This window comes from Mumia sp. zg.B21 (assembly GCF_019550855.1).
Taxonomy (GTDB): Bacteria; Actinomycetota; Actinomycetes; order Propionibacteriales; family Nocardioidaceae; genus Mumia.
The window spans coordinates 111,142-197,078 of the sequence record NZ_JAHWCJ010000003.1 but is presented as its reverse complement, the minus strand read 5'-3'; the positions used below and the strand labels follow the sequence as shown (position 1 = coordinate 197,078).

Sequence of the window (85,937 nt, the reverse complement as noted above, 5' to 3'; positions counted from 1 at the left end):
GGGGGCCCCCCCCCCCCCGGCCGCGGCTCCCCCGTCAACGGGGGCCCCCCCCCCCGGGGGGGGGCCCCCCCCCCGCTGCCGTGTTCGATCGACGGGCGCTGACTCAGCCGCCGTCAGGGGTGGGCGTCGGAGTCGCCGGTGTGGCACCCACCTGCGCACGCACGCGGCCCAGGATCTCCGCCATCTTCTCGACCTGGGTCTGGTACTCGCCGAGGTTGCCCTTCTCGAGCGCCTGCTGTGCGGCGTCGTAGGCCGCGTCGGCCTGCTGGAGCAGCTGCTCGACACTCTGCGGTGTCGGCGCCGTTCCTCCGTCGCCTCCGTCGGCCTGGTCCGTCGGCGGCGTGGCGCCCTCGATGCCGAGGGCGACGCGCAGAGCCTCGTCGAGGTTCTGGCCGAAGCCGATCCCCTCGCCGAACGACGCGATGACGAACTGCAGGACGGGATACGAGCCCTCGGTCGCGCTGCGTCGGATGTAGACCGGTTGGACGTACAGCAGTCCCTCGCCGACCGGCAGCGTCAACAGGTTGCCGAAGAGCACCTTCGTGCCGGCCGACTTGTACGGCAGCAACGCCGACGACACCCTGCTGTCGGCCTCGAACCGGTTGGCGATCTGGTTGGGGCCGTCCACCGTGGAGGCAGAACCCAGCTGCAAGATCTGGATCTTGCCGTAGTTCTCGGTGTCGCTCGCCTCGGAGTTCACCGACACGAACGAGGCGAGGTTCTGGCGGTTGTTGGGCAGGTAGACGCTGGTCAGCGAGAACCGCGAGTCCTCCTCGCCCGGACGCTGGATCGACAGGTAGTAGGGCGGCTGGAGCGACCCCTTGGCCGTCGGGTCCTCCGGGATCTTCCAGCGCTCGCCACCCTCGTAGAAGGTCTGCGGGTCGGTCACGTGGTACGCGCCGAGGATGTTGCGCTGCACCTTGAACATGTCGACCGGGTAGCGGACGTGCGCGAGCAGGTCGGGCGAGATCTCCGACTTCGGCTTGACCGTGTCGGGGAAGACCTTCATCCAGGTCTTGAGCACCGGGTCCTCGGTGTCCCACTGGTAGAGGTCGACCGACCCGTCGTACGCGTCCACCACGCCCTTGACGGCGTTGCGCATGTAGTTGACCTGGTCCGATGGCAGAACCGCCTGCGCACCGGTGCCGGTCAGCGTGTCCGAGGTCGCCTCGTCGAGCGAGACCTTCTCGGAGTAGGGGTAGTTGTCGCTCGTGGTGTAGCCGTCGACGATCCACACGACGCGGCCGTCCACGACCGCCGGGTACGGGTCGCCGTCGATCGTGAGCCACGGCGCCACCTTGGCGACCCGGTCACGCGGGTGCCGGTCGTACAGGATCTTGGAGTTCTCGTTGACGCGGTTCGAGAGCACGATGTTGGGCTCGCTGAACTTCACCGCGTAGAGCAGCTTGTTGAACGCGCTGCCGATGTCGACGCCACCCTTGCCGTCGTACGTGTTCTGGGTGACGTTCTCGGCCGGCGACTCGCCCGCGGCCTCCTCCTCCTCGGCGGTCGTGCCGTTGCCGCGCGGGATGTCGACCTCGATCGGCTTTGCATTCTTCTTGGGGCGTCCGACGATGGAGTACGAGGGAGAGTTCTCGCCGAAGTAGATCCGCGGCTGCTTGTCGAGCTTGAGCTCGCCGACCGGGGGGATGTCGCGCTCGACCCAGACGGGCTCGCCCTGCGAGCCGCGCTGGTTGCCCTGGGCTGCGATCACGCCGTAGCCGTGGGTGTAGACGGTGTGGTCGTTGGCCCAGTTGCGCTGGTTCGCCGGCAGACCGTCGAGGTTGAGCTCGCGCGCCGCGATCACGATGTCCTGCGGGTTGTCGGTGCCCTCGAGCTGGTAACGGTCGACGTCCAGCGTGGGCGGCACGCTGTAGTAGCCGCGGACCTGCTGGAGCTGCTCGAACGCCGGAGACACCAGCGTCGGATCGAGCAGGCGCGTGCTCACGCGCGACTCCGCCGACTCGGTCAGCTGCTGGGGCGTCAGCTCGGTCTGCGCGTTGTAGTTCTGCTTCTCGACCCCCGCGATCCCGAATGCGTCCCGCGTGGCGGTGATGTTCTTCTCGATGTAGGGGGCTTCCTTGTCAGGCTCGGACGGCTTGACCTGGAAGGACTGCATGATCGCCGGCCAGATGCCGCCGATCAGCACCGAGGTCAGCACGAGGAGCGCCAGGCTGATGCCGGGGAGGAGCCAGTTGTGCCAGATCGCGTTGGCGAAGAAGAGCAGCGCGCACAGCAGCGACACCGCCATCAAGATGTTCTTGCTGGGGATGCGCGCGTTGGCGTCGGTGTAGGTGATGCCGGTCAGCAGGTTGCCACTGTCGACCGAGAACCCGAAGCGGTCCAGCCAGTAGGCGAACGCCTTCAGCAGCATGATCAGGCCGATGAGGATCGACAGGTGGGTCTGCGTGGCCCGGGAGATCTTGCGGTTCTTGCCCGAGAACGCGATGCCGCCGTAGATGTAGTAGACGACCGCCACCGCGATCACCGAGACGATCAGCAGGGCGAATCCGAAGCCCGTGAGGAAGCGCAGCCACGGGTAGTCGAAGACGAAGAACGAGATGTCGCGGCCGAAGGTCTCGTCGTTCTTGCCGAACGGCGTCGCGTTGCGCCACATCAGGAACGTCCGCCACTGCCCCGCGGCCGAGGAGCCGGCGAAGACCAGCAGGAGGATGCCCAGGCCGATCAGCGCCACCTTGCGCAGCGGGTGGATGGCCTCGCGGTAGCGGACCACCGGGTCGTTGGGGCGCACCGGACCTGGAGTCTTGGGACGCGACCGGTAGGCGAGCCAGACGTTGAGGACCACCACGCCGGCGAACAGCGCGCCGAACACGACGAACATCAGCACCCGCGTGCTCAGCATCGTCGCGAAGACCGAGCCGTAGTCGACCGACCGGAACCAGAGGCGATCGGTCCACACACCCGTGAAGATGGCACCGAGGAACAGCAGCGCCACGAGCGTGATGATGGTGGGAATCAGGACACGTCGTCCCTGTCGTCCGACCTCGGGTCGAGGTCGGGCAGCGGCGGATCCTTCGCTCACAGCTCTCCTTCAGTAGTCGTGCTCGAGGCACAACAGTCTTCGGACTGCAAGTGTGACAGGTCAGTCCAGCAGGGTCTGTCGCAGCATCGAGACCAGGCCGGGGACCAGATCGGGCCCCTCGGCGAGCTCGTCGCTGCCGCGCACGTCCACGATGCAGTGCGCCTGGCCGTCCCTCGTCACCGCGACGGTCAGACGGACCTCCTGGCGATCGGGGTGCTCGGCGACGAAGTCGGACACGGTCGACTCGTCGTCGGGCAGAGACTCCTCGGCGTCTGGAGGCAGCATGAGGCGCTCCAGCACCACGGCGGTGCCGTCGACCTGCGGCGGCCACACGATCTCGGTGACGAAGTCCTCGAACGAGCGCTCTGCGGGCAGGTCGTCCTGCTCCACCGCGGTGAACGAGTCGTCCACGTCGTCGGGCCCGATCCCGAGCTCACGGGCCAGCGCGGGCTCGTCCGCGGCCAGCGCGGCCGTGCGCACCAGGGCGTACAGGCGTGGGGGCGCGTCCCACCCGGCCGCCTGCGCCACCTCGGCGATCTCGAGGGCGGTCTCTCTCAGGGCGTTCGTGGGTGTCAGCTGCATGTGGGAACCGTGGCCTTCGGGTCGTCGGAGAGCTTGTCGAGCGCGTCGACGGCATCGGCGAGCTTCTTGACACGCACCAGGCGCATGTCGAAGTCGTCGGACGCCGCCGCTTCGGCGCAGTTGCCGTCGGGGACGAGGAACACCTTCGCCCCCGCAGACGACGCGCCGGCGAGCTTTTGCTGGATCCCGCCGATCGGGCCGACCGCGCCGGCGGCGTCGATGGTGCCCGTGCCGGCGATCGTCGTGCCGTCGGTCAGGTCACCGGGGGTGAGCATGTCGTACAGCGCGAGGGCGAAGACGAGGCCGGCGCTCGGCCCGCCGATCGACTCGCCCAGGTTGTTGGCGATGGGGAACGGCAGCTCGACATCGGTGCCGAGGCTGACCCCGATGCGCGCCTTGCTCGGGTCGTCGGGGGCTGCCTCGGACCTCACCTTGACGGTCTGGTCCGACGCGTCGCGCCGGATGCCGAGAGTGATGACGGCGCCGGGCCGCGCGGACGACACGAGCTTGACCGCCTGGTCGGTGCCGGTCACCTTCTGACCGTCGACGCTGACCAGCACGTCGTCGACCTTGAGGACGCCGGCCGAGGGGCCGTCCTCGGAAACCGCAGCGATCTCGACGACCGACGCGACGTCGTACCCGGCCTGGGTGAGCGCCGCAGCCTCGGAGGTCAGCTTGGAGCTGGCCATCTGCGCGGCGTTCTCCTGCCGCGACTCCTCCGCGGTCTGGTCCTTCGGATAGACGAGGTCGCGCGGAACCACGGCCTCCTCGGGGTTGAAGTAGGCGATGAACGCCTGCGGGAGGCTCACGCGCGAGTCGGCACGCGTCACCGACACCGTCGTCAGGCGGATCTGACCATCGGCCGGGTAGGTCTTGGCGTCCTCGATCTCCAGGACCGGTTTGCCGTCGTAGTCGCCCAGCACGTCGACGGTCGGCCCGGGGCGCATCGTCACGTACGGGACGGGGAGCAGCAGAGCGACCGCGACCAGGGTCAGCACGAGGAGCCCGGCCGAAGCCAGGGTAGAGGTCCGGCGGCTCATCGGGGCGTGCTCACCGGCCTGACTCGGGCTTGGCACGACGGACGACGACGCCGCTGGGCGGCTGGGGCGACTGGCGGGCGTGGACCGCGGCCGGCAGCGGCCGCTGGACGGCGTCGCTGAACCGCGCGTACGCGGGATCACCGGGGCCCCAGGAGCGGGCCGAACGATCGACGCCGTGCGACGCGTCCGCACCCCGACGCCCGTACCACGCCGCCCACAGCATCGCGAGCGCGGTGACGGCGAGAGGCACCGCCAACCACAGCAGGATCTTCACGCCACCAGTCTAGGCGGCTCGGCCGCACCCCGGTCGAGCGAGCGCAGCGAGTCGGGACCTAGGGACTCCCCACCCACTCGTCGCTCCCGTCCTCGAAGAGCTGGTGCTTCCAGATCGGCACCTCGGCCTTCAGCCGCTCGACCAGCGCACGGCTGACCTCGTACGCCGCCGGCCGGTGGGGTGCCGCCACCGCTGTCACGACCGCGAGGTCGCCGATGTCGAGGTCGCCGACGCGGTGCACCACCGCAACTCCCCGTACGCCGGTGCCCCCCGAGACCTCCTCGGCGATCGCGCGCAGCACCGGGAGGACCCGGGAGTGCGCCGAGTACGCAAGGCCCTCGACCCCCTTGTCGCCGTCGTGGTCGCGCACCGCCCCGACGAAGAGCACGACGGCGCCGGCGCCGGCGTCGGCCACCGCCTCGTACACCTCGGAGATGTCCAGGGGCTCGTCACGCACGTCGACCAGACGGACCACATCGCTCATGGCGAACAAGACTAGGGCGGTTCGAGCCTCACGGGTACGTTGGAACCATGCCTGATGAGCCCGAGCGCACCCCTGACGACATGCCCGACGACCCGGAGGGCACCTCCAGCGGTGGCGACCAGGGGCCCGACCACGGCATCGGCTTCGGCAAGGTGCCCGGCCCGTCCCAGGGCGGCACCGGCTCACCGTCTGGCGACAACCCGTTCGCGGGCACCCCGATGGAGGGCCTCTTCGGCCCCTTCGGGCAGATGTTCGGCGGGACCGGCGGTGGGCAGATGCCCGACATGAACCTCCTGATGCAGCAGATGCAACGCATGTTCGCCCCGCACGACGGCGCGGTCAACTGGGAGCTCGCGACCGACGTCGCCCGCCGTACGGTGGCGGCCTCTCCCGACCCGTCGCCGCTGCGCACCGAGTCATCCGCTGTGGACGATGCGATGCGACTCGCGGAGGTCTGGCTGGACACCGCGACCGACATCCCCGCCGCCGCCATGCGCTCGGCTGCATGGAGTCGGTCGGAGTGGGTGGAGTCGACGATGCCCACTTGGCGGGCGATGGTGGAGCCGATCGCCGAGCATGTGGTCGCGGCGATGTCGAACGCCCTGCCCGAGGAGGCCAAGGCGATGGCCGGCCCGCTCGTGGGCATCCTCAACCAGGCCGGCGGCGCCATGTTCGGCTCGCAGGTCGGCCAGGCGATCGGGACGCTCGCGACCGAGGTCCTCGCGACCACCGATGTCGGCCTCCCCCTCGGTCCGTCGGGTGTGTCCGCCCTTCTCCCCTCCAACGTCCGCGCGTTCGGCGAGGGTCTGGACCAGACCGACACCGACGTGTTCCTCTACGCGGCCCTGCGCGAGTGCGCGCACCAGCGGCTCTTCGCCCACGCGCCGTGGCTGCGGGGGCGCCTGCTGTCGACGATCGATGAGTACGGCCGCGGGACGAGCATCGACGTCTCCTCGATCGAGGAGAAGATGCGCGGTCTCGACCCGACCAACCTCGCGTCCGCCCAGGAGGCGCTCGAGGGTGGACTGTTCGAGCCCGAGCGCACCCCGCAGCAGCAGGCGGTGCTCGACCGGCTCGAGGCGCTGCTCGCGTTCATCGAGGGGTGGGTCGACGAGGTCGTCACCCAGGCGACCGACGGTCGGATGCCGAGCGCACCGGCACTGCGCGAGGCCATGCGGCGACGCCGTGCCGCCGGGGGCCCGGCCGAGCAGACGTTCGCCTCGTTGGTCGGTCTCGACCTCCGCCCGCGCCGGTTGCGCGACGCCGCCGCGCTCTGGGCCGCGCTGCGCGACCATCGGGGCGCCGAGGCACGCGACGCCGTGTGGTCGCACCCCGACCTGATGCCCACGGCCGCCGACCTCGACGATCCGCTCGGCTTCGCCTACGACGAGAAGGACCCGGCCCAGGGCAGCGGTGACGCCGACTTCGATGCCGCTCTCGCCGACCTGCTCGAGGGCGGCAGCGACGGCGCTACTCCGGCTCGCGGTGCCGAGGACCCGAGCGAAGGCGACACGAGCGAAGGCGACACGAGCGAAGGCGACACGGGCGAGGGCGAGGGTCCGAGCTCGGGCACCGCCCGTTGAGCCTGCACGCCGACGCGTACCAGCTCCTCGCCGGCTGGGCTGCTCCCGACGACCGGCAGGCCGCGATGCGTGCGAGCTACCTGACGCACCTGCAGTCCCATCCCGACGCCATGGAGCGCAGCTGCCTCCCGCAGCACCTGACGGCGAGCGCGATCGTCATCACCGACGACGGGACACGGGTGCTGCTGACACTGCACCGTCGTCTGCGGCGGTGGTTGCAGACCGGGGGGCACTGCGAGGACGGTGACGCGAGCGTGCGAGCTGCTGCTCTCCGCGAGGCCACCGAGGAGTCCGGCATCGCTTCGCTGCGGGTCGATCCGGTGCCGCTGCGGCTCGACCGCCACACGCTCTCGTGCGGTGGTCGCGCCGATGCCGAGCACCTCGACGTCCAGATGCTCGCCACGGCGCCCGTCGACGCCGTGCCGGCGATCAGTGCGGAGTCGCTCGATCTCGCCTGGTTCGACGTGGACGCGCTCCCTGAGACCGACGACTCCGTACGCGCGCTGGTGATCGCGGCACGCAGACGACTGAGGGCGGCCGACCTGGGTCCCACCCCTCCTAGGGCGTGACCGTGATCGGTGTCCCCGCGTAGACCAGGCGCCAGTCGACCGACGCGAAGACCGCGGGATCGATGGAGCCGACCTCACTCACCCAGTCGATGATCAGCTGCCGGATCTCGACCTGGGCGTTGTAGACGACCGGTGCTGTCGTGACACCCGGGAAGTTGCCGCCCCCCGACTGCCGGTAGTTGTTGATCGCGACGACGAACCGCTGGTCGTCGCTGACGGGAGTGCCGTCGTACGCGAGTCCGACGATGCGCGACCCGACGGGTCGCGAGAGGTCGACGTCGTACGTGAGCGGGGCGTCGAGGCCGCCCATGATGTCGTAGTTGTAGTCGGGCGTGCCGTTGGGTGCCGTGTCGGTGACGGCATTGGTGACCGCGCTCGACGGCACCGGGCCGGGGGCCGTCACGGGCTTGAAGTAGCGTGCCGAGAACTCGAGATAGGCATGAACCTCAGCGCCTGTCAGGACGATGCCGAGCAGCGTGTTGTCGTAGATGTAGAGGCCGGCCACGTCGCGCACCGAGACCTCCCCCGCCGGGATCGCGGCGGCACGGTTGAACGGCGCGGCGATGCTGAGCACCGGCAGAGCTGCCTCGGGCGTGCCTGCGATCGCCTTCTTGACCGCGTCCGCCTGCACGTAGTTGATGAAGTCGATCGCCGCGGTGTCCTCCCACGGCGCCGTCGCCGCCGACATCGACGTCAGCGCCGAACCGATGACGGAGTTGACGTACGTGATGACCTTGTCGTGGTCGGCCTGGAGCAGCCTCACGATCCGAGGGTCCTCGTCGACCGTGTTGGCGTTGAGGACCTGCGACGTGACGCCGACGACCTCGTAGCCGGGGCCGCGGCGCCGACGCCTGACCGTCACGTCGATCGCCGACAGACGCATCCCCCAACGCAGCGGCTCGGTGAGGACGACCTCCCTGCCGGTCTGCGTGTTCGTCACGGTCCGTTGCGCGATCTCCACATGAGCGTGCCCGACGAGGATCGCGTCGATGCCGGGCACCTCCTGCGCGAGGAGGGTCGAGGCGTTCTCCGGCCACGGGAGCGCGTCACCGTACGAGGACGAGGTGTCGGCTCCGGAGTGCGCGGAGACGATCACCACGTCGGCACCCGCTCGGCGCATCCTGGGAACCCAGTGCTTCGCCACCTCGACCAGCCCGGGGAAGACCAACCGTCCCTCCACGTTGGCCTTGTCCCAGATCGCGATGCCGGGGTTGGTCAGACCGAGGATGCCGACCCGGACGGTGTGGCGTCCGACGCGGACCCGCTTGATGACGAACGGCGGGAAGACCGGGAGCCCGGTCGCCGCGTCCTGCGCGTTGGCACCGAGCAGAGGGAAGTCGCACTGTCGTTCGAACGTGCGCAGGAGAGGGAGACCGTAGTTGAACTCGTGGTTGCCGAGCGCGGCGGCGTCGTAGCCGATCGCATTCATCGCGCGCGCCATCGGGTGGACCACACGCCGGCCGATCGGCTCGATCCTGGCGTAGTAGTAGGCCAGGGACGTCCCCTGGATCGTGTCGCCGGCGTCGATGAGCAGCGGGCACGGTGAGCTGTGGTGCTGTCGCATCGCGTCGACCAGCGTCGAGATCTTGGCGAGGCCGATGTCGTTCTGCGCGGAGTCGGTGTATTCGGCGTTCTTGAAGTAGTCCCAGTTGAAGACGTTGCCGTGGAGGTCGGTCGTGCCGAGCACGGTGAAGGTGGCGGTGTCACGCCCGTGTCCGGGCCGCCGGCCGTGGGCGGCAGCAGACGGCGCGGCGTACCCGGCTGCGGCCAGGGCCGCGGCCGCGGCTGACCCGCTGAGCACCGTACGGCGGCGGAGCGCGGCCGGTGTCCGCCCTCCGGTGGTCTGAGCTGGTTGCCGGGCTGGTTGCTCGGGGGACGGCGTCGGGGTCATGGACACTCCTCGGGGCGAGCGCATCGGGACCTGCTCATCGTCGCGCGACCATCCCGCGAGCGCCTCGTCAGAACGTGACGTGATCTGGTCAGATCTCGGGCACGTCCTTCCAACCAGCTCCCGCGACGACACCCTCGAGGAACCCGCGGGCACGCTCCGTGCAGGGATAGCGGTCGACGTGCTCCCAGAACTCGGGCCCGTGGTGCGGCACCAGCAGGTGGGCCAGCTCGTGGACGAGGACGTAGTCGACGACCCACTCCGGGAAGCCGTGCAGTCGGCTCGACAGCCGGATGGTGCCGTCCTCCGGTGTGCAGGAGCCCCATCGCCGCCGCTGGTTGTCGACCCACCGCACGCTCGTCGGGCAGGCGGCGCCGCCCAGGTATCGGGCACTCAGCGCGTCCGCGCGCGCATGCAGCGCGGCGTCGTCGCGGTGGACGCGCCGGTCGCGTCGCTCGACCTTGGCGACCATCGTGTCGACCCACCGCTGCTCCTCGGCGTGCGAGAGGCCGGCCGGCATGAGGATCACGATGCGGGAGCCGTCGCGATAGGCCTGCACGGACTTGCGCCGACGGGCGCTGCGGCGGATCTCGACATGGGGCCGGTCGGGGGCGCCGGGAGTGGAAGCACGGTCGAGGGCGGCGGGCATGGGATCACGGTACGCGCCGCGACGGGGAGGATGAATGCTGCGTCCACAAGGCTGTGACCGGCGTCCGGGCAGGTCAGCAGGCCTCAGCCGCCTCAGAGAGGCCCCCCTGTCCCCGGCTTGTGCACCGGTTCTCCCACGCTTTCCACAGCGACACCCGGCGGTTCCCACAGACTATCCCCAGGTTTTTCCACAGGGGTGGACAACGACACGCGGCATGGAGTTGCCGGGTGCGCGGGTCGCCCGTAGCGTCGATGGGTCGGTGCTGGTCAGGCCGGGCGTCGGCTAGGGGAAGGCAGGCGGACGACTGGCCGGGACCGACTCGTGCGGCGACCTGTGGACTGCCGTCCGCGTGTGGACGACGCCCTCGCTGCGCACCGTTCCTCGGGCAAGGTGGATCGACCCCCTCTTTCCACCTGCCCGAGGAGCCCCCGATGAAGCCCCTCCTGCGACCCGGCACGAGCGTCGTGCGCCGCAGTGCCAGAGCGCTCCAGATCGGCACCGTGGCCGGCGCCGCCCTCGTCGTCGCTGATCGCCAGGGCGTCGCGGCCGTCCTCCGGGGCGCCGACGGCACGCGCGACCTCGACACGATCGCCGCGACCTCCCAGCTGCCCCGGGCCGTCGTCGCGCAGGCAGCCGCCTCGCTGCTCGAGGCCGGGGCCCTGCTCGATGCCCGCACCTGGGACGACGTCGGCGGGGCCGCCCTGATGGGTGAGGCCAGGGCTCTCGCAGCGTGCGGGGAGTCGCGCGAGCAGGTGGCCGACAGGTTGCGCGCACGCTCGGCGGCGCCCGTCGAGATCGTCGGTGACCGCCTGACCGAGGATCTCGCTCGTCGACTGGGTCAGATCCTCGGCGAGGCCGGCGCAGACCTCGTCGGCACGATCGGCGCCCAGGGTGCTCCCGCTCTCGTCGTGGTGACGTCGGCGGGACCGAGCCCGCGTGAGGCCTTCGACGTCCTCACCGGGGAGGGCGTGGCTCATCTGCCCGTGGTCTGCGAGGCCGATCGCGTGCGTGTCGGCCCGCTCGTACGCCCAGGGCTGACGCCCTGCGTCCGGTGCGACGACGTCGACCGTGCCGGCTACGAGCCGACCTGGCCGTTCGTCCTCGAGCAGCTCGCCCGACCGATCGCCCAGGCCCCGGCGACCCACCCGCACGCGCTCGACACGCTCACCGGATATCGGGTCGCCGTGCACCTGGCGGGTCTGGTCCTGGCCTTCTGCGACGGACGACCGTCGGCTGCCGAGGGCGCGGTCCAGGTCCTCGGACCGGGAGTCCAGGTCGGCGCGGTGACCGCCGTCGCGCTGCAGCCCGACTGTCCGTGCCAGATCCTCACCGCGGGCGACGGGTTCGATCCCCGCGTGCGTGTGGCGCGGGGTGTCAGAATGACAGCATGACCGACGGTCCAGACACGCCCGACGACGACGGCCGCGGCTCGGCCGTCCCCCACGGGTCGTTCTCGCGAGCGGTCAAGCTCGCCTCGCTGCCGATCGGCTTCGCCGGCCGCACCACCGTCGGCATGGGACGCCGCCTGGTCGGCGCCCCTGCCAACGCGGTTCTCACCGAGGTGCAGCTCCGCACCGCCGAGCAGATCTTCGCCGTTCTCGGTGAGCTCAAGGGCGGCGCGATGAAGTTCGGCCAGGCGATGAGCGTGTACGAGGCGGCGGTCCCGCCGGAGCTCATGGAGCCGTACCGCGAGGCGTTCGTCCGGCTCCAGGACGACGCCCCGCCGATGCCCGTCAAGACGGTGCACAGGATCTTCGCCGGCGAGCTGGGGCCGAGGTGGCGTGAGCAGCTGGTCGAGCTCGACGACACACCGGCTGCCGCGGCCTCCATCGGTCAGGTCCACCGTGGCCGTTGGTTCGACGGCCGCGAGGTCGCGGTCAAGGTGCAATACCCCGGTGCCGCGGCGGCGATGCGGTCGGACCTGCGCCAGATCGGTCGGCTGAGCCGTCTCTTCGCCGTCGCGTTCCCCTCCATCGACGTCAAACCGCTCGCGGAGGAACTGGCCGAACGGGTCCGCGAAGAGCTCGACTACGGCCTCGAGGCAGAGGCGCAACGTGCGTTCGCCGCAGCCTTCGCCGACGACCCGCAGATCGTCGTCCCCGACGTCGTGGCGCACACCGAGACCATCCTCGTCACGACATGGATGGAGTCCAAGGCGTCGCTCGCCCAGATCATCTCCGACGGCCTGCCGAGCGAGCGCGACCACTACGGCGAGCTCTTCGCACGCTTCCTCTTCGCCGGGCCGAGAAGGGTCGGCATGCTGCACGCCGACCCGCACCCCGGCAACTACCGGATCCTTGACGACGGACGACTCGGGGTCGTGGACTACGGCGCGGTCGCTCGCGTCCCCGGCGGTCTCCCGCCGGTGATCGGACGTCTGCTGCGCGCTGCGGTCGACGACGACTACGCGACCGTGGTGGACGGACTCCGTGAGGAGGGGTTCATCAAGCCCGGGGTGCGCATCGACGAGGAGATCATCCGGTCCTACCTCGAGCCGTTCGTCGAGCCTGCACGCCACGAGGTCTTCACGTTCAGCCGTGAGTGGATGCGCGAGCAGGCCCAGCGGGTGTCGCGGCCCGCGCGAGAAGGGCTCGGGACCGCGATGAAGATCAACCTGCCGCCGTCATACCTGCTGATCCACCGGGTCTGGAGCGGCGGCCTGGCCATTCTCAGCCAGCTCGATGCCACGGCGCCCTTCCGCGGGATCCTCGAGGAGAGCCTCCCCGGCTTCGCCGACTGACCTCGCCCGACACGAGGGACGGGCAGCATCCGGTGGGATGCTGCCCGTCTCCGTGGTCTGGCAGCTACAGCATCCGGGCGATCCGGCTGCGCACGCCGTACGCAACGCGTACGAGGCGTTCGATCATCGGGGCTCTCCTTCGGCATGGTGACTCCGTCAGGCGACGGCGTCCTTGCGAGGGCGTCCCCGCGGCCGCTTGCGGGGGATGACGGTGCCCTTCAAGAAGAGCTCGCCACCCCACACCCCCCACGGCTCCCCGCGCTCGAGCGCCCCTGCCAGGCACTCGCGGCGGATCGGGCACTCGAGGCAGAGTGCTTTTGCGTCCTCGACACCCATCGGTGTCTCGGCGAACCAGAGCTCGGGGTCGCGGGTACGACACGGGATCGACGTGTGCTGCACCTCGTGCTCGAGCACGGCGGTCGTCATGGTTTCTCCTGAGAATGAGAGATGGTTGCTGGTGGTGGGCAACACGGTCTCTGTCGGGAACGACAGGAAGGCCGCGGATCCCTGGTGTGGGTTCCGCGGCCTGTGTGGCGTCTGATCGACGGTTAGGTCGAGTCAGGACTCCGGCGAGCAGATCCCAAGGACTGGTGGATGTCGGCATTCGGCGACGCGGCGACGAAGGACGGCATGAGCCACCCGAGGTATCGCGTGCGCGTCGCAACGGCAGCGACGTCACAGACGTCGGCGCCGCCGAGGTTCTTGATGCTGCCCATGACGATGCACGCTCCTCTCTCAGGTCGATCGGGCTGACGAAGCAAGACTCTATGGCGCCCTTGCGACAAGGCGCAAACCAATTATTGCCAAGTTTTCGATAATTTATCTCGCGTCCGTCACGCCTCGCAGAGTGCCAGGACGTCGGCGCCGTACTTCTCGAGCTTGGCGCGACCGACTCCGGGGACCTTGAGGAGATCGGTCTCCTCCCGGGGCCTCGCCTCGGCGATCGCCGTCAGCGTCGCGTCGGTGAACACCACGTAGGCGGGGACCTTCTGGGCCGACGCCTGCTCGCTGCGCCACCCGCGGAGGCGTTCGAAGAGGTCCTCGTCGTAGGAGGACGGGCAGTCGAGACAGCGCCCGAGCTTGCGCTCGGCGCCGGTGGTGAGGACCGCGTCGCAGCTGCGGCAGCGGGCGATCGAACGCTCCTTGCGTGTGCGGCGGCTTCGTCCGGCCCCCACGACCGGCTCCGCGTCGGCCGGCCGCAGGCCGTCGAGGAACCGGCTCGGGCGTCGGTTTCCGCGTCCCCCGGGGTTGCGTGCCAGAGACCAGGAGATCTCCAGCCGGTCGCGGGCACGCGTCACCCCCACGTAGAAGAGCCGTCGCTCCTCCTCCACGCCGGCGTCGTCGGTGGCATAGGCGATCGGGACGGTGCCCTCCTGCATCCCGACCAGGAACACCGCGTCCCACTCGAGGCCCTTGGCCGCATGGAGCGTCGTCAGCGTGACGCCCTCGGCGATCGGGGCGTGGGCGTGCTTCGCCCGTCGGTCGAGGTCGTCGACGAGAGCGGTGAGGTCGGCGTCGGGTCGCGCCGCCTGCAGGTCGGCCGCCATCGAGACCACGGCATGCAGCGACTCCCACCTGTCGCGCTGGGCGCCGGCTGTCGTCGGTGCGGACTCGGTGTAGCCCATCGTGGCGAGCACGGTGCGCACGTCGGATACGAGGCCCTCCTCCCCCGCATCGCCGCCGCGAGCCTGCCCGCGCAGCAGGGTGACCGCCTGACGCACCTCCGCACGGTCGAAGAACCTCTCGACACCACGCACGACATACGCGAGGTTGCGGGCGGCGAGCGCCTCCTCGTAGGCCTCGGACTGCGCGTTGGTCCGGAAGAGGATCGCCATGTCGCGCAGCGACGTGCCGCCCTCTCGGAGCTGGAGGATCTGCGCCGCGACCGACTCGGCCTCGGCGACCTCGTCGGAGTAGGACGCGTAGGTCACGGCGGGACCGGGCTCGCGCTGCGCTCTGAGGACCACGCCGTCGCGCCGTCCACGGCTGAACACGGCGTTGGCAGCCGCGACGACCTGGGGTGTCGAGCGGTAGTTGCGCACGAGTTCGATGCGCTGGGTGCCGGGATGGTGCTTCGAGAACTCGTTGAGGTGCTTCGGGGAGGCACCCGCGAAGGAGTAGATCGTCTGCAGGGGGTCGCCGACGACGCAGATGTCGTGCCGCCCGCCGAGCCACTGCTCGAGGAGCGCGGCCTGCAACGGGTTGACGTCCTGGTACTCGTCGACGACCAGCCAGCGGTACTGGCGGCGGATCTCGGCGGCCACTCTCTCGTGCTCGGCCAGCATCGAGACCGTGCAGAGAAGCACGTCCTCCATGTCCATGCGGCCGCGGTCGCGCTTGACCTCCTCATAGGCCGCCATCACGTGCGCGACCGTCGCGTCGTCGACGGCGTCGAGGCCGCGGTGCGCCAGCGGGGCGAGCCGGGGGTAGTCGTCGGGGCGGACGTTGGACACCTTGGCCCACTCGATCTCCGCGGCGAGGTCGCGCAGCAGCGCCGAGTCGGTCTGCACACGGCACCGTCTGGCGGCCTCGGCGACGAGCGGGATCTTGGACGCGATCAGCTGGGGAAGCCCGTTGCCGTACAGCCGGGGCCAGAAGTAGCCGATCTGGCGCAGCGCCGCCGCGTGGAACGTCCGTGCCTGGACGCCCTCCGCGCCGAGCTGTCGCAGGCGACCGCGCATCTCCCCCGCGGCACGCGCCGTGAAGGTCACCGCCAGCACCTCGGTCGTCTTGTAGACCCCTGTCGACGCCCCGTAGGCGATGCGGTGCGTGATCGCTCGCGTCTTGCCCGTCCCAGCGCCGGCGATCACGCACACCGGTCCGCGCAGAGCGAGAGCGACCTCGCGCTGCTCGGGGTCAAGGGCGTCGAGCAGGCTGTCGGCGGACGGCACGGATCTCCTCGGGGGTGGTCGTGCGATTGGGGCGGGCGCGTAGGCGCCATAAACTTGGTGGCGAGCGCCGGTCTCAGACCCGGCGAACGCTGCCACCCCCAGCGTAATCGGAGAGAAGGACACACATGTCGGCCACGTTCACGATGTACTCGACGCCCTGGTGCGGCTACTGCAAGCGGCTCAAGGGCCAGCTCGAGCGGGAGGGCATCGCGTTCGAGGAGGTCGACATCGAGCAGGACGAGGACGCTGCCCTGGTGGTCGCCCAGGCCAACGGCGGCAACCAGACCGTCCCGACCCTGGTCTTCGCCGACGGGAGCGCACTGACGAACCCGTCGGTGGCCCAGGTCAAGGCCCAGCTCGCGACCATCGACGCCTGACCGGCGGCGGTCAGCCCCAGGAGCCGGTCAGGGGCACGCCGTACCAGCGCTCGATCAGCCAACGCGAGATGGAGACTCCCCCGGGCAGGACGAGCTCTCCGGAGAGTGTCAGCACCCGGACGTCCTCGCGGCTGAACCACCGCGCGTCCGTGGTCTCCGTGCCGTCGACGGTGACCTCGGTGGTCCGGGCACGGCCGAAGAACCCCAGCATCAGGCTCGACGGGAAGGGCCACGGCTGGCTCGCCGCGTACGAGACCTCTCCCACCTCGATGTCGGTCTCCTCGAGCGTCTCGCGTCGGACCGCGTCCTCGAGCGACTCGCCGGGCTCGACGAAGCCGGCGAGCGTGGAGTAGCGACCCTCTGGCCACTCGGGGCGACGGCCGAGCAGCGCGCGGTCGGCGTCGTCGGTGATGAGCATGATGACCGCGGGGTCCGTGCGCGGGAAGTGCGTTGCACCGCACTGCGGGCACCGGCGGACGTGGCCGCCCTCGCGGACGTCCGTCGCCGCGCCGCAGCGCGAGCAGCGGGGATGGGTCCGGTGCCACTGCGCGACCCCGACCGCGTGCACCGCGAGCCGTGCCTGGGCAGTGCCGAGCTCGGTGGCCAGCGACCGAAGCGCGCGGGCGGGCGGGGGGACGCGTTCGAGCATGACGGCCGCGTGCTCCGTCCCGTCGACGGTCCCCAGATAGAGACGGTCGCCCTCGGGCACCTCGGCGGCGCTGCGCCACACCAGCGTGTTGTCGTCGGCAGAGACGTGCTCACCTCCGACCAGGAGCACCTTGGTCTTGGGGTCGGACCACAGCGTGTCCATGAACCCGTCGTCGACCCGTCTCTCCGAGTGCCGGTTGTAGGCGCCGTCGGCGAACGTCAGGTGGTCGGTCACCCCTCGAGCCTACGTGTCGCCAGGATGGACGAGATGCTCGAGCGCGACCCGGTCAGGGAGGTCTGCGTACGAGACGGTCTCGCCGAGGCGTACGTAGTGGAACGAGGCGGTCACCTGGTCGAGCGCCACACCGTGCTTCTCAGCCCACGCGAGCCGGTAGACCGCCAGCTGGAGCGGGTCGGCCGTCGCCGCCCGGTTGGTCTTCCAGTCGACGACCTCGAAGCCGTCCTCCGTCCGGTAGACCGCGTCGATCCGCCCGCTGACGATCTGCCCGCCGAGCCTCAGGGTGAACGGCTCCTCGATCGCGTAGGGGACGCGGTCCCCCATCGGCCCCGACTCGAAAGAACGGATCAGGTCCCCGAGCTCGATCTCGTCCTCGATGTCGGTCTCGTCCCGACCCGGGAGCTCGTCGTCACCGATCAGGCTCTGCTGACCGAAGTGCGCCTCGACCCACGCGTGGAACCGAGTGCCGAACCGGGCTGCCGGCGCAGGCGGACGGGGCAGCGGTCGCGCCAGGCTCCGCGCGAACGCGTCGGGATCTTTGCGCATCGCCATCAACGACGTGGTGGACATCTGCGATGGAAGCGGCACCTGGACGACGTCGCCACGGGCCTCGCGCGCCTCGGCGAGCAACCGCTCGATCTCGCCGTCGAGCTCGGTCAGGCGGGCGAGCTCAGCCGCCTCGACGGGGTCGACGGGGTCGACGGGGTCAGGAGGGTCGACAGGCGCCGGCGGGGAGGCGACGTAGGTCCGCACCCGCGCGGCCGCCTCTCGCCGGCGTACGAGGTCGTCCTCGTCGGGCTCGACCGGCCAGGCCACCGCCTCCACCCGGCCACGGAGCGGGTTGTCGGCGCCCTGATCCGGCTCCGGGGTCCACAGCTCGGCGTCGTCACCCCGGCCGCGCAGCCAGGTCGCGACGGTCTCGAGGAACGGACTGGGCTCTGACGGCGCCTTGCGGGTCCGGCTCCAGCGACTCGCGCTCGTGATCAGGAGGCGACGCGCGCGGGTGAAGGCGACGTAGCCGAGGCGTACCTCCTCCATCTCCGCCTCGGCTCGCATCGCCGCCCGGAACTCCTTGTCGCCGGCGCGGCTCAGCTCGGCCATGACCGGGAGCTCGGCACCGTCCCCACGAAGGTCGTGCGGCAAGGCGTGCGCCACGGTCGGCCAGGCCGGCCTCGATCGGGTCGAGGGGAAGGTGTCTGCAGTGAGGAAGGGGACGAGGACGACGTCCCACTCGAGCCCTTTGGCCGTGTGAACCGTGAGCAGCTTGACCGCGTCGGAGTCCGTCGGGGAGGCAACCTCGAGGCCGTCGTTGTAGGTCGCCTCGGCGTCGAGGTAGGCGAGCACTGCCGACAGCCCGGCGGAAGGGTCGGTGGCGACCACGTCGGCGATGACGTCGAGCAGGCGGGTGACGTTGTCCTGAGCGACACGGGCGGCCGTCCCGGGCGTGGAGGCGAGCTCGACGTCGATGCCGAGAGCCGCGACCGCCAGCCGCGCAGTGTCGGCGGGCGAGCCGCTCGCACGTCGCCGGAGCCCACGCAGGAGTCGCGCCACCTCGGCGAGACGGGCGCGGGACTCCGAGGAGTACGGGAGGCGCTGGCGTTCGTCGTCGGGACTCTCGACCGCATCGGCCAACGACACGATCTCGGTGGGATCGATGCCGCGCACGGAGCGCTCGAGCTCCTCCTCCAACGACGTGGTGGCGACCTCGCGGACGGGGCCTACGAGCTGCTTGGCGCGGCGCCCCAGCAGCGCGAGGTCGCGTGGCCCGATGCGCCACCGAGGCCCGGTGAGGAGCCGCAGCAGTGCGGCGTTGGCCGTCTGGTCGGCGAGCACCCGCAGCACGGAGAGCACGTCGGTGACCTCGGGCTGAGCCAGCAGCCCCGACAGCCCGACGACCTCGACGGGGACCCCCCGCGCACGCAGGGCGGCGACGATGGTGGGGATCTCGCTACGAGTCCGGACGAGGATCGCGATCTCCGACCACGGGGTCGGCGGCTGTCCAGCCCCCTCGTGCGCCGCGACCACCTCGTCGACCATCCAGGCGATCTCGTCGGCCACGGTCTCGTGGAGCGCGGCGCGCACGGTGCCGCCCTCGGTGCCCTCGGCGGCGACGAGGGGTCGGACGACTTCGGTGACGTGGTAGTACGGGGCGGCGACACGGTTGGCCACGTCGAGGATCTCGGCCCTGCTGCGCCGGTTGACCCGCAGGTGGAAGAGGCCGCCGCGGCCGGCATCGCGCTGCCGGCTCGCCCCGATCCGGTCGGGGTCGGCCGGGAAGTCGTCGAGGAACGCGGTCAGGTTGCTCGCGGCGGCCCCGCGCCACCCGTAGATGCCCTGGCACGGATCGCCCACCGCGGTGACGCAGTGGCCGAGCCCGTCTCCGGGCTCACCGGAGAAGAGCCCTCGAAGCATGTCGCGCTGGGCGACCGAGGTGTCCTGGTATTCGTCGAGCAGCACCACCGAGAACCGCTCGCGCTGCGACTGCGACACCTCCGGGCACTCGACCGCGAGCCGTGCGCCGCGCTCCATCTGATCGGAGAAGTCGACGACGCCGTCCTCCGCCTTGGCTGCTCGGTAGCGCTCGACGAGCGTCACGAGCTCGTCGCGGCGGCGGGTGGTGTCGGCGAGGTCGTCGTGGAGCCTGACCTTGCGCATCTCGACCGTCGCTCGCTCGACGTCGACCCGTATCTCTGCGTCACAGCGGCGGACGTCGTCGGGTGAGACCAGGTGCTCGGCCATCTGCCCGTCGAGCCCCAGGACGTGGCCGATCAGGTCGGGCATCGAGGTCGTCGCGTGGGCGAGCGAACCCGGATAGGAGGCGATGGCCCGGAACGCCCGCTGGAACCGGGACGCGTCGGTGGTGATCCGCAGGTCGGGCTCGTAGCCGAGCAGCAGCCCGTACTCGGTGATCAGCGTGCCGGCGTACGCGTGGTAGGTCGAGACGGTCGGCGTGCCGTAGCGCTCGAGCAGGTCGGGCACCCCGGCCTCGCGCGCCAGCGTCTCCAGCGCCTGCCGGACGCGGTGCGCGAGCTCGGAGGCGGCCTTGTTGGTGAAGGTGAGTCCGAGGACCGATCCCGGGAGGACGCCCTCGTGCCCCACCAGCCACACCACGCGGGCGGCCATGACCGTCGTCTTGCCCGAGCCGGCACCGGCGATGATCGCGCTCGGGCGGTCGGTCGGCGCCTGGATGGCGGCCATCTGCTCGGTGGAGAACGGGATGCCGAGGAGCGCACGGAGGTGGTCGGCGTCGTGGATCAGCTGCGGGACCTCCACGGCGGTTGCCGTCATGAGGCCTCCTCCTCGGCAGCGGGTGCTGGGGCCACGGCATCGAGGACCGACGCACCCTCCGGCTTGGCGGGGCACATCCGCGCGAACTGGCAGAACTGGCAGGCCTTGGGGCTGGGTGTCGCGACCCACTGCTCCGTCCGGATGGTGCGCACCGCATCCTCGAGGAGGGCGTAGGCGAAGAAGGCGTCCTCCTCGCGCGGCGCGTCCTGGGGCTGGACCTTGGGAGCGGTCGCACGTTTGGCCGACTCGGGCAGCCGCAGGTGGACGAGCTCCGCCCCGCCGCTGCGCGCACGGCGCCGGAGCAACGGGTCGGCGGCCCCGTGCTCGACCGCGAGCTGGTAGACGCCGAGCTGCGCGTGCTCGGTGATCTCGCTGCCGGTGGGAGCGCGCTTGCCCGTCTTGAAGTCGACCACGTGCACGAGCCCGTCGACGTCGACCTCGACGCGGTCCATCGATCCGCGGAGAACCACCTCCTCGCCGGCGACCGGCAGCCGCACCTCGAAGGCGTGCTCGGCGGCGAGCGGACGTCGTCGCGCCGCCTGCTCCTGCTCCGCGTGCCACTGCGCGAACCGACCGATCGCCGCCCGGGCCTCGTCGCGCTCACGCCGGGCCACCCAGGGTGCGGCGTAGGCGAGACGATCCCACACCACGTCGAGGGCGGCGTCGAGGGCCGCGGGATCAGCCGCGGAGCCGCCCTGGACGACGTCTGCGGCCAAGGCGTGCACCAGGAGTCCGAAGCCCTGAGCCGTCGAGCTCACGGCCTCGCCCTTGGCCTCGTGCGTGAGGAACCACGACAGCGAGCACGAGGTGATGGCGTCGAGCGAGCTGCCAGACAGGCGCACCGGCTCGTCGAGGGTCCGGACCGGCTGCTCCGACCGGGTGACCTCGCGCAGGCCCCACCAGGTGTCGGGGTCGGCCGGCGCGGCCGCGGGCAACCGCGTCGCGGCGAGGGTAGCGAGCCGCTGTGCCGCTGCGTCGCGGACACTCTCGGTCGCGCCGTGCTGGGCCAGCTCGCGCAGCTCGGCGATCACCCCTCGGAGGGAGAGCCCACGGCGGGGGCGTCGCTCCGGGCCGCTGGAGACGTGGGTGGCGTGCCTCGCCACGTCGGCGACGAAGGGCGACGGCTGGTCTCCCTCGGGATCGGAGCTCTGGACCGTCGTGACGACCAGCCGCCGACGTGCACGCGTCACCGCGACGTAGAACAGGCGCCGCTCCTCCGCGACCAGCTCCGCCGCGGTCGGCGGGAGACGGAGCGAACCACCACCGGCCTCTTCTGCCAGGCGTTCGGCGCCCAGCAGCGTGCCGCGGTGACGGACGTCGGGCCACGTGCCCTCCTGGACGCCGGCGACGACGACCAGGTCCCACTCGAGGCCTTTGGAGCGGTGCGCGGTGAGCAGGCGTACGGCTGACCCGCGCTGGCCGCGCTCGGCCAACGTGTCGACCGGAACCTCGTGGCGCGCGATCTCGTCGAGGAAGGCAGCGACGCGCCGACGACGCTGGCTCTCCTCGGCCCGAGCCGCCAGCGCGAACAGGGCGACCACGGCATCGAGGTCACGGTGTGCGGCCGCGGACGCGTCGGCGTGGTCGGCCACGATCTCCTCGGCGAGGGGACGGCTCCTGCCCTCGATCGACGCGAGCAGGCGACCCTCCCACCCGGTCCCGCGCCACAAGGTCCACAGCACGTGCTCGGGCGACGCGTGGTCCGCGACGAGGCGAGCGGCTTCGGAGACGAGCGCGCAGGCGCGGTAGGCGCGCCGCGCGACGTCACCGGCACGGCTCCCGTGCCCGCCGTCGTCGACCAGTGGGGCAAGGCTCAGCGGCTCCAGGAGCAGCTCCACGAGCAGCGTGCGCGAGCTGCGCGGGAGCTGACGCTCACCGTCCTCGGCGTACGCGTCGCGTCGTCGGAGCTCCTGGCAGAGGATGCGCAGCTCGGCCGCGTCGAGGTCGCCGAGCGGACCAGTGAGAAACCGCTCGACGCTCTCGGGATCGGGCTGACGTTGCTCGGCGAGCGCGACCGCGAGGTGCAACGCCGCGAGCAGCGCGGCCACGGCGGGCTCCGTGCGCAGCGGAACCTCCGCACCGGCCACCTCGACAGGGACCCCCGCGGCCTGGAGTGCCCGCTGGAGGCGAGGCATCGCGGCGCCGGAGCGGACGAGCACCGCCATGGCATCCCAGTCCAGACCCTCCTCGAGGTGCGCGCGTCGCAGCATCAGCGCGAGGTGCTCGGCCTCGGAGGCGGAGTCGGCGAACGTCCGCACCCACACCTCGTCGCCCTCGCCGACCGGGCTCGGCTCCGGGTCTCGAAATGCGCGCGCCTGCACCGCGAGGGGGCCGAGGGGGATGCGCCGGGCGACCTCACGCGAGGCGGCGAGGATGCGCGGGCCGAACCGCCGGGTGCGTCGCAGGGAACACACGGCCGCGGGGGCACCCTCACGGGTCCGGAAGGCGTCGGCGAAGCCGAGGATCGCCGAGACCTCTGCTCCGCGGAACGCGTAGATCGACTGGTCCGGATCGCCGACGACGACCAGGTCGCGCCCGTCCCCCGCCAGAGCCTGCAGGACGGCGACCTGAGCGGGGTCGGTGTCTTGGTACTCGTCGACGATGACGAAGGGGAACCGCTCACGCAGCGCCGGCTGGTGCTCGGGGTCGGCGACGACGAGGCCGGCTCGGTGGACCAGCTCGGCGTAGTCGATGAGGTTCTGGGCGTCGAGGACGTCGAGGTAGTCCTCGAAGAACCGTGCTGCGGCATCCCAGTCGGCGCGTCCGGCCACCGCACCGGCCGCGGCCAGGTCGACCGGATCGAGGCCGAGGGCACGGGTGCGGGTCATCAGCCGCTCGAGCTCCACGGCGAAGCCCCGCGTCCGCAGGGCGGGGCCGAGCCGCGTCGGCCACGGGACCGTCCGGTCGTCCAGCCCGCCGAGGACCAGCTCGCGGATGCGGGTGTCGGACTCCGACGCCGACAGCAGCTGGAGCGGCTCGGAGTAGCTCTTGGGGTCCTGGAACTCCCGCACCAGGCCGTAGCAGAACGAGTGGAACGTGGTCGCGAGCGGCGTCGCGACCGTCCGGTCGAGGCGGGTGGCGATGCGGTGACGGAGCTCCTCGGCGGCCTTGCGGCTGAACGTCAGCACCAGCGCCTGCTCGGGCCGGAGCCCGCGCCGCTCGATGCGGTCGACCACCGTCTCCACGAGCGTGGTCGTCTTGCCTGTCCCCGGGCCGGCCAGCACGAGGAGAGGGCCTCCCTCGTGGTCGACGACCGCCTGCTGGTGGGGGTCGAGCACGGGCGCGGGCGCTCGTCCGGCAGGCGGGGGGACCAGCGCGTACGCCGGTCGCCGGGGGTGGTCCGTCATAGGTCCATTCGATCAGAGCGGTCCGACAGATCCGTGGACCTCGTACGAGGCGGCGCGGATGTCGACGCGCAGGTCCCGGTCCAGCCGGCTCCGCAACGGCGTGCCCTCCTCGAGGTAGTGCTCACGGGCACGTCCACGAAGCGGCTCAGGGAGCGTGCCGTCGGCGCGGACCACACGCCACCAAGCCACGGCTGCCCCGTACGTCGCCATCACGCGGCCGACCTGCCGCGGGCCACCGCGGCCCACGGCCTCGGCCACCTGGCCGTACGACACCACGTGGCCAGAAGGCACCTGCTCGGCGATGCGCAGGACCGCCTCGACGTACGCGTCGGGGTCCGGGGCATCCTCGCTCACGGGCCCACGATCTCACGGCCGGCGCCGGGCGCGTTTGAGGTGCTCGCACCGCAAGTGCCGCGGTCCCACCCCGTATTGCGGGTGCGATCGTCGTCGTTCGGGTGTGAGCACCTCAAACGCGGCGGGAACGCGAGGCGAGGGAGGCGGCCAACGTCACAGGTAACGGCGGCGGCCCCACTCGAGCTCGTCACGGATCCTCGCGATGCTCCCGCGGGTCGGGCTCCAGACCTCGTCCCAGAGGAAGCGCAGCATCCCGTGGCGACGACCGCACATCGCCCTCTCGCGCGTCCGCTCGTCGGTGACGACGTCGTCCGGCGACTTGCCGGGGACGAACCCGCGACCGTACTTGATCTTGCCGTCGAACTCCCCGAGCATCCCGTGCTCGAGCCAGGCGAAGTCGGATCGTCCGAGGAACGTGCCGTCGTCATCGCGGACGACGTACTGGAGATCAGGCATCGGCAAGTGGCACGCATGGAACATCCATCGCGTGACCGACTCTCCGGGAGACTCGGCGCGGCCGTCGGCGAGCTCCAGCGCGAGACGCGGGCCTTGGGCGCCCTTCCACGAGGCGAATGCCTCGCCGGTCGCCTTGAGCTCGTCTCGTGTCACCGTGCCGTGGTGGAGGGCGTCGTCCATGAGCACGAGCGCGCTTCGTGCGGGGGCCTTGACCCCCGCCTCCCAGATGGCGCGCGCCGGTGACGTCACGGTCCGCCCCCTGACCTGGACGAGATCCGGCTCGCTCACCGGGAACACCCGGTGGTCGACGCCCGCCCGAGGGCGCCCCGTGAGGTCGTCGAGGCGAACGACGTCCACCCACGTGCGGTCGATGCCGACGAGTGGGAGCCCGTGGACCGCTGCGGACGACACCCCGCACAGGACCGCGTCCGGCGCGAGCTTGTCGGCGATCGCCAGGCACCGCACGGCGTACTGCTCGTCGGCACCGAGTGCGTCGTCGTGCTCCGCGAAGACGTACGTGCCGTGGCGGATGCGGCGGATCACCCCGGACCTGCAGAGAGACCCGAGCGAGGTCGTGTCGAGCCCGATGTCGCGGACGTCAGATCGCAGGAAGTAGCCACCGCGGGCTGCCGCGAGCATCTCGAGCGCGACCAGAGCGTCAGGGTGCATCACCCGACCGTGGCGGATCAGGTGTCCGGCGTGCGTGCCGCATCCACAGCGTGCACGGCGTCCGCTCGGTGGTCCACACCGCTTAGAGCGGACTCGTTTGAGGTGCTCACACCGGAAACGCGACGATCCCACCCCGAATTCGGGGTGGGATCGTGCGCTGCGAGGTGCGAGCACCTCAAACGGGAGGGGTCAGTACGAGGGCTGCGAGGGGTCGATCTGGTTCACCCAGGCGACGACGCCACCACCGACGTGGACGGCGTCCTCGAGGCCGGCGCCCTTGACGATCGCCAGCACCTCTGCCGAGCGGGCGCCCGACTTGCACTGGAGGACCACCTGCTTGTCCTGAGGCAGCTGTCCGAGCGCGTTGCCTGCGAGGAACTCGCCCTTCGGGACGAGGATCGAGCCGGGGATCTTGTTGATCTCGTACTCGTTGGGCTCGCGCACGTCCACCAGGACGAAGTCGCGCGAACCCTCCTCGCGCTCCTTGAGCCAGCTCGCCAGCGTCGTCACGGAGATCGTCGAGTCGGCCGCGGCCTCCGCGGCGTCGTCCGAGAGCACCCCGCAGAACGCCTCGTAGTCCTCGAGCAGCTCCGTCGGCGGCTCCGCGTTGGGGTCGCGGCGGACCTTGAGCTCGGTCCAACGCATCTCCAGCGCGTCGAACACCAGCAGCCGGCCGACCAGCGGGTCACCGATCCCGGTGATCAGCTTGATGGCCTCGTTGACCATGACCGAGCCGATCGACGCGCACAGCACGCCGAGCACGCCACCCTCGGCGCAGGACGGGACCATGCCCGGCGGCGGCGGCTCGGGGTAGAGGTCGCGGTACTGAGGACCCTCCTGGGCCCAGAACACCGAGACCTGGCCCTCGAAGCGGTAGATCGAGCCCCACACGTACGGCTTGCCCAGGATCACGGCCGCGTCGTTGACGAGGTAACGGGTCGCGAAGTTGTCGGTGCCGTCGAGGATCAGGTCGTAGCCGGAGAAGATGTCCAGCACGTTGTCGACGTCGAGGCGCTCCTCGTGGAGGATCACGTTCACGTACGGGTTGATCTCGGCGACCGACTCCTTGGCCGAGAGGGCCTTGGACTTGCCGATGTCACTCTGGCCGTGGATCACCTGACGCTGCAGGTTGGACTCGTCGACGGTGTCGAAGTCGATGATGCCGAGCGTGCCGACACCGGCCGCCGCGAGGTACAGCAGCGCGGGGCTGCCGAGACCGCCGGCACCGATCACCAGGACCTTCGCGTTCTTGAGCCTCTTCTGGCCGGCCATCCCGACGTCGGGGATGATCAGATGCCGGCTGTAGCGGCGAACCTCGTCGACGGTCAGCTCGTCGGCGGGCTCGACCAGGGGTGCTAGTGCCACGAGGTCTCCTCGGTCGGGTGCGTTGCTCTCATCGGGTCCAGGAGACCCGCTGATGTCGTCAACACCATGCGGTGGCGCGGTGTTCCCGCGGCTCTCCGGCCCCCCTCCATCATGCCCGGCACGTCCCGGAGACCGGACACCCGTCTTACGCTCCGGACACGGTCGGCGGGGTCGCGAGACCGTCCGGTACGTCCCGCTTGTCCGCGCCTCAACTCGGCAAGACGACCTAGCGGGATACGATCAGGCACGTGACCGACACCACGACCGCTCCACGCCCGCGCGGCGGACGCCTCCCTCGCAGCGCCCGGCGGGCCCAGCTCCTCGAGGCGGCTCGCGAGGTGTTCGTGGACAACGGCTACCACGCCGCCGCCATGGACGACATCGCCGAGCGTGCAGGGGTCAGCAAGCCGGTCCTGTACCAGCACTTCCCGGGCAAGCTCGAGCTCTACCTCGCCCTTCTCGACTCCGCGTGCGACACCGTCGTCGAGTCCGTGCGCGACGCGCTCGCCTCGACCGAGGACAACAAGGCCCGTGTCCAGGCGACCATCGACGTCTTCTACAGCTACGTCGCGAGCGACCAGGCCGCGTTCCGGCTCGTCTTCGAGTCCGACGTCACCAACGAGCCCGAGGTGCGCCGCCGCGTCGACCGCGTCAACACCGAGACAGCCGAGGCCGTCGCCGCGGTCATCCACGACGACACCGGGCTCCCGGCGGTTGCGTCGGAGCTGCTCGCGGTCAGCCTCGTCGGAATGGCGCACGTCGGGGCGCGCTACTGGCTCGACCAGGGCTCGGCGCTGTCCAAGGAGGAGGCCGTCGCCATGGTGAGCGCGCTGTCGTGGCGCGGCATCGGCGGGTTCCCCCGCACCGACGAGCCCGACGGTCGCTGAGCGGCGCCGTACGCGGGCAGCAGACGCCCGTGCTCTCGCTGCGCACCGCGAGATAGCGTGAACCTGCCTCCCGTCCGTGGAGGTGCCCGTGACACAGAAGAGAGGCCATGACGTGGACGTACGGATCGGCGTGCAGCACAGCCCCCGCGAGCTGTCGCTCGAGACCACGGAGACCAAGGAAGCGATCCTGCAGGCGTTCAAGGACGCAAGCTCGGGCGACGGGCTCCTCGCACTGAGCGACGACCGCGGACGCAGCGTGGTCGTCCCGGTCGAGAAGGTCAGCTATCTCGAGTTCTCCGGGGAGTCCGGCCGGCGCGTCGGCTTCGGCGAGTCCTGAGCCTGACCGGCATCACCCGCACGACACGCACGCCCCGCGGGGGCCGGGCTCAGGAGTCCAGTCCGAGCTCGGCCATCCGCGCGGCGTGGTTCTCCGTCATCCGCGCGAACATCCGCCCGATCGCGGCCAGGTCCATCCCGTTGCCACGGTCGTAGGCGCCGACCAGCACGGCCGTGAGCCCGTCGTGCTCCGCGGCCACCAGCTGCGCCTGGCTCAGCGCCTCGCCCATCAGGCGGCGTCCCCACAGCGCCAGCCGTCCCGAGATCGTCGGGTCGGCCGCGATCGCCTCTCGCACCCGTGCCACCACGAAGTCGGAGTCGCCGGTGCCGGCCAGGCTGTTGAGGACGAGCGCGCGCGTGTCCACATCCAGGTAGGCGGCGATCTCCCGATAGAAGTCGGCGGCCAGCCCGTCGCCGACGTACGCCTTCACGAGCCCTTCGAACCAGTCGGAGGGGGCGGTCTTGGCATGGAAACGGGTGAAGGTCTCCTCGAACGGCGTCATCGCCTCGTACGGGTCGACGCCCAGCGCGGCCAGCCGGTCGCGCAGCCCCAGGAAGTGACCGAGCTCGACGTTGGCCATCTGGGCAAGCTCGGCCTTGTCGCGCAGCGTCGGCGCCAGCGTGGCGTCCTCGGCCAGCCGCTCGAAGGCCGACAGCTCCCCGTACGCGATGACGCCGAGCAGCTCGACCACACCCTCGCGATAGATCGGGTCGTCGAACGCTGCGGAGGTCTCGGAGGGGGTCGTCGAGTCGGCCATGATCGAAGAGTAGCCATCGCCGGTACGTCGAGCCGCGCCCGTGCCGTCAGGCGCTGGGGATAGAGTAGTAATGCCCAGGCATGGATCACGGTCCCTCGGACCTTCTGTCGCCGGGCCGCGCGGTCGCCGCCGAGCAGCGCGTCGAACGTCGACGCTCCGCCGCCACGACCTCAGGAGACCAGGCCGCCAAAGACGCGCGGCACGATCGACAAGAAATCGAGAAGACCCCTGACTACGTTCAAAGACCTGGGCGTTCTCCCGGAGATCGCCGATGCCCTGGAGACCCAGGGCATCACCGACGCATTCCCGATCCAGGAGATGACGCTCCCCATCGCACTGCTGGGGAACGACCTGATCGGACAGGCCCGTACCGGTACGGGCAAGACCCTCGCCTTCGGCATCCCCGTCGTGCAGCGGGCCATCGCACCGCACGACCCCGAGTTCGAGATGCTCAGCGCCCCTGGCAAGCCGCAGGCGCTCATCATCGCGCCGACCCGTGAGCTCGCGCTCCAGGTCTCCGCCGACGTCTCTGCCGCCTCGGTCAAGCGCGGCACGCGCGTGCTGACCGTCTACGGCGGCGTCCCGTACGAGCCGCAGCTCGAGGCTCTCGAGCGGGGTGTCGAGATCGTCATCGGCACGCCGGGGCGTCTTCTCGACCTGGCCAAGCGTCGCTCGCTCGACCTGTCCCACGTCAAGGCGCTCGTCCTCGACGAGGCCGACGAGATGCTCGACCTCGGGTTCCTCCCCGACGTCGAGGCCCTGATCTCGCGCACGCCCGAGCTGCGCCAGACGATGCTCTTCTCGGCGACCATGCCGGGTGCGATCGTGGCGCTCGCCCGCACGCACATGCGTCACCCGGTCAACATCCGCGCGGAGTCCAGCACCGACTCCTCGATGGTGCCGGCGACGGCGCAGTTCGTTTTCCAGGCCCACGACCTCGACAAGCCCGAGATGGTGGCCCGCATCATGCAGGCCGAGGACTTCGGTCGCGCGGTCGTGTTCACCCGCACCAAGCGTGCGGCGCAGCGCCTCGCCGACGACCTGGCCGAGCGCGGCTTCAACGCCGCCCCTCTGCACGGTGATATGGCGCAGGTGGCGCGCGAGAAGGCGATGAAGAAGTTCCGTGAGGGCAAGGTCGACGCGCTGGTCGCGACCGACGTCGCCGCGCGAGGCATCGACGTCGCCGACGTCACGCACGTCATCAACTACAGCTGCCCGGAGGACTCCAACACCTACGTCCACCGGATCGGCCGGACCGGGCGCGCCGGCAAGAGCGGCAACGCGGTCACGTTCGTCGACTGGGCCGACATCGCGCGGTGGAAGACCATCAACCGCGACCTCGGGCTCCCGTTCGACGAGCCGCTGGAGACGTACTCGACGTCGGAGCACTTCTTCCACGACCTCGGCATCCCGAGCGACGTCACCGGACGCATCGTGCCGCCGTCAGCGCCGGCCCCGAAGGCCGACCGCCCTCGCTCGGGCTCGGGCTCTCGATCGGGTTCGGGAGCACGCGGCTCCGAGCGTGACGGTGGCGCAGAGGGCGGCGCCAGCGACCGTCCCCGTCGCAACCGCAACCGGCGCCGTACCCGCGGCGGCGAGCCTGTCACCGAGTCGGGCGAGAGCACGACGACGGCCGTGACGGCCACGACCGGAGCCCCGAGCGCTCCGCCAGCGGGCGACGACTCGCCGTCCGGTGAGGCCACCCCCCGACGCCGGCGCCGTCGTCGTCGCCCGTCGGGAGACGGCGGCGAGGGTCGGACCGACGGCGCCGAGAGCGCCGGTGCACCCGCCGCTGACGCCTGACGCACTCGCCGGCGACCTGACGTACCGAGCACCCACCGCACCTGTGCGGTGGGTGCTTCGTCGTTCGTGCGGCGACCCGAAGGGCGGCTCGTACGGCGTTCGCGCGGCGACCCGAAGGGCGGCTCACGCGACGACGACCACGACCGTCCCGACCGGGGCGAACTCCCACAGAGCGATCGCGTCCGGACGATGCTGCCGCACGCACCCGGACGAGAGAGGCGTCCCGAGCTGCTTGCGCGTCTGCACCGGTCTGCCGTCGCCGTCGACCGGGATGGTGTGGAACCCGATCGGCGCATTGACGCCGCGTGTGAAGCGCACGAAGTACTCCATGGTGCTGCCCAGGTCGTACGACGTGGCGTGTCTCGACCGCGAGTAGACCTCGTACCTGCCGGGGCCGAGGTTGTCGAGCTTGCTGCCGGAGACCTCATACGTCCGTGCGGTCCGACCGTCCTTGCGGACGAGCCAGACCCGTTGCTCGCTCATCGAGAAGACGATCCGCCGCCCCTTCCCCGACCGTGCCGGGAGCGGCGCCTGCGAGGCGCGCGCCGACGTGGCGGTGGCGCCGGGGGTCGGCGTCGTCTGAGACGACGGGGACACCGACGGCGGGACCGTCGGACCCTGGACGGGACCCTGGACGGGGGCAGCCGGCGGGGCGACCTGCGCGTCACCGACCGAGGGCGCAGCGGGCGGGTAGACCGCTGGTCCTGCGGCGTCGAACCCACCGACGGGGGCCGCTCCGGCAGGCTTCACCAACGCGTCGATCCCGATCTCTGGAACGAGGTCCTCGTGAAGCGCGAACACCGTCGCCGCCATGCCGCCCGCCAGGATGGCGGCCGTCCAGCGCGGCCAGTGCCTCCGCGGCCGCCTTCGTGCGCTGTGACGCCCCGAGGATGTCACGGAACGATCACGGCGCACGGTCACGCTGGTCAGCGTACGGGCCACCGAGGTCCGCGTCGACGGAGGGGCGAGATCCTCCTCCGCGAACGGCGCACCGACCCGTAGCCAGGGTTCGCCGCCGCGCCTCGCCACGATCTGCGAAGATCTGCCCATGTCTCTCGCACTCGTGACGGGCGCCACATCAGGGATCGGGCTCGCGTTCGCCCGCGAGCTCGCGCGTCGCGGGGACGATCTCGTGCTCGTGGCGCGGGACGAGGCACGCCTCGACCGGCTGGCTGGTGAGCTCCGCGTAGCCGGCCGCACCGTCTACGTCGTGCCTGCTGACCTGGCCACCCGCGAAGGGGCGGCCCGCGTCGCCGAGGCCGTCCGCGAGCACCGCATCGACCTCCTCGTCAACAACGCGGGCTCGTCGATCGGGAAGTTCTTCGGAGACACCGACGTGGCCGACGAGGACGCCCAGCTCGACCTGATGGTGAAGGCACCGATGGACCTGATGGCCGCGGCGCTGGAGGTGATGCGTCCGCGCGGTTCCGGGCAGATCCTCAACGTCGCGAGCATCGCCGCGTTCACACCGCGTGGCACCTACTCCGCGCACAAGGCGTGGATCGTCAACCTGAGCCAGTGGATGAACATCCAGTACGCCCGCGAGGGCGTCGTGACGACCGCGCTGTGCCCCGGCTTCGTCCGTACCGAGTTCCACCAGCGCATGGGCGTCGACCCGAGCGACGTCCCCCGCTGGATGTGGACCAGTGCGGAGCAGCAGGTGCAGGGGGCCCTCGCCGACCTCGCCAAGGGCAGGCCGCTCTCCATCCCGACCGTGCGCTACAAGGTGCTGGGCACGATCGCCCGCTACGCGCCGGCCGGTCTGGTCGCCGCGGTCGCCAAACGGGGTCGGAAGCTCGCCGAATGACCGTGGCCGATGCCCAGGTCGCGGCCCAGGTCGTGAGCTCGCGGGTCATCGAGACGCCCCGAGGGGTGTTCGCCGCGCTCGACGCCCGCGTCCCGCCCGGCACGTCGAGACGGGGACACGTGCTCCTCGCGCCCGGGTTCACCGGAAGCAAAGAAGACTTCTCGGCCATCCTCCCCGCGCTCGCCGCGGCAGGCTGGCACGCGACGGCGTACGACCAGCGCGGTCAGTACGAGACGGCGGGCGACCCGGACGACGACTACTCGCTGCGGGGGTTCGCCGCCGACGCGCTCGCCGTCCAGGAGGCCCTGGCGCCGCACGGGCGCTCGCACCTCGTCGGCCACTCTTTCGGGGGTCTGGTCGCCCAGCACGCCGTGCTCGACGACGCGTCGGCCTGGCGGAGCCTGACTCTGCTCTGCTCGGGTCCGGCAGGGTTCAGGCATCCCGTCGTGAGGGAGCTCGCGAACGACCCCGAGGGGTCCACGCGGAGGCTGGAGTCCTTCCTCGTCGCCGTCCCCGCCCTCGGCCTGGAGGCGGTGTTCGAGAGCCAGGAGACCGACCCCGACGCCGCGCCCGGCGTGCGCGACTTCCAGCGGACTCGGTTCGTGGCCAGCTCTCCCGAGTCGCTGTGCGCGATCGCCGCGTGCCTGCTCGACGCTCCGGACCAGGTCGACGCACTCGCGGCGACCGAGGTGCCGGTCGCCGTCGGCCGCGGCGCCGACGACGATGCGTGGCCGCACTCGGCCCAGGACGCGATGGCCGCGCGCCTCGGCACCGACGTCGTGGTCATCCCCGGCACGGGGCACTCCCCCGCCGCGGACGCACCGGAGGCGACGGCGGCGTTCCTGCTGAAGGCGTGGGAGCGCCCCGGCCTCTGACGCCCTCAGCCCGCGTCGACGATGGCCGCGACCGGCCCGCCACCGTCCGGACCCTGGTGCGCCGCCGAGACAGAGACGAACACGGCAGGGTCACCGGTCACCGCGGCGGTGACGCCACCGACCGCGGCCTTGATCTGACGGTGCCAGTGGACGTCGGAGTCGTCGAGCATCGCGTTGCGACGACCGCGCACCATGCCGTCCTGGCTCGCCTCGCACTTGAGGAAGACGTTGACGAGCCGGTCGTCGAGATCGCTCGTCCGCGGGCGCTCCGGCAGGTCCAGCCCGGCCGAGCGGATCGCGTCCCAGATGCCGTCCGCGTCGAGCGCGTCGTCCATGACCGCGTGACCGATCCGGTAGCGGCCACCGATCCCGCGCACGTTGCCCACCACCACGACCTGGGCACGGTCGAGCTCCACTCCTGAGGAGCAGGAGGCCACCGACGAGAAGAGCCGACGGTCCTTGAGGACGTCCGCGTCGGTCGGCATCTCGATCTCACCGAGCGCGACCGCGACGCCAAGCGCCGTCGTGCCGTTCGAGAGGTCCATCGACGCGAGCGTGTCCTCGGTCCACACCGACTCTCCGCGCGACGTGGCGTCGCGGATGGTGTCGATCGTGAGCAGCGGTGTCTTGGTCTGGACGTAGTGCACGTCGGCGGCGTCGGTGATGCCTGCACGCTCGACGGCGACCGTCACCGCGGCAGCGACCTTCTCGATCATCGCGGTGCGCCCGATCTCCTCGGGCAGCAGCACGTCGCTCATCGCGAAGCCGACGCTGAGCCGGGGCTCCTCGCTCGCCTCGACCGAACCGTCGGGCAGCGTGGCGAAGATCGTCGCGTGCGGGCTGATGACCCCGTCGGTGCCGCCGGACCAGACGATGGGGATCTCCTTGACCTCCGCCGCGGAGCGCGAGCCCTGGGCGACGAGGACTTCTCGGAACGCCCGGTCGGCGATGATCCGCGTGTAGTCGTTGACGCCGCCGTTGCCCTCGGTCTTGCCGATGATCGCGATGACACGGTCGGCCTCGATCACGTTGTCCGCGATCAGCTTCTCGAGCTCGCTGGCGTCGGCGACGGAGTGGATCGGGACCTTGCGGACTTCGATCGCTGCTGGCATGGCGTTCCTCTCGGTTGGGGTACGTCGGTGGTCGGGGCGGCGTCGCGACGGCTCAGCCGGTCGGCTGCGGGGCCTGGACGGTCAGCGGGTCGGGGCTCACGCGGGTGCCGGTGCGCCCAGCGACGGCCTCGCCGATGCGGGGCAGGGAGGTGATGACGCCGGTACGGCCCGTGTGCGACGCGAACCGCGCCACCGCCTCGACCTTCGGCCCCATCGATCCGGCCGCGAAGGCGCCGGTCGCCGCGAGCCTCCGGATCTCCGAGACGCTGATCGCTCCGATCGGCTCGGCCTGCGGTGTGCCGAAGCCGAGGACGGCCGCGTCGACGTTCGTCCCGATCACGAGGCCGTCGGCCTCGATCCGCTCGGCCAGGAGCGCCGCAGTGAGGTCCTTGTCGATGACCGCCTCCACCCCGACGTACGAGCCCGACGTGTGCACGGTCGGGATACCACCGCCGCCGGCGCAGACGACGACGAACCCGTCGGCCAGCAGGGTGCGCACGGCGGGGATCTCGAGGACCGCCCGCGGCTCTGGCGAGGCGACGACCCGGCGCCAGCCGCGACCCGGGACCTCGACCCACCGCTGGCCGTGCGCCCGCATGGCCGCGGCCTCCGCCCCGCTGGCGTAGCGGCCGATCGGCTTGGTCGGCACGAGGAAACCGGGGTCATCGCGGTCTACCAGGGTGCGCGACACCAGAACGGCGCTGCGCGCGTGGTGGCCACGACGTCCGAGCTCCTCGTCGAGGGTGTCGAGGATCAGCCGGCCGATCGTCGCCTGGGTCTGCGCGACGCACCAGTCCAGCGGGACGGGGGGCACAACGTTGGCGGCCATCTCGTTCTTGAGCAGCAGGTTGCCCACCTGAGGACCGTTGCCGTGGGTCAGGACGATCTCGTGCCCCGCCTCGACGAGGTCGGCGACGCTGCGCATGGACGCGAGGATCGCCGTGCGCTGGTCCTCGGGACCGACGGACCCGTCTGGCGCGGTCATGGCGTTGCCGCCGAGGGCGATGACGAGGCGCATGCGACGAATCTAGGGGCGTATGTCGGTGTCGGCACTGGCGAAGATCGCCAACGCGGCGGCGTCGGCCCGTCACACCTTGACCAGCAGGGCGGGACCCGTTCTCGTCGCCGGGACACCGCAGATTACCCTGTGCGCATGCCACGACGCCGCACTCTCGTGCTGGTGCCCCTCGCGCTGACGGTCCTCGCCGGCTGCGGGCACGCACCCATGTCCGAGAAGTCCGTGGAGGAGAAGGCGTCGGAGGAGATGGGCAAGCAGATCGGGCTCGCGCCGGTCGTCGACTGCCCCGACGACCTGGAGTCGCGTGCCGGCGCGACGATGGACTGCACCCTGTCCGACCCCAACGGCAGCAACAAGGAGTACTCGATGACGGTCCGCGTCGTCAGCCTCGAGAACGGTGTCGCGAAGCTGAAGTTCGCGCTCGACGACGGCGACTGACCAACCGCCGCGAGGATGCGCGGGCGCTCACTGTGGCACTCGGACGACGTCGACGGCGGCGAAGGCCGCACCGTCGGCGAGCCGGGCGTAGCCGGGACCGCGGTCGAAGAACACCTCGCTCGGCCGGTCCGAACGGCGAGCGGCGCGCAGCGCCACTGTCGCCTCCTCGTCGACACCGAGGTCGTCTCCGTCGCCGGTGAGGACCACGGCGTAGTCCGCCTCGGCGGCGCGCCGCGAGACCTTGGCCCACACGACGTCGCGGACGACGAGGGCGGGGTCTCGGTCGAGCGGGTCACCCCAGCCCCCGCCGCCGGTCGTCCGGATGCGGACGGTCTCCCCCGCGCGCACCGGCTCGGCGTCGGCGAGCGCGTCGACGACCCGCTCGTGCGGCCCGCCGGGGTCCACCACCACCTCGAACGGACGCCCGGCCAGCCCGCCGTTGACCCCCCAGCACGCGAGGATCGAGCGGTCGGCGATCGACATGAAGTGGGCGTCGGCGAGCATCCGCAGGTGCTTCTCGTAGCCGAGCCCGCCGCGGAACGTCCCGGGCCCACCCGAGTCCACCGCCAGCGAGAGCGACTCGACGACGAACGGGAACCGCGACTCGGTGAACTCGGTCGGCAGGTTCCGCGAGTCGGGCACCACGTGGATCGTGTCTTCGCCGTCGGCGTAGTAGCGGCCGCCCGAGCCACCACCGAGGACCTCGCGCATGAGGTACGGGCGACCGACGAGGTCCGTCCCGTACACGCCGGTGTAGCGGATCGTCTCCTGGTCGGCGGGCATCCGCCCGTCCACGGCCTTGGCAAGCACTCCTGCGAGGACCCCGAGCAGACGCAGGATGACGAAGGTACGAGCGTTGGTCGGCGCCGGGAACTCAGGTGTGATCAGCGTGCCCTTGGGTGGGAACCGCATCTCGATCAGGGGCACGACACCCTCGTTGACGTCCAGCTCGGCCATGCGTTCGGGGGTGTCGGCGAGGTTGCGCAGGATCGGTGCGAGCCACTTCTTGAGGAAGACGCCGTCGGAGTAGTCGCCGCAGTGGTTGATCGGTCCCTTCGCCTGCGGTGACGTGCCGGCGAAGTCGAGGACGACCCGCTCGCCACCGGGATCGTCCGCACCGGTACGGGTGAGCGTGATGCGCTGCGTGTGGAGCTGCGGCTCGTCGACCCCGTCATGCTCGGCGTAGTCCTCCCAGACCCACGTGCCCACCGGGATCTTCGCCAAGATCTCCCGCCGGTAGGTGTCGGTGGTGCGGTCGATGATCGCGTCGAAGCACGACTCGACGGCGTCCACGCCGTAGCGGTCGAACAGCTCTCCCAGGCGACGTGCGCCCATGAGGCAGGCAGCGCACTCGGCGTCGAGGTCTGCGGCGAGCGACTCCGGCATGCGGGAGTTGCGGGTCATGATGGTCAGCGCGGCACGGTTCGGGACGCCCGCGTCCCAGAGCTTGATGGGCGGGACCATCAGTCCCTCCTCGTACACGCTCGTCGCCGCGCTCGGCATCGAGCCGGGGACGGCTCCGCCGATGTCGTCATGGTGCCCGAAGGCCTGGATGAACCCGACGACCCGCTGCTCGCCCTCGACGCCGCTGAAGACGGGCACGGTGACACACAGGTCGGGAAGATGCCCGATACCGCCCTCGGACCGGTAGACGTCGTTGTGGAAGTACACGTCGCCGGGCTTCATCTGGTCGATCGGGAAGTCGCGGGCCACCGGGTGGACCAGGGCAGAGTACGAGCGACCGGTCAGCTTGCGCAGCAGCCTGTCGTGGATCCCGGCGCGGAAGTCGTGGGCGTCGCGGATCATCGGTGAGCGCGACGTCCGGGCGATCGCCGTCTCCACCTCGTGCTCGATCGACGCCAGGCTGCCCTGGACGATCTCGACGAGCACCGGGTCGGCGCTGCCGCCGGCGTCGTCGGTGAGCATGCCGAACGGGAACTGTGTGGGTGCAGGACGCGAGGTGGTCATGCGGGGCTCCCCGCTCGGGTGACGACCAGGTTGAGGTACGGATCGACGCGCGCGACGAACCCGGGATGGAGCGGGACCGTCGACCCGTACTCCTCGATGACCGCGGGGCCGTGGACCTCGTGCCCCGGCAACAGGGACGCACGATCGAGGACGGCCGCGTCGACGTACCCCGCGCGCGCGTCGAAGCACACCGGCCTGCGCACGGTCGTCGGCGCGGCCGCGGTGCGGGTGACCTCGTGCCGACGAATCGCCGGTCGCCGGATCGGCCCGATGCCCGACACCCGGAGGCTGACCCACTCGACCTGCTGGGTGTCGTCACCGGCGAAGTCGTAGCCGTAGAGCGAGCGGTGCTCGCGGTGGAAGGCCTCGGCCACGGCGGAGACGACGTCCGCGTCCACGGGACCGCCGGGCACGGGGACGCGAACCTCGAACGCCTGCCCGAAGTAGCGCACGTCGGCGGTCCGGACGAAGCGCTGGGCCTCGGGAGGGAAGCCCTCGGTCTCCAGCGCAGCCGCCGCCCGTGCGGCCAGCCCGTCGTACAACCGCTCCACCTCGGCCGGGTCGAGCTCGGAGGCCAGCCGGACCGCGGTCTGCACGTAGTCGTTCTTGACGTCGACCGTCAGCAGCCCGAAGGCCGAGACGTTGCCCGGGCTGTGGGGAACCAGCACGGTCGAGATCCCGAGGACGTCCATCAGCCGGCACAGCAGGAGCGAGCCGGAGCCACCGAACGTCGTGAGGGTGAAGTCGCGGACGTCGAGCCCGCGCCTGACCGTGATCTGGCGCAACGCGTTGGCCTGGTTCCAGGCGGAGATCTCCAGCACTCCGGTCGCGGCCTCCTCGAGGGACAGCCCGAGCGCGGCGGCGAGCGACTCGAGACCCTTGCGCGCGGCGTCGACGTCGAGCGGGATCTCGCCCCCGAGCAGGTGCGGCGGGATGCGGCCGAGGACGACGTGCGCGTCGGTGATCGTCACGTCGGAGCCCCCCTTGCTGTAGCAGAGCGGACCCGGGTCGGCGCCGGCCGACTGGGGCCCCACCTTCAAGGTGCGCTCTGGGGACAGCCACGCGATCGACCCCCCTCCAGCACCCACGGTGACGACGTCGATCATCGGGATCTTGCTCGGGTAGACCCCCACGGTCCCCTCGGTGGTGAGGGTGGGCTCCCCGTCCACGACGACCGACACGTCGGTCGAGGTGCCGCCCCCGTCGCAGGTGAGGACGCGGTCGAACCCCGCGACCGACGCGATCATCGCGGCCCCGAGCGCGCCCGCGGCCGGCCCCGACAGCACGGTGGTGATCGGCTGGTGCACGACCTCCGCAGCCGAGAGCACGCCGCCGTTGGACTTCATCACGGAGAACGGAAGACCCTCGGTGAGCTCCTCGAGACGCCCGGCGATGCTGCGGACGTACGCCGACACCTTCGGCTTGACGGCGGCGTCGACCAGGGTGGTCATCGACCGCTCGTACTCCCGGTACTCACGGAGCACGTCCGACGAGATCGACACCACGGCCTCGGGGTGCTCCTCGGCGAGCACCGCCCGCATCGCCTCCTCGTGCGCCGGGTCGGCATAGCTGTGCAGGAAGCAGACGCCGAGCGTGTCGATCCCGCGCGCCCGGAACCACCGTGCGACCTCACGGGCCCCGTCGGTGTCGAACGGACGGATCTCCTCACCGGTCCACGACAGGCGACCGGCCACGCCTCTCACCCGGTCGCGCGGCACGATGCGGTCGGGCTTGACCCAGAAGTAGGAGTTGCCGTAGCCGTCCGGGACCGACTGACGAGCGATCTCGAGCACCGCCTCGTACCCCGCGTTGGTGATGAAGCCGAGTCGGCCGACCTTGCCCTCGAGGAGCTGGTTCGTGGCGACCGTGGTGCCGTGGGCGACCGCCGCCACGGTGTCCCGGCCGGCAGCGGGCCCTCCCTCGGGGTCGATCAGCGCCAGCACCTTGTCGATCCCGGCGAGGAAGCCCTCGGCCGGGTCCGTCGGCGTCGACGGAGTCTTGGTGGTGAGGAGCTCACCGGTGGACTCGTCGAAGGCCACCACGTCGGTGAACGTCCCGCCGGTGTCGATCCCGATCCGGAGAGTGGCGTTGATCCGTCCTGGACGGGAGCCTGACGTCATGGTTCTCCTCGCGTGGTGAGCCCTGCTCCTCGATTCCAACGCAACCACCTCGAGACCCCCACGGCGAAGGTCGCCTGACCCCTCCGGGGAACCTTGGCACTACCTGACAGGCCGCCAGCGCGACCCGCCATCATTGTCCCGTGCTCCGTACCCAGCTGGCTGCTCTCATGGCGGTTGTCGCCCTTCTCTCCGGGTGTGGGGTCACCCCTCACGCGGCCCTCTCCGCCGCCGGCGCCGAGGTCGCGAGCGGCCTCCCACCGCTGCCGCCCGTGCGCCACGAGAACACCCTGCCCACACTGATGCGGCAGCCCGACGGCGGTGGAGACCTCCGCCGCGAGCGGGTGCTTGCGGTCAACGACGCCTACACCACGTACGCCATGAGCTATCGGTCTGAGGAGCTGCGGATCTCCGGTCTCCTGCACGTCCCGCACCACGCGGTCGACCGGCCCGCGGCCGTGCTCGCCCACGGCTACCAGAACCCCCGTACGTACCGGAGCGGGCACGCGATGACCGACGTGCAGGACCGACTGGCGAGGGCCGGCTACGTCGTGATGTTCACCGACTACCGCAACCATGGAGGCTCCGACCACGACTCCGACCTCGACGCCACCCTGCGCACCGGCTACACCGTCGACGTCGTCAACGCGGTCGTGGCGCTGCGGCGCGCCCGGCTCGACGCCGTCGACCCCGACCGGATCGGACTGGTGGGACGGTCGATGGGCGGTGGCATCGCGTACAACGTGCTTGTCAGCCGGCCAGGGCTGGTCACGGCAGCCGTCGTGCTGTCGCCGATGAGCTCGTCAGCGCCCGACGGTGTCGAGATCATGACGCGCCCAGCAGCGACGCGTGCCTGGAGCCTCGCGGCAGTGCAGGCCTCGTACGGTCCGCCGGACGAGGACTCCGCCGCCTGGCAGGACCTCTCGCCCCGCCGGTTCTTCGAGCGGGTCACCGAGCCGGTGCAGATCCACCACGGCACCGCCGACCGGACCTGTCCGCCGGCGTGGACCGCCGCCTCGGTGGACGCGCTGCGCGCGGCGGGCAAGGAGGTCGACGTCCACTGGTATCCGGGACAGGGTCATCGCATGTCCGGCGCAGGACACGACCTGTCCTTGGCGAGGACCGTCGCCTTCCTCGATGCGCACGTCTGAGCGGCCCCGGCGCCGCTGGTAGGTGGACCCCGATTCGGGTACGTTCCCGAGAACGCACCCGCCTCCGGGAGGAGCAGCCGTGTCCAACGTCGCCGACGCCCTCTTCGAGCACGCACGCGCCCGCCCCGACCGGGTGGCGGTCCGGGCCGCAGGACGCGAGACCACGTTCCGGACCCTGCGGGACGCGGCGGCGGCCTTCGCGAAGCGGGTCGTCGACGCCGGGATCTCCCCCGGCGACCGCGTCCTCCTCGTCGCCCCGACCATCCCAGAGTTCGTCGCCGCCTACTACGGCCTCCACGCCGCCGGCGCGACCGTCATCACGATGAACGTGATGGCACCGGCTCGCGAGCTGGGCTACGTCGTCGACGACGCCGGCGTCGGTCTCGTCGTCGCCTGGCAGGACACCGCCGAGGCCGCCGAGGCCGCCGCCGGCGAGCGTGGACTCCCCTTCTGGCGGATCGGGCCGCTCGAGGACTGGGACACCTCAGACCAGCTCGACGCACCGGTCGACCTGCCCGACGATGCGACGGCGCTCATCATCTACACCTCCGGCACGACGGGGCGGCCCAAGGGCGCGGAGCTCGCCGTGTCCGGCATCGCCGCGATCGTCGACGCGGCCGAGCACGTCATCGAGTTCAGCGACGAGGACCGATCCGGCACCGCACTCCCGCTCTTCCACGTCTTCGGGCAGATCATGGTCATGCACCTGGCGCTCTCCTTCGGCACGCCGGTCTCGCTGCTGCACCCCTTCCACCCGCGCACGTTCGTCGAGATGATCCGCGACGACGAGCTGACGGTGGTGTCGGGCGTGCCGACGATGTGGATCGCGATGCTGCACGCTGCCGGTGACGCGAAGCCTGAGGACTTCGCCCGCCTCCGGCTCGCCTCGTCCGGGGGTGCCTCGCTGCCCGCCGAGGTGATCCGTGCGTTCGAGGAGAGGTTCGGCACGCGGGTCCGCGAGGGCTACGGGTTGTCGGAGACGTGCGGCTGGGCGACCTTCGCCCCGCTCGACACCGAGCCGAAGGTCGGCGCGGTCGGCCGCGCGGTGCACAACGTCGAGATCGAGGTCCGTGACCTGGACGGCAACGCCTTGCCGGCCGGCGAAGTCGGGGAGGTGTGGATCCGCGGCCCGATCGTGATGAAGGGCTACTGGAACAATCCCGAGGCGACCGCCGCCGTCCTTCAGGACGGGTGGCTGCGTACCGGTGACCTCGGCATCCTCGACGAGGACGGTGACCTGCGGATCGTCGACCGGCTGAAGGACCTCGTCATCCGCGGCGGCTACAACGTCTATCCGAGCGAGGTCGAAGAGGTGCTCTACGAGCACCCCGACGTCGTCGAGGCGGCGGTCGTGGGGGTCGCCGACCCGACGTACGGCGAGGAGGTGGCTGCGGTCATCGTGCTGCGGGAGGGCGCCGTTCCCGACCCCGAGGCGCTCCGGGCGTGGGCCAAGGAGCGCCTGAGCGCGTACAAGGTGCCACGCCTCTTCCAGTTCGTCGATGTGCTCCCGAAGGGTCCGTCGGGCAAGATTCTCAAGCGCGCCATCGACCGTGCCGCGCTGTCCGACGCCGCGCCGCAGAACGCCACGCCGTCCGACGCCGGGCCGCAGGACCGCCGCCGGTGAGTCCCGCCACCGCCCGCGGCGCCCGCACGAGGGCAGCACTGCTTGCTGCCGCGCGCGAGGTCTTCGAGCGTGACGGCTTCGGCGACGCCCGCGTCGCGGAGATCACGCGGATCGCAGGCTGTGCCACCGGGTCGTTCTACACCTACTTCGCGAGCAAGGAGGAGATTCTCTCCGTCGTCCTCTACGAGGCACAGAAGGATGTCCTCCACCCGCACATCCCGCCAGAGGACGGCATCACCGACCCGGCGGAGCTCGTCGAGGCCAACCACCGGGCGTTCTTCGAGACCTACCGCGCCAACGCCCGTCTCATGCTGTTCATGGAGCAGGTCGCGAGCCACGACGCGAACTTCCGCGGGATGCGCCGGAGGCAGGGGTGGGCGTACGCCGAGCGCAGCGCCGTGCTCGTCCGCCGGCTGCAGGCGCTCGGCCTCGCCGACCCCGAGCTCGATCCGGTGCTCGCCATGCGCTCTCTCGCGACCATGGTGACGCGGATGGCGTACAACACCTTCGTCGCCGGTGACGAGACCTCCCTCGACGACCTCGTGGCGATCTCCACCCGGTTGTGGCTCAACGCGATCGGGGTGACCGCGCGCACGGAGGCCGTCGCGGCGTCAGCGCCCGCGGCGTCGGAGACATCGTCGTGAGCACGGTGCAGACGGTCGCGGGGCCGGTCGACAGCGCCGACCTCGGTCGCACGCTCGTCCACGAGCACATCGTCATCGTCGGCGAGGAGCATCGCCGGAACTACGCCGGTGACTGGGACGAAGACCAGGTGGTGGCCGACGCGGTCCGCGACCTGACCGAGCTCGCGCGCCTCGGGATCGACACGATCATGGATCCGACGGTGCTCGGGCTGGGCCGCTACGTGCCGCGGGTGCAGCGCATCGCGGAGCAGGTCGACCTCAACATCGTGGTGGCGACAGGGCTGTACACCTACAACGAGCTCCCGTTCCAGTTCCACTACGCCGGTCCGGGACTGCTCTTCGACGTGCCGGAGCCGTTGACCGAGCTCTTCGTCCGCGACCTGACGGAGGGGATCGCCGACACGGGAGTCCGCGCGGCGTTCCTCAAGTGCGCGATCGAGGCCCAGGGGCTCACGCCGGGCGTCGAGCGCGTGATGCGCGCGGTGGGTCAGGCGCACGTACAGACCGGCGCACCGATCACGGTGCACACCAACCCCCACACCGGGTCGGGTCTCGTCGCCCAGCGCGTGCTGGGCGGGGAGGGTGTCGACCTGTCGAAGGTGGTCCTGGGGCACTGCGGCGACACGACGGACCTCGACTACCTGAGCAGGCTGGCCGAGGCCGGTTCGCTGCTCGGGATGGACCGTTTCGGACTCGAACTGCTGCTGCCGTTCGAAGACCGGGTCGACACCGTCGTCGAGCTCGTACGCCGCGGCTTCGTCGACAACGTCGTGATCGCTCATGACGCATCGTGCGTCATCGACTGGTTCCCTGCGGGTGCCAAGGAGCAGGTCGTGCCCCGGTGGAACTACCGGCACATCAGCGAGGACGTCATCCCGGCCCTGCTCGACAAGGGGATCAGCCAGGCGGACCTGGAGACGATCCTGGTGCACAACCCGCGCCGTCACTTCGAGTAGCCGCACGCCCGCACCGCCTACCCCCCCCCTCGCTACACCCCCCCCGCGCTTTGGGTTGCGGAGCGGGGTATTTTTGCGCGGGAACTCCCGATCTCCTCACCGAATCGCCGACGTGGGGCGGGCGGGGGTCCATCCCCGCGAGAGCAGCGCAGCCCGTACGCGCGCGACCGCTCGAAGCGGATCCGCGATGTCGGCGGCCGCGATCACGACGACGATCCACCCAGCTGTCGCGAGGGCGGCGAGGCGCTCGTGGTCGCGCCGACGTTGCGCGGCGCTGCGCTCGTGCTGCCAGCCGTCGTACTCGACGAGCACCTTGTACGCGATGTAGGGCATGTCGCCGCGCGCGATGAAGCGGCCCGTCGACTCGTCATGGATGTTCGTGTTCGTCGCGGGCTCGGGGAGACCGGACCCGACCAGCAACAGCCTGACCCACGTCTCGCGTGGAGACTCGACACCGGTACGGACCAGGTCGACGGCTCGGCGCGCGCGTACGACGCCGTCGAGTCGTGACGCTGCCACGAACTCTCGGAGCCGCGGAGCCGTCGTCCACCCGGCGTGCACCAGCCAGTCGCCGGCGGCGACGAGGTCGCGCTCCGCGAGGCCGCTCGACGCGACGTCGACGAAGGTCCTCTCGGGGCCGAGTGTCGCGATGCCCTGCACGTCCTCGGTCACGAGCGTCCCGCGCCTGCGATGGAGCGTGATCCTGGGGTCGACGCACTCGCGCTGACGGTTCGTCGACAGATGAACGGGGCCGTCCACGTCACCGATCAGCACCCCGCGCAGGTGCAGTGCGGTGAGATGGCTGACGACCGAGTCGGGAACGGCGAGGAGCGCGGCCTGAGACCGTACGACGACGGTGGGGTCGAGCTCGTGCCACCGCCAGACGCGAGGGTGCATCAGCACGAATCGTCGATCCTCCAGGACGTGCCGAGGAAGGCCGTACGCGCGGAGCTGACCGACGGCGAACGGAGCGGACCTGAGTGACTGCGGGATCGCGTACATGCCCTGAAGGTGGGTCCGCCACGGCGTCGCGGGCCACGCCGCGCGCGACCTGTGGACAACGATGTGCGGAGAACGTCGGGCTTCTTTTGCGGAAGTCGCCGATCTCCTCACCGAATCGCGGGCCGGGGGCCTCCCACGCCGATGCCGGCGCCCGAGAGCTCCTCGTACGCCCGCGCGATCGCCAGCAGACGGCGCTCCGAGCCCGCCGGACCCACGAGCTGCAGCCCGACGGGCAGGCCCTCGGGCGTGAATCCGGCCGGCACGCTGATCGCGGGACAGCCGGTGACGGTGATGAGGTACGCCGACCGCATCCAGTCGAGATAGGTGTCCTGCGGCCGACCGTTGATCGCGGTCGGGTACTCCTGGTCGGCCGGGAACGGCGGCACCTGGCTGACCGGCATCGCGAGCACGTCGAAAGCGGCGAAGAACCGGCGCGCCTGCTCGGCGAGGGCGCTGCGCCCCGCGTACGCCTCCGCGACGTCACGCCCGGTCAGGGGACGCCCGGCACGGATGTTGTCGGCGAGCGACTCCTTGACGTCGTCGGGACGGCGGTCGAGCACGGCACCGAGCGTGTAGTCCATGAGCCAGGCGCGCAGCGTGCGGAACGTGGCTTCGGCGTCGGGGAGCTCGGGCCACGCCTCCTCGACCTGGGCGCCGGCACCCGCGAGGTCGACCCCAGCCGCGCGGACGACGTCCGCGACCGAGCGATCGACCTCGAAGGCACCGCCCAGATCGACCGACAATGCCACGCGCAGACCGCGCAGCCCGACCGGGGCGGGGTCGGCGAACACCGCGCCCGGCGTCGAGTCGGCGGTCGGCACACGCGGGTCCGGCCCCGCGAGCACGCCGAGCAGCATCGCGAGATCACCGACGTCGCGGGCCAACGGGCCCTGGACCGAGACCGTCTCCCACAGGTTCCAGGTCGGCCACGTCGGGACGCGACCCCAGGTCGGTCGCAGGCCGACGACGTTGCAGAACGACGCCGGGTTGCGCAGCGACCCGCCCATGTCGGACCCGTCGGCGAGCGCGACCATGCCCGACGCGAGCGCCGCCGCGGCGCCACCGCTGGAACCGCCGGCCGAGCGACCCGTGTCGTACGGGTTGACGGTCGTCCCGAAGACGGGGTTGAAGGTGTGCGAGCCCGCCGCGAACTCCGGGGTGTTGGACTTCGCCACCACCACCGCGCCCGCAGCGCGCACCCGCTCCACCACCAGCTCGTCGTACGCCGACACGTGGTCGGCCATCACCGGCGAGCCGAACGTCGTCCGCCACCCGGCGACGTGGTGCGTGTCCTTCACCGCGTACGGGAGACCGTGCAGCGCCCCGAGCTCCGCCCCGGACGAGGTCAGGTCGTCGGCCGCCGCGGCCTGCGCATGGGCGCGGTCGACGTCGATCGACACGAGCGCGTTGACCGTGCCGTTGACCCGCGCGATCCGGTCGAGATGGAGCGTGAGCAGCTCACGCGCGGAGACCTCGCGCCTGGCGACAGCCGCCGCCATCTCCCGCGCACTGCTGTAGACGTCGATCATCGTGACCGGCGACCGAACAACCCTCCGGCGACCACGCCGGCCAGGACCAGGACGCCGCCGACGACCACACCCCGAACGAAGTCGTCGTTCGATCCGGCGCGGCCGCGGCCGCGCGTCGTCGACGCCGCCGGCGCCGTGAACCGCTGACCGGGCAGCGAGGTGTCGTCGGTCCGTGCCGAGGACGTTGCCTCGGGCTTCGCCGTCCCGTCGGGCTCGGCACCAGCGCCGGAGAGCGCGTCGTCCACCGCCCCGAAGAACTCACCCGCCATCCGCTTGCTCACAGCCGTGAGCATCCGCTGCCCGACACCACCGATCATCCCGCCCACGACGGCGTCCGCGGCGTACGAGACACCCGTGGTGCCGTCCCCTCGGTCGGCGAACCGGACGGCCACGTCGGCCGCCACCGTGCCCGGCGCCCCGGCGCCCTGCGCCCGCATGACCAGGGACTCGTGCGGGACGAGGTCGCTGAGCGCGCAGGTGCCCGTGTAGCTCCCGCGGATCGACGCGACCCCCGCGCTCACGGTCATCGCGTACGCGTTGTCACCGGTCTCCTCGAGCACCTCGCACCCGGGGATCGTGCGTACGAGGACCTGCGGGTCGAGCAGGGCCTCCCACACCGCGGCGACAGGTGCGTTGAGCACCGCCTCTCCGGCCACCTTCATGAGTCTCCCTCCAGAGCGGCCACCACCGCGTCGTCGCTGCCTGCGTGCGCACGCCGCAGGTCGAACAGCTCGCTCGGCGAGATCGGCATCCTGGTGATCGTGATGCCCTCCGCATCCTCGATCGCCGACGCGAAGACCGCCGCGCTGGGGATCACCCCCGCCTCTCCGGCACCCTTGATCCCGAGCGGGTTCAACGGTGACGGCGTCTCGAGGTGGTCGATGTCGATCGTCTCCGGCACCTCCGTGGCGTACGGCATGAGGAAGTCCATGAACGAGGCGTTCTGGAGCTGTCCGTGCTCGTCGTAGATCATCCGCTCGTAGAGCGCGCCGCCGACGCCCTGCGCGACACCGCCGTGGATCTGTCCCTCGACGATCATCGGGTTGATCAGACGTCCGCAGTCGTGGACGACGGCGTACGTGAGGATCTTGATCTCGGCCGTGTCGGGGTCGGTCTCCACGATCACGGCGTGCATGCCGGAGGCGAACGTCGACCGCGGCGGCGAGTAGAAGTCGCGGCTCTCGAGCCCGGGCGACGTCCCCTCGGGCACCGGGACCTTGTCGGGGTCACCGACGGAGAACTGGGTCGCCGCCTTGCTCGCCTCGTCGAACGCGTATCTCAACGGGTTGCTCAGCACCGCCAGCGTGCCCAGACTGATCTGCGCACCGGGCGCCCCCCTGACCTCGACCACACCGTCGCGCAGCTCGAGGTCGTCGACGTTCGCCTCCAGGGCGTCTGCGGCCAGCTCGAGCGCCTTCTGCCTGACCGAGCGGGCCGTCAGGGCGATCGCGGACCCGCTCATCACCGCAGCACGGGAGGCGTAGGTGCCTACCGCGTACGGCATGCGCCGCGTGTCACCGGTGACGACCTCGACGTCCTCGAAGCGAACACCCAGCTCGTCGGCCACGATCTGCGCGAAGGCGGTCTCGTGGCCCTGCCCCTGGGTCGTCAGTCCGGTGGAGACCTTGACCTTGCCCGTGGTCTCGACCTGGATGTGGCCGCCCTCGTACGGGCCTACGCCGGTGCCCTCGACGTAGCAGGCCAGGCCGATCCCCACCCGCCGTCCCTGCGCTCGCATCTCGTCGCGCATCGCCGTGAACTCGTCCCACCCCACGAGCGCCTTGATCTTGTCGAGCATCTGGGGGAAGTCACCGGAGTCGTAGACCAGCGCCTTGCCGTCCTGGAAGATCAGCCCCTGGTCGTACGGGAACTCGTCGGGCTGGATGAAGTTGGCGGCGCGCACGTCGGCCCGGTCCTTGCCGAGGGCGGCGGAGATCGCGTCCATGGTGCGCTCCATCGCGAACACGCCCTGGGGACGGCCGGCGCCACGGTACGGGGTGACGATGACGGTGTTGGTGTAGAGGCTGTGGAACGTCACCGAGTAGACCGGCGGCTTGTAGGGCCCGAGCAGCTGCGTCGAGGTGATGATCGGGATGATCAGGCCGTACGGGATGTAGGCGCCGTGGTCGTGCCAGATCTCGACGTAGAGACCGAGGATGCGGCCGTCGTCGTCGAAGCCGACCTCGACGTGGTGCTGCTGGGCGCGCTCGTGCGCGGCGGAGACGAAGTGCTCGCGACGGTCCTCGGTGAACGTCACCGGGCGTCCCAGCGCCATCGCCGCCATCGGGACGAGCACCTCCTCGGGCCACGGGTGCACGATCTTGACACCGAACCCTCCCCCGACGTCGGGGGTGATCACGTCGACGGTCGCGAGGTCGAGACCGAGCTTGGCGGCGATCGCGGCGCGGACCCCGGTCGAGGTCTGGGTCGAGGACCACACCTGGAGACGACCGCTGTCGGTGTCCCACTTCGCGAGCGTGCCGCGGCCCTCCAGCGGGGTGGACGCGCTGCGCTCGATGTCGAGGTCGAGCGAGAGGCGGTGCGGGGCGCGTCCGATCGCCGCCAGGGCGTCGCCGGTCGACTGGGTCGACGACGCGGCGAGGTTGCCGGGGACGTCGTCGTGCACGAGGCGGTCGGCCGCGCGCGCCGCGTCGAGCCCGACGACCGGCGGAAGCACCTCGTACGACACCACGATCCGGCCGACCGCGTCCTCGGCCACGTAGCGGTCCTCCGCCACCACCATCGCGATCGCCTCACCGACATGGTTGACCTCGTCCTTGGCGAGGGCGTACTGCGTGCGTCCGTGCGTGAGGTCGGGGTGCGGGATGAGCAGCGGGAGCGGCTCGGCCATCGCTCCTGTGAGGTCGTCGTAGGTGTAGACCGCGACGACCCCGTCGAGGTCGAGCACGGGATCGACCTCGATGTCGACGATGCGGGCGTGGGCGTGCGGCGACCTGAGGACGGCGACGTGGAGCGCGTCGGGAGCGAGGTCGTCGAGGTAGCGGCCGCGTCCCCGCAGGAACCGCTCGTCCTCCACCCTGGCGACCCGAGCGCCGAACGCCTTGGTCGTCATGGCTGGTCCTCGCGGCTGGCGGGCCCCTGCGCGTCGCGGGCCTTGCGGATCTCGGCCGCCCGCAGGACGGAGCTCACGATGTTCTGGTAGCCCGTGCAGCGGCACAGGTTGCCCGCGATCATCTCGCGAGCCTCGTCGCGGGTGGGGTCTGGATTGTCCTCCAGGCCCGCCGTGATCGTGGTGAGGAAACCCGGCGTGCAGAACCCGCACTGGAGTCCGTGGCAGTCCTTGAACGCCTGCTGCACGGGTGCCAGGCGGTCTCCCTCCTCGGCCAGGCCCTCCACGGTCGTCAGCGAGGCCCCGTCCATCGAGACCGTCAGCAGCAGGCACGAGCGCATCGGCCGTCCGTCGACGAGGATCGTGCACGCCCCGCACACCCCGTGCTCACAGCCGACGTGAGTGCCGGTGAGGCCGAGGTCGTGGCGCAGGGCGTCGGAGAGCAGCCGTCGCGCGGGCACGTCGAGGTCGTACGCCGCGCCGTTGACGGTGAGCGAGACGTGGTGGAGCGCGTCGGGAGCGAGGATCTCCGGAGGGCTGGTCATCGGGCACCTCGCGCGTCGCTCGCCGTCGCGCGGGCGTGCGCCGCGCGCACCACCCGGCGCGTCAGCACACCCGCGAGGTGTCGCCGGTAGTCGGCGCTGCCGTGGATGTCGGTCTCCGGATCGACCGCGCCGGTCGCGATCTCCGCGGCGGCGTCGACGTTGGCGTCGCTCGCCGAACCGTCCACGAACGCCTCCGACAGGTTGAGCACGAGCGGTGTCGGCGAGACCGAGAGATAGGAGGCCCGCACTCTCTCGATGGCACCCGCTGCTCCCACGGAGACGACCGCGGCGACCCCGCACAGCGCGTAGTCCCCGTGCCGCCGCGTCACCTCGTCGATCGCGGCACCGGAGCCCGGCCGCAGCGCCGGCACCTGCAGCTCGAGCGCCAGCTCGGCGGGGCGGACGGTGCACTCCAGCGGGCCGACGAAGAGGTCGGCCGCCTCGATCGTGCGACGCCCCCGGGTCGACGCGACCGTCACGGCGGCGTCAAGCAGCGCGGCGACCGCAGGCATCTCGGCCGCGGCGTCGGCGTGGACCACCGATCCGAGCGTGGTGCCGCGGTTGCGGATGGTCGGGTGGGCGACCAGCCGGAGGGCGTGGCGCAGCAGTGGCTGGACCCGCCATGCGTCGACGTCGGTCTCGACGTCGACGTGGCGGGCCAGCGCCCCGATGCGGACACCGTCCTCGTCTGTCCGCACGTAGGCGAGCTCGGCCAGCCCGTTGATGTCGACGAGCGTGGTCGGCGAGGCGATCCGCATCGACAGCATCGGGACCAGGCTCTGGCCGCCCGCGAGCACCTTGGCGTGCGGGTCGGACCCGAGGACGTCGAGCGCCTCGTCGAGCGTGGCCGGGCGGACGTAGGAGAACGGTGCGGGCTTCACAGTGCTCGCGTCACCTCTTCCGCGCCGTCGTCGGTGTCCTCGCCGTGCCGCCTCCAGGCGACCAGGTGGTAGAAGGCGATGACGAGGATCGTGCCGAGGGCGATGCCCCCCAGCTGGAAGTCGTCGGTGAAGACGAGCGTCACGTTGCCGACACCGACGATGATGCCCGCGGCCAGCCCGACGATGTTGACCGGATCACCGAAGTCGACGCGGTTCTCGACCCAGATCTTGGCGCCGACCAGGCCGATCATGCCGTAGAGCACCACCGTGATGCCGCCGAGCACACCGCCTGGGATGGCGTTGACGATCGCGCCGAACTTCGGGCACAGGCCGAGGACGATCGCCACCAGCGCGGCGAAGTAGTAGGCCGCCGTCGAGTAGATGCGGGTGGCGGACATGACGCCGATGTTCTCGGCGTACGTGGTCGTCGGCGAGCCGCCGAACGCGCTGGCGAGCGAGGTGGCGAGACCGTCGGCGCCGATCGCGCGGCCCATGTAGGGGTCGAGGTTGTCGCCGGTCATCTCGGCGACGGCCTTGACGTGACCGGTGTTCTCGGCGATGAGCGCGATGACGCCCGGGAGGACGAGCAGGATGAAGGTGAAGCTGAAGCTCGGGGCATGCACGGCCGAGACGCCGTCGGCGAGCGTGCCGGACGGGAGGTCGAACCACGAGGCGTCACCGACGGCCGACCAGTCGACCCGCTGGTGCGCGACCTCCTCGCCGGCGCTGGGCACGAAGGAGGTGATGTCGCCGAAGAGCACGTCGGCCGCCCACGAGATCAGGTAGCCGAAGATCAACGCGAGGAAGACGGCGATCCGGCCCCAGAAGCCGGGGAGGAGCACGGCCGCGCCGACCATGAACGCCGCCGTCGCGAGGGCGATCCATTGGTCCTGCGGCCAGTAGGTCGCGGCGACCACCGGTGCGAGGTTGAAGCCGATCAGCATGACGACCGCGCCGGTCACCGCAGGCGGGAGCAGCGTGTGCAGGAAGCGCGTGCCGGCGAAATGGACCGCGACGCCGACGGCAGCCAGCACGAGACCGGCCACGAGGATGGCTCCGGTGACGTCGGCGGAGTCACCGCCCTGTCCTCGGATCGCGGCGACCGCGGCGACGAACGAGGCGCTGGTGCCGAGATAGCTCGGGACCATGTTGTTGGTGATGAGCAGGAACATGATCGTGCAGATGCCGGAGAAGAGGATCGCCAGGTTGGGATCCAGGCCCATCACCACGGGGAAGACGAAGGTGGCGCCGAACATCGCCACGACGTGCTGCGCGCCGAGCCCGGCCGTGCGGCCCCAGCTCAGCCGCTCGCGTGGTCCCACCGCCTCACCGGGAGGCGGTGTCTTGCCGTCGTGCACCACGTCCCACTTGAACATCGACATCCCGGTCTCCTCAGAGCGTGTGCGAGCCGCCGCCGGGGGATCTCGTCGGCGCACCCGGCCAATGACGAGACCCTAGTAGTGACGAGCGACATGTGACATGGTGCGAACCTGCCAACGGACCCCTGACCGGCCTGTCAGGCCTTGCTCTGCGTGTTCATCTGCCCGAAAAGAACCTGGACGGCGATAGCCTCGAGCGATGCCGAGCTTCGAGGTCACGCCGATAGGCACCGTCCGGAACGACCGGACCGACGTCCAGGAGACGGACCACTGGGGTGCCGTACGCAGCACGATCGTCCTCGATGAGCGCTTCGGCGAGGCGAGCCTCCAGGGCCTCGATGAGTTCTCCCACGTCGATGTGGTCTTCGTCTTCGATCAGTTCCCCGAGGACGACGACTACGGCGAGCCCCGTCCGTACCGCGGCCGCTCCGACCTACCGCCGGTCGGGATCTTCGCCGGCCGCGGCCCGCGCAGGCCGAACCGCATCGGGGTCACGAGCTGTGCGATCGAGTCCGTGCACGGCCGCGAGCTGACCGTGGTGGGCCTCGACGCGGTCTCGGGCAGCCCTGTCATCGACCTCAAGCCCACGATTGCGGAGTTCCTCCCGGTCGGCACCACGCAGCCCTCGTGGGTCAGCGCCATGATGTCGGACTACTTCCAGACGTAGCCTTCGTACGCCGCGTTCACTCCCGCATCTGCAGGATCTGCAGCGCCACCGCGACGTCGAGGCGCACCTGGGGGTCGGTGCTGAACGGACCGAGGATGCTCTCGAGCTTGGTGACCCGGTAGCGCATCGTGTTGTAGTGGAAGTGCTGCGTGCGTGCGGCCTCGGCCACGTTGAGGTTGACGTCGAGCAGCACCTGCAGCGTGGCTCGGAGGTCAGCGGCCGCCGCGGTGGCCTGCGCGAGCGGCCCGAGCACCTCCACGACGAAGGCGTCGAGCTCGCCCTGGTCCTCGACCTGGGACAGGAGGCGACGGACCCCGAGCCGGTCGAAGTACGTCGTCGAGCCGTCACCCTTCATCCGACGGCCGACGTCGACCGCCTTGCGGGCGCGGGCGTACGCGTCCGGGAACGCCTCCACCTCGGTCACCACGCGGCTGATGCCCGCGGAGAACGAGCGTCGCCCGCCGCCCGAGTCGCCGCGCACTGCCGCCAGCGCCTCCTCGACGACCTCGCTCACGTCCGACCCGTCCTCGGCCACCGGCAGGAGCGCGACGACCTGCGATGAGAAGTCCGCGACGGCGATGCTCCGACCTCGTCGCTCGACCACCTGACGCCAGGCCGCGGCGAATCGGTCCTGGAACCCGCGGCGCGAGCGACCTGACACCGGCGCGTCCCCGGGTCCGGGCGGGTCGAGCTGGGCGACCACGACCACCAGCGGGCGGTCGAGCTCCCAGCCGAGTCCGCGGGCGTGCTCGAGGACGTACTGCGGGCTCTCGGCCCGGTCGGTGAGCACGTCGCGGAGGAAGTCGCCGCGATACTTCCCCTCCACCGCGACGACCGCCTGCATCCGCGTGATGAGGAGCGCGGCGACGGTCGCGGCCCGCTCGAGGGCGTACACGTCGGACGCCCGCAGCGACCGTCGTTCGCTCAGCACGACCAGCCGGGCGAGCTCGGTCCCGGAAGCGGCCACGTGCAGGGATCGGATCTCGCCGACCCCGAAGGGTCGGGGGGTGCGCATGCGCTCGACCCGGACGCGGCCGGACACGTCGAGGAACTCGCTGACCTCGAGGCTGGCCCGCACGTCGTCGCTCAACGCACCGGCCCACTCGCGTCCGTCGGTCGAGGTGACGAGGACACCGACGTCGAGCACCTGGGACACCTCCGCGGCGATCTGGTCGAGATCACCACCCTCGAGGACGATCTGGGTGAGGGCCGAGTGGAGGGCGTCGATCTGCGCGAGGACGTGCGACTGGAACGCGTTCAGTGCGGCGTAGGCGTCCCTCAGCACGTCGTCGAAGGCCACCTCGTCAGGGATCTGGACGATCGGGAATCCGAGGTCGTCGGCGAGCGCGAGCACCGACTCGGGCACCTGGTCGACGTAGCGGCCGAGCTTGATCGCGAATCCCGCGAGCCCGGCGTCGTGGAGTCCTCGCACCAGTGCCAGCATCCGGTTCACGTCGAGCCGGCGCGAGGTGTCGAGCAGCGGGAAGCCTGTCGTGACGAGCAGCTCGTGCGGCTTGACCCACCCGAGGACGTCGGGGACCTCCATCACGTTGAGGCCCGTGACGGTGCGCTCGGACCCGGCGGACCCGGCGAGCGTCTTCGCCCCGGTGAGCGCGTCGATCGCGATCACCGCGGACAGCGGGAGCCCGTACGTCGTGCCTGGCAGGTTGTGGCTTGGATCTGGCCGATCATTGGCAAGTCTCGCCATCGGCTCACCGTAGCGAACGCTCCTACGCTGACGCCATGGTCGAGCCGTTCGGATTCCGGTCCCAGGCCGCCGGGCGCCCCGACCGCCACCGGGGCGCGCACCCGTCCGCCGCCACCCCCGAGATCGCTGCCCGGCTGCACGGGCCGCGGCGGGCAGCCCCGATCGTGCACCGTGGCCCGCACGCCGTCTACGTCGACGACCGCGGGACCCGTCTGGCTGTCCTCGGCCGCGACGCGGTCGCGGTCCCCTGCGGTGTCCAGACGCCCTGGCCCGACGTCGCCGGGGTCCGGTCGGTCATCCTCGGAGGCGGGCGTTGCAGCGTCGACGACCGCGACCTCCGTGTCCAGCGGTATCTCGACGCCCGTGTCCGTCCGCTGAGCATCCGGTGGCAGGAGCACGCTCTCCCCACCGCCTCGCTCGCGACAGAGGTCGACGCCCTGCTCCGCGCCGCCGTCCCGTACGCCGCGCTCCAGGAGGACGATCCCGCCGCCGTCGACGCGCTCCTGGGTCGTGGACCGGGCCTGACGCCGCTCGGCGACGACGTCCTCGCAGGGTGGCTCGTCACCCGCCACGCCGCTGGATACCGGGGCGGCCGCGTGGCCCAGGCGGTCCTCGCGGTGGCCTCCGTACGCACGACCACCGTGTCGTCCACGTTGTTGCTGCACGCCGCTCGAGGAGAAGGCGTTCCCCAGCTGTGTGCGCTCGTGGAGAGCCTGGGCCGGCCCGGGGACGCCGACCGGCTGGCCGACCTACGCGTCGTCGGCCACACCTCCGGCGCCGGGCTCGCGCTCGGCGCAGCCCTCGCCCTGCCGTCCCCTTCGGCCGCCGCCGCCTGACCCCATCCCGAGGAGAGCGATGACCGACCACGTACGCATCCGATCGGGCGCCTACGCCGACTCGGTGACCCTGCTCCAGGTGAGCAAGCGGGTGGCCGCCTTCGCCGGGGTGGTCGACGCGCAGGTGGCGATGGCCACGGGCCTCAACCTCGAGACGCTGGCCGCGATGGGGTTCGACGTGCCCCCGGAGGCGACCCCGAACGACATGGTCGTCGCCGTGCGGCTCGACGGGGCCGTGCTCGACGACGTGCTCGTCGAGGTGGATGCCGCGCTCGACGAGGTGAGCCGCCCGGCCGTGGACGGTGATGCCACCGTCGCACCGCCACGTACGACGGCGAGCGCGCTTCGCGGGGCACCCGCCGATGCGGTCGTGCTCGTCTCGGTGCCAGGTGCCTCAGCCTTCGTCGAGGCGATGGACGCGGTCGAGGCCGGGCACGACGTGATGGTCTTCAGCGACAACGTCCCGGTCGCGCAGGAGGTCGCCCTCAAGAGCGCGGCCGCCGGGCGCGACGTGCTGGTGATGGGCCCTGACTGCGGCACCGCCGTCGTCGGCGGGGTGGGGCTCGGCTTCGCCAACGTCGTCCGTCCCGGGCCGGTCGGCATCGTCGCCGCGTCCGGCACGGGGACGCAGCAGGTCCTGGCCCTCCTCGACCAGGCCGGCGTCGGCGTGAGCGCCGCGCTCGGTGTCGGTGGACGTGACCTCTCGGCGGCGGTCGGCGGACTCTCCACCCGTACGGCGCTGGCCCGGTTGGACGACGACCCGGCGACCTCGCACGTGCTGGTGGTCTCGAAACCGCCCGCGCCGCAGGTCGCGGCGTCGATCGAGGCGTACGCGGAGTCCCTGACGGTCCCGGTCGAGCTCGCCCTGCTGGCGCCGGGCACCGACCTGACCCTGCACACCGAGGCGCTGCTCGACTCGCTCGGTGTGCGCCCCGAGCCGTGGCGTCGTTGGGGCCAGCCCGAGGAGGCCGGACCTGGCCGTCTGTGCGGGCTGTTCGTCGGCGGGACCCTCTGCGACGAGGCCATGCTGATCGCCTCCGAGCACCTGGACGAGATCCGCAGCAACATCCCGCTGGACGGTGGTCTCGGGCTCGATCCGGCGGCCGTCCTCGCCGGTGACCTCGGCGACGCGCACGTGATGATCGACTTCGGCGACGACGCGCTGACGGTCGGCCGAGCGCACCCGATGATCGACCCGACGCTGCGGCTCGGCGCCCTCCGCCGCGCCGGGACGGATCCCTCGACCGCCGCCGTCCTGCTCGACGTCGTGCTGGGCCACGGCGCGGAGCCCGATCCCGGCGCGGTGCTGGCTCCGGCCATCGAGGCCGCGCGCCAGGCCGCCGCCGACGGGGGCCGGATCCTGGCCGTCGTGGTGACGCTGGTCGGGACCTCCTCCGACCCCCAAGGGCTCGAACGCCAGGGCGAGGCGCTCGCCGCGGCAGGGGCGTACGTCTTCTCCTCGAACGCCGAGGCCACCCGCCACGCGGTAGGGCTCGTCGCACCTGCGGCCGCCCGTACCGCCACGACCGCAGGAGAGGCACCATGACCACCCCCACCGTGGTGACTGCCGGGACCGGCCTGCTCACCGACGCCGTCGAGGACCAGGCGGTGACCGTCCGACGCGTCGACTGGCAGCCCCCGATGCCCGGGACCGAGCACGACCTCGCGACCGTCGCCGCGGACCCGCTGCGTGCAGCGGCCAACACCAAGGCGGTCGAGGCCTGTCTCGGTGTGACCGCGCAGCTCGTCGACGTCCAGCCGGCGAGCGAGGTGCTCGGGCTCGCGCCCGGCGACTTCCTGCACGCGGGGCCCCCGATCACCTGGGAGCGCGCGTCCGGTCCGATGCGGGGTGCGCTGAGGGGAGCGGCGACCCTCGAAGGTCTCGTCTCCGACCCCGACGAGGCCGTCGCGTTCTTCGAGTCCGGCACCGGCTACACCCTGAGCCCGGCGCACCACCACGACGCCGTCGGTCCGATGGCAGGGGTGGTCTCGCCGTCGATGTGGGTCTTCGTCCTCGAGGACGCCTCGACCGGGGCGCGGACGTACTGCTCCCTCAACGAGGGGCTCGGCAAGGTGCTGCGCTACGGCGCGTACGGTCCCGAGGTCCTCGATCGGCTCCGCTGGATGTCGGGGGTCCTCGGGCCGGTCCTCCAGAGCGCCGTGCGGTCGACCGGCCCCATCGACGTGACCGCGCTGCTCGCGCAGATGCTGCAGATGGGCGACGAGGCGCACAACCGCAACCGCGCGGGCACGCTGATGCTGCTCCGCGACCTCGCGCCGGCGATGATCCGGTCGGGGTCGCGGGCGGGCGACGTCGCCGACGCCGTGTCGTTCATCGGAGGCAACGACCACTTCTTCCTCAACCTCGCGATGCCCGCCTGCAAGCTGGCTCTCGACGCCGCCCGTGGGATCGACGGCTCGACCATGGTCGTCGCGATGGCCCGCAACGGGACCGACTTCGGCATCCAGGTCTCCGGCACCGGCGACCGGTGGTTCACCGGTCCCGCGCAGGTCGCCGACGGTCTCTACCTCGGGTCGTACGGTCCCGACGACGCCAACCCCGACATCGGTGACTCCGCGATCACGGAGACCGCCGGCATCGGCGGGTTCGCGATGGCGACGGCGCCGGCGATCGTACGACTGGTCGGCGGATCGGTGCCGGACGCGCTCGCCACGACACGTCGCATGAGCGAGATCACACTGGCCGCCAACCCGCGCTGGACCATCCCGGTCCTCGAGTTCGCCGGGACCCCTACCGGCATCGACGTGACCCGCGTGTGCCGGACCGGCATCCTCCCCCAGATCAACACCGGGATGGCCGGGCGTGCGGCGGGTACGGGGCAGGTCGGAGCCGGCCTCGTCACGCCGCCTGCCGAGATCTTCCCGGCGGCCCTCGCCGCCCTCGCCGAGGGTGCACGAGAGCGTGCCGCGGCCTGCTGAGCCGACCCCACACCCGGACACACCTGACCGAAACTCTCGACTCTCCCGGGAACGGTTCCTACGATTTGGCCATGGGGAGCTTCCGTACACCTCGCCCTGACGCCCTGCTCGTGGGCGCGCCGAAGGCGGGGACGAGCGCGCTGCACGCCGCGCTCGCACTGCACCCGCAGGTGTTCTCGAGCCGGCCCAAGGAGCCGAAGTACTTCATGTGCGCCGACGCTCCTCCGCCGTCGTACCGCGGCCCCGGTGACGCGCACAGCCAGCAGGAGTGGGTGTGGCGACGAGAGGACTACGAGGCGTTGTTCGCCGCGGCACCCGGGGACGCCGTACGGCTGGAGAGCACGCCGTTCTACCTCTATCTGCGCAACGCCCGCCGGCGCATCGCCGAGGAGCTGCCCGACGCCCGTCTGGTCGCCGTCGTGCGGGACCCCGTGGACCGCGCCTACTCGAACTGGATGCACCTGTGGTCCGACGGGCTAGAGCCCGTCGGTGACTTCGTCGAGGCGTTCGCGAGGGAGGACGAGCGGGTCGCGGACGGATGGGCTCCGTTCTGGCACTACCGCCGGCTCGGCCTCTACGGCAGGCAGCTGGAGGACCTCTACCGCCACGTCGACGCCGACCGCATCCTCGTCCTGCGCTATCGCGACCTCGTCCAGGAGCCTGCCGCGACGCTCGATCGTGTCTGTGTCTTCCTGGGTCTGGCGCCGGGCCTCGTCACCCACATCCCTCGCGACAACTCACGGCCGTACGCCGCCCCCGGGGCCGTCCACGACCTGACAGCGCGTGCGATGCGCGCCGGCGCTCGTGCCGGGGCGCTCGTCCCACCGAAGGTCTGGCGCCGCGCGAGCAAGCCGCTGGTCGCCGCGATGCACTGGCGCGGGGACACCACCCGCCCGGCGCTCGCGAAGGACGCGCGGGCCGCGCTGGTCGAGACCTACCTCGACGACATCGAGCTGCTGGAGAAGGTCACCGGACAGTCCTTCGACGACTGGCGTGGCACCGAGAGCCTGGGATCGTTCGCCGCGCGGGTCGCTCAGACGCCGGGCTGAGCGATCGACGTCATGAGGTCGTGCGCGCCGTCGGGCCGGGCGGCCTCGAAGTAGAAGCGGGTGCGTCCGTCGGGCAGGCGCACGGCGCTGGCGTAGCGCAGCGCACCGTCGGACTCCGGCGAGGCCGCCACCGGCGCGTCACCGACAGGCTCGAGCACACCGGGGACAGCCCGCTCCTGAGCCAGCCCGGTCCGCTCGAACCAGTTGGACGCGGCGTCGGCGCGCCCGTCGTACAGCACGGTGAGGGGGGCGCGATCGAGAACGGCGGTGACGCGCGCGCCTCGCTCGTCCCACCCGCCCGGAGTGGGTGTGAGCACGGCCCCGCGGTCGACCCACGACAGTCCGTCGTCGCTCGTCGCGTAGCGGGTCGTCATGCGGTCCTCGGCCCCAGGGACGTCGAGCGGGTGGCAGCACACCCACATGTGCCATCCGTCCTCGTCGAGGAGCACGACAGGGTCCTTGACGCCCACCCTCTCGTCACCGGGGAGGACGACCGTACGGCGTCCGGCCTCCAGTCCCTCGGGCGTCGCCGCGTCCACCGCCTCGATCCACCAGTGCTTGGAGCCCGGGGTCGCGCAGCTCAGGTAGATCCGCCATCCGGCCTCTCTCCGGTGCACCAGCGCCGGCCGCTCGAACGACTCGGCGGCGAAGTCGTCGCGGTAGATCTCGGCCACCGGCTCGAACCGCACGCCGTCGTCCGAGCGGGCGACCACCACGCTGACGCCGCGGCCGGCGTGGATCGGGCGGCGGACGCGGTAGGCCAGCCAGAACGCACCGTCGGCGTAGATCGCGGCCGGCGCACCGGCCCAGTTGCCGGGGCCTGGTGCGGGGGCCTCGACGACGACCTCGGCGCCGTCGAAGCGAGGAAGGGTCCGTTCGACGATGGTAGTCACGATTTTAAGTCTACCGATCCACTGCAGTTGGGTCGCGGGTTTCGCTCGCCGAGGTGTGCCGCTCCGCGGCTCGCCTGCGACGGCGGGCGACGGATTCTCTCACCGGTTCAACGTGATGCGATCCTCGAGAAGGCGGACGGCCTGGTCGGGCACGGTCGTGTTGACGCCCAGGTCGTAGCCGACCTTGCCCGTCCCGTGGTAGTCGCTCGAGCCCGTCACCACGAGGTCGAGCTCTCGTGCGATCTCGCGCAGGCGAGTCCGGGTGCCGGCGTCGTGGTCGTTGTGGTCGACCTCGAGCCCGACCAGTCCCAGCTCGGCCAGGTCAGCGATGACCTCCTCGGTCAGCACCGACCGGCTCTGCCGCGTCCACGGGTGCGCGATCACGGGCCTGCCTCCTGCGTCGATCAGCAGCCGGATCATCTCCTCGAGGTGCGCCGCGTACCGGTCGACGTACGCCGGTCGGCCCGGCATCAGGTAGCGCTCGAACGCCTCGTCACGGTTGGCGACGACACCCATCGCGATGAGAGCGTCGGCCACGTGCGGTCGGCCCGTCGCTGCGGCGTCACCCGAGACCGCGAGGACGTCGGCCTCGGTGATCGGGATGTCGAGGTCCTGCAGCTTGGCGATCGTCTTCGGAAGGCGGTCCTGCCGTCCGCGCAGCACCCGCTCGAGCTCGGCGAGGAGGCTGGGGTCGGTGGGGTCGGGCTCGTACCCGAGGAGGTGCACCCCCTTGTAGCGATAACGGCACGAGATCTCGAGCCCTTTGACGAGGGTGATGCCCACCCGGTCGGCTGCGGTCTGCGCCTCCCCCCAGCCCGTCATCGCGTCGTGGTCGGTCAACGCCACCACGTCGAGGCCCGCCCGCGCCGCGTTCTCCACGAGCTCGGTCGGGCTGTCGGTGCCGTCGGACCGACGAGAGTGGGTGTGGAGGTCGATGAGCACGCGGTCAGGTTACCGGCGACCGTGCACCCCGGCGGAACGCAACGGTGTCGATACGGTCGGAAGGTGGATCTCTTCGCCTGGCTCGTCGAGCAGACCCCTTCGCGCGACCGCCCGGCGCTCCTGGCTGTCGACGGCATGGACGGCAGCGGCAAGACGACGTTCGCGACGGCGCTCGCCGCCTCCGTCACCAAGGAAGGCCGCGCGGCCGTCGTCGTCCACGAGGACGACTTCTTGAATCCGCGCCGGGTCCGGCACCACCGAGGTCGCCACTCCCCGGCAGGGTTCCTGCACGACTCCTACGACCTGGCCGCACTGAGGGAGAAGGTGCTCGACCCACTCCTTCCGGGCGGCACGCGGCGCATCGTCACCCGTCACTTCGACCACCGCTCGGACACCGCCGTCGTTGCCGACCCGCTCGAGGTCCCGACCGACGCCGTCGTGATCGTCGAAGGCCTGTTCCTCCACCGCGACGAGCTCGTCCGACGCTGGGACCTCTCGGTGTTCCTCGACGTCCCGGTCGACGAATCGGTACGCCGGATGGCGGAGCGCGACGGCACGCCCGACGATCCCGCGCACCCGCTGCTCCGACGCTACGTCGGGGGCCAACGCCTCTATCTCTCGATGTACGCCCCTCACGAACGAGCGACGCACGTCATCGACAACGCGGGCCCGGTCTCCGAATGCACGACGGTGGCGGGTCCGTGGTCACCGACCCTCGTTCGGTGAGCACGCGCCCACCACCGTGGCGTGCGGGTCAGCGGCCAGGTCAGTGCACGACCACCGGGGTCCGGGAGTCCTCGCCCACGCGCTCGATCCGCCTGCGCGGGAGGAAGAACGCCGGGACGAGCGTGAGCCCGATGAGCACCGTGGCCAGGACGAACGACGTGCCGAAGGCGTCCGCCGCCTCGCCGAACCCCTGACGGATCAGCGCGGCGGGGATGGTCTCCAGGAGGGACGGGTCGTCCCAGGACTCGATCGCGAGGCCGGACAGAGGCACGTCGGTCTCCTTGGTCACCGGCGCGCCGGTGGCCTCGGCGACCGTCGTGCCGCCCGTGAGCTGGTTGGTCAGCACCACCGAGAACACCGCGGTCCCGATGGACGCCGCGACCTGCTGAATGATGTTCATCAAGGTCGAGCCCCGGGCGATCGTGTGCTCGGTCAGGGTGGCGAGCGCCGCGGTCATCGTCGGCATCATCGTCAGACCCATGCCGAGACCCATCACGAACAGGGCGCTGAGAAGGAACGGGTAGGAGGTGTCGGCGCCGACCTGCGTGAAGCCGGCCATGCCCGCGGTGGTGAGCGCGAGACCGGTGAGCACCACCTTGCCCGGACCGATCCGGTCGACGAGTGCGCCACCGACCGGCATCGTGAGCATCGCGCCGAGGCCCTGGGGCGCCAGGAGCAGGCCGGCGACCAGCGTGGACTCGCCGCGGACCTGCAGGAAGTAGGCGGCGAACAGGATGCTGGCACCGAAGAACGCGATCGCGAAGCACGCCATCGTGATCACGGCCACCGTGAGGTTGCGGTGCTTGAAGAGACGCAGGTCGACCAGCGGGTGCTCAGGCCGGAAAGCGTGGAACACGAACGCCACGATCAAGACGACCCCGACCGCAGCGGTCACGAGGACCTTGCTGGCCCAGACGGTGCCCTCCTCGGGGATCGAGGAGACACCGAAGAGGAACAGTGCGAGACCCGGCGACAGCAGGATCATGCCGGTCCAGTCGAAGGACTGAGACGGCTGCGGGTTGTCCTTGGGCAGCACGCGCCAGGCGTAGAAGAGAGCGACGATGCCGATCGGGAGGTTGATCAGGAAGATCCAGTGCCAGGTGAGGCTCTCGATCAGCCATCCACCGAGGATGGGGCCACCGATCGGGCCGAGCAGCATCGGGATGCCGAGGACGGCCATCACGCGACCGATCCGGTGCGGGCCCGCCGCCCTCGTCATGATCGTCATGCCGAGCGGCATCAGCATGCCGCCGCCGAGGCCCTGGATCACGCGGAAGACCACGAGCTCGGTGATGCCTCCAGCGAGGCTGCAGAGGACGGAGCCGGCGGTGAACAGGACCAGCGCCATCATGTAGAGGCGCTTGGTGCCGAACCGGTCGGCGGCCCAGCCGGTGAGCGGGATCACGGTCGCGAGCGCGAGCGTGTAGGCCGTCATGGTCCACGCGACCTGTGCGTAGGTGGCGTCGAACTCGTTCTGGAAGGTGGGCAGCGCGACGCTCACCACGGTGATGTCGAGGATCGACATGATCGCGCCGAGCACGACCACGCCGGCGATCTTGAGGACAGCCGCGTCGAGCCTGTCACCATCTCCGGGTGCGTTGCCGGGGCCAGGTCCGCCGGTCGGCGTCTGGGTGTCTTGACTCATGGGTGAGGGTCCTTAGCCGGGGTGGTGGGTTGGCGTTCGGAGAGCGCAGCGCGTAGCGCGCGATCAAGAAGGCTACGTGTGGGCTCCGACAGCTCGCGAGCGATTTCTTGGAGCGCGGCGCGCTTGGTCTGCAGCTGGCGGCCGACGAGCTCGCGCCCCCGGTCGGTCAGCGTCACCAGGCGGACGCGACGATCATCGGCACACTCGTTCCGGCAGACCAGGCCAGCGCCGACCAGCTGGTCGACGGCGCGTCCCGCCGCGGCCACCGAGACGCCGACCGCGCGGGCGACGTCACTGATCTGGGTGGTCCCTGGCCGGCTCGAGATCATGAGGAGCGTCCGCGACTGGGTCGCGGACAGGTCGAGAGCGGCGAACGCGTCGACCGCATCGCCTTCGCAGCGCGCGGCCACCTGGAGGAAGAACTCCTCCAGGCGGCCGGCGAGGGACTCGGGTGTCGTCACCGGACGATATTAACGTCAGCGCAACAGTTTCACCTACGCGAGAGATGCGTGAGGTAGATCACTGTGCGACTGCCGGGCCTGCCCAGTTCTTGTCGGGCTGCGGCACGGGCCGCGCCGGCTGCTCGCCGCCGCGGGACTCCAGGTAGTTGTCCTTCGGGACCATGACCTTCCGGCGGAAGACGCAGACGACCTTGCCGTCCTGGTTGTAGCCGATCGTCTCGACGTAGACGACGCCACGGTCGTCTTTGCTCTTGCTCTCCCACTTGTCCAGCACGGTCGTCTCGCCGTAGATGGTGTCGCCGTGGAAGGTCGGCGCGACGTGACGCAGCGACTCGACCTCGAGGTTGGCGATGGCCTTGCCCGAGATGTCCGGGACGCTCATGCCGAGGAGCAACGAGTAGACGTAGTTGCCGACCACCACGTTCTTGCCGAACTGCGTCGTCTTCTCGGCGTAGTTCACGTCCATGTGCAGCGGGTGGTGGTTCATGGTCAGCAGGCAGAAGAGGTGGTCGTCGTACTCGGTGACCGTCTTCCCTGGCCAGTGCTTGTAGGTGGCGCCGACCTCGAACTCCTCGTAGCTGCGGCCGAACTGCATGGGGACTCCTCGCGTCGTTGAACCCTGGGGGCGCTGACATCATGACCGATCCGCCTCCGGCTTCTCGGGTCGGGTGGCCTCCTGCCGGGCGAGCAGGGTCGCCGTCTTCGGCAGCAGAAGAACCGTGATCGTGCCTCCCGCGACGAGGATCGACGCCGTCGTCTGGGTCATCTCGCCCGCGTCCACCGCGACCGTGCTGACCGCGAACCATGAGCGGCAGGCCGGTCGAGGCCAACAGAGACACCCGTACGGAGTCGCACGGCGCCGGGGTCGATCGCCATTCCGGAGGTCACGAAGAAGACCGGGATGAGGAGGCCGAACGCGAGCCCGTTGATCTTGGTCTCGAGCCGCTCGTCCCCTCCGGGCAGTGCCCATCGAAGGATGAACCCAGCCGCGAAGGCGGCCAGGATGGTGTCCAGCTGGACGACCACGGCGAGCGCGCTCAGGGACACCAGGAGCAGCACGGTGAAGCGTACGGTCGTCTGTGCCGTCGTCTCGGCGCCGGCGCGGACGAGGCCCGGGATCACCGACGCCGGCGGGAGCAGCCTCGTCGGTACGACCGCGACCAGCACAGCCGCTACGCCGAAGAGCACGAGCGACAGAACTGCTCGCTCCGGTCCGTCGCCGCCACGACGGGGGCGATCGCGGCGCACAGGACGATCCAGAACAGCGATTCCACGCGGGCCCCCTCTCCCGGGAGGTCAGCAGTTCCAGCGCTCGATCACCGCATCGCTCCCGTGCTCGTAGCCCAGCACCGACAGCGTCGCCGTTCCGAGGGCGAGGCGCGCGCCGAACCGCAGCGGCTCGTCGAGGAAACGGGCGGCCAGCCCGCGCAGTGCGTGACCGTGCCCGAACACCAGCACGACCCCGTCCGTGGCGCGTACCCGCGCCACGACCCGGTCGAGCCGGGCCGTGACCTGCTCCGGCGTCTCGCCGCCCACCGTCCCGGCGCCGTGGGACCAGACGGTCCAACCCGGGGTCTTCTCACGGATCTGCGGCGTGGTCAGGCCCTCGTGCTCTCCGTAGTCCCACTCGGCGAGGTCGGGCTCGACCTCGGCGTCGGGGAAGCCTGCCAGCGCCGCCGTCCGGCGGGCACGCAGACGAGGGCTGGTGAGGACGAGCGAGAAGGACGCCGTGGCGAGACGCGGCACCAGCTCGCTCGCCCGTTCCTCGCCCTCCGGCAGGAGCGGGAGATCCGTACGACTGGTGTGGCGGCCGTCGCGGGCCCACTCCGTCGGTCCGTGGCGGACCATCCAGAGTGCCGCGCTCATGCCGTCTCCCTCATGCCGTCTCCTCCATGTCTGTCCCGTCCGTGTCTGTCTCGTCAGCCTGTCCAGGTCGTCGGCAAGCCATGGGGCGGGGCAGCACCGATCACGGTGGCCTCGCCGAACGGCCAGGTCGTGAGGACCACCGAATACGTCCCGTCGACCTCCCCACTGTCCTCGAGCGTCACGCGGGCGAGCACGCGGTCCGGATCCGCCTGCTCCGCCAGCGCTGCGATCCGGGCGTCGACCCGCGCGCGCTCGGCCTTGCCCACGTACTGCCACATCACCGAGTGCCACACCACGGTCGCCACCCCTCGCTCCAGCTCGACCGCGTCGACGGCGTCCCCGGCGCTCGAGCGCTCGACCACGGCCGGGACGTCGGCCGCAACCTCGCATGCCGCGCGCAGGCGGACCAGCCGCTCGGTCATGTCCGGCCATGTGTAGGCCTCCAGCGTGCGTCGGTCCTCGGCGCGCGCGACGTCCAGCGGCGCGAGGTCGAAGCCGCGTCGCTCGACCACCTCGAGCGGAGCGTCCACCGGCGGCAGCGGCCCGGCCCAGGCGTCGGCCATCACGACAGGCGAGTCCGCAGGGCCCCACCAGCCCGAGGGCGACCCGAACCGGAAGTGGTCCGCGCGAAGGTTCAGCCCCGCGCTCGCCCCGATCTCGAGCAGTCGCACGGGCAGCGCGAACCGATCGGCGGTCCGGAGCAGGCCGCCGACGAGCGCGGCCGAGCGTCCGACCTCGTTGGTCTGCGGCGTGAGGTCGAGGGCGCGACGCAGCGTGGCGCCGTGCTGATCGATCACGGCCAGCACGTGCTGCCAGGCACCCCCGAGATCCCACCGGCCACCGACGCTCGGATAGAACTCCTCGAGACCCGGCGCCTCACCCTCGAGAACCAGCCGGTGGAGCCCACCCGCGAGGCGCAGGCCGGGCACCGAGGGGAGCTCGGCCCCGTCGCTCACCAGGTCACCGAAAGCGGCGCGGGCCGGTCCCCCTGCCACGACGTCGTCGGCGAGCGCCGTGAGCATCCCCTCGTACATCGGCGAGCCGAGCCGTCCGCAGGCCCGGGCCTGCCAGGCCAGCGCGTGCGCAGCGTGTTCGACGCCAGGCGTGGTCACGCCCCTGGCGGGGCCGACGGGGGCTGGGTCGACGGGGGCTGGGTCGGCGGCTGGCCCTGGCTCGGGTCCTGGCCCTGGCTCGGGTCCTGGCCCTGGCTCAGGTCTTGGTGGCCCTGACCTCCCGGCCGTGCCACGTCCGCCGCGTGCTGAGGCTGCTGCTGGGTCGCCGGGTGGATGAGCCCGGAGAGGACCCGCTGCCCGTCGGCGAGGAACTTGTGCTCGACGAGGAGCTCGTACCGGGATGCCACCACCTGGGAGACGGAGGTGAAGTCACGGCGTCCGTGCGTGAACGCGTAGCCGATGAGGCCCCAGATCACGCCGAAGACGAGACCGATGAGGATGGCTGACAGCACAACGGCGAGCCAACGACCCGGCTCGGCGAAGATGCCCACGATCAGACCCAGGAGGAGACCCAGCCAGGCGCCCGTCGCCGCACCGTAACCTGCGACCCTGGCCCAGGTGAGGCGACCCGTGACGCGCTCGACCTGCTTGAGGTCGCTGCCCACGATCATCGTGTTCTCGACCGGGAACCGCTGATCCGACAAGTAGTCCACCGCGCGCTGCGCATCGACGTACTTGTCGAAGTACGCCAGGTGCTGCGGGTACTCGAGCGTGAAGCCTTCTCTGCCTTGCTGCTGCGCCATCGCTGCCCCTTTTTCTCGACTGTCCCTCACCCTAGTGACATCAGTTGCGGCGTGCGCTGCATGTAGTGTCCAGGTGGCGTGTCTCTCGGCGTGCGCGCGGCTGCGGGCGACGACAGACTGACACGATGAGGGTGCCGCCGGCGCCACGGATGATGCCCAAGGAGGGCCGGATGCCGGACGAGACGGTGCTCGTCGTCAATGCGGGCTCGTCATCGCTGAAGTACGAGCTGCGCGATGCGAGCTCAGGGGTGCGGCTGGGGCGGGGCATCGTCTCCCGCATCGGCCACGACGGCACCTCGCTGCGCTATCAGGTGACCGGGTCGGACCCCGTCGAGAGACCGTTGCCCGGCGCTTCGTACGCCGACGCGATCGCTGCGATGTTCCAGCGGTTCGACGAGGCCGGCGCGCGCCTCGACGGGCTGATCGGAGCAGGTCACCGCGTCGTCCACGGCGGCACGGAGTTCAGCACGCCGGTCGTGGTCGACGACGACATCCTGGCGCGCATCGACGCGCTCTCCTCGCTCGCACCCCTGCACAACCCCGTCGCGGTCGAGTGCATCCGGCTGATGAAGGAGCGCGACCGCGACCTCCCGCAGGTCGCGGTGTTCGACACCGCCTTCCACGCGACGCTCCCGTGGGAGGCCTACACGTTCGCGATCCCGCAGGAGCTCGCCGCCGAGCACCAGCTGCGCCGGTACGGCTTCCACGGGACGTCGGTCGAGTACGTCACCGGGCGGACGGCGGCGTTGCTGGGCGTCCCGCCGGCAGAGGTCAACCTCATCGTCTGCCACCTCGGCAACGGTGCGTCGATCACCGCCGTGCGCGGCGGACGCAGCGTCGACACGTCGATGGGCTTCACGCCGTTGTCCGGCCTCGTCATGGGGACACGGGCCGGCGACATCGACGCGTCCGCCGTGCTGTTCCTGCTGGACACGGTCGGCATGTCCACAGCGGAGGTCGCCACCCTCCTCGAGCGACGCAGCGGTCTGCTCGGGCTCAGCGGCGAGTCCGACATGGCCAAGGTTCAGTCCCTCGCCGAGGCCGGCGACGAGGACGCGCGGGCAGCGCTCGCGCTCGCCGCGTACCGCATCCGCCACTACATCGGCGCCTACCTCGCGACCGTCCCCGGTGTGCACGCCGTCGTGTTCACCGCGGGGATCGGTGAGAACGACCCGAGCTTCCGGGCCGAGGTGTGCACACCGCTCGCGCACCTCGGCATCGAGATCGATCCCTCGCGCAACGCGCTCTCCGTGCCCGACGACGGGCTCGTCGTCGGAGGGGGGCCGATCCGGGTCGCGGTCGTGCCCACCGACGAGGAGGCCGAGATCGCGCACCACACCGTCGCCCTGGTGCGCACGGGCTCGCCCGCGCGACCGGCCGCTGCAGCGGACCACTCCGAAGCCAAGGAGAACGCATGACCGAGACGACCATCGACATGACCGCGTTCGCGAACCCCACCGACGAGGAGGTCGCCACCCTCGACGCGTGGTGGCGAGCGGCCAACTACCTCACGGTCGCCCAGATCTACCTGAAGAGCAACGTCCTGCTCGAGCGTCCGCTGTCGGCCGACGACATCAAGCCGCGCCTGCTCGGGCACTGGGGAACGAGCCCGGGGCAGTCCTTCGTCTACGCCCACATGAACCGGCTGATCCGCCAGACCGGGCAGTCCTCGATCTATCTGTCGGGGCCTGGGCACGGCGGCCCGGCAGTGGTCGCGGCCGGCTACCTGGAGGGCACCTACTCCGAGGTCTATCCCGAGGTCTCTCTCGACACCGAGGGCCTGACTCGGCTCTGCCGCCAGTTCTCCACACCGGGCGGCATCCCCAGCCACGTCTCGGTGACGACGCCCGGATCGATCCACGAGGGCGGCGAGCTCGGTTACGTCCTCATCCACGCCTTCGGCGCGGTCTTCGACAACCCGGACCTGCTCGCGGTCGCCGTGGTCGGAGACGGTGAGGCCGAGACCGGTCCGCTCGAGGGCTCCTGGAAGGGGATCTCGTTCCTCAACCCCGCCCGCGACGGCGCCGTGCTCCCGATCCTCCACCTCAACGACGGCAAGATCGCCAGTCCGACCGTGCTTGGCCGCAAGCCCCCCGAGGAGGTGCGGGAGCTCTTCACCGGCCACGGCTACGACGTGCTCGAGATCGAGGGGTCCGACCTGCCGGGTATGCACCAGCGCTTCGCCGCGGTGCTCGCCGAGGCGTACGGCAAGATCCGGGCGATCCAGGAAGCCGCCCGTGGCGGTGACTGGGACGGCGAGATGCCGAGATGGCCGATGATCGTGATGCGTACGCCCAAGGGCTGGACGGGCCCGCACGAGGTCGACGGCGTGACGATCGAGGGCAACTGGCGCGCGCACCAGGTGCCGATGTCTGATGTCCGTCAGAACGCGGAGCACCTCGCGATCCTGGAGTCGTGGATGCGGTCGTACGGGCCGGACGAGCTGTTCCCCGACGGACACCCGAGTGCTCAGGTCGAGGCGAACAACCCCGAGGGTGACCTCCGGATGAGCGCGAACCCGGTCGCCAACGGCGGGGTGCTCACGAAAGACCTCGCCCTGCGGCCGTTCACCGACTACGCGATCGAGGTCCTCAACCCCGCCGCCGAACGCTTCGAGAACACCCGCGTCCTCGGCGCGATGATGGCCGACATCTATCGCGACAACCCGGACAACTTCCGGCTCTACTGCCCGGACGAGACCAACTCCAACCGGCTCGGAGCGGTGTTCGAGGTCAGTGATCGCGCCTTCATGGAGCGGGTCACGCCGGACGACGTGAAGCTCTCCCGCGACGGACGGGTGATGGAGGTCCTGAGCGAGCACAACTGCCAGGGTTGGCTCGAGGGCTACACCCTGACCGGGCGTCACGGTCTGTTCGCGACGTACGAGTCGTTCGCCATGGTGAGCGCCTCGATGACCGTGCAGCACGCGAAGTGGCTCGAGGAGGCGAGCCACCTGCCGTGGCGCGCGAAGATCCCCAGCCTCAACATCCTGCTGACGTCGACGACGTGGCGCAACGACCACAACGGCTTCTCGCACCAGGGGCCGGGGCTGATCAACGTGGTGCTCAACATGCGCGGCATCGTCTCGAGGGTCTACCTGCCGCCGGACGCCAACTGCCTGCTGTCGGTCGCCGACCACTGCTTCCGGTCCCGGTCGTACGTCAACCTCATCGCGATCGACAAGCAGCCTCACCTCCAGTACCTCTCGATCGACGAGGCCGCCGAGCACTGCGAGAAGGGCGCCGGCATCTGGGAGTGGGCCGGCAACGACGACGGCTCCAAGAAGCCCGACATCGTGATGGCGTGCGCCGGCGACGTGCCCACGGCGGAGACGGTCGCGGCGGCGCAGCTGCTCAAGGAGTGGGTGCCGGACCTCACCGTCCGCGTGGTCAACGTCGTCGACCTCATGACGTTGCCGCGGCAGAAGGACCACCCGCACGGGATGTCGGAGTCGGAGTTCGCCGCGCTCTTCACCGAGGACGTGGACGTGCTCTTCGCCTTCCACGGCTACCACGGCGCGATCCACAAGCTGGTGCACGGCCGGCCGGACGCCGACCGCTTCCACGTCCGTGGCTTCATCGAGCAGGGCACCACGACGACGCCTTTCGACATGACGGTGCTCAACCACATGTCGCGCTACCAGCTCGTCGAAGACGTCCTCAACAACGCCCACGCGACGCCGGAGAACGCGCAGGAGCTGCGGGAGCACTGCCAGCAGATGCTCGAGAGGCACCGCACCTATGTGCGGGAGCACCTCGAGGACATGCCCGAGGTGAAGGACTGGGTTCTCAACCCGGCCACCTGATCCCCGCGTGCCCCTCGCCGTCCGACGCGCTTACCGCTCGCAGACGATGCCGTCCCTGTCGCGGTCGATGTACCAGGAGTACTCCGGGTCCCTCCCCCGGTAGTAGGGGCCGTAGCCATGGGCGATGGCTACGCCGCAGGTGCCGAAGCGTGGATCGTTGCTCGAGGGCGGCGGCGCGGGTGCGCTGTTTCCGCCGGTCTTGACGCTCGCCCGCCCGGGCTTGGCAACCTTCAGGCCGCGCCTACCGCAGCCGGAGAACACGCGGGTGATGGCCCGCTTCTCACGCTTGTCGACGGCGAGCCGCCACCGGTACTTCACGGCCACGTAGCGGGCGGTGTAGGAGCACCTGGACTTGCTGGGCAGCCACTGGGCGATGTCGCCGTCACCCTTGGCCCGGTTGGAGCGCGCGGTCACCGCGACGAGGGACTCGGCATATCCGAGGTCGTTCGCGTAGGCGATCCGGGTCTTTTTGGTCCACTTCTTGGCGCCGCTGTCCCAGGCTTCGGCCAGCGGCACACGGTGGTCGATGTCGAGCTTGGAGGCACGTCGCACGACCCGGCCGTCGTACTGGCTGCGCCATTTGCCGCGCTTGATCGTGCAGTTTCGGGTCTGTGTGGTGCGGGACTTCGACTCGCTTCTGAGCACGACGGCCCTCGTGTCACAGCCCTTCCCCTGTGCCTTCCAGCCGCGGCCGAACTTGGCGCGCGCGTAGCCGGCGCGCGTCTCGCTGCGCACCGTCAGCCTCTTCAGCAGGGTCTTGGCCGAGATCGTGCTGGCCCTCTTCGCGTCGGCCACGCTGGGAGTGGCGGTCGGCACTGGTGTCGCGCTGGCGGACGAGAGCCCGGCGCCGATCAGCGCCAGACACCCCACGAGCGCGAGCGCGCGGACAGCGTTCTTCACGATGGTCTCCTTCGAGCAGAGGCGGCACGCCCCTCGTGCAGCGCGGCACGGGCATGGCGCATCAGCTCACGCCGGACCTCGACCACGCGGCCCCCCGGGGGCAGGGGGGCGCAGCCGACGCACGTCAGCGATCGGACTCACCCCGAGAAAGGGCCAAAACCAGACTAATCGCCCACACAAGGGCTCCCGTACGTTCTCACCGTCGTGGTGAGGCGAGGCCAGCCCACTGTCAGAGCCTCCCGGTCGGCGGACCGAACCTTCGAGCGTGACAGTCAGCACACGGCATGTGCTGCCGACCATGCTGTGACGCGGATGTAACACGGCGCCCGTAGCCTCCCGGCATGGAGAGCCAGGCACGAGAGAACGTCCAGGCGTTCATCAGCGCCTGCGAGCACCGCCGTATCCCCACCGAGGACGTGTACAACCGGGTCGCGAGCACGCAGGGCCGTCTGATGACGTACACGACGTCGCGCAAGCCGGTGACGGCCGGCTGGATCCTGCCGGCCAGGCCGCCGGTCGAGGACGCGACCCACGCACTCGTGCTGCCAGTAGGACTGATCTACGGCGCGACGACCGTCCGCCGCAGGCTCGGCCGCAGCCAGAAGGGCACCGGCGCGCTGGCGTGGGTGATGCTGGACGTCTGGTGGCGCCCATCCTCGCCCCACGACCACGGGCTGACGGAGGCGATGTACGACTTCGTCACCGGGTGGGACCGGGTGGGCGTGCGATGAGGCGCCGGGGTCACACGCGACGGTGGACCAGGAGCGGGAGCACGGCCGACGCCCCGGCCGCCCGCAGAGCTCCGCCGACCACCGTGATCGGCCACTGTGACGCCGAGGCGTCCACGACCAGCAACACCGTACGGCCGGCGACCGCTGCCGCGGTCTCGCTCGGCACCGTCACCGCGTCGCGCCACAGCGCCGCCTCGTCGGACGAGGTCAGCTCGCGGATCTCCTGCGCGGACGGGTGCGCCTCGACCGCGAGGTGAGCCCGGTCGAGCCGTCCCACCGCGGCGAGGTGGTCGGCGATGCTGCCGGAGAGCTCGGCGAACCCGGCCGCCGGCAGAGCCACGGCGACCTCAGGGCGAGACCTCCACTGCGAGCGCCAGCGAGCGAGGACCTGGACGCACGCGTCGAGCACCTCCTGAGGCGCCGGCGCGTCTCGAGCGAACATCTCCCGGACCGCCTCGCGCCACTCGGGGGCGTCGGCGTGCACGAGCGCACGGCCCGGCTCGACCGCACGGTCGGGGGCGATCCGCCCGCGTACGCCGAAGGAGCCGCCCGGCCACATCTTGCGGGGCTCGAGCAGGTGGTCCTCACCACGCAGCACCCCCGCCACCGTGCGGACCGTCTCGGCCCGTGGGGCTGCCGCCAACCCCTCGGGGAGCGTCTCGCGGCACACCGAGCAGCGGCCGCACGGAGCGGCCTCCGGATCGTCCAGCGACTCCTGGAGCAGCTGCATCAGGCAACGCTCACCACGGGTGTAGGCGCGCATGATGTCGGCCTCGCGACGGCGTACCGCCACGACACCGTCGTAGTGCTCACGGTCGTACGACCACGGCGTGGTGGTCCGAACCCAGCCGCGCTCGACCCGCTCGGTGACGCCGTCGACGGCCAGCTGCTTGAGCATGAGCTCGACACGCCCGCGCCGCAGGCCGGTCTCGGCCTCGAGGCTCACCACGGTGGCCGGCGCGTCGACCGTGGCGTCGGCCATCGCCTCGAGCAGCCGCTCGACCTGCTCGGCGACGGGGATGGTGGCGGTCGCGAAGTAGTCCCACACTCCGTCGTCGGCCCCCGAGGGCAGCAGCACCGCGTGGGCGTGCTCGATCGCACGCCCTGCACGGCCGACCTGCTGGTAGTACGACACCGGCGACGGCGGCGCACCGACGTGCACGACGAACCCGAGATCGGGCTTGTCGTAGCCCATCCCGAGCGCCGAGGTCGCCACCAGCGCCTTCACTCGGTTGTCGCGCAGGGCGTCCTCGAGCTGCTCGCGCTCGGCGGCCTCGAGCTGGCCCGTGTAGGCGGCGACCGGCACCGCGTCACCGTGGACCGCGCGGACCGCGGCAGTCAGCCGATGCGCATCCGCGACGGTGAGCGCGTAGACGATCCCGGACCCGGGCAGCGTCGGAAGGTGGTCGACCACCCAGGCGTATCGCTCCAGCGGCGACAACCGGTCGACGACCGACAGCTCGAGGCTCGAGCGCGCGAGCGGTCCGCGGAGCACGAGCGTCTCGTCACCGAGCTGCGTCGCCACGTCGTCGGTGACCCGGGCGTTGGCGGTCGCGGTGGTGGCGAGCACCGGGGTGTCGGGATTGAGCCGCTGAAGGACGTCGGAGACGCGACGGTAGTCGGGGCGGAAGTCGTGACCCCAGTCGGAGACCGCGTGCGCCTCGTCGACGACCAGCAGCCCGATGTGGCCCGCGAGAGCGTCGAGCACCCGGCGCCCGAAGCCCGGGTTGGCCAGGCGCTCGGGCGAGACGAGCAGGACGTCGACGTCACCGGCCCGCAGCGCCTGCTCGATCCGGGACCACTCCTCGACGTTGGAGGAGTTGAGCGTCTCGGCCCGGAGACCGGCCCGGGCTGCGGCCGCGACCTGGTCTCGCATCAGCGACAGCAGCGGGGACACGACGAGCGTCGTGCCAGCGCCCTCGTCGCGACGGATCGCCGTCGCCGCCCAGTAGACCGCGGACTTGCCCCATCCGGTCGCCTGGACGACCAGCACGCGGGCGCGCGGCTCGCACAAGGCGGTGACCGCGGCGACCTGGTCGCCGCGCAGGCTCGCACCAGGCCCCGCGAGAGCACCGATGACACGGTCGGCGACAGCGGCGCGAGAGGATGACAGCGCGGACGGAGCGGCGGTGGGGGGCATGGTGTCCACCGTACGCACGCGCAGCGACACCCGGCGTACGGAGTCCCCAGGTCGTCCGTCCGTCCGCGTCCCGGGCGCTCGCACCCGGGACGCGGCGGCGGTCAGCGGAGCTTGTAGTCCTTCAGCAGGCTGCGCCCGATGATCATCTTCTGGATGTCGCTCGTGCCCTCGCCGATGAGCATGAACGCCGCCTCGCGGTAGAGCCGCTCGATCTCGTACTCCTTGGAGTAGCCGTAGCCGCCGTGGATGCGGAACGACGCCTCGACGACCTCGTTGCAGTACTCCGAAGCGACCATCTTGGCCATGCCGGCCTCGACGTCGTTGCGCTCGCCGGCGTCCTTCTTGCGCGCCGCGCGCACGACCATCGCGTGCGCCGTCTCGACCTTGGTGCCCATCTCGGCGAGCCGGAACAGGATCGCCTGGTGCTGGGCGATCGGCTTGCCGAACGTCTCGCGCTGCTGCGCGTAGGCGATGCCGAGCTCGAACGCGCGGTTGGCGATGCCGACAGCGCGGGCGCCGACGTTGACGCGACCGACCTCGACACCGTCCATCATCTGGTAGAAGCCCTTGCCGGGCTCGCCGCCGAGGATCTGGTCGGCCGAGATCTGGTGCTTCTCCAGGATCATCTCGGTCGTGTCGATGCCCTTGTAGCCCATCTTGTCGATCTTGCCGGGGACGGTGATCCCCTGGGCCGTCTCGCCGAAGCCGGGCTCCTTCTCGATCAGGAACGTCGTCATGTTCTTGTAGACCGAGTCCGCGCCCTCGTCGGTCTTGGTCAGCACCGCGACGAGGTTGGACGAGCCACCGTTGGTCAGCCACATCTTCTGGCCGGTGATGCTGTACGACCCGTCGTCCTGCTTGGTCGCCTTGGTCGCGACCGCCGAGACGTCCGAGCCGAGCGACGGCTCCGACATCGAGAACGCACCGCGCACCTCGCCCGTCGCCATCCGCGGGAGGTACTTCTGCTTCTGCTCCTCCGTGCCGTGGTGCATGAGCATGTAGGCGACGATGAAGTGCGTGTTGATGACGCCGGAGACACTCATCCACCCGCGCGCGATCTCCTCGACCACCAGCGCGTACGTCAGCAGCGACTCACCGAGGCCGCCGTACTCCTCGGGGATCGTGAGCCCGAACAGGCCGAGCTCCTTCAGGCCGTCGACGATGGCCTGAGGGTACTCGTCCTTGTGCTCCAGCTCGGTCGCGACCGGGAGGATCTCCTTGTCCACGAAGTCGCGGACAGTCTTGAGGATCTCCTGCTGGATGTCGGTCAGTCCGTCGGTGGTGACCAGGCGGCCCATGGTGTTCTCTCTTCTTCCGTACGGCGGGGCTGGCGGGTGCGACGACCTCAGTCGGTCGGCGGCTGCCAGGTCGTGGTGCGCTGCATGCCGGCCGCGCGTCCCTTGGCCGAGATCACGAGCGCCATCTTGCGGGAGGCCTCGTCGATCATCTCGTCGCCGAGCATGGCCGAGCCCTTCTTGCCACCGGCCTCGGAGGTGAACCAGTCGTACGCGTCGAGGATGTTCTCGGCGTGGTCGTAGTCCTCCTGGCGAGGGCTGTAGACCTCGTTGGCGACGTCGACCTGGCCGGGGTGCAGGACCCACTTGCCGTCGAAACCGAGCGCGGCCGACCGCGAGGCGACGCGGCGGTAGCCCTCGGTGTCGCGGATCTGGAGGTAGGGGCCGTCGATGGCCTGCTTGTCGTACGCCCGCGCCGCCATGAGGATGCTCATGAGGATGTGGTGGTAGGCGTCACCGACGTCGTAGCCCGGGGGCTGCTCGCCCACGACGAGCGACTTCATGTTGATGCTGGCCATGAAGTCGGCGGGGCCGAAGATGATCGTCTCGACGCGCGGCGAAGCCGCGGCGATCGCGTTGACGTTGGTGAGGCCCAGGGCGTTCTCGATCTGCGCCTCGATGCCGATGCGGCCGACCTCGAAGCCCATCGTGGTCTCGATCTGCGTCAGCAGGATGTCGAGCGCGACCACCTGCTCGGCGGTCTGGACCTTCGGCAGCATGATGCAGTCGAGGTTGGCGCCGGCGCCCTCGACGACCTCGATCACGTCACGGTAGGTCCACTGCGTCGTCCAGTCGTTGACGCGGACCACCCGGACCTTGTCACCCCAGCCGCCCTCGTTGAGCGCGGCCACGATGTTCTTGCGTGCGTCGGGCTTGGCGAGCGGGGCCACCGCGTCCTCGATGTCGAGGAAGACCTGGTCGGCGGGCAGACCCTTGGCCTTCTCCAGGAAGCGCGGGTTGGAGCCGGGGACGGCGAGACAGGAGCGCCGCGAACGCAAGGCCTTGTTTTCGACAGACACGGGTCACCTCGGTGCTGCGGGGACGGGATCAGGGCTGACTGTACCGACGAGCACTGTTAACGACTAGTAACAGCCGCGTCAGTGTGACCCGCTTCTCATCCGCCTCCCCGCCGCGATTCGGTGAGGAGATCGACTCCGCTCGGGCCAGAACCCCGATCTCCTCACCGAATCGCGCGGATGGGATGGGTGCGATGATGGGCGCGGGGTGCGGGGGTGCGGGTCAGTCGGCGTCGGGCACCTCGGTACGGCGCGGTGGGCGCCGCGTCACGACGACGGCGAGCCCGACGATGATCAGGGCCAGACCGACGTAGACCCCCAGGCCCGGCGCCTGCCCGAGCATCGCGGTGGCGAGCAGCGCCGCCCCCGGGACCTCGAGCAAGAGCACCAACGAGACGACCATCGGGCTCATCACCGCGAGCAGGTGGTTGATCACCGAGTGCCCGAGCAGCTGGGCGGTCACCGTCACCGCGAGGATGCCCAGCCAGGCCGTGGTCTCGAACCCGACCAGCGGCACCCGCCAGACCAGACAGGCCACCAGCAGGATCAGCGCGCACGCGCCGTAGCAGAGCACCGTGTACGACGTCGTCGACAGCGTCTCCCGCGCCCGGGCCCCCGCGACGGTGTAGATCGCCGCGCTCAGGCCCCCGAGCAGCGCCAGCCCGTCCCCCAGCACGGCCTCGCGCGACAGGCTGAGGTCGACACCGGTGATGACGAGCACGCCGGAGAACGACACGGCCAACCCGGCGGCGACACCGAGCCGGACGTGTCTGCCCCGGAGCCGGTCGATCAGCGCGATCCAACCGACCTGCATCGAGACCAGCGCCGTCGCGGCCGCGACGGAGGTGAGCTTGAGCGCGCTGATCCACGTCGCGAAGTGCGCGGCGAGCGCGGCTCCGGCGAACAGGCAGGTACGGACGTCGACCGCCGTCAGCGCCCTCAGCTCGCGTCGGTTGCGGGTTGCGGCGACCGGGATCAGGATCGCCTCGGCGAGGGCGTTGCGCCAGAACGCGATGGCGAGCGCGGGCGCCTGCGTCCCCGCCATCAGGGGTCCGGACAGCGAGACGCCGAGCACGGCCACGGCGGCGAGGATGACGGTCACCTGCGCAGTATGCGTGGCGCGGCCGCCGTACCGCCGACGCGGCCGCCGCGCAGACGATCCCGTCCTATGCTGTCGGGCATGGACCCCAGCGAGCCGGCAGGCGACTTCGACGCGCTGTTCCGCCGGGCCTTCGTGGCCGAGGTGGCGAAGAAGTCGGGCCTGCTCTGGATCGTGTACGCCGACGCCTGGCACCCGGTCTGGCACGTCTGGCACGAGGACGCCGTCTGCGTCGTCGCCGGCGGGGACGAGCAGCCGCTGCCAGGGATCCGGGACGAGCGCGAGGTCGTCCTCGACCTGCGCGCGAAGTCGACCCGGGCGCAGGTCGCGAGGGTCAGCGCGTCCGTCGAGGAGATCAGTCCCGACCACCCCGAGTGGGAGGAGGTCACGGCGGTGCTCGCTGCGGACCGCCTCAACCTGTTCGAGGCTGACGAGGCCGTGGCCCGGTGGGCGCGCGAGTGCGTCGTCGTACGCCTCCGCCCGATGGAGCTGTTGTCCTCCCCCGGGCACCTCGACGACAGGGCGCAGCGCGAGCAGCCGCTGGAGTCGCCGGCGCGTACGGTCCGCAGCCGCCCCTTCGCCCTGCACCGCCAGCGTCGCGCCCCTCGCCTCTCGGGGTCTTCCGAGGCCTGAGTCGGGGCGCAAATAGTTGAAGCCACCACCATGGCCGAAGCCCCGACTGGTGGACTTCCCATGAGTTATGTTCCTGTCGCACCCCTCGTCCGCCCAGGAAGGCTCCCTCCGTGAATTCGCTCCTCAAGCGTGCCGCCGCCGTCGTGGCAGGGGGCGCGCTCGCGTTCTCCGGCCTCGCGTTCGCGTCCGCCGCCCCCGCCGCCGCAGCGACCTCGCCGATCGACGTGACGTCGATCCGCGTGGCGTCCTCGTCCGGCCCCTACATGAGCTACAGCACGAAGTACATGCAGACCGCCACCGACATGCGTCAGGTCGGGTCGCTCGGCCAGTACGGCCGCGTGACCGTGTACGGCGACATCTACCGTGGCTCGACGCGTCTGCTGGCCAACCAGCAGCTCGCCTACGTCAGCAACACCTACCAGTCGACGACCTCCGGTTTCACGTTCAAGAACGGCTGGGGCCGTGGCGCGTTCCGCGTCGCCAACGTCCGCGTCCAGTGGAACGACGGCAACAACAACATCCGCTGGTTCACCGACGCCAGCGTCGCCGGCCGTGGCTTCACGATCAAGTCGGCGATCGAGGGCAACCTCAAGTACCGCAACGTCATCTCCATCAAGAGCACCGGCTCGAAGAAGAAGGTGAAGGTCGGGGTCCGCTACTACAGCCCGACCGGCTGGAAGCCGTACCGCGGCAAGAAGGTCGTCGTCCAGGTCAAGAAGGGCAAGTGGAAGAAGAAGAAGGCGCTGCGCCTCAACCGCAAGGGCAAGGCCGGCTTCACCTTCTACTCGTCCAAGCGCGCCAAGTACCGCCTCAAGATCCCCGCGACCAAGACCGTCCAGGGTGGTTACAGCCGCGGCACCATCAAGCTCTGACCTGACACTCAGGCCTCCGACGCCCCGTCACCGCGCCGCGGTGGCGGGGCGTCGTACGTCCGGCCTCCTGCCCGGACGCCGCTAGGCTGACCCCCGTGACCTCGACGAGCCGGATCTTTCTCGCCAGGCTGGCCGGGCACTCTGTCTTCGACCCCGCTGGGGACCAGGTGGGCAAGCTGCGCGACGTCGTCGTCACGCAGCGCAGCGCAGGCCGCCTCCCCCGGGTGCTGGGGTTGGTGATCGAGGTGCTCGGTCGTCGGCGCGTCTTCCTCCCGATGACACGGGTGACGTCGCTCGAGGGCGGCCAGATCATCACCACGGGCGTCCTCAACCTGCGCCGCTTCGAGCAGCGCCAGACCGAGACGCTCGTGTTCGGTGAGCTCTTCGACCGCAAGGTGCGGGTACCGTCTCAGAACCTCGACGGGGTCGTGGTCTACGACGTCGCGATGGAGCAGGACCGCACCAAGGACTGGTATCTCTCCGACGTCGCCGTGCGCAGCCGCAGCGCCCGCTTCGGACGGCGTGGCCACGGCGTCGTCGTCGACTGGGGCGACGTCGCCGATCTCGCCGGCGAGCAGCCCTCGCAGGGCGCCACCCACCTCCTCGCGACCATGGACGAGATGCGCCCGGCCGACCTCGCCAACGCGCTGCGGGAGCTGCCGGTCCTGCGGCGGACGCAGATCGCGGCCGAGCTCGACGACGAGCGGCTCGCCGACGTGCTCGAGGAGATGCCCGAGATCGCCCAGGTCGAGATCCTCGGCCGCCTCCACCCCGAGCGCGCGGCCGACGTCTTGGAGGAGATGTCTCCCGACGACGCGGCCGACGTCATCGCCACGCTGCCGATGGACACCGCGGAGGCGCTGCTCGCGCTGATGGAGCCCGAGGACGCCGAGGACGTCCGCCGGCTGATGGACTACGAGGAGGGCACGGCGGGTGGCCTGATGACCTCCGACGCGGTCATCCTCCCGCCGGACGCCACCCTGGCCGAGGCCCTCGCCCGCATCCGGGAGCCCGAGATGTCGCCCTCGCTGGCCGCGCTGGTCTACGTGGCGCGGCCGCCGCTCGAGACGCCGACGGGACGTTTCTTCGGGGTGGTGCACTTCCAGCACCTGCTGCGCGAGCCGCCCTCGTCGCTGGTCGGTGCGATCGCGGTGAACGACATCGACTGGCCGCGGCCCGACACGTCGCTGCACGAGGTGGCTCGTATCCTCGCGGCGTACAACCTCGTCGCCTGCCCCGTCGTCGACGACTCCCACCACCTGGTGGGGGCCATCACGGTCGACGACGTCCTCGACGAGCTGCTGCCGGAGGGCTGGCGCGACCAGGAGCCGGAGGGAGCGCCATGAGCGACCGCGACGACCGCCGGGTGCGGCTCGACCAGCCCCGCGACCCCAACCGCTGGAGCCGCAGCCGGCGCCGCCGGGTGGACGCGGAGACCTTCGGCCGGTTCGCCGAGGGGTTCGCGCGGTTCATGGGGACGGCGACCTTCATCGCGTGGATGACGGTGTTCGTGGCGGCCTGGCTGCTCTGGAACAGCCTGAGCCCGGACTCCTTGCGCTTCGACCCGTTCCCCTTCATCTTCTTGACCCTGATCCTGTCGCTGCAGGCCTCGTACGCCGCTCCCCTGATCCTGCTCGCGCAGAACCGTCAGGAGGCCCGTGACAGGGTCACCCAGGAGCAGGACCGGGAGCAGTCGGCCCGGTCGCACGAGGACACGCAGTTCCTCGCCCGGGAGGTCGCGAGCCTCCGTCTGGCGCTCGGCGAGGTGGCCACCCGAGACTTCCTGCGCTCGGAGCTGCGAGGGCTGGTCGACGACATCGAGGACCGGGTCAGGTCGTCGCCGGACGAGGCGGCAGACGGTCAGCCCGACCCGACGCCCTTGTGATTGCCAGGGCGCACGTAGCATCGATGACATGCCCGCTGAGACCCTGGTGAACCCCGACGCCGTCAACCAGGCGCTGTCGACCGTCAACGATCCCGAGATCCGTCGTCCGATCACCGAGATCGGCATGGTGGAGGGCGTCGACATCGACGGAGGCTCCGTCACCGTCAGGCTCCTCCTCACCGTCGCCGGCTGCCCACTCAAGGACACGCTGAACCGCGACATCACCGCCGCGGTGACGAAGGTGCCCGGCGTCACCGACGTCCGCGTCGACATGGGTGTCATGAACGAGGACCAGCGCAAGAACCTCCAAGAGGTGCTGCGCGGTGGGCAGACGCAGCGGGAGATCCCGTTCGCCGCCGCCGGGTCCCTCACGAAGGTGTACGCGATCGCGTCCGGCAAGGGCGGTGTGGGCAAGTCGTCGGTCACCGTCAACCTCGCCGCAGCCCTCGCCGCTCAGGGTCTCAAGGTCGGCATCGTCGACGCCGACATCTACGGCCACTCGATCCCGGACATGCTCGGTGTCGGCGACGCCCGCCCGACCCAGGTCGAGGACATGATCATGCCGGTGCCGGTCCGCGGCATGCAGGTCATGAGCATCGGCATGCTCAAGCCGCGCAAGGACCAGGTCGTCGCCTGGCGCGGCCCCATGCTCGACCGTGCGCTCGTGCAGATGCTCTCCGACGTCTACTGGGGCGACCTCGACGCGCTGCTGCTCGACCTCCCGCCGGGCACCGGCGACATGGCGATCAGCCTCGGCCAGCATCTCCCCAACGCGGAGGTCGTGGTGGTCACCACGCCGCAGGACGCCGCTGCCTCGGTCGCCGAGCGTGCGGGGACCATGGCGTCGATGATGCACCAGCGCGTGGTCGGCGTGATCGAGAACATGTCGTGGCTCGAGCTGCCCAACGGCGACCGGATGGAGATCTTCGGCTCGGGTGGAGGCGAGACCGTCGCCGCGACGCTGAGCGCCCGGTTCGGCTACGACGTCCCGCTCCTCGGACAGATCCCGCTCGACCAGCAGATGCGCATCAGCGGAGACACCGGCGTGGCCATCGTGGAGGAGGCACCCGACAGCCCTGCAGCCAAGGTGCTCAAGCAGGTCGCCTCGACGCTGTCCGGCCGCTCCCGCGGACTCGCCGGGATGCAGCTCGGGCTCTCCCCGACCGGCCGCTGACGTCTCCGCCGGCCTGCGGCTAGGCTTCGCGCATGTTCGACGTCGGCGTGGCGGAGATGGCGGTGATCGTGATCGTCGCGGTCCTCGTCTTCGGACCTGAGCGCCTGCCGGAGTTCGCACGGCAGCTCGGCCGCCTCGTCCGCACGGTCCGGCAGATGGCCGACAACGCCAAGGCCGACCTCCAGCGAGAGATGGGCGACGACTTCACCTCGCTGCGAGACGACATCCGGGGCCTCGACCCGCGCGAGATGATGAAGGGCACGCTGGACGACGACGATCCGACGTCCAACCCCTCCTCCCGAGCGACGTCCCGCCCCCTCGAGCCCGGCGAGCCGGCTCCGTTCGACGTCGACGCGACCTAGGGCCTGCGGGCTGTGCGCCGCTGGCGGGGCCTGAGTCTCTCAGGCGTCGCGGGAGCCGGGCGTCGTCCAGGCAGTCAGTCGCTCCAACCCCGTACGGACCCGGTCCAGCATCCCGTTGCGGTGCGGCTGCTGGGGGAGGTCGGCGATCACGTCGCGCAGGCGCGAGGCGGGCGCGTCGGTGACGACGGTGAACACGATGCCGTCGTAGTCCCAGGTGGCGACCGACGGTGTCCCCTCCCGCACCCAGACCTCCGCGTCGCCCACGTCGTGGCGCGCGAAGCCCGACACCGCGTCGCGGTCGAGGGCGCCGTTCTGCTCGTAGACGGTCACCGTGGACCGGCCGTCGGTGTAGGTCAGGGCGATGCCCTTGTCCCCGGAGAGGTCGACCCACCGGGCGCCGACCCGCTCGAGGGACCGTCCGAGGCGGTCGTGACACGGCCAGCCGGTCATGGCAAGGCGGTCGATCGTGGCGGTGTCGATCTGCACCCCGTGCTCGGTGGCGAGGTCGTCTGCGGCGACGCGTCCGGTCTCCTGGAGCGGAGCGGATGCCTCGTGCACCGGGATGCCCTCGGTCCGCGGCACCGGCCGGACAGCGCGGAAGACGGGATCGGCGATCTCCTGCTGGGCGTATCGCACGACCTGGCGCAGACGTCCGTCGGCGTCCTCGATCACGTATGCGGCGACACGGCGGCCGTCGTCGGCGGCGATGACCTCCGACCTGCCTGGCCTCGAACGGATGACGGAGAGATCGTAGCGGTTGGCGAGCAGCCGCACGCTCACCGACGAGCCGAGGGCCTCCTCGAGGAGCGACACGGCCTCCGTCGAGTCGCTCCGGGTGGGCACGACGGCGTGGCCGGGCGCGACCACCAGCGCCACGTCGCTCGGAGAGCCGCCCACGGCGCCGACGCTCTGCTGGATCGGGTCGGCCTCGCCGCGGAACTGGGCTACGAACTGCTCGACGGGCGGAGCCACGGTGTCGGCCGGGGTGGCGGGTGCGCCCACCGCGTAGGCGATGCCGGCGAGCACCGCCGAGGCCCCGGTGGCCGCGATGCCGACACGGACCACGACGTGGTCGAAGATCAGGTGCAGCCGCGACGGCGGAGCGGCGGCAGCGAGCCGCGCTGGGTCGGAGAGGGCCGAGAGGAACGTCGAGGAGGGGGACGGAGGCGTGCACAGGCCGGTCATGCGCCGCTTGAGGGCACGCTGGGCCAGGACGGCCTCGAAGCACTCGTCACAGGCCGCCAGATGAGCGTCCGCGCGCGCGGCCTCGTCGACGGGCAGCTGTCCGTCGACGTACGCAGCGACGCGATCTCCCAGGTGTGCCATCAGCGGGGTGCCACCGCCGGGTCGAGAGGGCCTGCGAACCGTGTACGCGCTCCGGACGGGGCACGGTGCTCCAGCGCCGTACGGAGCTGCTTGCGCCCGCGGTGGATCCGCGAGCGGACCGTCCCGAGCTTGACGCCGAGGACGTCGGCGATCTCTTCGTAGGACAGACCCTCGATGTCGCACAGGACCACGGCGACGCGGAACTCCTCCGGCAGCGAGGCGAGCGCGGTCTCGACGTCCGCGTCGAGGCTCGCGTCGGACCAGGCCCTCTCCGGCGACGGGTCGGTGGCGGTCAGCCTCTCCTCGGCGCCCTCGCCGAACCGGTCGAACCGAAACTTCGACTTCCGGCGGACGCGGTCGAGAAAGAGGTTGGTGGTGATCCGGTGGATCCATCCTTCGAACGAGCCGGGCTTGAAGGAGTCGAGCGAGCGGAACACACGGATGAAGACCTCCTGGGTGAGGTCCTCGGCGTCGTGCTGGTTGCCCGTCAGCCGGTAGGCGAGCCGGAAGACGCGCGCGGAGTGCTGCTCCACGATCTCCTCCCAGGTACCGACCCCGTTCTGGTCGTGGGTCTGCGTGCCGGCGTCCTGCGTGGTCGTGCCCATCTGTCTGACGACCTCCTGTGTTGGTCGGACAACTATCGTCTACCAACAAACTGAGACAACGATGAGACGGACCTGGACGTTCCCCATGATGCCGAGTCGCACGAGCTTTCACGGCACCGGCGAGGCGCGTGCTGACGTCCGCGGCGACCCCTCTCCCATGCCTTAGGCTGTGGCCCAGGTGCCGGGATTCCCGGCCTGTGAGAGGAGTTCGTCATCGCCA

General features: G+C 70.9%; 77 protein-coding genes. 30 read left to right on the top strand and 47 right to left on the bottom strand.

Translation table 11 applies throughout. The features are described 5' to 3' along the window. Window positions 1–103: 103 nt before the first annotated feature. From KV100_RS15195 to KV100_RS15175, 5 genes are read right to left on the bottom strand one after another with little or no spacing between them, the layout of a single operon-like run. Window positions 104–3,043 (bottom strand): UPF0182 family protein, encoded by a 2,940-nt coding sequence (locus KV100_RS15195; protein WP_220343940.1) that lies wholly within the window; start codon window positions 3,041–3,043, stop codon window positions 104–106. A 60-nt stretch (window positions 3,044–3,103) separates the two neighbouring features. Continuing rightward, window positions 3,104–3,625 (bottom strand): PPA1309 family protein, encoded by a 522-nt coding sequence (locus tag KV100_RS15190; RefSeq protein WP_220343939.1) that lies wholly within the window; start codon window positions 3,623–3,625, stop codon window positions 3,104–3,106. Next, complete coding sequence (locus tag KV100_RS15185; protein WP_220343938.1) at window positions 3,616–4,665, bottom strand: PDZ domain-containing protein; 1,050 nt, start codon at window positions 4,663–4,665, stop codon at window positions 3,616–3,618. The genes KV100_RS15190 and KV100_RS15185 overlap by 10 nt, the downstream gene beginning before the upstream one ends. Before the next feature lie 10 nt (window positions 4,666–4,675). Further along, window positions 4,676–4,939: a hypothetical protein gene (locus KV100_RS15180; protein ID WP_220343961.1), complete on the bottom strand. Its 264-nt coding sequence runs from the start codon at window positions 4,937–4,939 to the stop codon at window positions 4,676–4,678. 58 nt (window positions 4,940–4,997) lie between these two features. Then, the gene (locus tag KV100_RS15175; protein WP_220343937.1) at window positions 4,998–5,423 is read right to left on the bottom strand and encodes a molybdenum cofactor biosynthesis protein MoaE; all 426 of its coding nucleotides are present in this window, start codon (window positions 5,421–5,423) and stop codon (window positions 4,998–5,000) included. Window positions 5,424–5,470: 47 nt separating this feature from the next. Between KV100_RS15175 and KV100_RS15170 the strand changes: the two genes are divergently transcribed. Both KV100_RS15170 and KV100_RS15165 read left to right on the top strand, forming a co-directional pair. Then, window positions 5,471–7,006, top strand: coding sequence for a zinc-dependent metalloprotease (locus KV100_RS15170; RefSeq protein ID WP_220343936.1), 1,536 nt, complete (start codon window positions 5,471–5,473; stop codon window positions 7,004–7,006). Further along, the gene (locus tag KV100_RS15165) at window positions 7,003–7,575 is read left to right on the top strand and encodes an NUDIX domain-containing protein (protein WP_220343935.1); all 573 of its coding nucleotides are present in this window, start codon (window positions 7,003–7,005) and stop codon (window positions 7,573–7,575) included. The genes KV100_RS15170 and KV100_RS15165 overlap by 4 nt, the downstream gene beginning before the upstream one ends. Here the strand turns inward: KV100_RS15165 and KV100_RS15160 are convergent. Beyond that, window positions 7,565–9,466 carry a bifunctional UDP-sugar hydrolase/5'-nucleotidase gene (locus KV100_RS15160; RefSeq protein ID WP_220343934.1) on the bottom strand — a complete coding sequence of 634 codons (1,902 nt, stop codon included), beginning with the start codon at window positions 9,464–9,466 and terminating at the stop codon, window positions 7,565–7,567. The genes KV100_RS15165 and KV100_RS15160 overlap by 11 nt on opposite strands. Before the next feature lie 88 nt (window positions 9,467–9,554). After that, a complete protein-coding gene (locus KV100_RS15155) occupies window positions 9,555–10,112 on the bottom strand; it encodes a M48 family metallopeptidase (protein ID WP_220343933.1) in 558 nt (185 codons plus the stop codon). A 431-nt stretch (window positions 10,113–10,543) separates the two neighbouring features. Between KV100_RS15155 and KV100_RS15150 the strand changes: the two genes are divergently transcribed. Continuing rightward, window positions 10,544–11,503 carry a hypothetical protein gene (locus KV100_RS15150; protein WP_220343932.1) on the top strand — a complete coding sequence of 320 codons (960 nt, stop codon included), beginning with the start codon at window positions 10,544–10,546 and terminating at the stop codon, window positions 11,501–11,503. Next, the gene (locus KV100_RS15145; protein ID WP_220343931.1) at window positions 11,500–12,852 is read left to right on the top strand and encodes an AarF/ABC1/UbiB kinase family protein; all 1,353 of its coding nucleotides are present in this window, start codon (window positions 11,500–11,502) and stop codon (window positions 12,850–12,852) included. Before KV100_RS15150 ends, KV100_RS15145 begins: the two co-directional genes overlap by 4 nt. 156 nt (window positions 12,853–13,008) lie before the next feature. Here KV100_RS15145 and KV100_RS15140 read toward each other — a convergent pair whose 3' ends face one another. The 3 genes from KV100_RS15140 to KV100_RS15130 all read right to left on the bottom strand — a co-directional run bounded on the left by KV100_RS15140 (window position 13,009) and on the right by KV100_RS15130 (window position 15,743). Further along, window positions 13,009–13,278 (bottom strand): WhiB family transcriptional regulator, encoded by a 270-nt coding sequence (locus tag KV100_RS15140; protein WP_220343930.1) that lies wholly within the window; start codon window positions 13,276–13,278, stop codon window positions 13,009–13,011. 122 nt (window positions 13,279–13,400) lie between these two features. Beyond that, window positions 13,401–13,568, bottom strand: coding sequence for a hypothetical protein (locus KV100_RS15135; RefSeq protein WP_220343929.1), 168 nt, complete (start codon window positions 13,566–13,568; stop codon window positions 13,401–13,403). A gap of 117 nt (window positions 13,569–13,685) precedes the next feature. Beyond that, the gene (locus KV100_RS15130; RefSeq protein WP_220343928.1) at window positions 13,686–15,743 is read right to left on the bottom strand and encodes an ATP-dependent DNA helicase UvrD2; all 2,058 of its coding nucleotides are present in this window, start codon (window positions 15,741–15,743) and stop codon (window positions 13,686–13,688) included. A 125-nt stretch (window positions 15,744–15,868) separates the two neighbouring features. Here KV100_RS15130 and KV100_RS15125 point away from each other — a divergent pair, with 125 nt between their 5' ends. Then, window positions 15,869–16,120, top strand: coding sequence for a mycoredoxin (locus KV100_RS15125; RefSeq protein ID WP_220343927.1), 252 nt, complete (start codon window positions 15,869–15,871; stop codon window positions 16,118–16,120). 10 nt (window positions 16,121–16,130) lie between these two features. Here the strand turns inward: KV100_RS15125 and nudC are convergent, their stop codons facing one another. The 6 genes from nudC to moeZ all read right to left on the bottom strand — a co-directional run bounded on the left by nudC (window position 16,131) and on the right by moeZ (window position 26,485). Further along, window positions 16,131–17,003 (bottom strand): NAD(+) diphosphatase, encoded by an 873-nt coding sequence (gene nudC, locus KV100_RS15120; RefSeq protein ID WP_308291456.1) that lies wholly within the window; start codon window positions 17,001–17,003, stop codon window positions 16,131–16,133. A gap of 9 nt (window positions 17,004–17,012) precedes the next feature. After that, window positions 17,013–20,294 carry an ATP-dependent DNA helicase gene (locus KV100_RS15115; protein WP_220343926.1) on the bottom strand — a complete coding sequence of 1,094 codons (3,282 nt, stop codon included), beginning with the start codon at window positions 20,292–20,294 and terminating at the stop codon, window positions 17,013–17,015. Continuing rightward, window positions 20,291–23,641 carry an ATP-dependent DNA helicase gene (locus KV100_RS15110; RefSeq protein WP_220343925.1) on the bottom strand — a complete coding sequence of 1,117 codons (3,351 nt, stop codon included), beginning with the start codon at window positions 23,639–23,641 and terminating at the stop codon, window positions 20,291–20,293. Before KV100_RS15110 ends, KV100_RS15115 begins: the two co-directional genes overlap by 4 nt. 12 nt (window positions 23,642–23,653) lie before the next feature. Then, window positions 23,654–23,995 carry an MGMT family protein gene (locus tag KV100_RS15105; protein WP_220343924.1) on the bottom strand — a complete coding sequence of 114 codons (342 nt, stop codon included), beginning with the start codon at window positions 23,993–23,995 and terminating at the stop codon, window positions 23,654–23,656. Window positions 23,996–24,148: 153 nt separating this feature from the next. Then, the gene (locus KV100_RS15100; protein ID WP_220343923.1) at window positions 24,149–25,120 is read right to left on the bottom strand and encodes a type IV toxin-antitoxin system AbiEi family antitoxin domain-containing protein; all 972 of its coding nucleotides are present in this window, start codon (window positions 25,118–25,120) and stop codon (window positions 24,149–24,151) included. A 189-nt stretch (window positions 25,121–25,309) separates the two neighbouring features. Beyond that, window positions 25,310–26,485, bottom strand: a complete 1,176-nt coding sequence (gene moeZ / locus KV100_RS15095; RefSeq protein WP_220343922.1) for an adenylyltransferase/sulfurtransferase MoeZ — start codon at window positions 26,483–26,485, stop codon at window positions 25,310–25,312. A gap of 248 nt (window positions 26,486–26,733) precedes the next feature. On the opposite strand from moeZ, the gene KV100_RS15090 reads away from it, so the two are divergent. Next, window positions 26,734–27,372: a TetR/AcrR family transcriptional regulator gene (locus KV100_RS15090; RefSeq protein ID WP_220343921.1), complete on the top strand. Its 639-nt coding sequence runs from the start codon at window positions 26,734–26,736 to the stop codon at window positions 27,370–27,372. A gap of 88 nt (window positions 27,373–27,460) precedes the next feature. After that, on the top strand, window positions 27,461–27,709 hold the full coding sequence (locus KV100_RS15085) for a DUF3107 domain-containing protein (protein WP_301022274.1): 249 nt from the start codon (window positions 27,461–27,463) through the stop codon (window positions 27,707–27,709). Window positions 27,710–27,758: 49 nt separating this feature from the next. Here KV100_RS15085 and KV100_RS15080 read toward each other — a convergent pair whose 3' ends face one another. Then, on the bottom strand, window positions 27,759–28,466 hold the full coding sequence (locus KV100_RS15080; RefSeq protein ID WP_220343920.1) for a ferritin-like fold-containing protein: 708 nt from the start codon (window positions 28,464–28,466) through the stop codon (window positions 27,759–27,761). 318 nt (window positions 28,467–28,784) lie between these two features. On the opposite strand from KV100_RS15080, the gene KV100_RS15075 reads away from it, so the two are divergent. Then, window positions 28,785–30,269: a DEAD/DEAH box helicase gene (locus tag KV100_RS15075; RefSeq protein ID WP_220343919.1), complete on the top strand. Its 1,485-nt coding sequence runs from the start codon at window positions 28,785–28,787 to the stop codon at window positions 30,267–30,269. 123 nt (window positions 30,270–30,392) lie between these two features. Here KV100_RS15075 and KV100_RS15070 read toward each other — a convergent pair whose 3' ends face one another. Further along, entirely contained in the window at window positions 30,393–31,319 is a 927-nt protein-coding gene (locus KV100_RS15070) for a L,D-transpeptidase (RefSeq protein WP_220343918.1), read from the bottom strand. Here KV100_RS15070 and KV100_RS15065 point away from each other — a divergent pair. Together KV100_RS15065 and KV100_RS15060 are read left to right on the top strand one after the other, a co-directional pair. Further along, complete coding sequence (locus KV100_RS15065; RefSeq protein WP_220343917.1) at window positions 31,318–32,076, top strand: SDR family oxidoreductase; 759 nt, start codon at window positions 31,318–31,320, stop codon at window positions 32,074–32,076. The two genes, KV100_RS15070 and KV100_RS15065, sit on opposite strands and share 2 nt — an antisense overlap. After that, on the top strand, window positions 32,073–32,951 hold the full coding sequence (locus tag KV100_RS15060; protein ID WP_220343916.1) for an alpha/beta fold hydrolase: 879 nt from the start codon (window positions 32,073–32,075) through the stop codon (window positions 32,949–32,951). The genes KV100_RS15065 and KV100_RS15060 overlap by 4 nt, the downstream gene beginning before the upstream one ends. A 5-nt stretch (window positions 32,952–32,956) precedes the next feature. Here KV100_RS15060 and KV100_RS15055 read toward each other — a convergent pair whose 3' ends face one another. Next, the gene (locus KV100_RS15055; protein WP_220343915.1) at window positions 32,957–34,063 is read right to left on the bottom strand and encodes a ring-opening amidohydrolase; all 1,107 of its coding nucleotides are present in this window, start codon (window positions 34,061–34,063) and stop codon (window positions 32,957–32,959) included. Between the two features lie 52 nt (window positions 34,064–34,115). Next, entirely contained in the window at window positions 34,116–35,081 is a 966-nt protein-coding gene (locus tag KV100_RS15050) for a carbamate kinase (protein WP_220343914.1), read from the bottom strand. Between the two features lie 135 nt (window positions 35,082–35,216). On the opposite strand from KV100_RS15050, the gene KV100_RS15045 reads away from it, so the two are divergent. Further along, window positions 35,217–35,519, top strand: a complete 303-nt coding sequence (locus KV100_RS15045; protein ID WP_220343913.1) for a DUF4333 domain-containing protein — start codon at window positions 35,217–35,219, stop codon at window positions 35,517–35,519. Between the two features lie 27 nt (window positions 35,520–35,546). Here KV100_RS15045 and KV100_RS15040 read toward each other — a convergent pair whose 3' ends face one another. Then, the gene (locus KV100_RS15040; RefSeq protein ID WP_220343912.1) at window positions 35,547–37,487 is read right to left on the bottom strand and encodes a hydantoinase B/oxoprolinase family protein; all 1,941 of its coding nucleotides are present in this window, start codon (window positions 37,485–37,487) and stop codon (window positions 35,547–35,549) included. Continuing rightward, the gene (locus KV100_RS15035; RefSeq protein WP_255560911.1) at window positions 37,484–39,607 is read right to left on the bottom strand and encodes a hydantoinase/oxoprolinase family protein; all 2,124 of its coding nucleotides are present in this window, start codon (window positions 39,605–39,607) and stop codon (window positions 37,484–37,486) included. Before KV100_RS15035 ends, KV100_RS15040 begins: the two co-directional genes overlap by 4 nt. 140 nt (window positions 39,608–39,747) lie before the next feature. Between KV100_RS15035 and KV100_RS15030 the strand changes: the two genes are divergently transcribed. From KV100_RS15030 to KV100_RS15015, 4 genes are all read left to right on the top strand, one after another. Beyond that, on the top strand, window positions 39,748–40,755 hold the full coding sequence (locus KV100_RS15030) for an alpha/beta fold hydrolase (RefSeq protein WP_308291455.1): 1,008 nt from the start codon (window positions 39,748–39,750) through the stop codon (window positions 40,753–40,755). Between the two features lie 79 nt (window positions 40,756–40,834). Further along, complete coding sequence (locus KV100_RS15025; RefSeq protein WP_220343911.1) at window positions 40,835–42,379, top strand: AMP-binding protein; 1,545 nt, start codon at window positions 40,835–40,837, stop codon at window positions 42,377–42,379. Further along, on the top strand, window positions 42,376–43,023 hold the full coding sequence (locus KV100_RS15020; RefSeq protein ID WP_220343910.1) for a TetR/AcrR family transcriptional regulator: 648 nt from the start codon (window positions 42,376–42,378) through the stop codon (window positions 43,021–43,023). Before KV100_RS15025 ends, KV100_RS15020 begins: the two co-directional genes overlap by 4 nt. Next, window positions 43,020–43,979 carry a phosphotriesterase gene (locus KV100_RS15015; protein WP_220343909.1) on the top strand — a complete coding sequence of 320 codons (960 nt, stop codon included), beginning with the start codon at window positions 43,020–43,022 and terminating at the stop codon, window positions 43,977–43,979. The genes KV100_RS15020 and KV100_RS15015 overlap by 4 nt, the downstream gene beginning before the upstream one ends. Before the next feature lie 96 nt (window positions 43,980–44,075). Here the strand turns inward: KV100_RS15015 and KV100_RS15010 are convergent, their stop codons facing one another. The 7 genes from KV100_RS15010 to KV100_RS14980 form a co-directional block, all read right to left on the bottom strand. Then, window positions 44,076–44,981, bottom strand: a complete 906-nt coding sequence (locus KV100_RS15010) for a hypothetical protein (protein WP_220343908.1) — start codon at window positions 44,979–44,981, stop codon at window positions 44,076–44,078. Between the two features lie 107 nt (window positions 44,982–45,088). Next, window positions 45,089–46,510, bottom strand: coding sequence for an amidase (locus tag KV100_RS15005; protein WP_220343907.1), 1,422 nt, complete (start codon window positions 46,508–46,510; stop codon window positions 45,089–45,091). Continuing rightward, complete coding sequence (locus KV100_RS15000; protein WP_220343906.1) at window positions 46,507–47,172, bottom strand: carbon monoxide dehydrogenase subunit G; 666 nt, start codon at window positions 47,170–47,172, stop codon at window positions 46,507–46,509. Before KV100_RS15000 ends, KV100_RS15005 begins: the two co-directional genes overlap by 4 nt. Then, window positions 47,169–49,583 carry an aerobic carbon-monoxide dehydrogenase large subunit gene (cutA, locus tag KV100_RS14995; RefSeq protein WP_220343905.1) on the bottom strand — a complete coding sequence of 805 codons (2,415 nt, stop codon included), beginning with the start codon at window positions 49,581–49,583 and terminating at the stop codon, window positions 47,169–47,171. Before cutA ends, KV100_RS15000 begins: the two co-directional genes overlap by 4 nt. Further along, on the bottom strand, window positions 49,580–50,125 hold the full coding sequence (locus tag KV100_RS14990; RefSeq protein ID WP_220343904.1) for a (2Fe-2S)-binding protein: 546 nt from the start codon (window positions 50,123–50,125) through the stop codon (window positions 49,580–49,582). Before KV100_RS14990 ends, cutA begins: the two co-directional genes overlap by 4 nt. Next, on the bottom strand, window positions 50,122–51,006 hold the full coding sequence (locus KV100_RS14985) for a xanthine dehydrogenase family protein subunit M (protein ID WP_220343903.1): 885 nt from the start codon (window positions 51,004–51,006) through the stop codon (window positions 50,122–50,124). The genes KV100_RS14990 and KV100_RS14985 overlap by 4 nt, the downstream gene beginning before the upstream one ends. Beyond that, entirely contained in the window at window positions 51,003–52,388 is a 1,386-nt protein-coding gene (locus KV100_RS14980; protein ID WP_220343902.1) for a uracil-xanthine permease family protein, read from the bottom strand. Before KV100_RS14980 ends, KV100_RS14985 begins: the two co-directional genes overlap by 4 nt. 196 nt (window positions 52,389–52,584) lie before the next feature. On the opposite strand from KV100_RS14980, the gene KV100_RS14975 reads away from it, so the two are divergent. Further along, window positions 52,585–53,052, top strand: a complete 468-nt coding sequence (locus tag KV100_RS14975) for a TrmO family methyltransferase (protein ID WP_220343901.1) — start codon at window positions 52,585–52,587, stop codon at window positions 53,050–53,052. A gap of 16 nt (window positions 53,053–53,068) precedes the next feature. Here the strand turns inward: KV100_RS14975 and KV100_RS14970 are convergent, their stop codons facing one another. Then, window positions 53,069–54,760: a PucR family transcriptional regulator ligand-binding domain-containing protein gene (locus KV100_RS14970; RefSeq protein WP_220343900.1), complete on the bottom strand. Its 1,692-nt coding sequence runs from the start codon at window positions 54,758–54,760 to the stop codon at window positions 53,069–53,071. A gap of 35 nt (window positions 54,761–54,795) precedes the next feature. On the opposite strand from KV100_RS14970, the gene KV100_RS14965 reads away from it, so the two are divergent. The 4 genes from KV100_RS14965 to KV100_RS14950 all read left to right on the top strand — a co-directional run bounded on the left by KV100_RS14965 (window position 54,796) and on the right by KV100_RS14950 (window position 59,585). After that, entirely contained in the window at window positions 54,796–55,596 is an 801-nt protein-coding gene (locus KV100_RS14965) for a DUF2877 domain-containing protein (protein ID WP_220343899.1), read from the top strand. Between the two features lie 19 nt (window positions 55,597–55,615). Next, the gene (locus KV100_RS14960; protein WP_220343898.1) at window positions 55,616–57,142 is read left to right on the top strand and encodes an FdrA family protein; all 1,527 of its coding nucleotides are present in this window, start codon (window positions 55,616–55,618) and stop codon (window positions 57,140–57,142) included. Beyond that, window positions 57,139–58,536, top strand: coding sequence for a DUF1116 domain-containing protein (locus KV100_RS14955; protein WP_220343897.1), 1,398 nt, complete (start codon window positions 57,139–57,141; stop codon window positions 58,534–58,536). Before KV100_RS14960 ends, KV100_RS14955 begins: the two co-directional genes overlap by 4 nt. Before the next feature lie 71 nt (window positions 58,537–58,607). Continuing rightward, window positions 58,608–59,585 carry a sulfotransferase gene (locus tag KV100_RS14950; RefSeq protein WP_220343896.1) on the top strand — a complete coding sequence of 326 codons (978 nt, stop codon included), beginning with the start codon at window positions 58,608–58,610 and terminating at the stop codon, window positions 59,583–59,585. Here KV100_RS14950 and KV100_RS14945 read toward each other — a convergent pair. Together KV100_RS14945 and KV100_RS14940 are read right to left on the bottom strand one after the other, a co-directional pair. Further along, window positions 59,570–60,478, bottom strand: coding sequence for a hypothetical protein (locus KV100_RS14945; protein WP_220343895.1), 909 nt, complete (start codon window positions 60,476–60,478; stop codon window positions 59,570–59,572). The two genes, KV100_RS14950 and KV100_RS14945, sit on opposite strands and share 16 nt — an antisense overlap. 99 nt (window positions 60,479–60,577) lie before the next feature. Further along, window positions 60,578–61,420, bottom strand: coding sequence for a PHP domain-containing protein (locus KV100_RS14940; RefSeq protein ID WP_220343894.1), 843 nt, complete (start codon window positions 61,418–61,420; stop codon window positions 60,578–60,580). Between the two features lie 63 nt (window positions 61,421–61,483). On the opposite strand from KV100_RS14940, the gene KV100_RS14935 reads away from it, so the two are divergent. Then, window positions 61,484–62,146: a zeta toxin family protein gene (locus KV100_RS14935; protein WP_220343893.1), complete on the top strand. Its 663-nt coding sequence runs from the start codon at window positions 61,484–61,486 to the stop codon at window positions 62,144–62,146. Window positions 62,147–62,186: 40 nt separating this feature from the next. Here the strand turns inward: KV100_RS14935 and KV100_RS14930 are convergent, their stop codons facing one another. From KV100_RS14930 to KV100_RS14900, 8 genes are read right to left on the bottom strand one after another with little or no spacing between them, the layout of a single operon-like run. Beyond that, window positions 62,187–63,791, bottom strand: a complete 1,605-nt coding sequence (locus KV100_RS14930; protein WP_220343892.1) for a DHA2 family efflux MFS transporter permease subunit — start codon at window positions 63,789–63,791, stop codon at window positions 62,187–62,189. Then, window positions 63,788–64,252 carry a MarR family winged helix-turn-helix transcriptional regulator gene (locus KV100_RS14925; protein WP_220343891.1) on the bottom strand — a complete coding sequence of 155 codons (465 nt, stop codon included), beginning with the start codon at window positions 64,250–64,252 and terminating at the stop codon, window positions 63,788–63,790. The genes KV100_RS14930 and KV100_RS14925 overlap by 4 nt, the downstream gene beginning before the upstream one ends. 58 nt (window positions 64,253–64,310) lie before the next feature. Further along, window positions 64,311–64,847, bottom strand: a complete 537-nt coding sequence (locus KV100_RS14920; protein WP_220343890.1) for a MaoC family dehydratase — start codon at window positions 64,845–64,847, stop codon at window positions 64,311–64,313. A 39-nt stretch (window positions 64,848–64,886) separates the two neighbouring features. Then, window positions 64,887–65,018: a hypothetical protein gene (locus tag KV100_RS19730; RefSeq protein WP_255559589.1), complete on the bottom strand. Its 132-nt coding sequence runs from the start codon at window positions 65,016–65,018 to the stop codon at window positions 64,887–64,889. Beyond that, window positions 65,015–65,500, bottom strand: a complete 486-nt coding sequence (locus tag KV100_RS14915) for a cation:proton antiporter (RefSeq protein WP_220343889.1) — start codon at window positions 65,498–65,500, stop codon at window positions 65,015–65,017. The genes KV100_RS19730 and KV100_RS14915 overlap by 4 nt, the downstream gene beginning before the upstream one ends. Window positions 65,501–65,548: 48 nt before the next feature. Beyond that, the gene (locus KV100_RS14910; protein ID WP_220343888.1) at window positions 65,549–66,118 is read right to left on the bottom strand and encodes a histidine phosphatase family protein; all 570 of its coding nucleotides are present in this window, start codon (window positions 66,116–66,118) and stop codon (window positions 65,549–65,551) included. A gap of 53 nt (window positions 66,119–66,171) precedes the next feature. After that, the gene (locus KV100_RS14905) at window positions 66,172–67,230 is read right to left on the bottom strand and encodes a DUF2332 family protein (RefSeq protein ID WP_308291454.1); all 1,059 of its coding nucleotides are present in this window, start codon (window positions 67,228–67,230) and stop codon (window positions 66,172–66,174) included. Then, window positions 67,227–67,874: a general stress protein gene (locus KV100_RS14900; protein WP_220343887.1), complete on the bottom strand. Its 648-nt coding sequence runs from the start codon at window positions 67,872–67,874 to the stop codon at window positions 67,227–67,229. The genes KV100_RS14905 and KV100_RS14900 overlap by 4 nt, the downstream gene beginning before the upstream one ends. A gap of 125 nt (window positions 67,875–67,999) precedes the next feature. Here KV100_RS14900 and KV100_RS14895 point away from each other — a divergent pair, with 125 nt between their 5' ends. Together KV100_RS14895 and KV100_RS14890 are read left to right on the top strand one after the other, a co-directional pair. Then, the gene (locus KV100_RS14895; RefSeq protein WP_255559592.1) at window positions 68,000–69,292 is read left to right on the top strand and encodes an acetate/propionate family kinase; all 1,293 of its coding nucleotides are present in this window, start codon (window positions 68,000–68,002) and stop codon (window positions 69,290–69,292) included. After that, window positions 69,289–71,679 carry a phosphoketolase gene (locus KV100_RS14890; protein WP_220343886.1) on the top strand — a complete coding sequence of 797 codons (2,391 nt, stop codon included), beginning with the start codon at window positions 69,289–69,291 and terminating at the stop codon, window positions 71,677–71,679. The genes KV100_RS14895 and KV100_RS14890 overlap by 4 nt, the downstream gene beginning before the upstream one ends. Window positions 71,680–71,709: 30 nt before the next feature. Here KV100_RS14890 and KV100_RS14885 read toward each other — a convergent pair whose 3' ends face one another. Beyond that, a complete protein-coding gene (locus KV100_RS14885; protein ID WP_220343885.1) occupies window positions 71,710–72,579 on the bottom strand; it encodes an excalibur calcium-binding domain-containing protein in 870 nt (289 codons plus the stop codon). Between the two features lie 341 nt (window positions 72,580–72,920). Here KV100_RS14885 and KV100_RS14880 point away from each other — a divergent pair, with 341 nt between their 5' ends. Beyond that, entirely contained in the window at window positions 72,921–73,310 is a 390-nt protein-coding gene (locus KV100_RS14880; RefSeq protein ID WP_220343884.1) for a hypothetical protein, read from the top strand. Window positions 73,311–73,320: 10 nt separating this feature from the next. On the opposite strand, the gene KV100_RS14875 is transcribed toward KV100_RS14880, so the two are convergent. From KV100_RS14875 to KV100_RS14860, 4 genes are all read right to left on the bottom strand, one after another. Next, complete coding sequence (locus KV100_RS14875) at window positions 73,321–75,450, bottom strand: ATP-dependent DNA helicase RecQ (RefSeq protein WP_220343883.1); 2,130 nt, start codon at window positions 75,448–75,450, stop codon at window positions 73,321–73,323. Window positions 75,451–75,551: 101 nt separating this feature from the next. Further along, window positions 75,552–76,748: an acyl-CoA dehydrogenase family protein gene (locus tag KV100_RS14870; protein ID WP_220343882.1), complete on the bottom strand. Its 1,197-nt coding sequence runs from the start codon at window positions 76,746–76,748 to the stop codon at window positions 75,552–75,554. Between the two features lie 47 nt (window positions 76,749–76,795). Further along, window positions 76,796–77,764, bottom strand: coding sequence for a CoA ester lyase (locus KV100_RS14865; protein WP_220343881.1), 969 nt, complete (start codon window positions 77,762–77,764; stop codon window positions 76,796–76,798). Window positions 77,765–77,984: 220 nt separating this feature from the next. Continuing rightward, window positions 77,985–78,863, bottom strand: a complete 879-nt coding sequence (locus KV100_RS14860; RefSeq protein WP_220343880.1) for a DMT family transporter — start codon at window positions 78,861–78,863, stop codon at window positions 77,985–77,987. 78 nt (window positions 78,864–78,941) lie between these two features. Here KV100_RS14860 and KV100_RS14855 point away from each other — a divergent pair, with 78 nt between their 5' ends. From KV100_RS14855 to KV100_RS14830, 6 genes are all read left to right on the top strand, one after another. Next, window positions 78,942–79,493 (top strand): hypothetical protein, encoded by a 552-nt coding sequence (locus KV100_RS14855; RefSeq protein WP_220343879.1) that lies wholly within the window; start codon window positions 78,942–78,944, stop codon window positions 79,491–79,493. Between the two features lie 110 nt (window positions 79,494–79,603). Next, window positions 79,604–80,365, top strand: coding sequence for a hypothetical protein (locus tag KV100_RS14850; RefSeq protein ID WP_220343878.1), 762 nt, complete (start codon window positions 79,604–79,606; stop codon window positions 80,363–80,365). Between the two features lie 95 nt (window positions 80,366–80,460). Further along, window positions 80,461–81,711, top strand: a complete 1,251-nt coding sequence (locus tag KV100_RS14845; protein WP_308291453.1) for a magnesium transporter MgtE N-terminal domain-containing protein — start codon at window positions 80,461–80,463, stop codon at window positions 81,709–81,711. Next, window positions 81,708–82,250: a DUF1003 domain-containing protein gene (locus tag KV100_RS14840; RefSeq protein ID WP_220343877.1), complete on the top strand. Its 543-nt coding sequence runs from the start codon at window positions 81,708–81,710 to the stop codon at window positions 82,248–82,250. Before KV100_RS14845 ends, KV100_RS14840 begins: the two co-directional genes overlap by 4 nt. A gap of 28 nt (window positions 82,251–82,278) precedes the next feature. Then, window positions 82,279–83,424: an Mrp/NBP35 family ATP-binding protein gene (locus KV100_RS14835; protein WP_220343876.1), complete on the top strand. Its 1,146-nt coding sequence runs from the start codon at window positions 82,279–82,281 to the stop codon at window positions 83,422–83,424. Window positions 83,425–83,456: 32 nt separating this feature from the next. Continuing rightward, entirely contained in the window at window positions 83,457–83,786 is a 330-nt protein-coding gene (locus KV100_RS14830; RefSeq protein ID WP_220343875.1) for a sec-independent translocase, read from the top strand. Between the two features lie 39 nt (window positions 83,787–83,825). Here the strand turns inward: KV100_RS14830 and KV100_RS14825 are convergent, their stop codons facing one another. Both KV100_RS14825 and sigE read right to left on the bottom strand, forming a co-directional pair. Continuing rightward, the gene (locus KV100_RS14825; RefSeq protein ID WP_220343874.1) at window positions 83,826–85,112 is read right to left on the bottom strand and encodes a zf-HC2 domain-containing protein; all 1,287 of its coding nucleotides are present in this window, start codon (window positions 85,110–85,112) and stop codon (window positions 83,826–83,828) included. Further along, entirely contained in the window at window positions 85,112–85,717 is a 606-nt protein-coding gene (gene sigE, locus KV100_RS14820) for an RNA polymerase sigma factor SigE (protein WP_220343873.1), read from the bottom strand. Before sigE ends, KV100_RS14825 begins: the two co-directional genes overlap by 1 nt. Between the last annotated feature and the right edge of the window lie 220 nt (window positions 85,718–85,937).

Excerpts from the sequence above, each read along its gene's own strand:
- KV100_RS15190 (WP_220343939.1), bottom strand. The coding sequence starts at position 3,625 with ATGCAGCTGACACCCACGAACGCCCTGAGAGAGACCGCCCTCGAGATC.
- KV100_RS15185 (WP_220343938.1), bottom strand. The coding sequence starts at position 4,665 with ATGAGCCGCCGGACCTCTACCCTGGCTTCGGCCGGGCTCCTCGTGCTG.
- KV100_RS15175 (WP_220343937.1), bottom strand. The coding sequence starts at position 5,423 with ATGAGCGATGTGGTCCGTCTGGTCGACGTGCGTGACGAGCCCCTGGAC.
- KV100_RS15170 (WP_220343936.1), top strand. The coding sequence starts at position 5,471 with ATGCCTGATGAGCCCGAGCGCACCCCTGACGACATGCCCGACGACCCG.
- KV100_RS15160 (WP_220343934.1), bottom strand. The coding sequence starts at position 9,466 with ATGACCCCGACGCCGTCCCCCGAGCAACCAGCCCGGCAACCAGCTCAG.
- KV100_RS15155 (WP_220343933.1), bottom strand. The coding sequence starts at position 10,112 with ATGCCCGCCGCCCTCGACCGTGCTTCCACTCCCGGCGCCCCCGACCGG.
- KV100_RS15150 (WP_220343932.1), top strand. The coding sequence starts at position 10,544 with ATGAAGCCCCTCCTGCGACCCGGCACGAGCGTCGTGCGCCGCAGTGCC.
- KV100_RS15145 (WP_220343931.1), top strand. The coding sequence starts at position 11,500 with ATGACCGACGGTCCAGACACGCCCGACGACGACGGCCGCGGCTCGGCC.
- KV100_RS15140 (WP_220343930.1), bottom strand. The coding sequence starts at position 13,278 with ATGACGACCGCCGTGCTCGAGCACGAGGTGCAGCACACGTCGATCCCG.
- KV100_RS15135 (WP_220343929.1), bottom strand. The coding sequence starts at position 13,568 with ATGGGCAGCATCAAGAACCTCGGCGGCGCCGACGTCTGTGACGTCGCT.
- KV100_RS15125 (WP_220343927.1), top strand. The coding sequence starts at position 15,869 with ATGTCGGCCACGTTCACGATGTACTCGACGCCCTGGTGCGGCTACTGC.
- KV100_RS15115 (WP_220343926.1), bottom strand. The coding sequence starts at position 20,294 with ATGACGGCAACCGCCGTGGAGGTCCCGCAGCTGATCCACGACGCCGAC.
- KV100_RS15110 (WP_220343925.1), bottom strand. The coding sequence starts at position 23,641 with ATGACGGACCACCCCCGGCGACCGGCGTACGCGCTGGTCCCCCCGCCT.
- KV100_RS15100 (WP_220343923.1), bottom strand. The coding sequence starts at position 25,120 with ATGCACCCTGACGCTCTGGTCGCGCTCGAGATGCTCGCGGCAGCCCGC.
- KV100_RS15080 (WP_220343920.1), bottom strand. The coding sequence starts at position 28,466 with ATGGCCGACTCGACGACCCCCTCCGAGACCTCCGCAGCGTTCGACGAC.
- KV100_RS15075 (WP_220343919.1), top strand. The coding sequence starts at position 28,785 with ATGACGCTCCCCATCGCACTGCTGGGGAACGACCTGATCGGACAGGCC.
- KV100_RS15065 (WP_220343917.1), top strand. The coding sequence starts at position 31,318 with ATGTCTCTCGCACTCGTGACGGGCGCCACATCAGGGATCGGGCTCGCG.
- KV100_RS15070 (WP_220343918.1), bottom strand. The coding sequence starts at position 31,319 with ATGGGCAGATCTTCGCAGATCGTGGCGAGGCGCGGCGGCGAACCCTGG.
- KV100_RS15060 (WP_220343916.1), top strand. The coding sequence starts at position 32,073 with ATGACCGTGGCCGATGCCCAGGTCGCGGCCCAGGTCGTGAGCTCGCGG.
- KV100_RS15055 (WP_220343915.1), bottom strand. The coding sequence starts at position 34,063 with ATGCCAGCAGCGATCGAAGTCCGCAAGGTCCCGATCCACTCCGTCGCC.
- KV100_RS15050 (WP_220343914.1), bottom strand. The coding sequence starts at position 35,081 with ATGCGCCTCGTCATCGCCCTCGGCGGCAACGCCATGACCGCGCCAGAC.
- KV100_RS15045 (WP_220343913.1), top strand. The coding sequence starts at position 35,217 with ATGCCACGACGCCGCACTCTCGTGCTGGTGCCCCTCGCGCTGACGGTC.
- KV100_RS15040 (WP_220343912.1), bottom strand. The coding sequence starts at position 37,487 with ATGACCACCTCGCGTCCTGCACCCACACAGTTCCCGTTCGGCATGCTC.
- KV100_RS15035 (WP_255560911.1), bottom strand. The coding sequence starts at position 39,607 with ATGACGTCAGGCTCCCGTCCAGGACGGATCAACGCCACTCTCCGGATC.
- KV100_RS15010 (WP_220343908.1), bottom strand. The coding sequence starts at position 44,981 with ATGTACGCGATCCCGCAGTCACTCAGGTCCGCTCCGTTCGCCGTCGGT.
- KV100_RS15005 (WP_220343907.1), bottom strand. The coding sequence starts at position 46,510 with ATGATCGACGTCTACAGCAGTGCGCGGGAGATGGCGGCGGCTGTCGCC.
- KV100_RS15000 (WP_220343906.1), bottom strand. The coding sequence starts at position 47,172 with ATGAAGGTGGCCGGAGAGGCGGTGCTCAACGCACCTGTCGCCGCGGTG.
- cutA (WP_220343905.1), bottom strand. The coding sequence starts at position 49,583 with ATGACGACCAAGGCGTTCGGCGCTCGGGTCGCCAGGGTGGAGGACGAG.
- KV100_RS14990 (WP_220343904.1), bottom strand. The coding sequence starts at position 50,125 with ATGACCAGCCCTCCGGAGATCCTCGCTCCCGACGCGCTCCACCACGTC.
- KV100_RS14980 (WP_220343902.1), bottom strand. The coding sequence starts at position 52,388 with ATGTCGATGTTCAAGTGGGACGTGGTGCACGACGGCAAGACACCGCCT.
- KV100_RS14975 (WP_220343901.1), top strand. The coding sequence starts at position 52,585 with ATGCCGAGCTTCGAGGTCACGCCGATAGGCACCGTCCGGAACGACCGG.
- KV100_RS14970 (WP_220343900.1), bottom strand. The coding sequence starts at position 54,760 with ATGGCGAGACTTGCCAATGATCGGCCAGATCCAAGCCACAACCTGCCA.
- KV100_RS14965 (WP_220343899.1), top strand. The coding sequence starts at position 54,796 with ATGGTCGAGCCGTTCGGATTCCGGTCCCAGGCCGCCGGGCGCCCCGAC.
- KV100_RS14960 (WP_220343898.1), top strand. The coding sequence starts at position 55,616 with ATGACCGACCACGTACGCATCCGATCGGGCGCCTACGCCGACTCGGTG.
- KV100_RS14955 (WP_220343897.1), top strand. The coding sequence starts at position 57,139 with ATGACCACCCCCACCGTGGTGACTGCCGGGACCGGCCTGCTCACCGAC.
- KV100_RS14950 (WP_220343896.1), top strand. The coding sequence starts at position 58,608 with ATGGGGAGCTTCCGTACACCTCGCCCTGACGCCCTGCTCGTGGGCGCG.
- KV100_RS14930 (WP_220343892.1), bottom strand. The coding sequence starts at position 63,791 with ATGAGTCAAGACACCCAGACGCCGACCGGCGGACCTGGCCCCGGCAAC.
- KV100_RS14920 (WP_220343890.1), bottom strand. The coding sequence starts at position 64,847 with ATGCAGTTCGGCCGCAGCTACGAGGAGTTCGAGGTCGGCGCCACCTAC.
- KV100_RS19730 (WP_255559589.1), bottom strand. The coding sequence starts at position 65,018 with ATGACCCAGACGACGGCGTCGATCCTCGTCGCGGGAGGCACGATCACG.
- KV100_RS14910 (WP_220343888.1), bottom strand. The coding sequence starts at position 66,118 with ATGAGCGCGGCACTCTGGATGGTCCGCCACGGACCGACGGAGTGGGCC.
- KV100_RS14900 (WP_220343887.1), bottom strand. The coding sequence starts at position 67,874 with ATGGCGCAGCAGCAAGGCAGAGAAGGCTTCACGCTCGAGTACCCGCAG.
- KV100_RS14895 (WP_255559592.1), top strand. The coding sequence starts at position 68,000 with ATGAGGGTGCCGCCGGCGCCACGGATGATGCCCAAGGAGGGCCGGATG.
- KV100_RS14890 (WP_220343886.1), top strand. The coding sequence starts at position 69,289 with ATGACCGAGACGACCATCGACATGACCGCGTTCGCGAACCCCACCGAC.
- KV100_RS14880 (WP_220343884.1), top strand. The coding sequence starts at position 72,921 with ATGGAGAGCCAGGCACGAGAGAACGTCCAGGCGTTCATCAGCGCCTGC.
- KV100_RS14875 (WP_220343883.1), bottom strand. The coding sequence starts at position 75,450 with ATGCCCCCCACCGCCGCTCCGTCCGCGCTGTCATCCTCTCGCGCCGCT.
- KV100_RS14870 (WP_220343882.1), bottom strand. The coding sequence starts at position 76,748 with ATGGGCCGCCTGGTCACCACCGACGGACTGACCGACATCCAGCAGGAG.
- KV100_RS14855 (WP_220343879.1), top strand. The coding sequence starts at position 78,942 with ATGGACCCCAGCGAGCCGGCAGGCGACTTCGACGCGCTGTTCCGCCGG.
- KV100_RS14840 (WP_220343877.1), top strand. The coding sequence starts at position 81,708 with ATGAGCGACCGCGACGACCGCCGGGTGCGGCTCGACCAGCCCCGCGAC.
- KV100_RS14835 (WP_220343876.1), top strand. The coding sequence starts at position 82,279 with ATGCCCGCTGAGACCCTGGTGAACCCCGACGCCGTCAACCAGGCGCTG.
- KV100_RS14830 (WP_220343875.1), top strand. The coding sequence starts at position 83,457 with ATGTTCGACGTCGGCGTGGCGGAGATGGCGGTGATCGTGATCGTCGCG.
- KV100_RS14825 (WP_220343874.1), bottom strand. The coding sequence starts at position 85,112 with ATGGCACACCTGGGAGATCGCGTCGCTGCGTACGTCGACGGACAGCTG.
- sigE (WP_220343873.1), bottom strand. The coding sequence starts at position 85,717 with ATGGGCACGACCACGCAGGACGCCGGCACGCAGACCCACGACCAGAAC.